The following is an 82140-nucleotide window of genomic DNA, read 5'->3' as shown; positions in this document are numbered from 1 at the left end:
CTCTTCGTTTATCTCAACCTTGCTGTAAAGTCGTTTTTAGTATATGAGCTAAGAACATTTGTTATGCCCTTTAAATTTGCTGAGATAGATGTAAAGAATTTATTTAGTAGCTCTTTTAGTTCATTTAGCGATGGGTTGTTTGGAGTTGAGCCTATCTTTGCTCCAAGGTTTCCTTTGATCATTAAATTTGCTACCTTATTTAGCTCATCTATCATAGTGCTATCTTTTTTGATGCCAGCTACTACTTTATCGATGTTTTCATTTATCGCTTTACTCATCTCACCAAATTCATCATTTGATCTTACCTCTAGCTTGCTTGGTGCTTTTGCTTCGTAAGTTACAAATTTAAACACATCATCAAGCTTAGACTGGATGATTTTTATAGGGTTAAGAGACTTTTTAAGTAAGAAATAGACAAATGCTGAGAGGATAACTATAAATAGCACTGCTAGGATTAGTTGGATCTTTAGGAGGGGTAAAGTATTTGACGTAAATACATCTTTTTGCATGGCAGAGATAGCCAGCCAGCCACGATCGTTTAGCTCTATGAAGTCAGCATATAGGTCTTCACCTTTTAAATTTTTATACAGTATAAGACCATTTTCATCAAAATCTTTTGCTTTGTATCGCTCGATTAACTTTTTGGTTAGCTCAGGGGCTGTATTTATTATATTTTTATCAGGGTGGATGATGATCTTACCATCTTTATCTGCAACAAAAGCATAGCTATAATCAGTCTTGCTGATACTCATGATCTCTTTGCTTAGCTCTTCGATACTAACATTTGTAGCTGCAACGCCGGCATCTTTTATAGGAGCAACGAAGCTTATTACCATTTGTTTTAAAGAAGAAGATATATACGGATCAGTAAAGGTAATGCCATTTTTTTCTTTAGCTAGTTTATACCAGTCTCTAGCCCTTGGATCATAGCCATCTTTTGGGGTTTCGTTTTTGCCATTTGAGCGGTACATCGCACCGTCATTATAGCCAGCATAAACAAGTCCAACTTCTTTATTTGACATCGATTTGCCTTGAGCTAAGATGGCGTCGATACCGTTGCGGTTTTCATCTAGCTTAGACAGGATAGAAGACATACTATCCACGATATGAAGATTATTGTTAAAAAATATATCCATTGCATTTTTAACATCTTTTAGAATTTGGCGCTGAGCTTGTGTGACTAGCTCGGTTGTCTTGTTCTGAGCAGTGTAGTAACTAGCAGCTGACATAGCCACAAACGAAATACATAGAGCAACTATTAACATTAACGCTATTTTATTGGTGATTGACTTCACACGAATTCCTTTACATATGATTTTATGTTGTCTATATCGGCTAGTTTAAAAAGAGCTATATAGCTTTTGAGATATTTTTAGCGGAAAAATGTAATTTTTTGTCTAAATTTAAGGTCTATCTTTTATTAAATTTAAAAGATTTTCTCTGATATTTTCGCTAGTTAAATTTGAAATTTCACTGTAGAAATTTCCCTCTTTATCTAGCAGATAGATAGCAGAGCTGTGAGCGACAGAGTAGCCCATAGCAGAGTTTTTAAGATGCACTTTTTGGTATTTTACGCCATAGTTTTTAGCTACTTTTGGCAGATCATTTATCTTTAGCCCGTCTGCATCTTTGTAGAAATTTTTTGCCATTAGGGTTAAATTTTCAGGCGTGTCACGCTCAGGATCAAGAGTGATGAAAAGTAGCTCAAAGTCGTCTCTTTTTAGTTTATTTAGCTCATCGCCCACAAGAGAGAGCGTAGTGGGGCAGACATCGGGGCAGTAAAGATAACCAAAATATATCGCTTTATACTTGCCGTTATAATTTTTAAGGCTCACTTCGCCATGCTCTGAAAGCGCCTTAAAATCATACTTGTTTGGCTTTATAAAAAGCATCGCAAGACCTGCGCATATTAAGATTATCATTAAGCCCCAAAGTGTCTTTTTCATCATTTGCCCTTACATTTTTAGATCAAGATCGACAAAAAATCCAGTATCCTTTTCGCCATCAAGCAGCTTAAACCTATACCTCATAAGATCGACCACGCAAGCACTTAGCACGACTTGCGCTATTAGATTATCGCCTCTTTGATCAAGCCTTGCCTTTATCAAGCCCATATTCATATTTATGCCTTCAATAGCAAGATTTGGATCTTTTAGCCCTAAATTTTTGCCATTAATGATCTTAAAGCTAAACGGTCTCATCGCAAAGATCGGTCTTGGCGAGATGTCTATCTTTAGCTTAACGCCATTAAATTTCACCTCGCAAGCATCTTTGTTTAGATCACATTTTAGAGGATCAAGTGATGTATTTACATCGGCAAATTCAGGCGGATCCTCTTTGCTGACCATAAATTTATGACCTATCCAAAAAGCGCCTGCTACGATAAAGATGAGTGAAAAAAGGATTAGAATTTTTTTCATTATTTAAAGTTTTTGGTTACCCCGATATTATCAAGCTTGATGCTCTCGCCGTTGCTAAATTTAAGCTCCAGATCAACCTTGTCGCCATCTTTTATGGGTTTGTTTAGATCCATAAGCATGATATGAAGACCGCCAGGCGCTAGCTTTGTCTCGCCATTTTTTGGGATAACGGCGTCTTCAACCTGAACCATAGCCATCATGCCATTTTCCATCTTGTGAGTGTGAATTTCAGTGCTTTTACAAACACTTGAATGAACGCCAACTAGCTTTACATCGGCATTTGAAGCGTTTTTGATATTCATGAAAATAGCGCTGTTGTTTGTGCCAGGCTTTGTGTCTCTTGCTCTGACATTTTCTAGGCTGATGTCAGCTGCCATTAGTGTAGAAGCCGCAAGCAATGCACCAAAAACAAGTTTTTTCATATATTTTCCTTTGTGGTAAATTTAATAATTGTTCTCATATTATACATATAAAGAAACTAAAATTCCCTTTAAAATTTAAAAATTGAAATTTTTTAGGTTATAATTACGCACTAAATTTTACTTTTTGGGACACTTCACTTGAAAAAGATACTATTTTTCTTCATCGCGTTAGCGCCTTGTCTTTTTGCCCAAAATTACGAAGAAATTTACTTAAAAAATGGCCCATCTGCCGTCATAGAAGCCATTGAAAAAAATATTTTAAGTAAGGACTACTGGCTAAACAAGCTCAAAGACAAGGACGTTAGATACGGATATTACGACAACGAGATACTTATAAGCGTGGTTGATAAGACTGACAAAGAGCTTGAGGTTATCTCTTATAAAGACGGCGTTACAAAAAAACTCTTTAGCTCAAGCGTCATCGTTGGTAAAAATGGCGATAAACTGCTTGAGGGCGACCTAAAAACGCCAGTTGGCGTCTATCAGCTCACACGTAGATTTACGCCAAATGACAGATATCTTGGCCCACTTGCTTTTTCTCTTTCATATCCAAATTTACTTGATAAACTTGCAAAACGTAATGGCAGCGGCATCTGGATACATGGCTATCCACTCGATGGTCAAAGGACAGATGAGCTAAAGACAAAAGGCTGCGTAGCTATGCAAAATGACATCTTGATGAAATTTGACGAAGTTATAGACCACAAAAAAACGCTCGCATTTATCTACGAGGACAAGCGCCCAGAAGCAAGCGTGAACGACATAGCGGTGATCATCTCTGGAATTCTTAACTGGAAGAAGACTTGGAGTGAGAGTGACATCGATAGCTATTTGAAATTTTATGATAAAGACTTTGAGCGATATGACGGCATGAGCTTAGAAAATTTTAAAAATATGAAACGAGCGATCTTTTCTAAAAAAGAGAAAAAACATATCGCTTTTTCAAATTTTCTCATCACGCCTTATCCAAACCTTAAAAATGACAAGCTCTTTCGCGTGAGTTTTTATGAGGATTATGCTGCTGATACGCATAAATTTGCAGGTCAAAAGACCCTTTATGTCAAGCTTTATGGCGATGAGATGAAAATTTTTATAGAGGAGTAGAAGTGGAAAAATCTCAAGAAGTAAAAGAGAAGATAGAGAAAATTTTAGAGGCGAGGTCTGCATTTTTTGCTGAGCTAGACCGCCAAGTACCAAAGAAAAATGGCACTGACGTCTTTGACTTTAGCAAGGTCAAAGAGGCTGATCTAAAAGAAATTTACGCTAAATTTTATGCATTTGACTACAACGTAAGAAAGCTCTTGCCTGACGTTTATAAAGCTTATGATGTGAATTTCAATGTCTGAGATACGCCTAAACAAAGCAGCTTACATCCACAATCTAACTAAAATTTGTGACAAAGCTGGCGGAAAAGAAAAAGTGATCGTCGTGCTAAAAGATAACGCTTATGGGCACGGCGCAAGGCTCATAGCTAGCGAGGCTAAGAAATTTGGCATAAAGAACTGCGCCGTAAAGAGCGAATTTGAAGCAAATGAGATCGCTGATATCTTTGAAAATATCTTGATCCTCTCACACATCCCAACAGGCGATGAGAGCGCTAAATTTACCTACGCCATAAACGACATAGACGCACTTTTAAAGATAAAAGAAAATACAAAAATCAACCTCGCCATCGACACTGGCATGCATAGAAATGGGCTTGATATAAGCGAGCTTGATTATGCATTTGAAATTTTAGCTAGAAGAAATTTAGAGCTTCTTGGCGCTTATACGCACTTTCGCGCAAGCGATGAGCTAAATGCTGATTATTTCGTGCAAAGAGAAAATTTTAGTGCCGCAAAAGCGAAAATTTTAGCTCTTTGCGATGAGTTTGGTATAAAAAAACCGATCTTTCACTCTCACAACTCAGCCGCCCTTGAAAGAGCTAGCGCGGTTGAAGATGAGATGGTGCGTGTGGGTATCGCTCAGTATGGATATGCTCAGTTTAATGGCTCTTTAAATTTAAAGCCAGTGCTTTCACTTTGGGCAAAGCGCGTTAGCAGGCGGGTTTTAAAAAGTGGTCAAAGCGTGGGATATGGGGCCAAATTTATAGCAAAAGATGATATAAACGTCGCTACTTACGACCTTGGATATGGCGACGGACTGCTAAGATACAATGGGCTAGGCGAGCTAAGACTTGCAAACGGCGAGATGATACTTGGTAAAATTTCGATGGATAGCTTTAGCTGTAAAGATAGTGGCGAGTGGACCTGTGTCTTTGAAGATGCAAACGTTTGGGCTAACTTTTTTGGCACGATAAACTACGACATCTTGGTCAAACTCTCGCCAAATATAACTAGAAAATTTATATAAAGGTAATATGTGAAAAAGATCGTTTTATTAGCTCTTGCAAGCCTTGCTTTTGGTGTGCAAGAGAGTGAGTTTAAAGTCTATGAGCAGATACTAAATCAGCTTGATACAAAGCAGATCCCAGCCTTTGTCATCCAAACTGCAAAGCCAAATTTGCCAAGTAGGGTCGATGAGATGATAACGCTAAAAGATGTAAGCAGCGACGGGCTAAACATACATGGCGAGTTTGTCTTAAACGAGACCAAGACAAAGAAGCTAAAAGGCTACAACAAGGCTCAAATTTCGGCTTTAAAAGATGAATTTTATCAAAACGGAAAAGAGGCGCTTTGCAACTCAGGCATGGCAAGAGCTGCGCTAAATCGTGGCATCACGCTAAGTGGTAGCTACGGCTTTGAGGGCAGACATCTTTTTGATTTGAAGCTGGATAAGAGTAGTTGCGAGTAGCCATTTTTGCGCTGTTTTTTTGCTCGCTAGCTCTGGCTCTGACGCCAGATATGGCAGCGAAAAATCACGCAACATACTACAAAAAAAAGCTCCCATTTATCTGTACGCCAACACTTACACTTAATGATATCTTAAACGTGGGCGATACGCTCATCTACAGATACGCCGTCAAACATGCAAGAAAGCAAGAGATCAAAAGGCTTGAAGAAAAAGAACTTTTGGAATTTATCGAAGCTATAAAAAAAGAGAATTTAAGAACCGCCTGCAAGGATAAAGAAATTTTAAATATGCTAAGCATTGGCGTTAGCTTGGATGAAATTTTCTACTCAGAAAACGGCGAACTAATCTTTGAATACACTATAGAAGATCGTGATTGCAAGATCTTACAGTGATATATAATTTCAAATATTTCTAATAATGTATAATTATAATTGTTGTATGCTATAAAATATTCAATATACAACTTTGTTTTATTTGATTCTTATATTATAATAGCAAGCGTTAAAAATCTTATGACCTGCGCTCGTATCAAATTTTCAAACACATTTTAAACCAAATTTCACTCTTATAAACGCCGTCTAAATTTTAAGTGTTATAATTACGGCAAAATAACGATTTTAAGGAGAGTGTATGTCTTCACGCATTATCACTGGCGTTTTGATGTTTGTTGCTATTTTGGTAGTTTTTTTTATAGATAATTATATTTTAAATTTTATTTTGCTTGGCGCTGTGCTTTACTTTGCCTTTAATGAGTCGCTCAAGCTTTATGGCATCGATCACAAACAGCTAGTTTATGCAGCGCTCGCATTTTACGTGCTTACATATTTTACAAATCCGATCTTCATCGCGATCCTTGCGATCATGCTGGTAGCATCCATCCTTGCGCACATAAAAAGCGAAAATTTAAAGCTAGTCGCCCCTTTTGTATATCCGACGACACCTATCTTTATGATGTGGATGCTCTACTCAGAGTATGGCATGGGCTATCTTGCGTGGCTTATCTTAAGCGTCGTTGCAAGCGATAGTGGCGCATTTTTCGTTGGCAAAGCCTTTGGCAAGCACCCATTTAGCCCAAGCTCACCAAACAAGACTATCGAGGGCGCAGTTGGCGGCGTGGTAGTAGGCACCATAGTTGGCTGCGTAGTTGGAAATTTCGTAACAGATGGATTTTTTCAAATTCTATTTTCAAGCTTCTTAGTCTGCGTCTTTGCGGTCTGGGGTGATCTCTTTGAGAGCTATCTAAAGAGACTTTGCGGCGTCAAAGACAGCGGCACGCTTTTCCCAGGTCACGGCGGCATGCTTGACAGGATAGATGGCTATTTATTTGGCGTTGTTGCGCTACTTTGGTCGCTATCGTGGTAATACTTGGCTCAACTGGCTCGATCGGCAAAAATACTCTAGCGCTCTGCGAGAAATTTAATGTAGAGGTTGAGGCGCTAAGCTGCGCTAAAAATGTTGATCTTTTAAACGAGCAAATTTTAAAATTTAAGCCAAAATTTGTCTGCGTGGGCGATGAAAAGCTAGCTAAAAATGTAAAAAACATTGAAGATAAAAACATCTTTTTTGGTGAGACTGGACTGCTAGAAATGCTTGAAATTTCAAGCTCAAAAAAGGTGATAAACGCCCTTGTTGGCTTTGCTGGACTTGCTCCTAGTCTAAAGACACAAGCGCTTGGCAAAAAACTTGCTCTTGCAAACAAAGAGAGCCTTGTAGTTGGCGGTAAATTTTTAAAAACAAGAGAAATTTTGCCCATTGATAGCGAGCATTTTGGTCTTAAATTTTTACTAGAAAATAAAACTACCCCAAGCAAGCTCATCATCACAGCAAGTGGCGGGGCATTTTATAAAAAGCCGATCAAATTTCTAAAAGATGCCACGCCAAGTGACGCGCTTAAACATCCAAACTGGGATATGGGCGCAAAGATAACGATTGATAGTGCGACGATGACAAACAAACTTTTTGAGGTGATGGAGGCCTACTGGCTTTACGGCATAAAAGATATCGAGGCCGTGATAGAGCCAACCTCAGCCATCCACGCCATAGTCGAGTTTATCGACGGCTCAAGCACGATGCACCTCTCGCGAGCAGATATGAAGCTAGCCATTTCACACGCTATCTTTGAAAAAGTTGAGCAAAATATCGTCTCTCACGCAAATTTACTTGATCTAAAAAATATTAAATTTCATAAGATCAGCCTTAAAAAATATCCAGTCTTTTCGCTAAAAGATGAAGTCTTAGCTAGTCCTGATCTAGGTGCCGTCATAAACGCTGCAAACGAGGTTGGAGTATTTAGTTTTTTAGAGAAAAAGTGCTCATTTTTAGATATATCAAGGCTCATTTTAGGCTCAGCAAAGAAATTTAAAGATATAAAAATTTCAAGTGTAGATGAAATTTATGAAGTTGATAAAGAGGTTCGAGAATACGCAAAAAGGATGCTAAATGCAAAGGTATGAGGGGTATAAATTTGATCTTAAGCAAAGCTTGATCGGTGTGCAGTTTTTATTTGTCGCCTTTGGCGCGCTCGTGCTCGTGCCTATCCTTACGGGGCTTGATGCAAACGTCGCGCTCTTTACGGCAGGTCTTGGCACGCTGCTTTTTCAGCTAATAACTAGGAAAAATGTCCCGCCGATATTTCTAGCAAGCTCATTTGCCTTCATCGCTCCGCTTCAGTATGGCATCGAAAAATGGGGCATACCAGTGACTATGGGCGGAGTTATATTTGCTGGATTTTTCTACGTCGCACTAAGTCTTGTGGTTCGCTTTGGCGGCGAGAAAATTTTGCATAAAATTTTGCCTCCAGTTGTCGTTGGTCCAGTCATCATGACCATAGGTTTGATACTAGCTCCTAATGCCGTTAAGATGGCTACTTCAGCTACTGATACCTACACTCAAAACGTAGCGATGATAGTTGCAGCCACATCGCTTATTGCTACTATCGTTGTCATGATGTTAGGACGGGGGATGTTTAGGCTCATACCGATCCTACTTGGCATCATCGCTGGCTACATCGTGGCTTACTGCTTTGGCATGGTTGATTTTAGCGCCATCGCAAGCGCCCCTTGGTTTAGAGTGCCAAGTTTTAGCGCACCAAAATTTGAACTCGAAGCGATTATCTACATGATACCTATCGCCATCGCCCCAGCGATCGAGCACATCGGCGATATGCTCGCTATCTCAAACGTCACAAAAGAGGATTTTTTGAAAAATCCAGGCCTTAAAAACACCCTTTTAGGCGACGGCCTAGCCACCTCGCTTGCTGCTGCCTTTGGTGGTCCGCCAAACACCACCTACTCAGAGGTCACAGGCGCAGTTAGCCTTACAAAAGCGTATAATCCAGCGATCATGACCTTTGCAGCGATCACTGCTATCGTGCTAGCCTTTGTTGGCAAGCTTGGCGCGGTGCTCTCGACCATACCAGCTCCAGTCATCGGCGGCATCATGCTGCTACTTTTTGGCATCATCGCAAGCGTTGGCATGGAGACACTTATAAAAAACAGAGTCGATCTTGCCGATCCTAGAAATATGATAATCGTAGCCCTCATCTTCATCTTTGCCATCGGTGGCATGGTGCTTGACCTTGGAGCGGTTAAATTTTCAGGTATCGGACTTGGCGCGGTTACTGGTATAGTTTTAAATTTGCTTTTACCAAAAACAAAGCATTACGAAGGATATTAATGCGTAAATTTAGACTTTTTCTAGCAGCCCTTGCGGCTACAAGCCTTGCAAATGCAGGCGCACTGGACTATGCACTTATCAAAAAAGGTGAGCCAAGTAGCAATACTATGCTCTTAATCGGTGGCATCCAAGGCGACGAGCCAGGCGGCTTTTTGGCGGCCTCTATCGTGGCGACTGACTATAACATCACAAAAGGCTCGCTTTGGGTCGTGCCAAATTTAAATTTCCCAAGTATCATCGAGCGAAGTCGCGGCACAAAGGGCGATATGAATAGAAAATTTGCCCACGTCGAAAAGGACGATCCAGACTACAACTCGGTGATGAAGATAAAAGACGTCATCACTGACAAAAACGTCACTCTCATCTTAAATTTACATGATGGCAGCGGATATTACAGAGATAAATTTATAAGCAAGGACGAAAATCCAGACAAATGGGGCAACACCTGCATCATCGACCAAAGCACACTGCCAGACTCAAAGTACCCAGAACTTGAAACTATCGCATCAAGCGTAAAAGACGTGCTAAATAAGCACCTTATAAACCCAAAACATCAGTATCACGTCAAAAATACGCACACAGCGATGGGCGACAAAGAGATGTTAAAAAGCCTCACCTACTATGCTATCACGCAAAACAAGTCTGCCTTTGCAAACGAAGCTAGTAAAAATTTAAACGCCGAGCAAAGGACATATTATCACCTAGTAGCGATCGAGGAGTATATGAAAAAGGCTGGCATTAGCTTTACTAGGCCCTTTGAGCTTGATGTCAAAAGCGTAAAAAAGGCGATCGAAAAAGAGATCAGGCTTGAGCTGTTTGACAGCTACGCTCTTAGCCTTAAAAATTTAAAACCAGCGATAAGCTTCGTGCCATTTAAAAAGGGCGAGCTAAGCTACCACTCGCCAAATCCGCTAATCGCCGTCATAAAAGAAAAAGAGACTTACAAAGTGCAGTATGGCAACCGCTCTGTCACAAGGCTAAAGCCGCAATACTTTGAGTTTACAAAGCCGCTTGATAAAATTTCTCTCTTGAGCGATGGCAACGAGCAGGTGCTAAAAAGTGGCGATAAATTTAGCGTTAAAAAGAGCTTTAAGATAAAAGCGCTCAAAAACGTTCGCGTAAATGTCATAGGATACGGCACTAAAAGTGTTGATGAGAGCGAGCAAGAGATCGATAAAAACAGTCTAAACAAAAGCTATAGCATAGATAAAGATGGCAAAATTTACCGAGTTGAGTTTTACAAAAGCGAAAATGGCAAAGAGAAATTTGCTGGCATGATACTAGCGGAGTTTAGATGATACTTGGCATAGAAAGTAGCTGCGATGACAGCTCTGTCGCGCTCATAGATGAAGAGACGCTGGAGCAAATTTATTATAAAAAGATCTCGCAAGAAGAGGAGCACGCTATCTTTGGTGGCGTGGTCCCAGAGCTTGCAGCGAGGCTTCACACAAAGGCGCTGCCAGCGCTTTTAAATGATATCTTGCCAAATTTAAAAGATATAAACGCCATCGCTGTGACAAACGAGCCAGGGCTAAGCGTGAGCCTGATAGGTGGCGTCAGCATGGCAAAAGCGCTAAGTATCGCCCTAAATATCCCACTAATCGCCGTAAATCACCTAGTTGGCCACATCTACTCGCTTTTTTTAGACCACGAAGCTACCTTTCCGCTTGGCGTTTTGCTAGTTAGTGGCGGACATACGATGATTCTTGAGATTAGCGAAAATGGCGAAATTACAGAGCTTGCAAGCACAAGCGATGATAGCTTTGGTGAGAGCTTTGACAAGGTAGCAAAGATGCTTGATCTTGGCTATCCAGGAGGTGCTGTGGTGCAGGAAAATGCACTTTTGTGCGAGGACAAAGATAGGTTTAAATTTACCGTCCCACTTCTTCACGACAAGCGCCTTGAATACAGTTTTTCAGGGCTTAAAAACCAAGTCAGAGTTGAAATTTCAAAGCTTGAAACTATCACACAAAAAGATATCTCAGATATTTGCTACGCCTTTGAAAATACGGCCTGTGAGCACATCTTAAATAAGCTTGAAAAGGTCTTTAAAATAAGAAATTTCAAGCGATTTGGCGTGGTTGGCGGAGCGAGTGCAAATTTAAATTTACGCAAAAGGCTTGAAACTCTTTGCCAAAAAAATGAGTGCGAGCTTTTGCTAGCCCCACTTGCGTTTTGCTCTGATAACGCGCTGATGATAGCAAGAGCTGGGCGTGAGAAATTTCTAAAAAAAGAGTTTATAAAGCACGGTGAGCTAACTATAAATCCACGGGTTAGTTTTAAAAAATTTAAAATTTAATTATAAAAAACATAAAGTTTTTGTGCTTAAATTTTTGATAGCTTCATAAGTAAAAATTTAATAAAATCCTAAAATATCAACAAAAAGAGTCTTTATGGATGAGTTTTTAAAACAGGCTTGGCGTGCAAATAAAATTTATACAAATGCTGCTGCTAGCGTGCCATTTTACCCAGATCTGCTAGCTCTTCTTCTAGTTTGCGACGAGAGAAATTTAGATCAGTTTATGGCGCTTGATGAGTTTAGAGCGGTGCTAAAAAGGCTTAAGGTTGAGCTTGATATATTTAGCATACAAAGTGCACAGCTTGCGACTCTTAAAGCGCTAAATGAGGCTAAAATTTCAAGTGATGAGATAGTAAAATATCTAGAAAAATTACATGATGAAAAGATCATAGATGATGAGAAATTTGCCTTTTTAGAAAAGATCATAAGCAAAAACAAAGGCGCCAATGAGGCTAAAATTTCTCATACTAAGCCAAAAGATCACTTCCATAAAAACCTAGACTTTTTAAATGAGATAAACGAAAAAGCAAGCTTGCTTGATAATGAAAAAACTTTTTTAGAGGCACTTGCGGCAGCCAAAAAAAGATCAAACGAAACACTTTTTAACATAGCTGCAAGTGGCATCATAAACTCTGGCAAATCAACCCTTCTAAACGCCCTTTTAAACAAATCCGTCCTTGGCGCTTCAAACGTGCCAGAAACGATAAATTTAACCATTTTAAAATACTCCAAAGATAGCTTTGCAAGGGTAAATTTTTACACCTTAGATGAGCTTTTAGCACTTGGCGTACCAAGCGAAAATTTACCAAGCAAAAGCGTAGATATCGGTATAGACGAGATAAAAAGCTACACCTCTTCAAGCTCAAAAACAGCAAATCTCGTAAAAAGCGTCGAGCTTTATGACGACTTAGAGCTTTTAAAAGACAACGTCTGCATCATAGACACGCCAGGCATCGATGATGCGGTGGTTTTAAGGGAGCAGATCACTACAAATTTTATGAGAGAGTGCGACCTTTTAGCCCACCTCATGAACGCCTCGCAAAGTGCCACGCAAAAGGACGCTCTATTTTTAAAAAAATGCCTTGAAAACTCGCACATCGTAAGGCTTGCTGTGGTGCTAACTCACGCTGATGAGCTAAGCGCTAAAGAGCTAAACGAGACGCTAAACTACACTAAAAAAGCGATCGGCGAGCAGATAAATGGCGTTGAGATTGATTATTTTGCGCTTAGTGCAAAAAGCTTTTTAGAAGGCGCCGCAAATAGCGGTGTAGAGGAGTTTAAGGACTATCTTTACGAGGTGCTTTTTGGCAAAAATTCTAAAAAATCAGCCCTTATCTTAAGCTCATATCAAAAGGAGCTAAAAAATATCCTAAATAGCAAGCTTGAGGCCACTAAGGCTGAAATTTTGTCGCTCAAAGCTTATGAAGTGGAGCTTAAAAAGCTTCAAAATGAGCAGGCAAACGTCAAAAACGCACTTAGTGAAAATTTCTCTAAACTTGAAAACCTAGCTCAAAATGAGCTTGCAAAGCTTGAAAGTAGCAACACCAAAAACATCTATAAAATGGGGCTTGAGACGCTTTTGCAAAACTTAAACGATAAGGTAAAAAGCGAGATAGCCTACTGCAAAAGTAAAAAACAAAGTTTAAATTTTGAGCGCCTAGAGCAAATCGCAAAAACGACGCTTCGAGACGGTGTGATAGCGCTTATGAGAGAGGCTAGAAACGAGACTTTGGTGCAAACAAGATCGTGCGAGCAAAACATCGCTTTAAATTTTGATGATTACACTATGAGTAAAGATGAGATTTTTAACATCAATGACTTTTTAGAGCAAATGGGCGTAAAGCTTGAATTTAAGGAGCTTTTAGCTGCATTTAGAGCTAAAATTTCAAGTGATGCAAGTGAAGCACTTTTAAGCTTAAAAGAGGGTTTGCTAAAAGATAAAAATATCTCTCAATTTTGTGAAATTTTAACTGACCACGAAAAAAATCGCCTTTTAAACCTCATAAAAACCTATGAAAACGCTCAAAAAGCCACGCTTGATCAGAGGCTAAAAGAGCTAGATCGTGAGCTAGAAAAGCTTAGCTCGCAAAATCAAAACTCACTTTTAAAACTAAAAGAGCAAAACGCCTTGCAAGATGAAATTTGCTCGCTTTTAGGGGAGCTAGAAAATGTTTAATGAGTTCATAAATGCCTATAAGGCGAGATATTTTAAGGTTTTTACAAGCGACTTTAAGGGTGAGCTAGCAAGGCTGGTAAATGAGCTAAATGATCCAAGCCTGCACGCAAGCGATGAGATAAAAGAGAGCCTAAATTTACTAATCGACACTCTAAATGAGCCACCTCTCATCGCTGTTATAGGGCAGTTTTCAAGTGGCAAATCAACATTTTTAAACGCTCTGCTTGGACAAAACATCTTGCCATCAGGTCTAACGCCTGTCACAGCAAAGGCTGTGCGGCTAAAATTTGCAAAGATGCCGCTTCTTAGCGTGAAATTTACAAATGGCAGCGAGAGCTTGCTAGCTAGCAGCGAACTTACAGAGCTAAACGCCATGAGCGAGCAGATAAAAAGTATGACACTTTATGCGCCAAGTGAAATTTTAAAAGAGGTAAATTTCATCGACACGCCAGGGCTAAACTCACTACGAGATGCCGATACAAAAGAGACCAAAAACACGCTAAAAAAGGTCTGTGGCGCGATCTGGCTAAGCCTCGCAAACAACGCAGCAAAGGCTAGTGAGCTTGAAAGTGTAGAAGAAATTTTAAAGACAAACGATCTAAAGGCTCTTTGCTTCATCAACCAAAAGGATAAGCTAAGCGAGGATGAGCTTGAAAGCTTGCTAAAGCACGCTAGGCAAACTTATGGCGAGCTTTTTGAAAATATCATCGCCATCTCATCAAAGCAAGCACTCCTTGGCATCACAAATGAAAACAAGAGCGAGCTTGAAAGCTCAAATTTCGCTAAAGCACTAAGCGCGGTAAAAGAGACGTTTTTAAGTGCGAGCTTTAAAGAAAATTTCATAAAAGCAAGGGCGAAAAAGATAGTAAATTTTTTGATTAGCGAGCAAAAAAACCGCCTAAAAGTTTATAGCGCAGCTGGTGAAATTTTGGATAAATTTAATGCCACGCTTGAAGAAAAACTAGAAGCGATAAAAGAGGAGTTTAAGCCTAAAATCGCCCTGCGATACAGCGATATGAGTGAGGCTATCAAGCTTGCAAGTGATGAAGTTTTTAAGCTGCTTAAGCCATTTTCTAGGACAAAATTTAATCCAGCAAAGACGCTTTTAAACAAAGAAATTTATAAACGCGAAAATTTTGAGATGATAAGCCTTGACACGGACGAGGTCTTTTCAAAGCTCATCTACGAAGATATCGTCTTTTCTAAATTTTTTAAACGCTACAAAAGAGATCTAAAAGAGCTTGAAAACGAGATCATATCGGCTTTTGATGGGCTTTATAAGAGCTTAGAAGATGAGCTTTTCGTTTATAAATCTCGCTATGAGAGCTTTAATCCATTTGATGAGTTTGCCTCAAACTACGAGACAAAATCGATAAATACCTACGCTGGCAGGACCTATGAGAATTTCTTAAGAGAGTATGAAAATGCCAAATTTAAGGCGACGCAAAAGATATCGCTCTTTTTTGAAAAGCTTGACGTAAAGGTCGCATCAAACTACGAAAATGCGCTTAAACTTGCGGTTTATTTTCTAAAGCAAAAGATCGAAAACTCGCTAAATTCGCACCTGCAAATGGGCACGCCACTTTACATCCCAAGTGCAAAAGAGGTTTATGAGCGCATGCTAAATGCCTTTAGTTTGTATGAATTTGATGATCTTATGTGCTCAAATAACTCTTTTTTAAATAAAACTTTGCTTGATATAAAGACCGAATTTAATGAAATTTACGCCCAAAAAATAGCGATGCTTGAACGCCTAAAAGCAAAGCCAAAAGAGCAAATTTTAAAGCTAGAAAAGTTGCAAAAGAGTTCGGCGATATTAAAGTGAAATTTGACTTCGAACTACACATGTGAGCGCCTTGCAAATTTTAAATTAGCTAGCATATTTAAAAATTATTTTCGTCAAAAAAGTCGGTATCAATCTTACAAATTTCATATATCTGGCTTGTTTGAACGCCTACTTTATACTTTATCATTAGCTCAGCCAGTCTGTCGCCATCTATCAAGACTACGCTAAAGTTTTGACTATCTTTGGCAAACGTTTGAGCTTCTTTTGTAAATTTCGCTGTAGTGATAAAGACGCCTTTTTTGGTATTTTTATTTGAGATGGCGCCGATGAACTGCTGTATCTCTTGCCTACCTATGTTGCTACCATCTTTATATCTCTTTGCTTGGATGTAAATTTTAGAAAGTCCTAGCTCATCTTCGTCTATTATGCCATCTATCCCGCCATCTGGACCTTTGTTTGTAAAACTTCCGGCTTCATAGTTTATTTTTTCTAAAATGCTAGATAAATTTTCATCAATTTTTGTAATCTTAAAAGCTATAATCACCGCATGAAATATATAAGCCTAACAGAGTTTTTCTCTGATAATATCAACTTATTTATGAACGTGATCGCTTCATTATTTGCGCTATTTTTTTGCTTTAGCACTGGATTTGATCTTTTATTTTTTATTACCTTGCCGCTTGGCTATATAATGGGCCTAGCCTTATCGTTTCCGCTTTTAATATTTGTGTTTTTAGTATTTGCAGCGTTAGATATTTGTATCTGTATCTTGGTGTCAGTTTGTAGAGTTTTTAAATAAATTTGGGGCTTTTTACAGCCCCTTTGCTACTTTATAGCAGCCATTTTTCTACGCATATAAGCTATGCGGCTTTGAAGTGGTAGGTGTTTTGGGCAGTTGTCTTCGCAGCCAAGCAAAGTCATACAACCAAATACACCATCATCATCGCCGATTAGCTCGTAAAAGTCCTCGTCAGTTCTCTTATCAAGTGCGTCTATCTTAAATCTAGCAACCCTGTTTAGACCGACAGCGCCGATGAAATCAGGTCTCATGATAGCTGTTCCACAAGATGCGACACAAATTCCGCACTCTATACAGCGATCAAGCTCGAAAACTTCTTGAGCGACTTCTGGCTCAACTTTCTCTTCAAGCTTAGAGATATCTGTCTCATGATCTGTGTGTATCCAGCTCTCGACACGCTTACTCATAGCGTTCATCCAGTTGCCAGTATCTACGCTTAGATCTTTTAGTAGTTTAAAGACTGGCAAAGGCATAAGCTCGATGACGCCGCTTTCAAAGTCTTTTGTTAGGGTTCTGCAAGCTAGGCTTGGTTTGCCATTTACTAGCATGCCACAACTTCCGCAAATTCCCGCACGACAAACAAAGTCAAAGCTAAGATCTGGATCAAATTTTTCACGAATTTGATTTAACGCGATAAATAGCGTCATGCCATCAGTCTCTTCAAGCTCATAAGTCGCAAAATGAGGCTTTGAAACTTTGCTTAAAGGATTGTATTTAAAAGCTTTTATGGTTATTTTTCTACTCATTTCCTATACCTGCTCTTTCATTTGGTGCTTTATATTTTGGTTGAAGGTCATAGTGCATCAAAGCCTCTTGAATTTCTTGTCTGCTCTTGCCTTCTGCTTGCATTTTCTCGCGAATTTCATCGACCTCTTTTTGGCGGATAGCGCTGTTTGGATGCTCGATGATATTTCCTTTTGCACCATAACCTCTAAATGCTGGCGGCATCTCCATCTTCATGATATCAAGTGGCTCATAAGTGATAGTTGGCATAGTGTCGCCTTCTTTCCAACTTGTAAGCGTTCTGTTTAGCCAGTTAAGGTCATCTCTTTTTGGATAGTCTTCACGGCAGTGAGCACCACGGCTCTCTGTTCTATCAAGCGCACCTTTTGCGATACAAAGCGCTAGTTTTAGCATCTTTGGCACGCGGTAAGCCTCTTCAAGCTCTGGGTTACCAAATAGTGCTTTGTTGCTTACTTTTACATCAAGTGACTCTTTGTAGAGTGCTTCAAGCTCTTTAACAGCAAGCTCTAGACCTTTGCCTGTTCTAAATATCGCAACGTGTTCCCACATTACCTCTTTCATCTTGTTTTTGATATCAAAGACGTTAAATTTGCCCTCTTTTGTGACGAGGCTATTTAGATAGTCTTCTTGTTTTTTAACAAATTTCTCGATATCAGCTGTGTTTATCTCGATCTCGTGGCTAGCGCAATAATCTGCAAAATAATCACCAACGATCATACCAGCGACGACTGTCTCAGAAACTGAGTTACCACCAAGGCGGTTAAAGCCGTGCATATCCCAGCAAGCAGCCTCACCAGCGCTAAATAGACCAGCTAGTGTTGGGCTCTCGCCAGTTGGTTTTGTCTTGATGCCACCCATTGAGTAGTGCTGCATAGGTAGGATCGGCGCCCAACCTTTGCCACGCTGATGTCCTGTCTCGTCAGTATATACTTCAGTGTCAGCAGGATCGATGCCGTTAAAAATTTCGCAAATTTCTTGAACGTCACGTAAATTTTTCTCGATGTGCTCGCGTCCAAGGATAGAGATATCAAGCCAAACGTGATAGCCATAAGGGCTAGGCACACCTTTGCCTGCACGGATGTGCTCCATGATACGGCGGCTAACGACGTCACGGCTAGCTAGCTCTTTTTTCTCTGGTTCATAATCAGGCATAAAGCGGTATCCATCAACGTCACGTAAAATTCCACCATCACCGCGGCAACCTTCTGTTAAAAGAATGCCAGATGGGACGATCGGAGTTGGGTGAAACTGAACAGCTTCCATATTGCCAAGCTGAGCTACGCCAGTCTCAAGTGCGATCGCAGCGCCGATACCTTCGCAAACAACAGCGTTTGTAGTGTGTTTATAAACTCTACCATAACCGCCAGTTGCTATAAGTGTGCCTTTTGAAACATAAGCTGTGATCTCACCATTTACTAGGTCACGAACGATCGCGCCGTAACAGCGGTTATTTTGGTGTATCAAAGCGATCGCCTCTTTGCGGTCGTGAATTTCTACATTGTGCTTAAGCGCTTCGTTTGCAACAGCAAAAAGCATGGTGTGACCAGTTGCGTCAGCTGTGTAGCAAGTTCTCCACTTTTTTGTACCACCAAAGTCACGTGAGTGGATAAGGCCATGAACCTCTTCTTTTTCAACGATAGTTGTCTTTTGAGCGTTGATGATAGCGCTTCTTTCGCCTTTTGTGATCCTAGTCCAAGGCACACCCCAAGCTGCAAGCTCACGAATCGCTTTTGGAGCAGTTTGACAAAACATACGTGCAACTTGTTGATCACAACCCCAGTCACTACCTTTTACCGTGTCAGCAAAATGGACATCTTCGTTATCGCCTTCACTCATTTTAGAGTTACCAAGGCTTGCTTGCATGCCGCCTTGTGCAGCAGCAGAGTGAGAGCGTTTTACAGGGATGAGGCTCAAAACTACGGTGCTTAAACCCTTTTCTCCAGCAGCCACAGCAGCTCTAAGACCAGCTAGACCGCCACCAATTACCAATGCGTCATAATATTTTACATTCATCTTCTAGCTCCTTTTTAATGGCTGATCCACACGAAATCAGCGATCAAAGCGATCACAGCAAGTATGCCATAAATGACAAATACAACTGTCTTTGCCTTATTTCTTTTGGCAAACATTTCGTGTTTATTTACGCCATCAATGCTTACCCATTTGACATATAAGCGGTACATGCCAACGCTAGCGTGAACGACCATGAAAACAAGTAGTGCAAAGTAGAAAATTTCTAGTTTGTGAAAAGCAGCAGCTGATTTGTCAGCAGTGATGTGACCACCAAAGATGATGTCGATTATGTGGGCGCTTGCTGCAAAAAATAGAGCAAAGCCTGTTAAAAACTGGAACCACCAAAGTGTGGTATCAAGGTGCTTCATGCGGTCTTTGTGGCCTCTAAACATTAAGTATTGTCTGTAATTTGCAGGAAATTTTCTCATTGCCAAGAAGGCGTGAGTTACAAAAACTACAAAGATAACAGCAGCTATAACATTTGTGATCCACCAAGTAGCCTCGCCAAATAAAAATTTAGCCTCTGCAAATCCTACGACAGCGTTAAATGCGTCTTTGCCAAGTAGTATAGTAGAAGTAAAAACCATATGGCACAATATGAAACAGGCTAGAATAAATCCTGTAATACTTTGCCATCTATCCCAAGCGGCTGGAGTGCGGCTTTTTTTGCCGTCCGACCGTTTCCCCAAAAAACCTTCTATAAGCCCGGTCATGAGCCCTCCTAAGAAATTTGAAATAAGTTATCATTTCTTAATACTAATTTAAACATTAGCATTAATTGATAAAGCTAATGTTATCAGAACTTTACTTTAATAAATTTTAAATATTGACATTAAATTTTCGTAAATCTCTTATAGAGTTTAATATAGACAAAAATTCCGAACCCGCACATAATAAGTGATAAAATTTGCCCCATTGATAGACCAAAAATAATAAATCCAAGTCCAGAATCAGGCTCTCTGTAGAATTCACAAATAAATCTTGCAAATGTGTATAAAATGGCGTAAAGTGCTATGAGCTCGCCATTAAATTTCTTATATTTTCTATATAAAAATAAAATGACAAAAATAACTAAACCTTCTAAGAATGCTTCATAAAGCTGGCTTGGATGTCTTGGCTGACCAAAGACATTTATCGCCCAAGGCACGTCTGTGACTCGTCCAAAAAGCTCTTGATTTAAGAAATTTCCTATCCTGCCAAAGGTGTAGCCAAAAGGTATGCAAATGGCGCAAAGATCAAGTAACTGCCATGCGTTTTGCTTATATCTTTTGCAAAATAAAATCGTCGCTAGCAAAAAGCCAACCACAGCGCCGTGATAGCTCATGCCGCGAATTCCTATAAACTCGCCGTTGTGCATTGGATTAAAAATTTGCCAAGGTTGCGTTAGATAGTATCCCGCTTCGCCAGAATAAACCAAAACCCAGCCAAGCCTAGCGCCTAAAATGACACCTATCTCTACCCAAAAAAAGTAGTTGTCTAAAAGTTGATTTGAGATAGGGATATCATCTTTTTTAACGAGATACTTTGCCATGGCAAGCGCCAAAACAAGGGCTAAAATATACATAAGCCCATACCAGTGCACGCTAAAGCCAAAGAGGCTAAAGGCGACTGGGTTAAAGTGGTTATAAATGTCGTTCCAAATTTCCATTTTTTACTTTCTTTTTAAATTTATGCGATTTTACAATTAATAAATAAACAGCGCTTTGCTGCCAAGTGACAAGGCTAGAAATTTAAACTCGCTTGCTTCAAATTCTTTGCAAAATTTAAATAGCTCAGCAAACTCGGCTTCGTTTAAATTTATGCTCCAGATCGCTCCAGAGTCATTAAAATCTCTTTCAAACTCACTTAAATTTTTAGTGGCAAAATAGTGCTCAAAGCGGCTCATCAGCGAAAATGGTGTAAAAAATTTAACCTCATCTTTTATCTCAAATTTCATCACGCCACCATCTTTTATCGCCTCGTTTATCGCTTCATTGACAGCCCCTGAGTAGGCTCTGACAAGCCCTCCAGTGCCAAGCTTTATCCCGCCAAAGTAGCGAACTATCAAGACACCAACGTTTATAAGCCCCGCTCCTCTTAGCGCATTTAGGCTTGGCTGGCCGCTAGTGCCCTTTGGCTCGCCGTCATCACTTTGATTTTCAACGATTTGTCCATATTTGTTTAGCTCCCTTGTCGCCCAAACTACATGAACAGCCTTAAAATGCTCCTCTTTTAGGTGTTCGTGCAAGCTTTTAAACGAGCTTATCGGGCACAAAAATGCTAAGAAATTTGACTTTTTTATATCAAGCTGGGCTTTGAAAATCCTATCAATCGTCTGCAAATTTGCTCTTTTTTTAAAATTTTAAAAATCTTATCAATTTGCTAATTAAAGCCTTGTAAATTCAGACAAATTTATATTATTAAGGAAAAGATAGTAGAATTTTGCAATTTTTCACGAAGGACTAAAATGATACAAACTTGCCTATTTCCAGCGGCTGGATATGGAACGAGGTTTTTACCAGCTACAAAATCACTCCCAAAAGAGATGTTGCCGATCCTTACAAAACCGCTCATTCACTACGGCGTTGATGAGGCGCTTGAGGCTGGCATGGATAATATGGCCTTTGTCACAGGACGCGGAAAAAGGGCGCTTGAGGACTATTTTGACATCAGCTACGAGCTAGAAAAAGAGATCGCAGGCAGCTCAAAAGAGTCGTTGCTTAGCGAAGTTAGAAATTTGATGAGCTCATGCACATTTTCATTTACTAGGCAAAATGCTATGAAAGGGCTTGGACACGCCATTTATACGGGCAAAACTCTAGTTCGAGATGAAGCTTTTGGGGTCATTTTGGCAGATGATCTATGTATAAATGAAAATGGCGAGGGCGTGCTTTCGCAAATGGTTAAAATTTATGAAAAGTATCGCTGCAGCGTCGTTGCAGTGATGGAGGTGCCAAAAGAGCAGACCAAATCTTACGGCGTCGTAAGCGGTAGGTTTATAGAAGATGATCTCATAATGGTCGATGATATGGTTGAAAAGCCTGATCCTGCCGAGGCTCCGACAAATTTAGCGATAATTGGTCGCTACATCTTAACGCCAGATATTTTTAACATCTTAGAGCGAACAAAACCAGGCAAAAACGGCGAAATCCAGATCACAGACGCGCTAAAAACGCAGGCAAAAGATGGCATGGTGCTAGCTTATAAATTTAAGGGCAAGAGATTTGACTGTGGCAGCATAGATGGCTTTGTCGAGGCTACAAATTTCTTTTATGAGCGCAGTAAATGATAGAAACTTCATTTAAATTTAACTTTGCAAGCAGCGAAGTCATCGACTCTTACGCCAAACGCATAAACGACGAATACGAAAGCGGCGAGATAGGCTACTACCACCTGCCAGTGCTCGGGCAAAATTTGCTTGGCGAGATCGAGGAGTATGAAAAGGGGCTAGCTAACATCAAAAACGTCGTACTTGTTGGCATTGGCGGTAGCAGTCTTGGCGTAAAGGCGCTAAAATCGATGCTTGAAGGCACAAAGGGGATAAAAAGAGAGCTTTTATTTTTAGATAACGTCGATCCTTGCAGCTACAAAAGCACGCTTGATGGGCTAAATTTTGACGAAACGCTTTTTGTAATAAGCTCAAAATCAGGCAACACGATCGAGACGATAACTATTTTTAAGTGTTTGCTTGATGACTTTAAGCCTAAAAATTTAGGCAAAAATTTCCTCATTATAACTGATCCTGGGACAAATTTAGAAAATTTCGCCAAAGAAAATGGCATTAAATTTTTTAACATCCCAAAGAATGTTGGCGGGAGATTTAGCGTACTAAGTGCGATCGGTCTTGTGCCTCTTGGTATCTGCGGCTACGATATAAAGGCACTTTTGGAGGGTGCGCTTGCTTGCAAAAAGCAATACATCGAGCAAAAAGATAGCTCCATAGTCGCTAAAGCCTACCACTACGCTACTAGTAGAAATGCCAGTATAAATGTCATTTTTAGCTATTGCGATAGATTTTTTGAATTTAACGACTGGTACGTGCAGCTTTGGGCGGAGAGCCTTGGCAAAAAAAGAGGCTATAAAAGGGTCGGCCTTACGCCAGTTGGACTTGTTGGTAGCCGCGATCAGCACAGCTTTTTGCAGCTTATCATGGACGGCGTAAAAGATAAGAGTGTGACATTTATAAAGATAAAAGATCACGCGAGCGACAAGACTATCCCAAATTTAAGCCTAAAAGGGCTTGAAGAGTGCGATTTTGTAGCGGGTCTAAGCCTAAATGAGCTTATAAATTTGCAGTGCGACGCGACGGCTATGGCGCTGGTGCAAGAGGGCATAAGTGTCGATACGATCACACTTGAGAGGCTTGATGAGTTTCACGCTGGCTGGCTCATTTTTTACTACGAGCTACTAACCTCAGCCACTGGCATCATGCTAGGCATCAACACCTACGATCAGCCAGGCGTTGAGATAGGAAAACGTATCCTAAAAACTATGCTTTTAAAGTAGAAAATGAAGAAATTTCTACTTTTGGCTCTTTTTGCCACACAAATTTTTGCCTTTTCGGCGAGTAAATTTGTAAATGACGCTAGGTCGCAGATCGGCGTGACGCTAAACTACGATCCAAGCTATGAGCGGCTCGCCTACCCAATGGGCGACGTGGATATCAAAAAGGGCGTTTGCACAGACGTTGTGATAAGGGCGCTACGTCATCAGGATATGGATCTACAAAGGCTCGTTTTAAAAGATTTGAGTAGAAATTTCGCAAGCTATCCTAAAAATGGGGCTTAAAAACATCTATCACAGGTGCGTTTAATACCGCTTGCATAAGATCACGGGGCATTTTAGGCTAAAGTAGCAAAATGGCTTTTTAATCAAATTTTAGGCAAAATCGCAAAAAATAAATTCAAGGAAAAATAATGTTAGAAGTTAGGGGACTTACTCAAAGATTTGCAAGCAGTTTGCTATTTGAGGATGTAAATTTAAAGCTAAATCGCCACAACAGATACGGACTAATCGGCGCAAATGGCGCTGGCAAATCGACATTTTTAAAAATTTTAAGCGGAGCTATCGAGCCAACTAGCGGCGAGATCATCATAGAAAATGGACTAAAAGTTGGCGTGCTTGGGCAAGATCAGTTTGCGTTTGAAAATTTCACTCTAAAAGATGCGGTGCTTTATGGCAACAAACGCCTATATGACGCTGTCAAAGAGAAAGAAAAGCTCTATATGAGCGAGGAATTTACAGATGAGATAAATGAGCGCTTAAGCGAGCTTGAGATGATAAGCGCTGAGGAGGATCCAAGCTACGAGTATGAGACTAGGATAGAAAAAATTTTAAGCTCGCTTGGTCTAAATGAATTTGATAAGCTGATGAGCGAGGTTGAAAACTCAGATAAAGTTAAGGTTTTGCTAGCTCAAGTGCTCTTTCCAAAGCCAGACATCTTGTTCTTAGACGAGCCAACAAACAACCTTGATATAGACGCGATCGCATGGCTAGAAAACGAGCTAAACCGCCACGAGGGCACGCTTGTTGTTATCAGCCACGACAGACACTTTTTAAATAGAGTTTGCACAAATATTTTGGATGTGGATTTTAAGAAAATTCGCGAGTTTTCAGGCAACTATGACGACTGGTACATGGCTGCAAATTTGATCGCAAAGCAGCATGAGATGGAGCGTGATAAGAAGCTAAAAGAGAAAGAGGAGCTGGAGAAATTTATCGCGAGATTTTCAGCAAATGCGAGCAAGGCAAAGCAGGCGACTTCACGTGCAAAACAGCTTGAAAAGCTAGATATCGCAGAGATCGCAGTTTCAAGTAGGCGTGATCCAAGCATTCTATTTCGTGCAAACCGCGAGATAGGCAATGAGCTAATTGAGCTTAAAAACGTAAGTAAGAAATTTGATGATAAAGTGATATTTGAAAATTTTAACTTTAAGCTCGAAAAGGGCGACAAGCTAGCCATCATCGGCCACAACGGCGTTGGCAAAAGCACACTTTGTAAGATCATAATGGGCGAGCTAAAGCCTGACGCGGGCGAGGTGCATATAGGCGCGACCATCGAGCTAGGATATTTTGCGCAAGATACGGTAAATAAGATAGATGGCGAGCTAAAACTTTATGAGTACTTACAAGATGCCAAAAACAAGGACATCGACGAGATCAGAAAGTGCCTTGGCAGGATGCTCTTTAGCGGTGCTGAGCAAGAAAAAGCAGTAGGCGCGCTAAGCGGTGGCGAAAAACACAGAGTAAGACTAGCTCAGCTCATGCTTCACAGGCCAAATTTACTTGTCATGGATGAGCCAAACAACCACCTCGATCTTGAGGCTATCATCGCACTTGGCGAGGCATTTTATAACTTTAATGGCTCAGTCATCTGCGTAAGCCACGACAGGGAGCTGATAGATGCCTTTGCAAATAGAATTTTACACCTAAAAGGCAATGGCGAAGTCGTTGATTTTAAAGGCACATACGAAGAGTATAGAGCAAATTTAGGACTTGAAGGCTAAATATTCACTTTGCCTCTAGGAAATTTCTAGGGGCAGCTTAAAATTATCCCCATAAATTTACTATTCAAAGCAAGTTTGTAAATTTAGATAGAACCGCAAATTTTAAATTTTCATCATATAAATGTGTCACGAAGTAATATTATAAAGAAAATTTAACTTAGAATTTTTATTTTACTATTTTGATAACTTTGAATTTATATTAATATTTTGTTAAATTTTCTCAAAAATGGCTTTTAAACTTAAAGTGTAGGACAAATCTGAGCTATTTTGACCCTTTTTATATAATAAAAAAGTGATATTATTAGTAATATAACAATTTAGACAAGCAAATTCCTAAAAATCAGCTTAAATATGAAATATAATTTTCTTTCAAAGAGCGCCATATCAAGTCAAAAACTTAAAGCTTAAAAAAAATAAGTAGTCATTAATATTTAAAATCTCAAATACCTATATAATTTCACTCGGTAACAAATTTTTACTAAGGAGAAGCTGTTATGGCAACCAGAAGAGAACATGATTTTATTGGCGAGTTGGAAATTTCTGACAATTTTTACTATGGTGTCCAAACATTTAGGGCTACCGAGAACTTCCACATGAGTGGTAGAACATTAAAAGAGTATCCATACTTTGTAAAGGCATTTGCGCAGATCAAAAAAGCTGCTGCGCTTGCAAATAAAGAGGTTGGCGTTTTAGATCCAAAGATAGCTGATGCTTTGGCAAAAGCTGCTGATAGAGTAATAGCTGGCGAGTTTTTAGATCAATTTGTGGTTGATATGGTTCAAGGTGGTGCTGGAACAAGTACAAATATGAATGCAAACGAGGTTATTACAAATATCGCGCTTGAGAGCATGGGTCATAAAAAAGGCGAGTATCAATACATCCATCCAAACGATCATACAAACCTTGGACAAAGCACAAATGACACTTACCCAAGCTCAATAAAAGTAGCAACTTACGCAAAACTTACTGATTTGCTTGCTGCGATGAATCTACTAAAAGATGAACTTGATAAAAAAGCAAAAGATTTTAAAGATATCATTAAAATGGGTAGAACTGAGCTTGAGGACGCAGTTCCTACAACACTTGGAAATACATTTAATGCATTTGCAAGCTACATTAAAAGCGATATCGAAAAGATCACAGCTGCACGCGAGTCAATGACATATCTAAATATGGGTGCAACTGCGATTGGTACAGGTATTAACTGCCACCCTGATTATAAAAATGTAGTTGTTAAAAAGTTAAAAGATATCACTGGTGTTGATTTCAAAAAAGCTGATGATTTCATCGCAGCTACTCAAGATACAGCAGACTTCGTTCACGTAAGTGGTGCGTTAAAAACTGCAGCTGTTAGACTTTCAAAAATCGCAAATGACCTTCGTTTGATGAATTCAGGTCCAAGATGTGGCCTTGGCGAGATAAATTTACCTCAAATGCAACCAGGCAGCTCAATCATGCCAGGTAAGGTAAATCCAGTTATCGCTGAGGTTGTAGGCGAGGCTTGCTATGAAGTTATCGGTAACGACGTAACTATCATGCTTTGCTCTGAAAGAGGCGAATTTGAGCTAAATGCATTTGAGCCAGGCATCGCTTATGCGCTATTTAACTCTATATTTATCCTTGAAAATGCTATGAAAACACTAGCTGAAAAAGCTATCAAAAAACTTACTGCAAACCCTGAGGCTTGCTTAAAATCAGTTCTTGGCTCAGTTGGTATCGTAACAGCATTTAACCCATATATCGGTTACGAAAAATCAGCAAGCATCGCTAAAGAGGCTCTTCAAACAGGTAAAGCAGTTGGCGATATCTGCCTAGAGAGAGGCTATCTAAGCAAAGAAGAGATCGATAAGATTTTAGAGCCTAAAAATATGCTAAATCCGAGCATGGTTAGGTAAAAATTTAAGCAAAGTATTATTAAAAGCGTGCCAAAATTCTGGCACGCTTAAGTGGTGATTTTAGTAATAAAATTTAATAAAGGAGTTTTCGATGGATATAATGCTGATCTTACAGATTATAGTCCTATTTGGCGGCATCTATCTTGGTGTCAAACTAGGTGGTATGGGCGTTGGCTACGCAGGTGGTCTAGGCGTTGTTGTGCTTGCTTTGCTTGGTATGAAAGTCGATATGAAAGACATCCCTATGGATGTTATCTTGATCATCGCTTCAGTTATCTCAGCGATCACAGCTTTGCAAGTTGCGGGCGGACTTGATTATTTAGTTCAAGTAGCAACTAAAATTTTACGCAAGAATCCAAAACAGATCAACTTTCTTGCTCCGATAGTTACTTACTTTTTAACTATCCTTGCAGGTACTGGACACACTGCGTTTTCTATGATCCCTGTTATCGTTGAGGTTGCAAAAACTCAAAACATCAAACCTTCAGCTCCACTTGCGCTTTCAGTTGTCTCTTCTCAAGTAGCGATTACTGCAAGCCCGATCTCAGCTGCGTTTGTTGCTATGAGTGGTCTATGTGAAAAGCTAGGTGTTAGCTATCCAGTGTTGCTATTTATTTGTATATCAACTACATTTGTAGCGATGATTATCACTGCGTTTATCATCAATAAATTTTACGATCTTGACCTTTCAAAAGATCCTATCTATCAAGATAGACTTGCAAAAGGTTTGGTTGAAGAGGTTAAAGCTGCTGAATATCACGAGCCAAAACCATACGCAAAAAGATCAGTCGCTATCTTTGCGATTGGCGTTTTGATCGTAGTTTGTTATGCACTATGCATTTCAAAGAGCTTAGGTCTTGTAGAAAAACCTATCCTTTCAAGAGATGCAGCTATCATTAGCTTTATGCTAACTATCGGCTTTACGATAGCAGTAGCTTGCAAAGTTGAGACAGGCAAACTTCTATCAACTAGCACTTTCCAAAGTGGTATGAATGCGTGCATCTGCGTTGTTGGTATCGCATGGCTTGGTACAACATTTGTTAATGGACACCTTGACGCTATCAAAGAGGTTGCAAAAGACTTCGTTACTCAGTATCCATTTATCCTAGCTGTTGCGCTTTATTTCTTAAGCTGCTTGCTATACTCACAAGCTGCTACAACAAAGGTTATGATGCCTGCTGTTGCTGCTGCTCTTGGTATGACTAGCCCTGAAAATTCAGGTCAAATTTGGATCCTTGTAGCTTCATTTGCTGCAGTTTCTGGTCTATTTGTATTGCCAACATATCCTACAACACTAGGTGCGATAGCGATGGACGATACAGGAACTACAAGAGTTGGTAAATTTGTATTTAACCACTCATTCTTCATCCCAGGAACTATAATGGTTGCATTATCAGTTATCCTTGGATTTATAGTAGCTCCAGTTCTTATATAAAACTTAAGCCGAGATCTCTCTCGGCTTTTTTAACACACTTTAAATTTTCAATTTTTATATCAAATTCTTAAATAATATCTCTTTTTAAATTTTAAATTTTTTATTTTTACAAATCACACAAAAATCGCACTAAAATTTAATCCTCCTTAATTTATCATTTTTAAAATTTGCTCTATTTTGATATTTAATCTCACATATCATAAAAAATTAAAATTAAAAAAAATTATTAAATAAAATTTAATTTTACTTTTATCTTTAAATAATAAAATAACAAAAGTAAAATTTCTTTTAAAGGGAGAAAGATGAGCTTAAATAGAAGAGAATTTTTAAAATTCAGTGCAGGAGTTAGCGCAGCTGCATCATCTCTATCAGGTGGTGCTTTGCAAGGTGCTGCAAATGAAGGCGAAAAGCATGTTCATAGCTTTTGTGAGATGTGCTCTTCAAGGTGTCCTATCGAAGCAAAAGTCGTTGATGGCAAAGTTCGCTTTTTAAGTGGCAATCCAAAAGCTGGCGGCACGGCTACCTCTCTTTGTGCAAGGGGTGGCTCAGGACTAAGTCAGCTCTATGATGAAAATAGGATCAAAAAGCCCTTAATCAGAGCTGGCGAGAGAGGCGAAAATAAATGGCGCGAGGTTAGCTGGGACGAGGCGCTTGACTATGTCGCCTCAAAGATGCTTGATATCAAGCAAAAGTATGGCCCTGAAAGCTTTGTCTTTACCTGTAAAAGCTCGCAAACACACAAGCTAATGGTAAATTTTGCCTCAGCTTATGGCTCGCCAAACTGCTTTTCACACTTTTCATGCTGTCCGATCACCTACCAAATGGTCTGCGAGCAGATGTATGGCATCGCTAAGCTAAAAAGAGACTTTGCAAATGCAAAATACGTTGTAAATTTTGGTCACAACCTCTTTGAGGGCATCGTCATAGCTGATGCTAAAAAGCTTGCTAAATTTGCAGCTAGCAAGGATACAAAGCTACTTGTGCTTGAGCCAAGATTTAGCGTTGTAGCTTCAAAGGCTGATGAGTGGCTACCAGTTAAACCAGGCACTGACCTTGCCTTTGTGCTAGCACTTATCAACACTTGGATACAAAATGGCACTTACGATAAAGAATTTATAGAAAAATTTACAACTGGCTTTGATGAGATCGTTAAAAGCGTAGAGGGCAAAACGCCTGAATGGCAAGAGACAATCACTGGCATAAAAGCAAGTGATGTTAGACGCATCGCTGATGAAATTTATAAAGCTGCTCCAAGAGTTATTTTTGATTTTGGGCATAAGACAACCACCACAAGAGCTGAGTATATGAGAACAAAAGCTATAATGGTGGCAAATGCGATGATGGGCAACTGGGAGGTTAAGGGCGGTCTTTTTGGTGGCAAAAATGCAAAGACCTTTAACAAACTAGTTGGTGAGGATAAATTTCCAGTTCTTAAAAACCCAGATGAGAAATTTAAAGTGCCAAAAGTCACTAGACTAGACTTCGCTGGCGAGGCTGGAGCGCATAAATTTGTAAGCAGAAAACATGGCGTTTTGATGGATATAGATAACGCTATCTTAAACGAGAAGCCTTACGCCATAAAAGGGTGGTTTAACATCCGCTTTAACCACCTCATAAACGTGGCTGAGACGATGAAGAGCATAGAGGCGATGAAGAAGCTTGAGCTCATCGTAGTGAGCGATGTCTATCTAAACGATATGGCGACCTTTGCTGATGTCATCTTGCCTGAGAGCAGCTACCTAGAGCGCGACGAGGGCATAGAGGATAAGTCGGGTCTAAAACCAGCTTATATGATAAGAAATAAAGTCGTTGATCCAGTTGGCGATACGAAAGATGGGGCGTTTATCTTTAGAGAGCTAGCACGCCGCATGAAGATAGATGAGCTTTACACTTGGAACGACATACGCGAGTTTAGGATGCAGCAAGCTGGCGGAGATGTAAATTTACTTGCCGCACTAGAAAAAGATGGCTTTATCACGTGGGATGAGCCGGGAATTTTGTTTAGGGAAAAAGGCATGATCGATAAATTTGTCGCTAAATATCCAGTCGCTGCTAAATTTGTAGGAGAAAATGGGCTAATGGACGATATGGCCAAACTTAAAACAAAAAGCGGCAAGATAGAGCTATTTTTACCTGACGTTGAGGCACAGTTTGCAGGATATGGCGCGCTAAATGACAAAGATATGGACACATTTGACGGACACGAGCTTTGCCTGACTTGCGGCAAAACGCCTATTCATACCAACGGCCACACTCAGGCAGTTCCATTTTTAAATGACCTCATGAGCGATAGCCCTATCTGGATCAATCCAAACACCGCTAAAAAGCAAAATTTACGTGACGGCGACATGGTTTTGGTCAAAAATAAATTTGGCGAGCAAAAGGGCAAGCTTATGGTGACTGAGGGCATTAGAGAAGATACGCTCTTTATCTATCACGGCTTTGGACACATCACGCCAGGCCTTAAGAGTATAGATCACGTGGGGCTTAACACAAGCGTGCTTCTTGATCCAGCTGAGGGTCCAGTGGCTGCGACTATGGTTACAAATGTTGGCGTTAGCATAAGTAAAGCGTAAGGATAGAAAATGAAAAAATATATGATGATACATGATGAAAATTTATGCATCGGCTGTCAAGGCTGCTCGGTAGCTTGCAGAAGTGCAAACAACGTGCCAAGGGGACTTTACCGCTTGCAGGTGCATGCAAAGATGAGCGGGACATTTCCAAATTTAAAGACTGACTTTTTACGTCAAAGCTGTGTTATGTGCGAAGATGCACCTTGTGTTGAGGTTTGTCCAACTGGCGCTAGCTTTAAAACGGCTGATGGCGTGACGCTGCTTGATCACAGAATTTGCGTTAGTTGCAAGTACTGCATCCTAGCCTGTCCATACGACGCTCGCTACGTCTTGCCAGATGGCGAGATAGGCAAATGCACATTTTGCTATGAGAGCAGGCTAGAAGAGGGCAAAGACCCAGCTTGTGTTAGCGTCTGCCCTACAAATGCCCTAACTTTTGGCGACGTAAATGATGAAAACTCTAAAATTTCAAAGAAACTAAAAGAGAGCAAATACTACTTGCCAAAAGCGGAGTTAAACACAAAACCTTCACTTGCGATGATCGCAAATACAAAAGGAGCACACCATGAATAACATGTCAGGAAGCCTAGCTCAATACACAGAAATTTACTGGGGCTGGCCGATAGCTTTTTATCTATTTTTAGCAGGACTTAGTGCAGGTGCTAGCATCGTTGCTGTGCTTATCTCAAATAAATTTGGCAAGGATAACTACTACTTTAAAGCAGCCGCTCTTATCGCTCCAGTGGCGATCGTCCTTGGACTTGCTCTTTTGGTGGTTGATCTTGGCAAGCCGCTTAGCTTTTACTGGATACTCTTGCTTTACAACTTTGACTCAGTTATGTCAATAGGCGTTGCATTGCTTCTAGTTTATACGCCTCTTAGCGTTATATACGCGCTTGGTGCGTTTAAAAATGAGATAGCAATGCTTAAAATTTCACTTTTTGACGCGCTTACAAATTTGGCTAGTAAAATTTCAGGCTTGCTCGGAGTTTTACTTTTCATCTTAGGCATCGGCGTTGGCGCATATACAGGCTTCTTGCTAAGCGCAGCTCACAAGATCGCACTTTGGAACACGCCAGTTTTGCCACTATTATTCTTAGTTTCTGGCTTAAGCTGTGCTGGTGCATTTACGTTACTTCTTGGTGTGCTAAAAGATGAAAAGAGAGCGCAAAACCAAACTGCACACTTTTTATTAAAATTTGACTTTTTAGCGATAATAGTTGAGTTTTTGCTGATAGTCACTCTTTTCATGGTTGTAAAAGGTGTAAGCGCAAGTGGTGCGCAGAGCGTAGCAAACGCACTTAGCGCAAATTCACTTGGGCTGATGTTTTATATCGGCGTCATAGGCCTTGGTATGGCTGTGCCTATCATTTTAGACTTAAGCGTTTTAAAGGTGCATGATTTCAAACGCGAATTTGCCGTGCTAAACGCTATTTTAGTCATTTGTGGCGTCTTTTTGCTAAGATATTACATAGTCTATGCAGGACAAATTTTTATTTAATACTTAAAAAAGAATTTTAATTTGAAATTTACCTATTAAGTATTACAATAGATAAAAATCTTATTAAAGTTTGTTTTTTAGGAGAGCATTTTGAAGATTTTGCTTTTAGAAGATGATTTGGGGTTTCAAGAGAGCGTCTGTGAGTTTTTGCAGACGCTTGGTTATGAAGTTACAGCGGTGAGCGACGGTCAAGAGGCTTGCGACTTGATAGAGAAAAATTTCTATCACCTTTTTATACTTGACATAAAAGTGCCTGGAGTAAATGGTCACGAGGTCATCAAGTATATAAGAAGTCTAAATCCAAACGCTCCTATCATGATAACGACATCTTTAGTTGATATCGATGATATGGCGATTGGCTACGAGCTTGGCTGTAATGAGTATCTAAAAAAGCCATTTGAGCTAGCTGAGCTTAAATTTAGAGTTGCTGAGCTTATGAGAAAGTACTATGGCACTGACGATAAAAACATAGTAAAGATAAATGACGAGTTTAGCTTCAACCTAAATAAACGCGTGCTACTTAAAGATGGCAAGATGGTTGATCTTAGCGCAAAAGAGGTCGCTTTGGTCGAGTGTTTGGTCTCACATCTAAATTCTTACGTCAGCATGGAGGAGCTTAGAGATCTTGTCTGGAACGACAAAGAGATCGAGGGCGCTGATATAAGGATGCACGTTTTAAAGATAAGAAACAAGACAAACAATAACTTTATCATCTCAAAGAGGCGCATAGGCTACAAGATAGATGCACAAGAGCTTTAAGATCCAGATCATAGCGACATTTGTCATAATGTCGCTCTTTTGCTTTCAAAGCTTTGTGATCTTAAATTTAAGTCAGAAAAATAGTAGTTCAAAGGCTCTCTTTGGCGCTATGAAGCATGAAACCATCATCAAAAATTCATTTCTCAAAAACGAAAATATAGCTAGCTCATTAAAGTATAAATTTGCGATTTATGACGTAAATTTTAAACCAGTCATCTCAACACTTAGCAAAGAGCCAAGCAGTTTTAAATTTGTAACCTTAGAAGAGGGTGGATATCTTTTTTACAAGAGCTTTTTTATAAAAGATAAGACCCCTTACTACATCGTCGTAGAAAAGGAGCTTGATAATAAAAAGAACATCTTCTTAACAGCCATCATGCTGCTTGTCATCCTTGTGGCAGTGCTTTTTATCGTATATTTTTTATATCTAAGTAGCGTCAAGCCTTATAAAGAGTTTCAAAAGTATATGAACAACTTTTTTAACGACGCCATGCACGAGCTAAAGACCCCACTTGGCGTAGCTGGCATGAACCTTGAGATGCTTGGACTTGAAAACAAGTATATAACCCGCATCAAAAATGCCCTAAAACAGATGCAAATAACCTACGAAGATGTCGAGTACTTCATAAAACGAGGCTACATCAAATTTCCACTTGAGAGGCTAAATTTAGGCGAATACGTTAAAGAGCGAGTGAAATTTCTCTCAAGCGTGGCTGATGTCAAGCACATCGAGATAAAGACAAATTTAGCAAGCGAGGCATTTGCTATGCTAAGCAAGGTCGAAGCTCAGCGCATCATCGATAACACCATCACAAACGCCATAAAATACAGCCCAAAAGAGAGCGAGATAATAGTAAATTTAGAGCTTGAAGGTGAGCGCATAAATCTTATTGTGCAGGACTTTGGCAAGGGGATAAAGGACGTAAAAAGGGTCTGGAAGCGCTACGTCAGAGAGGATGAAATTCAAGGCGGTTTTGGTCTTGGGCTAAATATCGTCAGTGAAATTTGTCAAAAACATGAAATTTTATACGGCGTTGATAGCGTTTATAATGAAGGCAGCACCTTTTACTATAAATTTAAACGAGCTTAGATTAAGTATAAAAGCGTAAAATGAAGCCTTAAATTTAGAAGGAAAAACTTTGGATAGAATCGTTGAAATCGAAAAAGTAAGCTTTGAAAATGACTTTGAAGTCTCGCTTAGACCGACAAAATTTGAAGACTATATCGGGCAAGAAAAGATCAAGCAAAATTTAGACGTCTTTATAAAAGCAGCCAAAAAGCGAAACGAATGCCTAGATCACGTGCTATTTTACGGTCCTCCAGGACTTGGTAAAACCACACTTGCTCACATCATCGCAAACGAAATGGGCGTAAGCATCAAAATGACTGCGGCTCCCATGATAGAAAAGAGTGGCGATCTTGCTGCGATCCTTACAAATTTACAAGAGGGTGACGTGCTTTTTATCGACGAGATCCACCGCCTAAGCCCAGCTATCGAAGAGGTGCTTTACCCTGCGATGGAGGATTTTAGGCTAGACATCATCATAGGCTCAGGGCCGGCTGCTCAGACTATCAAGATAGACCTGCCAAAATTTACGCTAATTGGCGCAACGACGCGTGCTGGCATGATCTCAGCGCCTTTAAGAGACCGCTTTGGGATGGACTTTAGGCTGCAGTTTTACACAAGCAGCGAGCTAAGTCGTATCGTGCAGATAGCCTCAGCCAAGCTTGGCAAAGAGTGTGACAAAAACGCCTCGCTTGAGATCGCCAAACGCTCACGTGCCACGCCTAGGATCGCGCTTAGACTATTAAAGCGAATTCGCGACTTTGCCGAGGTAAATGACGAGTTAATCATCAGCCACGAGCGAGCAAAAGAGGGACTTAACGCACTTGGTGTAAATTCGCTTGGATTTGACGAGATGGATATTAGGTATTTAGAAATTTTGATGCAAGCAAGGCGCCGTCCTATGGGGCTTAGTACGATCGCAGCGGCACTTAGCGAAGACGAGGGCACGGTTGAGGACGTCATCGAGCCATATCTGCTTGCAAATGGCTTTATCGAGCGCACCGCAAAGGGCAGGATCGCTAGTGCGAAGTGCTTTGAAACCTTTAACGTCAAGATCGACATCGAAAAAGGGCTTTTTGAGTAGCGAAATTTAAATTTGGAGCAAAAATGAGCGAGCCACATCTTTGTCCTAAGTGCAAGCAAAGGACGATTTACTTTGACGGGATCTGCTATGAGTGTAGGCAAAAAGAGAAGCTGGAGTTTTACGAGGGCTTAAGCGAAGATGAGATCAAAAAGAGGCAGAAAGATATCCTTGCGCACATTGACGAGCTATATAAATATGATGAAATTTACAGCGACCTCACATATATTTTTTATCTGCACGGCATTTGCGACGAGCAGATCATCGAAGAAGTGACAAAAAACAGCGGGTACTACCCACCTGAAATTTACAAAAAGGCTTCAATAAAGATCAGAGATGAGCTTATAAAGAGGCTTTCAAGCGAAGAAAATATAGTCAAGCTAAATCACATCCTATCAGCACTTGCATGGCAGGGAGATGAGGTGGTGAGAGAGCTATTTTTTAGGCTTTATGGTGCGTCAAAGCCTTGGAAGACGAAGCTTTATGCCGACACTGACGCATATGCTCAGACTGCTGGCTGGAGTTTTGATATCAGTGGCAAGAGAAGAAGCCTTGTTTTTGATAAGTGCGTTACCTGCGAGCCAAGCCAAAGCGCAGAGGCAAGCGTTAAATTTAAAGCTGCAAATGATGAAAAATGTAAATTTTGTAGCGGCGAGATGCTGGAACTCACTATCAAAAAAGAGAGCCTAAAGCGATTTGGGCTAGAGCTTAAAAATGACGCTGTGCTTAAATTTTGCCCGACATGCATTGGCTTGGTGCAGTACTTTTGCCAAAACGACGGCAAAAGCGTGCAAACAGAGGTAGTGGGCGAGGGCGAGAGTGAAGACTATGTAAGAGAGGCTGTGGCGGTGCTTGATGGGCAAAATTTCGAGCTAGCCAGCGAGGTTTGCGCTCACTACTCATATATGATAGATAGTGAAATTTTGCTTGGTGGATATCCGCAGTGGCTGCAAGACAGCGAGCATCTAGCCTGCCCAAAATGCGCTAAAACGATGAAATATCTAGCGCAAATTCCTTTTGGTGCTTTGGCGGATGTCGAGGGCACTATTTATATGCAAATTTGTGATGAGTGCGAGGTTGTCGGAGCAAATTTTCAGTGCACGTAAAAGGCTAAATTTATAGGAGCTTTCGAGCTAGAAAATTTACGTAAGGCATAAATTTATCTAAATTTATTAAGCGGTGGCAGGCTAAAAATGCCAAAAGCCTGCTCTTTGCAAATTTGGCACCAAAGCGTTTTAGTAAATTTATCAAGCAAATGAGTAGCTTTGATAAATCTGCTATAATTACCCCATTTTAAGGGAGCGAGATGAATAATAGGCTGTTTTTTGGAATTTTTGCGTTTTGCGCTTTGGCTTTGGTGGTCTATCTTTTTAAACCATTTTTACTTGACATTTTTATCGCAGCGCTGCTTGCTGTGGCTGTTGCAAACGTGCAGATCGCATTTTTAACGCTTACTAAAAACCGCAAAACGCTCTCTTCAGGGCTTACGACATTTGCGCTTCTTTGCCTATTTATCGCGCCGCTTCTTTACGCCGTCATCGAGATCGCGAAATACGCAGCTGGCTTTGATATAAACAACGTCACAAAGACGATCGAGTTTATCAAAAACTACGACTTTAGCCTGCCAGAGTCGATAAATTTCTTAGAGCCAAAGATCAAGGAATTTATAGGCGGGCTTGATATCAAGATGCTATTTTCGCAAGTCGCTGCTAATCTTGCAAATTTAGGCAAACTAAGCCTTAAATTTGGCGTTGATATGATCATCATCCTAGTCTTTTTCTTCTTTTGCAACCTTTATGGCAACGAGCTTATAAGCTACCTAAAAGAGGCGCTTCCGCTTAAAAAAGAGGACACTGAGTCGATACTTAGCGAGGTTGGCAACGTGATGGGCGTCGTTTTTTACTCAACCATCGCAAATATGATCATCCAGGGCTTTTTATTTGCCATTGTCACCAGTTTTTACGGCTATGACGGCGTGCTAACTGGCATCTTTTTTAGCTTCGCTTCACTCATCCCAGTCGTTGGTGGCTTTTTGGCGTGGGCGCCTATTAGCATTTATGAGTTTGCAAATGGCAACACAGCAGCCGCTATCACGATCGCGCTTTACACCATCATCGTGATCTCATTTGGCGCTGACACGTTGCTAAAGCCGCTTGTCATTAAATTTATAAACTCAAAACTAGTCAAGATACCAACAAAGATAAATGAGCTACTCATCTTTTTTGCGATGATCGCTGGCATCACGACGTTTGGCTTCTGGGGCGTCATACTTGGACCTGCGATCGTGACATTTTTTATCTCAACGATCAAGCTTTACACGCTTTTGCGAGAGAGAAATTTCGTATAAAATAGGGGCAAAAAATGATATATGAAGATAAATTTATAAGAGTTGAGCGCGAAGAGAACGAGCTTCCGTGGGTGAAAATTTTTACAGCTAAGCCCTACCGCGAGCTAAGTGATTGTGATGAGGCGAGTAGAGCTAGGCTTTTTGAAGCGATGCTGGTGGCTGAAAAGGCGATGCTTGAGTTTTATAAACCAACTAAGATAAACATCGCAAGCTTTGGAAACTACGTACCACACGTGCATATTCACGTCATTGCGAGATTTGAAAAGGACGCGTTTTTTCCAGATAGCGTTTGGGCTAGCCCCAAAAGAAAAAGCGAGCTTAAGCTGCCTAAATTTGATGAGTTTGCTAAATTTTTAGAAGAAAAACTAAGGCTTAGTTTTGAGTAAATATAAAAAATATTTTAATATCTATATCGTTTTAGTCGTTTTTGCGCTGCTTGGTAGCCTTTTTTACTTTCTTTATAGCTCATACATGGCTGAAAAAAAGCAAAACAATATGCGCGTCTTTTTTGACTATCACGTAAAGCAGCTAAACAAAAGCATTGATGACGCGAAATTTTCATCAATGGCGATCTCGATCTTGCTTGCTCAAAATGAGTCTATACAGATGTGTTTGCTGGGTCAAGACCGCGATGAGTGCGTAAAAAACATCGAAAATTTAACCAAAACTCTTGGTGCAGCGTCGATGTATAACAACATCAAACTTCATCTTTATGACAAAGATCTAAAAAGCTACGTAAGAAGCTGGGATCTAAACAGATATGGCGACATGATCGCTAGTGGTAGGTTTTTAGTCCAAGAGTCAAGACGGCAAAATAAGCCCATGGTTGGCATCGAGGCGTGGTATGCGGGGGTGCATATAAGGGCTGTTTCAAATGTGATGCATGAGGGCAAAAACATCGGTAGCATCGAGGTTTTGCTAAACTACGACTCACTTGGGAATTTTTATAAAACGCAAGGCATAGACCTTTTTGTGCTCCTATCAAAAGATAAGATGCCAGCACATAAAAGCGTGCCGAGTGATCAAATTTTAAGCGATTATTACATCGAAAATTTAAGCAGTGCGAATTTAAATATAGTTGGAATTTTGCGTGATATCGACCTTAAAAAATATGAATTTTACGTATATAAGACGCACTATTTTTGCGTTGTGCCGCTACTTGATGCTAGCAACACGCAGATAGGCTACTACGTCCTTCATGTAAATACCGACGAAAAAGAGCGAAACATCTCGCAAAATTATCTTGAATCAGAAGAGCTTTTTTAAATTTAAAAAGTATGCTCTAGCGCTTTGGTGCTACTAGAGCTTTTTGCAGAGTTTTTATGGGCTACTTTATAAGCTTGGAGTATAAATTTAACCCTTATACGAAAACTCTTCGCTTGGGAAAATTTTGCTTTTTACTTCGCCAGCATAGCTTTGCACGCCTTTTCGCACAAGAGCGGCTCCGTCAAGATAGCGCTTGACAAATTTAGGTTTAAAGTCCTCGAAAAATCCCAACATATCAGACCAGACAAGCACCTGCCCATCGACGTCCGCCCCAGAGCCTATGCCCACAACTGGCACACGAACCTGCCTTGTTATCTCGCTTGCTACCTTGCTAAGTGTGCCCTCAAGCAGTATGCCAAACGCACCAGCTTGCTCAAACGCCAAAGCCTCTTCAACTAGCCTTTTTGCCTCAAGCTCGCTTCTGCCTTTTATCTTATATCCGCCCTCAAATTTATAAAACTGAGGCTTTAGTCCGATGTGAGCCATCACGTTTATGCCCTCTTCACAGAGGCGTTTTACTAAATTTACCTGATGCATGCCAACTTCAAGCTTTACTGCATCGGCATTTGTCTGCTTAAAAAATTTCATCGCATTTTTGATCGCTTGTTTTTCGTTTGTATAGCTGCCAAATGGCATATCAGCTAGGATAAAAGTCTTTTTAGCACTGGCACAAACGGCCTTTGTGTGATAGAGCATGGTGTTCATGTCAGCACTTAGCGTGCTCTCTTGCATGTTAAAGCTCATATTTAAGCTATCGCCAACAAGGATAACATCAGCGTAATCATCAAAAATCTTCGCAAATAGCGCATCGTAGGCGGTTATCATCACGATAGGCTCGACGCCTTTTTTGTTTTTTATATCATTGATGGTTAGTTTTTTCTTTGCGATTGTTTCATCTTTCATGGCTAAGTCCGGTAAATTTTGTGATAATGCTAACAATTTTATCAAAATTTTGCTACAATTACGCCAATTTCTTAAGGACATGAAAATGGGTATATTAAAAAGGCTTGAAGTCGATTATTCTTATGATATAGTTGAGGAGTTTCTCTCCCACTACACCTTGATGTGCGATTTACTAGAGCCTTTGATAATAAATTTAGGAAGAGCTGATAAGTATAAGGAGAGCATTTTAGAGCTTTCTAGGATCTTTCACAATATCAAATCAGCAGCAGGTTTTATGCATCTTGACCCGATCTTGAAACTAACGACTTTAGCTGAAGAGGTCACTCAAGAGGCTAGAAGCTTAAAAGGTCCAGCAAATGATAAATTTATAGATTGGTTGCTGCTCATTAGCGATCAGTTTCATAAATACAAAGGCGACGTCGAGAGAGACCTAGAGTATTTTAGCGTCCTTGAGCCAAAGATCATTGACGTACCTGCAAAGCTTGACTAAACAATACAACTAAACCATTTCATTTTTTATGGGAGCGACTTGGCTTCGACAGGAGCAGAGTGTGTACGGTGGCACGTCGCTTTGAGCAAAGCGTAAAAAAGCTCAAATTAAATTTAAACGCAAACAACGTTAATTTCGCTCCTGCTTACGCTAAAGCTGCGTAAGTTCAGTTGAGCCTCGCTTTGTCTCATTCTAGCTAGGATGTAAGCGAGTAATTTAGCTAGAGTAGGCTAGTAATGTGACTGCTTGCTAGCTGAAATTTTAGTCTTAGTCTAAATTTTGGTTTTGGAAAGTGAGCCTTTTTAGATGAAATTTTCACTTTTGCTAAGCGTGTAGAGGCTGTATGGATTTTGCTTTTGGACAGGGGTTCGATCCCCCTCGCTTCCACCATCTTACTTTGAATTTCTCTTAATTTTACTTACTTTTTAAAATAATATAAACTAAAATAACACAACTCATATAAACAAAGGAGAGGGATATGTTTTTAGAATTTGATTATGCTGGTAACTTTAACGAAGGCTTTGCTGCTGTTAAAAAAGATGGCAAATGGGGATATATAAACACCAAAGGTGAGCAGATCATAGAATGTAAATTTGATGGTGTTCGTGGCTTTAACGAAGGCTTTGCTGCTGTTGAAAAAGATGGCAAATGGGGATATATAAGCACCAAAGGCGAACAGATCATAGAGTGTAAATTTGATGATGCTGACGATTTTAGTGAAGGCTTTGCTCGGGTTAAAAAAGATGGCAAATGGGGATATATAAACACCAAAGGTGAGCAGATCGTAGAGTGTAAATTTGATTATGCTGATAACTTTAAGGAAGGCTTTGCTCGTGTTAAAAAAGATGGCAAGTACGGATGTATAAACACCAAAGGTGTAGAGTGTAAATTTAATGAAGTTCGTGACTTTAAAGAAGGCTTTGCTGCTGTTGAAAAAGATGGCAAATGGGGTTATATAAACACCAAAGGTGAGCAGATCGTAGAGTGTAAATTTGATGATGTTGGTTATTTTAACGAAGGCTTTGCTCCTGTTCAAAAAGATGGCAAGTACGGATATATAAACACCAAAGGATACTCTGTCATTTTTGACAAAAGCAAAAATGAGATAATGGAGGTGTTTGATAAGGTTATAGACAGGTCAAATAACACTTTCTACTTATCACGGCTAGGTGATAAATTTGGACTTTTGGATGAAAACTTTAGTGTCGTTATCAAAAATAGCATTTATGGTAAATTTGAGGTGCTTCAAAGGATAAATGAAACTACTTTTTTGATAAAAATAGCAGAGCGAGATCTTTTTGTAGATAGCGAGGGAAATTTTAGATAAGCTAGCTATAAAAAGCTTTGCCAGCCAGTTAAATTTAGCCCTGGCTGGATGCTTTTTTATCTAAGCTTTGTCTCAAAAAATGCACCAAAAAGCGAGTTTATACCTTGCTTTGTAAATTTCTCCATTATCTTTTCGAGCTGCGGTTTTTCTTGCCAGACGGGCTCATCTACGAGGCTTATTTTTGCTAGCTCATCTTGAGCGTCTATATAGCTGCCAAGGCTGTCTATTAGCCCCATTTTTAGGGCATTATGCGCTAAAAAGACCCTTGCGTTTGCCCACTCGTCTTTTTTCTTGATATCTAAATTTCTAGCCGCCGCCACGTCACTTACAAAGAGCATGTAAGCGTCATTTACGAGCCCCTGCAAGCTCTCACGCTCCTGCTTGCTCCAGCTCCTCATAAAGGTGCCAGCCTCTTTATACTCGCCAGCCTTCACCACCTGCTCGCTCACGCCTAAATTTTTGGCTAAATTTTCGATGTTTGCCCCTTGCATGATGACGCCTATGGAGCCGATGAAAGCACCTGGGTTTGCTACGATAGTGTCGGCATTTACGCCAGCGTAGTAGCTGCCGCTCGCCATGTTGCCAGCAGCGTATGCGAGCACTTTTTTGCTCTCTTTTAGCCTCTTGACCGCCATGGCTAGCTCCACGCTAGGACTTAGCGCGCCGCCTGGGCTGTCGATGTAGAGCAGCACGCCTTTGATATTGCTATCAAGCCTTGCTTTTTCTAGAGCATCTAAAATTTCGCTTGTGTCCATTATCGTGCCGGTGATGTCTATGCGGGCTAAATTTGGCTCTTTCATCTTGCCATCTGGCGCGAATATAAAAAATAAGATGAGTAAAAATATGAGCGCCTTAAAGTAGTTATTTATAAATTTAAAAATTCCCAAAATCCCTCTAAAAACAAGTCTTAAAATTTGCAAATTTTGCCTCCGATATATAGTTTTTTAGCCTCGTTCGTGTGAAGTATGAGCTGAAGTATTAGCTCGCTATCATCGCACTCTAGGTCGTTATAGATTGCGATATCAGCCGCGCGTCCAGCCTTTATCTCGCCGTTATTTGTCCTAAGCGCCCTTGCGCCCCCGTGCGTTGCAGCGACAAAAAGCCTAGTGGCAAGCTCGTTTAGATCAAGGCTAGCGTGGGTAAAAAGTGCGGCTCGTAGCTCATGCCAGAAATTTAGGCTGAAATTTGAGCTAAGGCCGTCTGTGCCGATGTTTAGACTGACGTTGTTTTTGAAAATTTCTTTTAAATTTAGCGCCTTTTTGCCAAGTAGCCTATTTGAAACGGCGCAGTGTGTCACGCTGTGATGAGGCTTAAATTTATCAAAATCGCTCGCATAAACGCAGTGTGTAAAGAGTGTATTTATCTCACGAAACATCTCAAAGTAGCCCTGCGCGTCATACATCGGCTTTGGATCTTGGCTAAATCTTAAAAGATGCTTTTTAAAGCCACCGCTGCCGTGCTCTAGCCACTGCTTTTCAGCCTTGCTCTCTAAAAAGTGCGTGCTAACTAGCAAGTCATCTTTTTTGGCTATCTCAATGGCGGCTTTGGCGAGCTTTGGATGCACAGAGTAGGGCGAGTGCAGCGAGATGGCTGGGGTGAAATTTTGGCTTTTATAGCCCTTTGTTTTTTCAAATTTGGCTAAGAAATTTTGTAAATTTTGGTGGATCATCTGCTCATTTGATCCTAAAATTTCACTAAAAAGCACGACTTTTAGTGGGCTAGCGGCTAAAATTTCAAGCTCCGAGCCAAAGCTAGATATCTCGCCAATGGCACAAACTCCGCTTTTTAACAACGAATTTATGGCTTCATTCATCGCTTTTTTAGCGTCCATTTTAGCTAGCTCGCCGCCTTTATCGACGATAGAGCCAAGCCATTTTATAAAGTCGCCATATTTTAGTGTGCTAACGTTTGAGCTAAATTCCAAATGAACGTGTGTATTTACGAACGCTGGGGCTATCACGCTCTCACCAAAGTCGCAAATTTTCGCATCTTTAAATTTCTTTTGCGCCTCTTTTTCGCTTGTAATTTCTAAAATTTTATCATCATCGATGACTAGACAAGAATTTCTTAAAATTTTTGGATTTTCTCCGCCAGTGATGATCTTTTTTGCTTTTAAAATTTCCATTTCTAGCCTTAAATTTTTGTTATTGTAGCGAAAATTTAGGAACGAAAATGTATAATTTGGGCTATTTAATCAAAAAGGAGTGACATGGATAAGAAGCTAAAAATAATGGTTATCCAAGGCCCAAATATCAACATGCTTGGCGCTAGAGAGCCAGGAATTTACGGCGTTATGAAGATGGAGGATATCCACTCTCAAATGAAGATCGTTGCCGATCAAAATGACGTTGAGATCGAGTTTTTTCAAAGCAACCTTGAGGGCGAACTAGTCGATAAGATCCAAGAGTGCTTGGGCGATGCTGACGGCATCATCATAAATCCAGCTGCCTATACTCACACCTCTATCGCTATCCGTGACGCACTAAGTGCGGTTGCGCTTCCGGTTATCGAGGTGCATATCAGCAACGTTTATAGAAGAGAAGAGTTCCGTCACAAAAGCCTTATCGCGCCAGTTGCTGCAGGCCAGATCGTGGGCTTTGGACCAGTTGGCTATCATTTGGCGATGATAGGCATGCTTCAAATTTTTGAGCAAATCAAAGCAGTAAGAGCAAATCAAAACGCACAATGAATTTCATCTTAAAGGACGAAAACGCCGTATTTTACGAGTGTGGTTACAGCTGCGACAATGAGTTTTTGCTATGCCTTGATGGGGTGAAATACTTTTTCACGGACGCGAGGTATTATTTCGAGGCAAAAAGCTGCGTAAATGCTGGCGTGGTCGTTCTTTTGGCGCAGAGAAATTTAATAAGTGAGGTTAGGGCATTTTTAAGAAAAATGAAGCCAAAAAGCCTTGTTTTTAACCCTGACGAGCTAAGTATCAGCGAGTTTAACGCGCTTAGCAAGGGCTTTAGGATAAATTTCAAGCCAAAGGCAAATTTCTCTAGACTAAAGAGAATTTGTAAAAGCGAAGATGAGATAAAAATTTTAAAAAGAGCTAGCGAATTTGGAGCAAAATGCTTTGATGAATTTGCTAAATTTGTGCGTGAAAATGGCGAAGGGATGAGCGAAAAAGAGCTTCATTTTAACGCCTCGCTCATCTTTAGGCAAAAAAACGAGCTAGGTCTTAGCTTTGATCCGATCGTGGCGATAAATGAAAATGCCGCAAAGGCGCACGCGCTGCCTGGGGATAAAATTTTAAAAAGGGGCGATTTGCTGCTACTTGACGCTGGGGTTAAATTTAAGCGTTACTGCTCTGATCGCACCAGAACTGCTTGCTTTGATGAAAATTTTAATTTTTCAAAGGAGCAGAAATTTAAAAACGCCAAAATGCAAGAAATTTACGAGATCGTAAAAGAGGCTCAGGCTGCTGCGATAAAGGTCGCTAGAGCTGGCATTAGGGCGTGCGAGATAGACCTTGCAGCAAGAAGCGTGATAGCAAAGGCTGGATATGAAAAGGCCTTTTTTCACTCGACAGGACACGGCGTGGGCGTCGATATACACGAGCTTCCAGTCATCTCAGCAAGGAGCGAAACGCTCATAAAAGAGGGCATGGTCTTTAGCGTTGAGCCTGGAATTTATCTAGAAAATGAATTTGGCGTGCGCATCGAGGACGTGGTGGTCGCAAGAGAAGGTGGGTGCGAGATTTTATGAGGCTAACTGGAGCAAGAAAGATCGTAAAAAGCCGTTTTTGCCCTAGTTTTTTTGAAAAAAGAGATGAGTTTAAGTATGAGGCGCTAGTTGGCATGGGTGGCAACATCGGCGATAGCGCAAAGAGGTTTGATAAATTTATAAGAGCGATTAGTGAAGATAGGCGTTTTCACGTGGTTGAAGTTTCGCCGATCCTTATAAATGCGGCGTTTGGCTACGAAGCGCAGGATGATTTTAGTAACGCTGTTATAAATTTACAAACATCTGTGAGCCCTAGAAATTTGCTAAAAATTTTAGGGCACTATGAGAGTAAATTTAAGCGCGTGAGGACGTTTAAAAATGCGCCACGCACGCTTGATCTGGATATTTTGTATTTTAGTAAAAAAGTCTATAAGACGCCGCGCCTTATCGTCCCGCACCCAGGGGCTAGCAAGAGGCTTAGCGTGATCGTGCCACTAGGGCTTATGAGAGGTTAAAGGATATAAATGGCTACAAAATTTCATACTTTTACAGGCGAGAGCACCATCGAGGCTTTGAAAAAGGCTCAAGAAGCGTGCGGCGAGAAGGCCATACTCGTCACCACAAAGCAAATTCAAGCCAAAACGATAAACAAAAAGCCGCTTTATGAAATTTTAGTAAGCGTCGAAGAGGACGATGTAAAACAGCCGCCAAAACCAAATGTAAAAGCAATAAACTATGAAAATGCCTACTCTAAATTTAGCAAAAACTACGAGCCGCCAAAGCCAAAATTTGAGATAAAAGAGGAGCCTGCTAAATTTGAGGCAAAGACGACGTCGCCTGAGCCTTACGATCCAAATGAGAGCGTGCTTTTAAATATCTCAGACGTCGCAAAAGAGATAAGCGCGATCGCAAATGTAGATATGAACGAGGTAAAAGAGCCAAATACAAATGGCATGAATAAAAAAATAGACGACGTGGCAAAGCAAGTAAGCGTGCTAAGCGAGAAAATAGGGCTGATAACTGACATGATCTGGGACGAAAAAGCCCCAAATCGCAACAATCTCTCGATCCCGCCAGAGTTTGCTAGCATCTACAAGCTCGCAAAACAAAGCGGCATGAAAGAGGAGCATCTAGAGGCGATCATGCAAACGACGCTTGAAAATTTGCCAGTTTCTATGAAAAGTAACCCAACAGCGGTAAAAAGGTACTTTTACTCACTTTTGCGAAATATGCTGCCTTGCAGAAAAGAGCTAAGTGATAAAAAACAGCGCATAATGATGCTAGTTGGCCCAACTGGAGTTGGTAAGACAACGACTCTTGCAAAGCTTGCGGCTCGTTTTGCATACGGCAATGAAAAGCGCTATAAAACGGGCATCATCACGCTTGATACATATCGTATCGGAGCGGTCGAGCAGCTATTTCAATACGCTAAGATGATGAAGCTGCCGATCCTTGACGTCATAGAGGTCGAGGACTTTCAAAACGCCATAAAGCAGCTTAGCTACTGTGATGTGATACTAATTGACACCACTGGAAATTCGCAGTATGACAAAGAAAAACTTGAAAGACTTGATAAATTTTTAAAGCATAGCGGCGCAAAAATCGATGTAAATTTAGTCCTTTCGGCTGGCTCAAAGGTCGAGGATCTGATAGAAATTTATAATGGATTTTCATTTTTAGAGATCGACACTTTAATAATCACAAAATTTGACGAGACTAAAATTTTTGGCAACGTCTTTTCGCTGATATATGAGACAAATACGCCAGTTAGCTACTTTAGCGTGGGTCAAGAGGTGCCTGATGATCTTATGGAGGCAAAGAGCGAATTTTTAGTAGAGTGCGTGTTTGACGGCTTTACAAAGCAAAAGGCTAGCGATGAATAACCAAGCGCAAAAACTACAAAATTTGGTCCAGTCTCAAAATAAGGCTAAAAATACGCATTTTATAGCGATTACAAGCGGCAAAGGCGGCGTTGGCAAGAGCACGATAAGTGCAAATTTGGCAAATGTCTTGTCGCAAAATGGCTATAAAGTAGGGCTTTTTGACGCTGATATCGGCCTTGCAAACCTTGATGTCATCCTTAATGTCAAAATGGGCAAAAACCTGCTTCACGTGCTAAAAGGCGAGTGCAGCTTAAAAGATATCTTGATACCTATAAATAAAAATCTCATCCTCATCCCTGGCGAGAGCGGTGATGAAATTTTGAAATTTAATAATCAATTTTTATTTGAGAGATTTTTAGATGAGGCGAGCGAGCTTGATCAGCTTGACTTTTTGATCATCGACACTGGTGCTGGCATAGGCGGCAGCACGCAGCTCTTTTTAGAGGCGGCTGATGAGGTTGTCGTGGTGACTGTGCCTGACCCTGCGGCGATAACCGATGCATACGCTGTCATAAAGATCGTTTCAAGGTTTAAAAATAACGAGCTTTTGCTACTAAATATGGTAAAAAACGAGGCTGAGGCTACTAGAATTTATGAAAATGTAAAGCGAGTGGCAAATGCAAATATCGGACCAAGCTTAAATTTAGATCTAATTGGCTACGTAGCTTCTGATAAGAGCGTGGCAAGGAGCATAAAGCAAAGGACACTCTTTACAGATGACGAAGCTTACGGCTCTGCTAGCGTGCAGATCAAGCAGATCGCTTCGAATTTGCTTTATAGGTTGGAACGAAAAGTGCTTAAAGATGAGCAAAGCAGGAGCTTTGGGGGCTTCTTTAAGCGTTTGATAGAACAATTTTAATGGAGATTGAGCTTTGCGTGCAGAAAATTTTATAGCATTTTTTACGGTTTGTGGATTTTTCATAGGCATAGTTTTTACCTTACTAAAGGTGAGTGAGCCTATCGAAATGCTTGTTTATACGCTAGTTATTACTTTATTTTTTTACCTTATAATTCACATCGTGATAATGAACTACGTCGATGTAAAAAGGACTTTGAAGAAATTTTTTGACAATCAAAGACATGAGGAGATCGCAGACTATCTCATCTCTGAGCTAAACGTTAGGGAAAAACGGATGGAAAATATCATGCTAAAAGTAACCACCGAAAATTTAGACTCTGGTAAGCAAAATGTACGAACTAAAGCAAAAGCAGCTTAATGCTTATAAAAGCACCATTAAAAAAGAGCAAGACGAGATCGTCTTAAAATACATGCCAGCTCTGCGTGCGATGGCGTTTAGGCTAAAGGAGCGCTTGCCTTCAAGTATTGACGTAAATGACCTTATAAGCGTTGGTGTCGAGGAGATGATAAAGCTTAGCAGGAAGTATGACAAAGAGCAAAACGACTCATTTTGGGGATATGGCAAAAAGAGAATTTATGGCTCGATGCTTGACTACCTAAGAGCACTTGATGTCGTTAGTAGAAGCGATAGAAAGCTAGTAAAGAGCATAAATACCGAGATAGATAACTACTTTAACACGCACGAAGAAGAGCCAAGCGACGAGTATCTGGCTGAAAAACTAAATGAAGATATCGAAAAGATAAGAGAGGCAAGGGGTGTTAGCGGTATAATCACCATCTTGCCAATAGATGAGCAAATGGAGCTAATCGGTCAAAGCGATGTTGAAAAAAGCGTAGAAAAAGAGGATCTTATCTTAAAGATCGAAAGTGCGCTAAAAGACTTTGACGAGCGTGATCAGATGATCGTCCAGCTTTACTACTACGAAGAGCTAAATTTAAAAGAGATCAGCGAGATAATGAACATCAGCGAGAGTAGAATTTCACAAATTCATAAACGTTTGCTTGATCGCATCAGACGCAGCTTGGGGGTTTAATGGCTGATATTTTAAGTCAAGAAGAGATAGATGCGCTACTTGAAGTCGTCGATGAAGACGGCGATACGAGCAATATCGAGATAGAAGAGAGCCCACAAAGTGAGCAAAGACAGATTATCGTTTATGATTTTAAACGCCCAAACCGCGTCAGTAAAGAGCAGCTCCGTGCGATAAAAGGCATCCATGATAAGCTTGCTAGAAATTTGGCTAGTCAAATTTCAAGCGTAATGAGAAGTATTGTTGAGATTAGGCTTCACAGCGTCGATCAGATGACATATGGCGAGTTTTTGATGAGTTTGCCAAGTCCAACTAGCTTTAACGTCTTTTCTATAAAGCCGCTTGATGGCAACTGTGTTTTGGAGATAAACCCAAGTATTGCATTTCCTATGATAGACCGCTTGCTTGGCGGAACTGGTGAGAATTTTGAAACAAATAGAGAATTGACTGACATCGAGGTAAATTTGCTTGATGCAGTGCTTAGGATGATCATGCAGCGCTTAAAAGAGAGTTGGGCGATGATAACTGATATGTATCCAAACGTCGAGGCAAAAGAGAGTAGCCCAAATGTCGTTCAAATCGTCTCTCAAAATGAGATCGTTATCATGGTCGTCATGGAGATTATCGTTGGTAACTCAAGCGGTATGATAAATTTATGCTATCCGGTCATCTACCTAGAACCGATTCTCTCGCGCCTTGCGAACAGGGACATCATGCTTGGTGAAACTAGTGCTAAGAAGAGTAGAAATAAAGAGTTAAAAACGCTTATTGGAAGAGCTGAAATTTTATATGAGGCGATATTAGGAAAATCAATCGTTAGTGTAAATGAGTTTTTAAATTTAAAAGAGGGTGATATCTTAAGGCTTGATAGAGGTGCTGATGATAAGGCGATCGTTTGCATTGATAAAAAAGAGGTATTTTTGGCTGAAGTTGGACTTCATAGATTTAGGAAGTCGATAAGAATCGAACAGCTAATACGCTCTGATAAAGATGAGATTAAAAATATTCTAGAAAAATACGAAGAAGAGCGAAAAGCGAAACTAATGGCTTACGAAGCTAACGAACACAATATGGAAGAAGAGACCGAAGAATATGATGAATGAATTTTTTAATATATTCTCCAATGAATTGAAAGCGACCATTGAAGGGCTAACTGGTAGAGCGCCAGAGATTGGAGAGAGAAATGAATTTGATGCTCCTACGCAAAATGGCATAAAGCCACCAGTTGTCATGGCTAGTGTAGCTTTAAGCGGTGACATTAGTGCTAAAGTTGAGATCGTATGTACGCCAGTGCTCATAAGCGCTGTTAGCGAATGGATGATGGGCGAAGAGGAAATCTCACGTAATGAAAATCTTGGAAATGACGAGCTTGACGCTGCTAAAGAGATCTTTTCAAACCTCTTTAGCGCCTTTAGCACCTCTCTTGGTGCGCAAAAAGGTATGCCAAAAATCAACTTTGAGGTGATAAATGTAAATTTCTTAGATGAGAATTCCCCTCTTGATTTTAGTGTTTATGAAAAGCTTTTTTTATTTAACGTAAAGATAGAGGATCTAAACGAGCATATTGGCTTTGCTTGCGATCATGCGCTGATGAGATTTTTTGAACCAACTAAAGCTGAAGCACCAGCAGCGCCTGTTAGCACACCTCATAACTCCAAAAATGAATTTAGCGCAGAAGAGATGAGAAATATCGGCCTTATTATGGATGTTAGGCTACCTATTCGCGTTCGTATCGGCTCAAAAAGGATGCTCTTAAAAGATGTACTCACTATGGATATAGGCTCAGTCATCGAGCTAAATCAGCTAGCAAACGACCCGCTTGAAATTTTGATAGGAGATAAGGTGATAGCCCTTGGCGAAGTGGTTATAATAGACGGTAACTTTGGCATCCAGATCACGCAGATAGGCTCAAAACGCGAGAGGCTTCAGCAGTTAAAATAATGAATGAATTAGTAAATGATCTCTTAAAATTTCCAAGCGTTTTAAAGTATAAAAATAAAAATGTAACTTTCTTTGGCTCGGCTAGATTTGATGAAGAAAATTTCTACTGCAAAAAGGCATACGAGCTAGCTTACAAGCTAAATGAGCTAGGTTTTGCTATCTTAACTGGCGGAGGAGATGGCATAATGAGAGCGGCAAACAAGGGTGCATTTGATAGCGCAAAGTCCCCTAGCGTCGCACTAAACGTGAGGCTGCCGTTTGAACAACAAACAAATCCATACGTCACCGCAAAATATCTCTTTTCAAATTTAAGCCCAAGAAAATTTGCCCTAACTGATAGCTCTATCGCATTTGTCGTCTTCCCTGGTGGCTTTGGCACACTTGATGAGCTATTTGAAATTTTGGTACTTGCTCATGTTGGCAGCAAAAAAGTGAAAATTTTTCTTTATGGATGCGAGTTTTGGCAAGGGCTTGATGAGTTTATACAAAAGACGCTAATCCCTCAAAAAACGATAAATGAAGAAGATCTAAATTTATATAAAATCACCGATGATCTAGAGCTTATCGTAAACGAAATTTTGGCTATTTAAAAATAAGATATAAAATATCGCCTTTAAATTTAAAAAAGGTAAAAATATGAAAATAATGGTTGCAATGAGCGGCGGCATAGATAGCACGATGACGGCTAAATTTCTGCAAGAGGCTGGACATGAGGTGCAAGGCTGCTACATGATGCTTCATCAAAAGCCAGGATACCACGAAGAAAACATCAGAAAAGTCAAAAAAGTGGGCGAATATCTTGGCATAAAGGTGCATATACTCGATCTGCAGGATAAATTTAATGAATATGTCTATGACCCATTTGTCAGGCTCTACAAAGAGGGCAAAACGCCCAATCCTTGCGCCTTGTGTAATAAATTTATAAAGCTTGGTGCACTACTTGACTTTGCAAAGGCAAATGGCTGCGAGAAGCTTGCTACTGGGCACTACGTGCAGGTGGTTGATGGTTTTATAACCTGCGCCAAAGATCCTAGCAAGGATCAAAGCTACTTTTTAGCTCAGGTGCCAAAAGAGGTGCTAAAAGATGTCATTTTCCCACTTGGAGATAAATTTAAAAAAGATATAAAAGAGCTAGCAAGAGGCGTAAAAGTGCTTGAAGAGTTCGCTACGCAGGCAGAAAGCAGTGAAATTTGCTTTGTGGAAAATACTTACATAGAGGTTTTAAATAAGCACTACAACACAAATTTACCAGGCAATGTGGTGGGTAAAGACGGCAATATCATCGGCCGCCACCAAGGCTACATGCACTACACTATCGGCAAACGCCGTGGCTTTGAGGTTTTTGGTGCTCATGAGCCACACTTTGTCATCAAGATAAATGCCGAAAAAAACGAGATCGTTGTCGGCACGAAGGACGACCTTGCTCAAAAGGTGGTCGAGCTTGAAAATGTAAATTTATTTATCGATGAAGATAAATTTGAGTGCGAAACAAAGATAAGGTATAGAAGCCCTAAACTTGAGGCTTTTGTAGAGGTTGATAAAGCTAACAAAACCGCAAAGCTAACGCTAAATCAAAACGCACTTGGCGTAGCTCAAGGTCAGCTTTGCGTGATGTATGATGGTGATCGCGTCATCGCAAGTGGCTTTATAAAGAGCTAAGCGCCTCTTTTATCACCTTAACGTGGCTAAATTCTGGCTCTTTGACAGCGGTCAGAAGCGCCACGTTTTTATACTCTTTTTCTAGCTTTTTAAGCTCTTTTAGCCCCTCTTGCTCCTCTTTGCCATTTAGCTCTTGCCTAAATCTTTTGCAAAACTCATCAAACCTAGCCTCTTTATCTTCATGAAACCATGACCTTAGCTCGTTTGACGGAGTGACTGATTTTAGCCAGATGAAGCTAGAAAAGATCTCTTTTTTCACGCCTCTAGGATAAAGTCTATCGATAAAGACACCTTTAAAACTCTCGTCGTCGCTTTTAATAAAGTCGTAAATTCTACATATCTTAAACATGTTTGTTATCTTAGTCCTTATAAATTTACAAATGTAAAATGGTTTAAAAATTTGGTGTAAATTTTGGCTTTTGGAGTAGAAAATTTGACTAAAAATAGTTGGTAAATAAATTTAAATTTAAAGCTCATTTTGATAAAATCACAACATAAAAATCACTAAAAAAGGTTACTATTATGAGAGGCTATAAAATTTTCTCAGGCACCGCAAATATCGAGCTTTCGAAGAAAATTTCGCAATATTTGTCGCTTCCACTCAGTGAAGCTAGCATTAAAAGATTTAGCGATGGTGAGATCAGCGTGCAGATCGGCGAAAGCGTGCGTGGGAAAGATGTTTTTGTCATCCAGCCAACATGTGCCCCAGCAAATATAAATTTAATGGAGCTTCTTATTTTAACTGACGCTTTAAAACGCAGCAGTGCAAGCTCTATAACAGCGATAGTGCCGTATTTTGGCTACGCTAGACAAGACAGAAAAGCAGCCCCTAGAGTGCCTATCACTGCAAAACTTGTGGCAAATATGATGCAAACAGCAGGCATCGACAGGGTCGTGACGATGGACCTTCACGCAGGACAAATTCAAGGATTTTTCGATATCCCAGTAGATAACCTTTATGGCAGCATCATCTTTAACGACTACGTAAAAGCTAAAAATTTACCAAATCCAGTCGTCGCAAGCCCAGATGTAGGCGGCGTGGCTCGTGCTAGAGCCTTGGCAAAAAATCTAAATTTATTAGATATGGTCATCGTTGATAAACGCCGCGAGAAAGCAAATGAGAGCGAAGTTATGAACGTGATCGGCGATGTTAAAGGCAAAGATGTGATCTTGGTCGATGATATGATCGACACCGCTGGCACCATCGTAAAAGCAGCTGAAATTTTCAAAGAGCGTGGCGCAACTAGCGTAATGGCGTTTTGCACGCATCCGGTGCTTAGCGGACCAGCCTATGATAGGTTAAAACTTGGCTTTTTAGACGAGTTAGTAGTGACTGATACGATCCCGTTAAAAGAAGAACTCCCTTGTATAAAAGTGCTAAGCACAGCTTCACTCTTTGGCGAAGTGATACGCCGTGTTTATCACAACGAAAGCGTAAATAGCTTATTTTAGTAACCATTGCAGGCTAAAGCGTTAGCCTGCTAAATTTATCCATTTTGGCTAATCGATATTTATCTTTTGGGTTAAATTTCTAGCCCAAAAGACTTAAAATCCTGTTTGTAACAAGCCTAAATTTAAAGTCAAATAAATACAAATCACAATGAAATCTCGCCGCTAAATTTCTACATGCTAGCTACTAAAATTTAAATAAGCCGTAATTAAGGTGCAGTGCCGATCAGATCCGTGTGGGAGCTGCGACAAATGCCGTCAGGATCGCACAAAAATGGATTGCGATGCAAGAGTAGTTTGTAAATTTATTTTTGGCTAGAAAAGATCAAGCTCTAGCCTAAATTTATCTTGCAAGTTCGTCTAGCAAGTCTTGCAAAGTAACACTTTTTAGCTCATTTTCTAGGGCAGTTTGTGCTCTTAAAAAGTGCCCAGACAAAAGCTCTTCTATCCTACTGCCAACTGGGCAGGCTTTTGGTGAGTCAGAGTGAATTTTAAAAAGTTTTTCTTTATCATTTACTGCGTTAAAAATTTCAAGTAAATTTATATCTTTTGGCTCTTTTGCAAGGCTCACCCCACCAACTCCAGCTGCGACATTTACGAGCCCTGCAGCCTTTAGAGTGCCAAGTAGGCGCCTAACGATAACTGGGTTTGTGTTTATGCTGCCAGCTATAAATTCGCTTGTAACCTTTTCGTTTTCAAAAAATTTAGCACACAAAAGCGCGTGTATCGCAGTTGAAAATTTAATGCCAACTTGCATGATCGTCCTTAAATTTTTCGTGATTATACTTAAATTTTCTGCCAAAGACAGCCAGCTAAATTTGACTTACGAGCCTTCGCCAGCTGTCAAATTTATAAACTCAAGCTCTCTCGCCGACGGCGGTAAAGCGCTTTTGGATAAATTTCTTGTTTTTTAGCTCGTCAATGATCGAAAGCGCAAGGTCTGCGTAGCTTATGTAGCTCTCATTTTTTGAGTTTAGTATGAGATCATCCCCGCCAAGCACGTATTTGACCGTGCGAGCGCCGTTTGCGTCGTAGTCGCCTGCTGGACTTACATACGTCCAAAGCACATTTGTGCTACCTTTTAGCTCAAAATATGACTCCGCCGTCGCCTTTGCCACGCCCATATATGCTGCTGGGAAGTCTGGGGTGTCCATGAGCATAGTGCCTTTGCTATCAACAAATAACGTGCCAGCACCGCCAACTACGATGAGCCTTGTGCTAGTGCCTTCTAGTAAATTTACTAGGTGGGCGGCCACTTTTTTGTGAAGTGGGAAAGTCTCTTCGCTCCATGCTGCAAATGCGCTGATAACCGCGTCAAAGCCGGCTAGATCGGCCTTTGTAAGCCCGAAAATATCTTTGTAAACGACCTTTACGCCTTCGTTTTTATACTCTTTGTTTCTAACGATCGCTGTGACGTCGTAACCTTGTTTTAGTGCCTCATTTACTAAATTTACGCCGCTTTTGCCGTTTGCACCTATAATTGCTATTTTCATTGTTTCTCCTTTAAATTTCTTTTTAAATTTACAGCCAGCTTGGCTTTACGTCTTCAACTATCACGCCGTCAGTCATGGTGTATTGCTCTAGGCTACCGCGTTTTGTCTGGATGCAGATCATTTTGATACCGTTTTTGCCAGCCCTAAAGCACCTTTTGCCATCTGGATCTATGCGCACCGCGTCGCCTTTGCTTACTTTTATCACTTCGCCATCGATGAAGAGCTCGCCATCGCCATCAGTGATGATGTAAAGCTCCTCGTTTTGCTTGTGCGCATGGACAAATGGCACGCTCACATTTGCTGAAAGCTCGTTTATAGATACTTCACAGCCAGTTAAATTTAAAGCCTCTTTTAGCTCGACTCTTGGCGCATTTGCGATCTTTGCAACCTGATAATTTTTCATTTTGTCCTCCTTGTTTTTTGTTGTAATCTTTTTTCTTACAACCGATGAGCGAAGTATAGTGATTTTTTGTTGTAATGTCAAGAGTTACAACAAAAATTTTTCAAAATTTATAAATTTGAGCTAAAATTCGCAGAATTTTTAGGAGTAAATTTGCAAAATAACGCCTTTAAAACGCTAAAGAGCATAGCGACCGAGCATAACAAAAAGCTCATTTTGACCTTTACTTTGGTGCTAGCAGAGAACGGACTTTTTCTAGCTTATCCGATATTTGCAGGCTTTGCGATCAACGCAATCATGCAAGGAAATACGCTAAATGCCCTCATTTACGCACTTTTTGTACTCATAGCGTGGCTTGTAGGAGCCATTAGGCGCCGCGTGGATACGCAAGTTTTTGCAAATATCTACGCAAAGCTTGCTGTAAATGTCATCATGAATGAAAAACAAAATGCCAAAGACGACTCCGCCATCATCGCTAGAGTAGCGCTCTCGCGAGAGTTTGTAAATTTCTTTGAGACGCATTTTCCTATGTTTTTTACATCGGTCATTTCGATCATTGGCTCAGCGTTTATGCTCATCTTTGTCGAGCCAAAGGTCGCTGTGGCGTGCTTTGCCGTGATGACCTTTTTTCTTATATTTTTACCAAGATATATCAAGAAAAACGACGACCTTTATCTTCGCTTAAATGACCGCCTAGAAAAAGAGGCAAAGGTGATAGGTATTTTTAACAAAAGCACGCTAAATAGGCACTACGATGTCGTTTCTAAATTTCGTATAGCGATCTCAAATAGAGAGGCGATGAGCTATTTTATCATCGGCATTAGCGCTTCGCTACTCTTTTTGGTGGCGATAATAGTGCTAAGCTCGCAGCAGACAAATGCCGGCCACATCTACTCTGTGATGACCTATATATGGAATTTCGTCATCAGCCTTGACGACTCGCCAAAACTCATCGAGGAATTTTCAAATTTAAAAGATATCGGCAAGAGGATCGACGCCGAAAAGAAGGACAATAATGCACAATAAGAGCGTTCTTAGAAATTCATTTTTTCTAATTTTCACGTTTATGATAGTTGAGGCCGTTTTTGGCTTCGTTTCAAACTCGCTTGCGCTTATTAGCGACGCATTTCACATGCTCTCAGACGCTGCGGCTCTCTTTTTGTCACTGGTCGCTTTTAAGATCGCAGAAAAAAGGGCAAATTTACAAAAGACCTTTGGCTACAAAAGGGTCGAGATCATCGCCGCTTTTATAAATGCCATCGCTCTTATCGCACTTGCTGTTTTTGTCATAGTAGAAGCTATCATCAGACTTTTTAACGAGCCAGAGATCAAAGCTGAGACGATGCTTTTTGTTAGCATTTTGGGGCTTGTGGTAAATTTAGTCGTGGCCGTTTATATGCACAAAAGCGCTGATACAAAAGAAAATTTAAATATGAAAGGTGCTTATTTGCACGTGCTTGGCGACACGCTTGGCTCGGTTGGCGCTATCGTCGCAGCGCTTCTTGTGATGAAATTTAACTTCACGCAGGCCGATAGCATCGCAAGTATCTTTGTCTCGCTACTCATCATAAAAAGTGGCGCTAGCTTGCTAAAAGATAGCTTTAATATCCTGATCGAAGCCGTGCCGCTTAAGCTTGATACGGACGAAATTTTAGGCGTTATAAAGGGTGTAGATGGCGTTAAAATCGTGCATGACCTGCATATCTGGGCGATAAATGCTGGCACAAATGCACTCATAGCCCACGTGGTGGTGGATGATGCGTTAAGCGTGGCTGAAATTTCAAAGATGATAAAGCGCATCGAACACGAGCTTTCTCACGTTGGCATCGGTCACGTCACGCTTCAGTTTGAGAGCGAGAGCCTTGGACATAAAGACGATCTCATCTGCGAGCTAAAAAGCGAGCATAAAGACGAGCACTTTGGGCATCATCACTAAAATTTGACGCAAAAGGTTTAAATTTAATGTTTCGCATAAAAAATGAATATCTAGTAGTCGTGGCCATGGGTTTGCTTTGTGTTTTTATTGATATAACCCATCTTATCGCGGTAAATTTTGCAGTAGCCTTGATCTGCGCTCTATTTTGTATGAAAAAGGACTATATATTTGTTTTGTTGCTGGCGTTAAATTTTGCTCTATATTTTAATGCTATAGACGCTCCGTTTGATCAACCAGAGCTTTGGACTTATCACGTGCCAGCGCTTGCAAATGCGACATACGGGCTTAGTGCTTTAGTTTATGCTTCAGCTTTTTTAGCTTTTTTGCCGCTTTTTGCTTATCTTTATTTTTTATATTCACTTTGCGTTGTGCTCTGCGCTTTGCGTAAAAGTTTTAGAGCTAAATTTGAGCTTTAAATTTAAGCCTTGCTAGCCTAGCAAACTCATTTTTACTCAACTTTAACGATTTTTTTTATAAAATCGCCTAAAATTTAACTAGGGATTTCATGAAAAACATTAGAAACTTTAGCATCATCGCTCACATTGACCACGGCAAAAGCACGCTTGCTGATCGCCTCATTCAGGAGTGTGGCGCCGTTAGCGACCGTGAGATGAGCTCGCAAATCATGGACACGATGGACATCGAAAAAGAGCGTGGCATCACGATCAAAGCCCAGTCTGTCCGCCTAAACTACGCACTAAATGGGCAAAATTTTGTTCTAAATTTGATAGACACCCCAGGACACGTTGATTTTAGCTACGAGGTAAGCCGTAGCCTAGCTAGTTGCGAGGGCGCGCTGCTTGTCGTGGATGCTAGCCAGGGCGTGGAGGCGCAAACCATCGCAAACGTCTATATCGCGCTTGAAAACAACCTAGAGATCATCCCAGTCATCAACAAGATCGACCTGCCAGCGGCTGACCCTGCTAGGGTAAAAGACGAGATCGAGCACATCATCGGACTTGACTGCTCAGGAGCGATCGAAGTGAGCGCAAAAACAGGCGTTGGCATAAAAGAGCTTCTAGAAGCGATCATCACGAGGATCCCTGCGCCAAATGGCGACGCAAGCAAGCCTACAAAGGCGCTAATCTACGATAGCTGGTTTGACAACTACCTTGGTGCGCTTGCTCTTGTGCGTGTTTATGATGGTGAAATTTCAAAAAATGATGAAATTTTGGTCATGGGCACGGGCAAAAAACATATCGTGCTAGACCTCATGTATCCAAATCCTATAGCACCGATCAAAACCAAAACGCTTAGCGCTGGTGAGGTTGGCATCGTGGTTTTGGGGCTTAAAAACGTTAGTGACGTGCAGGTGGGCGATACGATGACGCAGGCTAGAAACCCGCTAAAAGAGCCAGTTGGCGGCTTTGAGAGGGCTAAGCCGTTTGTTTTTGCGGGACTTTATCCAATAGAAACTGATAAATTTGAAGATCTGCGTGACGCGCTAGATAAGCTAAAGCTAAATGACAGCTCCATTAGCTACGAACCAGAGACCTCGGTCGCACTTGGATTTGGCTTTAGGGTTGGCTTTTTAGGTCTTCTTCATATGGAGGTCGTCAAAGAGAGGCTGGAGCGTGAGTTTGACCTTGATCTCATCGCCACAGCGCCAACTGTGACTTATGAAGTCATCCAAACTGATGGGCTAAATTTAAAGATCCAAAACCCAAGCCAGCTGCCACCAGTCAATAAAATAGACTCGATCCTTGAGCCATACGTGAAGGCCACTATCATCACGCCAAGCGAGTTTTTGGGCAACATTATCACGCTCTTAAACAACCGCCGCGGCATACAAACGAAGATGGACTACATCACGACTGACCGCGTTTTACTCGAGTATGACATACCTATGAATGAGATCGTGATGGACTTTTACGACAAGCTAAAGTCAAGCACCAAAGGCTACGCGAGCTTTGACTATGAGCCAAGTGACTACCGCGCGGGCGATCTAGTGAAGCTTGATGTCAAAGTGGCCGGCGAGACGGTCGATGCGCTCTCTATCATCGTGCCTGAGAGCAAGGCTCAGACAAAGGGCAGAGACTTCGTAAAGGCGATGAAAGAGATCGTGCCACGTCAGCTCTTTGAGGTGGCGATACAAGCTAGCATCGGCAATAAAATAATCGCCCGAGAAACCGTAAAATCAATGGGTAAAAACGTCACAGCCAAGTGCTACGGCGGCGATATCACTCGTAAGAGGAAGTTGCTTGAGAAGCAAAAAGAGGGTAAGAAGAGGATGAAGGCGATAGGTAAGGTGAATTTGCCGCAGGAGGCGTTTTTATCTGTCCTAAAAATAGACTAGCGGCTTATCTTTTGTGCCCTTTTGAAAGAGTTAGTGAAATTTTGGCTTGATGAACTATATGTTCTACCCGCACCAAAATTTCACGTCACAGCTTTCAAAATCATCACAAAATATCTCGCCTTATTGCGAGGCGGCGATACGTCCGCAGCAGGGATCTTATTTTGGCAAATAGGTCTTTGATTAAAATTTAAGTGCTAAATTTACAAAAAGGAGTGCTATGCCGTTTGTGAAAATTTGCGTGACAAAAGAGGGTGATAGCCCAAGTGTGGAGCAAAAAGAGAAGATGATAAGCGGAGTTACAAAGCTAATAAGCGAAATTTTAGGTAGAAGCGCTCAAAATACCGTTGTCATTATCGATGAGATCGATACGAATAACTACGGCATCGCAGGCGAGAGCGTGAAAAATCTCCGCAAAAAACAAAAAGAGCAAAAGGAAGTGAAATGCTAAGAGCGACATTATTAGCAGTTTTTGCAGCCGTCTTTCTAACTGGCTGCGTGGCAAAAGCTAGCCTTTGTCTATCGTGCGAGGGCATAGACGGCGTGCAAAGTGCAAGCATAAGTAGCGAAGATAAGACCTATTTTGAAGAGGTTATGAGGATCCCAGCTGACTGCAGCGCTTGCAGGGGCAGGGGCGATGGCGTCTTTATAAATGGCGTCAAGTATAGAAGCGACGTGGCGATAAACTGCTGCTTAGAAAAAAATATGATCGACATAAATGTCGGGCTAAAGAAGGTCTATTTTCATAGGATCGTGGATGCTAGAAGCAGCGCAAGGTCGATTTACTACACAAGAGAAGATGGTAGTGGCGTAGTCTTTAACTCAAATCCACGCCTTGAAGTGCTCTTTTATATGTTTTTAAAACGTGAGCTAAATTCTCGTGGCATAGTTGTCGTGGATACGCAAACATCGCCTTATACATATAGGCTTGATTTTAGATTTAACGAGCTTAGAGGCACTTACTCTAGAAGCTCTGAAATTTTAAACGGACATCTATATGGCGAGCTTGTGCTTTCAGATATAAATTTCAAAAAACGAATTCCTATCTCAACTAGACACCACGTGGAGGAGCTTGAGGCGTCAAAAAGCGGTCAGTTTGACTTCTTTATCGCGCTTTTAGTCAAGCAAGCCGCCATAAAAGTGGCTGATGAGATCACTAAACTTTGAAAGGAAAAATATGAGTAAATTTAAATTTCTAGCTATCTTTGGACTTTTTGTCCTATTTTTGAGCGGTTGTGCGCCTACTCAGACGGTGCTTGCGTTTGATCCTTATAAGGCTATCGTTTCAAATCAACAAAACAGTGGTTTTGAGGTCTATATAAGTACAGTGCATGATATTCGCAAAAACAAAAGCACTATAGCAACTATAACAGATGGCAAGGGCACCGTGGATGAATACGTCGTGCTTCAAAATGACCTTGCGACATATTTTGGCGACTCTCTTAAAAAAGAGCTCATAGCTCATGGCGCAAATGTAAATGGCATGGGTGGCGTTGTGGTTGAAGTTTTCATAAACGAATTTGAAGCAAATATGAGCGGATATAACAGCGACAACACAAAGGGCAAGATAAAGATCACTCTTAAAATCCAAAAAGGCGATCAAAGTATCATTAAAAATATCTCAAACAACCAAACCAAATTTGAGCTAGTTCGCACTGGCGGAGCATTTAAGCCATTCTTAACAGACATCATAAATGACGCTGTTAAGCGCTCTGCGATCGCTATCTTAAATAGCTGATGTTTTGTGCGTTTTGCAAGAGCTTTACACTAAAGACATTTTGTAAAACCTGCTCGCAAATTTTAAGCGAGCCAAGCCCTGTAGTAAGAGAGCTAGAGGGCTTTAAAATTTATAGTTTCTACGGCTACTCTGAGATCAAAGAGCTCATCCACTCAAAGCACCAAATGCACGGACTTTTTATCTATAAAAATTTAGCCAAATTTGCATTTAAGAAATTTGCTAAAAGCTTTAGCTTTCCAGAGCAAATTTATGCTCTGCCGATAGATGATAGAGTGCATCATGGCTACTCGCACACGGCTATTTTGGCAAATGAACTTCGTGCTAAAAACCTTAAACCCATCTTTCACGCTTTGCATGCGACAAGCAGTGTCAGTTATAGCGGCAAGGATCTTAAATTTAGGCAAAACAATCCAAGAAATTTTAAAATTTTAAAGAAGATTACCGCGCCAGTTATCTTAGTCGATGACATCGTAACCACTGGCACAACGATACTAGAAGCTAGAGATACGCTTCAAAAAGCAGGCACTAGAGTACTTTTTGCACTTGTTTTAGCAGATGCTAGAAACTAGGTTTTATGTTTATTTTTTATGTAATTTAAAAAAATGAAAAAGTAAAGCAATGTCTTATTTTCAGGTTATTTTTTTGACAATGCCTTTTTTAAGCTATTTTTAAAGAAATGCTAATTATAATACGACTTCTCTTAAGTGTTCCGGATTAGCTCAGCGGTAGAGTAGGTGACTGTTAATCACTTGGTCGCTGGTTCGAACCCAGCATCCGGAGCCATTCTTCTTTAAAAATCCTTTTAAAAACCCGATTTTAACTATGTTTCAAGAACTTCAAGTTTTCTTATTTTTTGTATTTTTCCCCTTTATTTCCCTTCAGATTTATTTATTGTTTCAAAGTATATCGTTCTGATTCGTAATCAAAATGCGATTAGATATTTGTCTTTGAACGAAGTTAAAATAAATTTCCTTTATTCATTCTAGCTTCATTTAAGACTTTTATAATGTGCTCATCCAAACTAAAGTTGGAAATCAAAATAAAAGGATCAAAAATGAAAAAGATATTAGGCACGACAGTTTTAGCGGTAGTTTTAGGAGCAATAAGTTTGCAAGCAGCCATCACGTCAAAAGACGCTTTAAATATAGCTGAGAAAAATTTTCCAGGCTCAAGCGTCAAAGATATCGAGATGAACGTCAAGAAGGGCGTGACTTTTTACAAGATAGAGTCACTTAAAGATGGTGTCAAACAAGAGATCAAGATCGATGCTAACAGCGGTAAGATCGTTAAAGTAGAGAATAAAAATAAAAAACATATCTTGCCAATCGAAGCAGTAGATTTTTCAAAATTTGCTCTTAGCATCGACGAGGCTGTGGCTAAAGCTCAAGCGCTTGAGGCTGGCTGGAGCCTTGATGAGGCAGAGCTTGATAATAAAAATGGTGTTTGGATATACAAAGTAGAGCTTAAACGCGACAGGAGCGAGAAAAAAGTGATCATAAACGCTCAAACTGGCGAAATAATCGATAATTACACAAAGTGATCTAACGCCCTTTTTGAGCGTTAAATTTTTATAAAGGTGAAAAAGATGAGTGAAAATTTAGATCAAAATTTAAACGAGAAAGTTAGCAAGCAAGTCTTAGAGAGAAATTTGAATAAAAATTTAAGCGAAAACAAAGTTACTGATTTAGGTGAAAATGAGAGAGAAAATTTAAGTAAAAATGCCAAGCCTAGCATTTATAAAAATAGTTACAAAAATTTAGGCAAGAGCGAGCAAATGCCTGAAAATTTAGATAAAAATCCTAGCGAAGAAATCATTAGCGCAGAAATTTTAAGTCAAGCTACCTCAAAATGCAAAGCTCAAAATTTCTTTAAAAATGCGCTTAAGCTTTCGCTTCAAGGCGTAGCGGATGCGCTCATCTATGCTGGCAAGGCTGGAGTGTGGCTAACAAACGCCACGAACTGCCTAAAAGACGAGGCACAAAGGGCGGAGCTATCAAAGATAAATGAAGAGCAGGCAAAATTTGAAAGAGTGACTTGCATCTTGCCAGAAAAAGTCAAAGAGATCGTCATAGAGCGCCTAAAAACAAAGCCAGAAGAGGTGGAATTTGCACCGATCTATCTAGTGAAAAAACAAAGTTTTGGCACATTTTGCACGGAGTATTTTTATGACGCAAGGGCTAAATTTAATGGCTTTTTATATGATTTTAAGATAGGCGCAGCAAATGGCGAAATTTTAAATCTAAAAATAAAAAGCCAAATTTGATAAAATAGCTGGCAAAACCAAGTGAGGTAGGGATGAAAATTTTAGTCGTAGAGGACGAAATAGACCTAAATAGCGTTATCACAAGGCACCTAAAGAAAAACGGATATAGCGTCGATAGCGCATTTAACGGCGAGGAGGCGATGGACTTTACCGCCGTCGCGCACTACGATCTTATCGTGCTTGATCTTATGATGCCAGTGATGGACGGACTTACATTTTTGCAAAGATCGCGCACCGCAAAGCTAGCGACCCCTGTGCTGATACTAACGGCAAAAGACGATGTGGATGACGTTGTAAAGGGGCTTGACGCGGGTGCTGATGACTACTTGGTCAAGCCATTTGACTTTAAGGAGCTGCTAGCTAGGGTGCGCACGCTCATTCGCCGAAACAGCGGTAACGTGGCTAATGAAATTTACGCAGGCGAGCTAAAGATCGACCTTTCTAAAAAGTCAGTCGAATTTAGCGGCGAGCGGGTAGAGCTAACTGGCAAAGAGTATGAAATTTTAGAGTTTTTGATGCTAAATAAGGGCAGAATTTTAACTCGCGACCAGATCAAAGAGCACGTCTGGGACTTTGACTACACGGGCGGCTCAAACGTCATCGAGGTGCTTATAAAAAACATAAGAAAAAAGCTTGGTGAGTGCGAGGTGATCCAGACTAAAAGAGGGCTTGGCTATGTTGTTAAGGACTAAACAAGCGCTTGCAAACATCCCGATAACCGCGCGCGTAACGCTTTGGTACTCGTTTTTTATCATCGTTATCGTGGCGGCTCTCATTGCCATCTCGGCGGTCGTGGCGGATGAGGTTTTTGAGGACGTTAGCCAAAAAAAGCTAGCCAAATCAGTCACCAAAATCGCCAATGATATGGATGAGTTTGAGCCATACGATGATGGGATATTTTTTATAAAATATAATGCAAAAGGCGATGTGATCGGTGGTCTAGCGCCAAAGCGCTTTCAAATTTCACTTAAAATGAACAGCGGTGCAGTCCGTCTTTATGAAGAAGGCGAAAACCGCTTTTACTACTACGATATCGCAGCTAAAGGCAAAGAGGTCTGGGTCAGAGGCGTGATAAATGCGGAGAAATTTTTCAAAAAAGAGGGGCTATTTTTACTGGCTCTTGGCGTTTTTGTGCCGGTTTTGTTTATCTTTGTGCTTTACGGCGGCTATAAAACGATAAAAAACGCGATGAAACCAGTCGCTACGATGTCTAAAACCGCGCTTGAGATAGGTAGTAGCCGGGACTTTTCAAAGCGCATAGACCTGCCTGCTGGCAAAGACGAGCTGCACGCGCTTGCAAGCGTTTTTAACCAGATGCTCGACTCTCTTGAAAAGGTCTATCAAAGCGAAAAACAGCTCACCTCAGACGTCTCGCACGAGCTGCGAACACCGCTATCTGTCATCATGGCTGAGAGCGACTACGCTAAAAATTACTCACAAAATTTGGACGAGGCCAAGGAGTCGCTGGAGGTCATCTCTAGGCAGTCAAAAAAGATAACCTCGCTGATAGATCAAATTTTAGAGCTTTCAAGACTGGAAGCTGGCAGAAATTTGGAGCTAAAAGATATAAATTTAAGCTCTATCTTGCAAAATTTAGCCAGTGATTATGAAAAGTTAGCAAGCGCAAAGGGGCTAAAATTTAGCTGCGGCATAGCGCCAGATGTCCAAATTTTGGGCGATGAGTTGATGATATCAAGGCTGGTGGATAACTTTTTAAGCAATGCACTAAAATTTGCCACAAATAAAATTGAGCTAAATTTAAGCCTCTCAAAAACTCACGCACTTTTGTCTGTAAAAGATGATGGCTTAGGTATCTCTAAAAAAGATATCGAGCTAATCTGGAATAAATTTTATCAAGTTGAAAGCTCAAGAAACAAAAGCCAAAACAAAGGTAGCGGACTGGGGCTTGCCATCGCTGCAAATATAGCTAAAATTCACGGCGCAAAGCATGGCGTAAAAAGCGAAGCAGGAGCTGGAAGCGAATTTTGGGCTGAATTTGAGCTTGTAAATTTAAAGCAAGTGTAAATTTAAGCAGTTTGCTAGACAAAATTTACGCAAGAGAAAAACAAATATAAGAGTGAATTTAAATTTCACACAAAACGGCGTCTATTCATAAGTATAAGACTATCAAAGATACAAGATAGATTAAGCTAAAGCATTAAGATGTGTGATATAAAACCCATTTAAAGAGCTTTAAAAGAGTTTGCAAAGTAATGTAAAGAAATTTCGCCACCTTGTCTTTGAGTAAAACTCACTCTAACTACAAATAAATCACCTTTTTCTATGCTTTTTATAACTTTGATATCTAAGATAGCTTTACAAAATTTAACCAAGAGCCATGAGCTGCAAGGCACGCATGCTGTAAGCCACAAACCACGCAAGCTACAAACTAAAAAGCAAAAAGCAAAAAAAGACACTAAATTTAGTGTCTTTTATCGTTATCTTTCACTAAGCTTCCCGCATGCATCAGCACGGCACCTACTGCAATGCGTCATCTGCTCTATATCGCTAGCTATTGATCTTCGTATGCGGTGAATTTCATCACTTGAAGGGGATTTTAAATTTTCAAAAGGGGTGTCATGCACTGGTATCATCGCTATGCAGTTCATTATGTCAGCTCCCCACTGCTTTGCCTTTGCCGAGATGCTTTGGACGTGGTCCATATTGACCCCAGGGATGACTACGGTGTTTATCTTTACTAGCATGCCAGCCTCTTTTAGCTTGCGGATGCCCTCGTCCTGGCGCGCTAGCAGTATCCTAGCAGCCTCTTCGCCGTAGTAGTTTTTACCCTCATACCTCACCCACGAATAGACCTTTGAGCCAACATCTGGCGTCACGGCATTGACCGTCACTGTCACGTGGCTCACGCCAAGACGCACGATCTCATCAACGTGCTCAGGTAGCGCTAAGCCATTAGTCGAGAGGCAGAGCAGGGCGTTTGGGAAGTGAGACTTGCACTTTTCAAAGGTTGCTAGCGTCTTGTCAGCATCGCACATCGGATCGCCAGGTCCAGCGATGCCGATGACTGAGATGTCTTGTCTAAATTTAAAGAGCTTTTCTAGAAATTTCACCGATTCATCTGGCGTTTGCACCTTTGCCGTTACGCCAGGGCGATTTTCATTAGCACAGTCATATATGCGGTTGCAGAAGTTGCACTGGATGTTGCAGTGAGGGGCAACTGGCAGATGCACGCGTCCGTAGCTAGCGGAGGCCTTTTTGTTAAAGCATGGGTGGTTATCTAGATCAGCTTTAGTGCGAAAGATCATTAGCTCTTTTTCCTTCCAAATTTAATGGCATTTGCATGGCAAACATTTAGGCAGTCTCCGCAGTTTGTGCAGTTTATCTCATCAGGTCTTGTCCCCATTTCGCACTTGCGCAAGCATGCGTCGCAGTCGTCACAAGCGTTTGTTTTATAGACGCGAAAGATCGAAAATTTACGCAAAATTTCAAGCACGCCACCTGATGGGCAGACGAAGCGACACCAAAGGTTAGCTATGATTAGCGAGGCTAGCATGACTGAGATGATGACTGCCGTGCGAGTGACCCACTCCCATTCGCCAAAGCGAAGTGACAAAGTAACGGCAGTTAGGTACTCATCGCTCGTTCTTATAGGTATCATCATGCGAGGATTGCCCCAGACGAAATAGACCCAAAGGCTGATTGCTATGGCAATTAGCATGCCTATTTGAGCGATTATTAGCTTTTTGCTGCGGATTTTTAGCTTGAAAAAGGCAAATTTACCAAGCATTTGATTGACAAAGCCTGCTGGACAAACCCAGCCGCAAAATGCCCTACCAAAGAGGATGACAAGTGCTGGGATAAATAGCCAAAATCCAAAAAACAGCGACGTGATCCGCCCCCAACAGGTGATGATAGGGCAGTTTTGGCAATTTACAAAAGGCACTACAAAAGGACATCTAAAAATGCCGTAATACGCCCATTGACCGATGCCTGCTATGAAGATGAGCTGCACTAGGCGTCTTATCTTTGTTGTGGGAGAGTTTTTGCTTTTCTTTTTTAAATTTACATTGCCGCATGCACTGCTATTAGAGCATGCACTATTACAGCTACTACACATCTTTTACACCAAACCTTTCTATAAGCTCTAGCCCACGCGCTGAATAAATGGAGGTAAAGCCATGTTTTTCAAAAATTTCTTGCCCTTCGGTGCCGCAAACAAAGTCTGCAAAGTCATTTGCGAGCCTTTCATCTTTTACATATTTCATTATATTTAGCGTAAAAGTGAGCGGTCCAGGCGGGATGAGCTTTTCGTAGATGGGCATATACTCGATCTTATCTTTAAACCTATCATGCGTTGTTAGGCGCTTTTCGATGATCGAAGCGTCACCCTTGCCATCAACTAGCTCGCACATCATATTTATGACGCATGATCCGTTTGCGACCATGTTTTTCATCACCGCATCGGTTAGGTTTGAGTTTTTTAAGATCCCTTTGACTGGGCCACTGCCAGGGGGTGATGATCTAAGAGGCAACATCACTCTAACTCCTGGCTCAGCAAGGTCTTTTAAGTCGCGAATGCCTGCTGGATTGCCTTTTGGCACGACTAGGACGTAGTCAGTAAAGCATAGCGGCCTAAAATGAAGGCTAAGACCAGCTTTGCGAAGTTTTTTAGAAAGCTCTAAAACCCTTGCTCCAAAGAGCTCGGTCGTGCTTTGAAGTGCTAAAAGCGACTTGCCAAGAGCACCAGCAAATGCGCCAGTGTATTGGATATTATGCCCTGTTCTTGACTCGTAAATGGCATTTAGCTCATTAAATGCTTCAGACAGGCCTCCACACGACCAAACCTGAAGCGAGTCAGACTTAAATGGCGTAAAGCCAGCTAGCATCGTTTGCGGAGTGGCAACAGCAGCTGTGGCTAAAGCACCTTTTAAAAAGCCACGGCGTGATATACCGGTTTGTTTTAATTCCATGAAATCTCCTTTTGGGATTTAAGAAATGTAAATTTGATATTTTCGGCACGCGAAACTTGTGAAAATTTGACTTTTGAAATTTGCAAAAATGGTAGTTGAAGGTAAATTTATGCAAATGTAAATTGCGACCGCAATCTAAATTTGAGTGATTATAGCCAAATGCTAGCTTAAAAATCGAGATAAATTTAAAAAGTACAGTGATAAATTTGCTAAAGTAAATTTATTGTTTAAAAATAATTAAGATTTTAGCCGCTAAAAGGTTTAAAATAATATATAATGCCTCTTGTGATTTAAATGGAAATTATCTTAAAAATGGAGGTTTATCTTGAAAAATAATCTTAGCATTTCTCTTGTTTTATCTAGCATTTTATGTAGCTGCTTAGACGCTCAGGTCATGGATATAGGGACAAATTTTTATAGAGATTACCTTGATCTTGCGCAAAATAAAGGCATCTTTAAAGCTACAGACGCTCCGCTAGAATTTATGCAAAGAAACGGCGCTAAATTTACGTTTAATAAGATCCCAAACAACAATGCAAGAAATAATAAAGGCAACTTTACTGCGCTTGGGCGAAATTTTGTGGTGACGGCAAATCACACACTTCTTGCCTCAGCTGCTACAAATTTTAATGAAAACAGAGGCTGGTTTGGCAACACACTTTATGAATACGCAACAAATTCTACGCAAAAGCTTTATGGCGCAGACACAACGTATCTTCGCACTTCAAAATACATAGTCGAAGGGCAGATCGATCCTTTGGATGTGCCAAATTTGGAGATATCTAGCCAAGATCAAACAAAAGATGAGGCTAATGCAAAAAAGATAGAAGATTGTTTTAGAGATATAAAAAATAGCGGCGGAGCTAGCGGCGAGAACATCCTTGCATACGAGGCTGGCACAGGCTCACTTGCCCTTGAAAAGCCAAAAAGCGATTCAGATGGCTTTGCTGAGGTGATGAGTGCTACTGAGTTTGAGCACCAAAATATAGTAAATAACGCACTTGGCGCAAGTGTGAATGAGATAGGAGTGGCGTACTCGGCAGTTTATAAGAGCCATTACTCAAGTGTAAGCAAACCTGGGGTCTATCTATTTATGACTTCAAATAGGGGCTTTAGAAATAGACTTTTGCCAGGAGATAGTGGCTCTGGGTTTTTTGTCTATGACACGGTAGCTCAAAAATGGGTCTTAGTAGGCGTTTTAACCGGAGTTGAGGATAATAAAAACTACGCTTCTATCGTTACTGCAAGAGATTTTAACGACTATAAAAAAGAGTATGAAAATTTAGTAAGTGGCGTAAATGTCCTAGGCAGCGCGCTAGTGCAAAATAAAGATAATATATTTAGCAGCGCAAATGGCTCAAACATCACGCTAAACTCTAACCTAGACTTAGGACATGGCGGTATCGTCGTAAATAGTGGCGACTTTACGCTAAATAGCACAAATGGTAGCAAGATAGCGAAATTTGCAGGTTTTGACATAGCTGGGGGTGCTAGTTTAAATTTAAACGTCGTTTCAGACACAAGCGTGCATAAGCTAGGCAAAGGTAGCTTGATAGTAAGCTCAAGTGGCAACAAGCCACTAAGGCTAGGCGAGGGCGTGGTTGAGCTAAGAGCTTTAAATGCATTTGATAAAATTTATCTAACAAGTGGCAGGGGGCTCTTAAGGCTTGGCGTGAATGAAAATTTAAATGACAAAATTTTCTTTGGCAATGGCGGCGGAGCGCTTGATCTAAATGGCTTTGATCAGACTTTTAACAACATATCAGCCAACTCAAGCGACGCAAAGATAACAAATGATAACTCACAAAGAGCAACGCTTACTATAAACGGCGAGAGTGGCAAAGATACGATATTTCACGCAAGCATCGATAAAAATATAGAGCTAAAACATAGCGGGCAGGGCAAGGAGCTTGTTTTTGACGGAGGATTTGACATTGATGGTGCTTTGAGCCTAGAAAACGCCAAAGTTACGCTCCAAGGACATCCAAAGATGCACGCCATTGGCGATGCTAGCGTTTTAACTCCCCTAGCAAAGAGCAAGATAGCCGCAGCTGGTCTAAGCGAGCCAGCCTATATGGATCTCACTCGCCCATCTACACTCTCTCAGCCTGACTGGGACGAGAGAAAATTTAGTGCAAAAGATGGCATAAAGCTTAAAACATCAGAGCTTACCATAGGCAAAGATGCTAAGCTAAATGGCGACATCACGGCTAAAAACTCGGTCATAAATTTAAGTGGCGAGCTAACTCACTATATCGATAAATTTGATGGCTCAAATACCTATGATGACGGTTTAAAGTATCGCCAGGATATTGAGAGTAGAAATTTACTTGTTAAAGACGTTAAATTTGACAATAAAATCGTCATGGATAGCGATAGTCTGCTAAGAGTAGGAGGCGGCGCAACTAAGCTAAAAGAGCTAGTTATAAACGGTAAAGATACGCCTTTAGCTAAAGATGTGCTCTTAGGGGATGGTAAATTTGAGGTAGAAAATTTAGAAGTTAGTGGTGCGCAAAAGCTTGGCTTTGAGCCTGATAGCGTCGTAAAAAAGAGCCTAAAGATAAAGAGCTTTGGCAGTGAAAATGAGCCGGTACTTGACTTTAAAAAGGTTCTAACTCTTGGCGCTGGGATGAAATTTGATGTTGATTTTACTGCAGCACTTAAAGGCGGCATGGCGCTTGATAAAACATATACTTTAGTAAGCGCACAAAATATCATAAATGAGGGCGCTATCTTTAACAACGAGCAAAAACTTGGGGATTTGTTTATGACCTACGCCATAAGTGACGGCAAGATCGTGATGAAGCTAAGTGATAAAAAGGGAGAAAATCCAGCCGTTTCGTCCAATGTGGTTCAAGAGATGGTTTCTAAATTTAGCCAAAGAGAAAATAAAATCCTAAGCATGCTAGAAGGCACGCCTGAATTTGTGCAAGCAAACTCAAGTGGTGACGACGAGGCGTTAAGAAAACTAGCGCAAAAAGCAGATAAAGATATGAGAGAAATTTCTACTTCGTCGCTTAAAGTGAGCATGAAAGCCTTGCAAAACAGCAATGAGCTGATGAACTCTAGGCTATTTCAGGTCACGCAGCTAAGGGCAAAGGCTGATATCTCGCAGTTTAAGCTAGCTGGACTTGAAAGTGACATCATGCCAAGCGCGAAGATGGCTTACGAAGCAGCAGAAGCTAGTAGGGAGAGAAACAACTTTTGGGCAAATGTAAATGGTGCTTATTTTAAAGATAAAAAAAGCGATGGCGACCTTAAATTTTATGGTACAAATATCGGCTATGACAGAGGTTATGACGAGTTTGTCTTAGGTGTAAGCGCTGGAGTAAGCAAGGCTAAATTTAGCTCAGATATATTAAAAGATGATGCTAAAATTTATAGTTTTGGTGCGTATGGGCTTTTTGAAAGAGGGGCTCACGAGATACAAAGTAACTTAAATTTTGCCTTTATAAACTCAAAACGCAGCCTAGATGAGGCGCAAAAAGCTAGCGTAAAAGGCAGAGGCATCCTCTCAAGCAACTACTATAAATATAAAATTTCACTCTCTAAAAGTGGCGAGTTTGAGCAAAGCATAAAGTCACTACTCGCACTAGAGCTTGGCGCTAACGGCATTGATGGATTTAAAAATGACCGATATGACCAAAAGAGCGTAAATGACTTTAATGTGGCTGTAGCAGCAGGAGTAGAATACGCTTTAAATAGCGATAAAAACGCCTTTAGCGTGCAATTTTTAGTAAAACAAAGTGTATATAACTCAGAAGATAAATCTTATGTTTCGCTTAATAATTCAAATGAGTATGTTGATTACAAACTTGATAACAATAAGCTAAGCTACAAGCTTACTTTAAACTCAGACACCAAGCTTAGCGAAAATTTAGTTCTCTCTTCTCAGCTAAGCGGCATGCTTGATAATGATAAAAACTACGGCATAAGTGGTGGTTTGAAGATCGAGTATAAATTTTAAATTTATGTCAAAGTGGATTTAAATTTCACTTTGGCGTTGGTAAAAACAGTTAAATTTAACTAAGCTTGAGATCTAATAAAAAAAGGTGAAATTTAAACTTGAAAGTAGCTGGTGGGTTCACCAGGACTCGAACCTGGGACCATCCGGTTATGAGCCGGATGCTCTAACCAACTGAGCTATGAACCCACAGTTGAAAGAAAATCGTATTATACAAGAAAAAGCTTATCTAAATATAAAAATAGCCTTTTTAATATGGCGTATAAAAACGAACAAATTTAAAAAGAAAAGCCCTAAAATAGGGCTTATAAATTATTTATAATTTTTTATCGCAGCGTCTAAAATCTCTTTTGCAGCGTTTGCGTCTTTAAATTCTTTCACTTTAACCCATTTGTTTGGCTCAAGAATTTTATAAGTTTCAAAGAAATTTTTGATCTTATTTAGTGTCGCAGTTGGCAAGTCTTCGTAGCTTTTTATCGCCTCATATCTTGGATCGATCTTTGTAACTGGCACAGCCAAAAGCTTCTCATCCATACCTGCTTCATCCTCCATCACTAAAACGCCTATCAAACGGCAAGGGATGACGCTACCAGCTTGGAGTGGATACTCGTTTAGCACCAAAATATCAGCCGGATCGCCGTCAGCTGCAAGTGTGTTTGGCACAAAGCCGTAGTTTGCTGGGTAGAACATCGCTGAGTAAAGCACGCGATCAACTACGACTGCACCGCTATCTTTATCGATCTCGTATTTGATATTTGAGCCATAAGGTATTTCGATTACGGCATTGATTTTGTCTGGGTTTGAGCCAAATTTGATCTTTGAAACGTCCATATATTCGTCCTTTGTGTTAGAAATTTTCGTGATTTTAGTATTTTTTGCATTAAATACTCGTAAATTTAACTACCTTATAACCTCTACGCTATCTACGTCGATCTTTGTTTTTGTAAGGTCTTTATCTGCCTCGCCTCTTATTCTTAAAAGCGTGTCTTCGTTAACTGTTACATTACCCCACTTATTATTGTCAATCTCAACAACGATAGTGTCGCCATTTTTATCAACAAATTCATATTTGTCTGATTTTATTTGCGACTTTATCTTGCCCTCAAGCACGACTTTCGCGTCATCATTTAGTTTTAAAGCCTCTTTTACGCTTATAACATTTTCGCTTTTATGCTTTGAGACAAAGCCTCCAACCATTGCAATGCTAGCAGCCAGAGAAGCGATGATGATTTTTTTCATTTTTATCCTTTTTGGTTGGTTGTTAAATTTAAAGGACATTACATTTTTGGTGTTAATAAATGGCAAGTTTTAAAACCTTGCACCTTTTGATGCAAGGTCTGTGAATTATATAAGTTTAGCTAGTAAAATTTTGATGTCAGCTACGATCTCGTCGATGCCACGCTCGCCGTTTACTACGTGAAGCAGCTCTTTTTCGCTGTAAAATTTGCGGATAGGTTTGATCGGATCAAGATATACTTTCATGCGGTTGTTAAAGACTTCGTTATTGTCGTCAGCACCTCTTGCACGGCCAAGCACTCTAGCCCTTGCCACATCTTCGCTGACATCTACTTCGATGACGCCTTTTAGAGAAATTTCATCTTGCTCGCTTAAGACCTTGTCAAGCTCGGTCATTTGCTCAACGCTTCTTGGGTAGCCGTCGATTATGATGTTTGATTTATTTGAGCTTTTGATAGCTGAGACGATCGCATTTACGACAACGTCAAGTGGGACCAAATTTCCTTTTGAGATAAAGCCGTCTATTAGTTTGCCAAGCTCGCTACCACTTGCGACTTCAGCTCTTAGAAGATCGCCAGTTGAAAAGTGTGCAAATTTCTCATCATGCTGTGCGATGATCGATGCGTCTGTTGTTTTGCCGCTGCCTGGAGCGCCTATGATTAAAAATAAATTCTTCATTTTTTCCCTTTTATTGCCTTTGTCTTTTGAGCGCTTTTTGCGGAGCTAGTAAAATTTAGCTTGATGAACTAAGTGTTCTATCTGCGCAAAATTTTACGTCGCAAACACAAAAATCATCTCAAAATACTTAGACAAGTTTTAATTTAATTAGCCGCCAAGTTGGAGGCATCTTTTTATAAATTTAAATTTAGGATGGAATTTTGTCTAAGAAAAATATTTAAAGACAAAATTCCATCTCTTTTTAAAGGCAAATTTTAAGCCTTTTGCTCTTTTTCTCTTATCCTTAGTCCTAGCTCCCTAAGTTGTTCGTTGCTAGCGTAGCTTGGTGCCTTTGTGAGTGGGCACTGAGCGCGCTGTGTTTTAGGGAAGGCTATGACGTCGCGGATCGAGCTTGCTTTATTTACAAGCATATTTAGTCTGTCAAAGCCGATCGCGATACCGCCATGTGGAGGCGCACCAAATGTCAAAGCATCAAGCAAGAAGCCAAATTTCTCACGCTGCTCGGCTTCATCTATGCCAAGAAGTTTAAATACTTTTTGTTGGATGTCGTTTTTGTGAATTCTTATACTTCCGCCGCCAAGCTCAAAGCCGTTTAAGACGACGTCGTGAGCGATAGAGAGGATATCTTCAAGATCAGGCTCGTCTATATTTTTTGGCATTGTAAATGGGTGGTGCATCGCAGAGTAGCTGCCATCGTCATTTTGTTCAAACATTGGGAAGTCAAGCACCCATAAAAACTCAAGTCTATCTTGATCGATGATGCCCATTTGCTCAGCTAGGAAAATTCTAAATCGTCCCATATAATCAAGCACGATCTTTTTCTTACCGGCACCAAAGAATACGACGTCGCCAACTTTTAGTTCACATCTTGAGACGATCTCGTCAAGATCGCTTTGCTCGAAAAATTTGCAAAGCGGGCCTTTTAAACCATCTTCTTTCATCTGGAAGTAGCCAAGACCTTGTGCGCCAAATTTACGTACAAATTCCTCAAATCTATTCATCTCGCGCTTACTAAAGATGTTGTCGCCATTTGGCACTTTTAGCGCTTTTATGCGGTTTTTCTTCTTATCTTTTGCGATAGAGCTAAAAATTTCATTGCTTGAGCGCTCGAAAATATCGATCACATCGATCATTTTTAGATCATATCTAAGATCAGGTTTGTCTGAGCCGTAAGTCTCAGTCGCCTCTTTGTAGCTCATGCGTCTAAATGGCGTTTTGATGTCGTATCCGCAGGCTTTAAAGATATCTTTTAGCATCGTTTCAGCCATATTTATGATATCTTCTTGCTCAACAAAGCTCATTTCGATATCTATTTGAGTAAATTCTGGTTGGCGATCAGCCCTTAAGTCCTCGTCACGGAAGCATTTTGCTATCTGAAAATACTTATCAAAGCCAGAACACATCAAAAGCTGCTTAAATAGCTGTGGGCTTTGTGGGAGCGCATAAAACTGACCTGGATACACGCGGCTTGGCACTAGGTAGTCTCTCGCACCTTCTGGAGTTGCGCGTGTTAAAACTGGAGTTTCAAACTCGATAAAGCCCATTTTATCTAGGCTGTTTCTAGCTGCGATTGCTGCGCGAGAACGCATTTTAAATATATTTTGCAAGCGCTCACTTCTAAGGTCTAAAAAGCGGTATTTTAGCCTGATGTCCTCATTTACGCTCTCATCGCCTATCATAAATGGTAGTGGCTCGCTTGGATTTTCGATGATGAGCTCGCTTACTATCACCTCTATCTCGCCAGTTTTTAGCTTTGGATTGGTTAGTCCTTCGCCCCTAGCTCTTACTTTTCCTTTTGCTTTTAAGACATATTCATCTCTTACTTTTGCAGCCACGTCGTGTGCTTCTTTGCTGTCGGCAGGGTCGCAAACTAATTGTATAAGCCCGCTAACGTCTCTTAAGTCGATGAAAACAACGCCACCGTGGTCTCTATATGTGTTTGCCCAGCCACAAAGTATTACTTCTTTGCCGATGTCAGCTTTGCTAAGATCGGTGCAATAATGACTTCGCATAAAATGCTCCTTTGCAATGTTTTTTAGGCAATTATAATCGCTTTTTTCTTTTGAAAAGCTTTGTTAAAATAAAATATGTTACAATCATTTCTATGAAAAATGAACAAAAATTTAATACCACAAATGCCAAAAAAGTGGGACTTGTCGCGAAAGATTATCCATTATTTAAGCAGGATTTAGCAAAGCTAGAAAAAATTTTAAAAAAGTATAACGCAGAAATTTTGCTTGAAAAAAGCTGTGCAAAGCAGGTAGAAAAAAGTGGCTTTGAGCTGATAAAACTAGCCAAAGAGTGCGAATTTCTTATCACGCTTGGTGGCGATGGCACGATCATCTCAACTTGCAGAAAGCTAGCTCACATCTCGCCACTAATCCTTGGCATACACGCTGGCAGGCTCGGCTTTTTGACAGATATCACGATAAATGAGAGCGAGAAGTTTTTTAAAGACTTTTTTGATGATAAATTTGAGGTAGAAACACCTTTTATGCTTGATGTTACGCTTCATAAAAATGATGGCAAATGTGATCAAAAGATAGCATTTAACGACGCAGTCATCGTTAGTAAAAATGGTGGCTCGATGACGCATATCGAGGCACTTTTAAATGAAAAGTATTTTAACTCATATTATGGCGATGGCGTCATAGTGGCAACTCCAGCTGGCACCACGGCATATAATATGAGCGCAAATGGCCCTATCATCTATCCGCTAAGCGAGGTCTTTGCGCTAACTCCCATCTGCTCGCACTCACTTACACAGCGTCCAGTCGTGCTTACCAAAAATCATACGGTCAAATTTAGAACAAAAAGCGATGCCATTTTAGTAATAGACGGACAAGACCGCTTTGATATGAGTAAAATTTCAGCCGTTAGCATGAGCCTTAGCGATAAAAAAGCGAGGCTGATACGCCACATCGGTAGGGATTATTTTCAAATTTTAAAAGAGAAACTTCACTGGGGTTATAATGATTGATCGAATTTTGATTAAGGATTATCTAAATTTTAAAAATGTCGAGCTAAATTTCAAAGAGGGTCTTAGCGTATTTACGGGCGTTAGTGGCGCTGGCAAGTCGGTGCTGATGAGTTCCATAATGGCTGTTTTTGGGCTAAAAGATAGCGAGGCAAGGCTGATAGAAGCTGACGTGGAGCATAAATTTGAGCTTGATGAGTTTGGCATAGAAAACGAAGAGGTCAATATTTTCAAGCTTTTAAAAGATAAGAGCACGAGGTATTTTATAAACCAACAAGCCATCTCAAAGAAAAATTTAGCCCAAGTGGCACGCGAGCACATCAAATATCTCTCGGCAAAAGAGGCAAATGAATTTGAAAATGAGAAATTTCTAAATTTGCTTGACAGGCTTGAAATTTCAAAAAATGAGAAATTTAAAGAGATAAAGCAGGAATTTGAAGAGGCGTTTTTAGAATTTTCTAAAATTTCAAAAGAGCTAGCCACTATAAAAGAGGAAGAGAAAAAGGTCGAGGAGCTAAAGGAGCTTGCTAGCTTCGAGATCGAGAAGATAAGAAGCGTCGGGCCTAAAAAAGGCGAGTTTGAAGAGCTTATGGAGACCAAAAAAAGGCTTAGTAAAAAGGATAAGATAAATGAGGCGTGGGCTAGGGCTGAGCGGATATTTGAGCTAGAGCACAGCGTAAATGAGGCGCTAAGTATCAGCGACCTTGACAACGGCTTTTTTGAAGATGCGATGAATGAGCTAAGGGTCGCAAGAGATAGCCTAAATATGGAGGAGCTTGACGATATCGACGTAGAGAGTGTGCTTGATAGGATAGAAGCTCTTAATGCCATCATCAGGCGCTACGGCAGCGAGGAGGAGGCGTTAGAAGCGCTTGCTAAAAAGGAAAAAGAGCTTGCCAGATATGAAAATTTAAGCTTTGAAAAGAGCGAGCTAGAGAAGAAATTTGAAACTTTAAGCAAAAAGGCAAATGAGCTAGCCAGCACTTTAAGCAAGGCAAGGAGCATAAATTTAAAAGAGCTTGAGGCGATGATAAATTTATACCTAAAAGAGCTTTATATGCCAGATATTACGCTCAGTATTGAGGCTAAAAAGCTTGATATTTTAGGCGCTGATGAGATTTGTTTAAATTTAAACGAGACCTCGCTTAAAAATTTAAGCTCAGGCGAGCTAAACCGCTTAAGGCTGGCCTTCATAGCTGCTTCTAGTGAGATCACGAAAACTGGCGGAGATGTCATCATTTTAGATGAAATAGATGCAAATTTAAGTGGAAAAGAGGCGATGAGTATCGCAAATGTCTTGCTTAAGCTTGCAAATTTCTATCAAATTTTTGCCATTTCGCACCAGCCGCAGCTTAGCTCAAAGGCAAATTCGCACTTTTTAGTAGAGCGTCACGGCGAGAGCTCAGTCGTAAGAGAGCTTGACAAAGAGGAGCGTGTAAATGAGCTTGCGCGTATGATAAGCGGCGAGCATATCAGCGAAGAGGCGATAAATTTCGCCAAAGGACTTTTAAAATAGCTTGAAATTTAAGTTTTAAATTTAAGCTTTGTGATTAGGTTTATTTGTTAAAATCCGAGCTAGTTTAATAAAAAATCGCAGGAATAATATGGAAAGAATTCTAGTAGTTGATGATAATAAGGCACTTGCTAAGCTAATCGTCATGCAGATGGAAAAGAGCATTGAGGATATGGCGATCGACGTTGCGTACGATTTTGCCGAAGCCAAGATGCTTATTAGTGAGCACGGCAAAGATTATTTTATGACTATCTTGGATCTAAATTTGCCCGACGCACCAAATGGTGAGATCGTTGATTACGTCCTTGCACAAGGGCTCTGTGCTATCGTTTTAACTGGCAGCATCGATGATAAGACGAAAGAATTTTTTATAAACAAAGATATAGTTGATTACGTCTATAAGGGCAACATGGATGATATTAACTACATCTTTCAAATGATAAATAGACTAAGCAAAAATAGACAATACAAAGTCCTAGTCGTCGAGGACTCACTGCCTTTTAGAAATATGATAAAAAAAATCTTAACTAGCCTTCAGTTTAAGGTTTTAGCAGCAGCTCACGGAGAAGAGGCGATGAGCTATTTTGCTGATAATCCTGATATAAATTTAATCATAACTGACTATAGAATGCCTGTCAAAGATGGTTTAGAGGTCTTAAAAGAGGTGAGAAAAGAGAAAGATAAAAACCACCTTGGCGTGATCGTCATGACCTCGCCTAGCGAAAAGACTGATGCTTCGATATTTTTAAAAAATGGAGCTAGCGACTTTATAGCAAAGCCATTTTCTAAAGAAGAGCTCATTTGCCGTGTAAATAACACCATTGAGGCGATGGAAAATATAAATAAGATAGCAAATTTTGCCAACCGCGACTTTTTAACTGGCGCTTACAATAGAAGATTTTTTTATCAAGATATAGAAGAGTACGTCCAAGCAGCTGAAGAGCTTGATGAGCCTTATGCATTTGCTGTGCTTGATATAGATCACTTTAAAAAGATAAATGACACATACGGACATGATGGTGGCGACAAGATACTAAAATCACTCGCAAAGATACTAACTGACAACACAAAAGGAAGAGATGTGGTCGCTAGGTTTGGTGGCGAGGAATTTTGTGTCGTTCTTAAAAAGATAGAAAGAGAAGAGGCGATTAAATTTTTTGTAAATTTAAGAGCAAAAGTGGCTGAAAATGAGATAATCATAAAAGATAAGATCGTAAGAGTGACCGTCTCTATCGGCATATCTTTTGGAAAAGGTCACTGCGAGATAGATGATATGCTTGAAGCTTGCGACTCAGCGCTTTATGTCGCAAAAGAAAATGGTAGAAATAGGGTAGAAATAGCTTTATGATTATAGATACGCATTGTCATTTGGATAGTAAAGTTTATGATTTTGACCTAGAGCAAATTTTATCTGAAGCCAGAAATTTAGGGCTAAAAGGCTTTATTATCCCTGGAGCTGATATTAATGATTTACCAAAAGCGGCTAAAATAGCGCACGAAAAAAATGATATTTTCTTTGCCGTTGGGGTTCATCCCTATGATAAAGAGAATTTTGATATAGAGACTTTAAAAGAATTTGCCAAAGATGAAAAGTGCGTGGCTATCGGCGAATGTGGTCTTGACTACTACCGCTTGCCAAAAGATGAAGAAGAAAAGCTAAGAGAAAAAGCTGATCAAAAACGTGTTTTTTTAGCTCAACTAGATTTGGCTGTTGAGTTAAAAAAACCCGTTATCCTCCACATCAGAGAGGCTAATGAGGACTCTTTTAACATCTTAAAAGAGTATGCGCCAAAGCTTGAAGCTGGGTCAGTTTTGCATTGTTATAATGCTTCGCCACTTCTTTTGGAGCTTTGCAAATTTGGGAATTTTTACTTTGGCATAGGTGGCGTTTTGACATTTAAAAACGCTAAGAATTTAGTTGAAATTCTGCCAAAAATTCCTTTTGATAGGGTATTGATAGAGACTGACG

83 protein-coding genes, 2 tRNA genes, 1 other RNA gene and 1 pseudogene (1 of these 87 cut by a window edge) are annotated in these 82140 nt (G+C 40.4%); 62 read left to right on the top strand and 25 right to left on the bottom strand.

Going from position 1 to position 82140, the window contains the following annotated elements; all coding sequences use genetic code 11:
* Nucleotides 1-8: 8 nt before the first annotated feature.
* From HMPREF1019_RS03395 to HMPREF1019_RS03380, 4 genes are all read right to left on the bottom strand, one after another.
* Entirely contained in the window at nucleotides 9-1295 is a 1287-nt protein-coding gene (locus tag HMPREF1019_RS03395; RefSeq protein ID WP_009294269.1) for a HAMP domain-containing protein, read from the bottom strand.
* A gap of 108 nt (nucleotides 1296-1403) precedes the next feature.
* Entirely contained in the window at nucleotides 1404-1946 is a 543-nt protein-coding gene (locus HMPREF1019_RS03390; protein ID WP_009294268.1) for an SCO family protein, read from the bottom strand.
* A 9-nt stretch (nucleotides 1947-1955) separates the two neighbouring features.
* The gene (locus HMPREF1019_RS03385) at nucleotides 1956-2420 is read right to left on the bottom strand and encodes a hypothetical protein (protein WP_009294267.1); all 465 of its coding nucleotides are present in this window, start codon (nucleotides 2418-2420) and stop codon (nucleotides 1956-1958) included.
* Nucleotides 2420-2842: a copper chaperone PCu(A)C gene (locus HMPREF1019_RS03380; protein WP_009294266.1), complete on the bottom strand. Its 423-nt coding sequence runs from the start codon at nucleotides 2840-2842 to the stop codon at nucleotides 2420-2422. Before HMPREF1019_RS03380 ends, HMPREF1019_RS03385 begins: the two co-directional genes overlap by 1 nt.
* Before the next feature lie 138 nt (nucleotides 2843-2980).
* Between HMPREF1019_RS03380 and HMPREF1019_RS03375 the strand changes: the two genes are divergently transcribed.
* The 12 genes from HMPREF1019_RS03375 to HMPREF1019_RS03320 all read left to right on the top strand — a co-directional run bounded on the left by HMPREF1019_RS03375 (nucleotide 2981) and on the right by HMPREF1019_RS03320 (nucleotide 15610).
* Nucleotides 2981-3946: a L,D-transpeptidase family protein gene (locus tag HMPREF1019_RS03375; RefSeq protein ID WP_009294265.1), complete on the top strand. Its 966-nt coding sequence runs from the start codon at nucleotides 2981-2983 to the stop codon at nucleotides 3944-3946.
* 2 nt (nucleotides 3947-3948) lie between these two features.
* The gene (gene cmeU / locus HMPREF1019_RS03370) at nucleotides 3949-4188 is read left to right on the top strand and encodes a CmeU family protein (RefSeq protein ID WP_009294264.1); all 240 of its coding nucleotides are present in this window, start codon (nucleotides 3949-3951) and stop codon (nucleotides 4186-4188) included.
* Nucleotides 4181-5194: an alanine racemase gene (locus HMPREF1019_RS03365; protein WP_009294263.1), complete on the top strand. Its 1014-nt coding sequence runs from the start codon at nucleotides 4181-4183 to the stop codon at nucleotides 5192-5194. Before cmeU ends, HMPREF1019_RS03365 begins: the two co-directional genes overlap by 8 nt.
* A 9-nt stretch (nucleotides 5195-5203) precedes the next feature.
* Nucleotides 5204-5635: a hypothetical protein gene (locus tag HMPREF1019_RS03360; RefSeq protein WP_009294262.1), complete on the top strand. Its 432-nt coding sequence runs from the start codon at nucleotides 5204-5206 to the stop codon at nucleotides 5633-5635.
* A gap of 50 nt (nucleotides 5636-5685) precedes the next feature.
* Entirely contained in the window at nucleotides 5686-6027 is a 342-nt protein-coding gene (locus tag HMPREF1019_RS03355) for a hypothetical protein (RefSeq protein ID WP_180997389.1), read from the top strand.
* A 238-nt stretch (nucleotides 6028-6265) separates the two neighbouring features.
* Nucleotides 6266-6997, top strand: a complete 732-nt coding sequence (locus tag HMPREF1019_RS03350; RefSeq protein WP_009294260.1) for a phosphatidate cytidylyltransferase — start codon at nucleotides 6266-6268, stop codon at nucleotides 6995-6997.
* The gene (dxr, locus tag HMPREF1019_RS03345) at nucleotides 6979-8088 is read left to right on the top strand and encodes a 1-deoxy-D-xylulose-5-phosphate reductoisomerase (RefSeq protein ID WP_009294259.1); all 1110 of its coding nucleotides are present in this window, start codon (nucleotides 6979-6981) and stop codon (nucleotides 8086-8088) included. The genes HMPREF1019_RS03350 and dxr overlap by 19 nt, the downstream gene beginning before the upstream one ends.
* Nucleotides 8075-9310: a uracil-xanthine permease family protein gene (locus tag HMPREF1019_RS03340; RefSeq protein ID WP_009294258.1), complete on the top strand. Its 1236-nt coding sequence runs from the start codon at nucleotides 8075-8077 to the stop codon at nucleotides 9308-9310. Before dxr ends, HMPREF1019_RS03340 begins: the two co-directional genes overlap by 14 nt.
* Nucleotides 9310-10608 (top strand): M99 family carboxypeptidase catalytic domain-containing protein, encoded by a 1299-nt coding sequence (locus HMPREF1019_RS03335; RefSeq protein WP_009294257.1) that lies wholly within the window; start codon nucleotides 9310-9312, stop codon nucleotides 10606-10608. The genes HMPREF1019_RS03340 and HMPREF1019_RS03335 overlap by 1 nt, the downstream gene beginning before the upstream one ends.
* Nucleotides 10605-11609, top strand: a complete 1005-nt coding sequence (tsaD, locus tag HMPREF1019_RS03330; protein ID WP_009294256.1) for a tRNA (adenosine(37)-N6)-threonylcarbamoyltransferase complex transferase subunit TsaD — start codon at nucleotides 10605-10607, stop codon at nucleotides 11607-11609. The genes HMPREF1019_RS03335 and tsaD overlap by 4 nt, the downstream gene beginning before the upstream one ends.
* Nucleotides 11610-11703: 94 nt before the next feature.
* On the top strand, nucleotides 11704-13785 hold the full coding sequence (locus HMPREF1019_RS03325) for a dynamin family protein (RefSeq protein ID WP_009294255.1): 2082 nt from the start codon (nucleotides 11704-11706) through the stop codon (nucleotides 13783-13785).
* The gene (locus HMPREF1019_RS03320) at nucleotides 13778-15610 is read left to right on the top strand and encodes a dynamin family protein (protein WP_009294254.1); all 1833 of its coding nucleotides are present in this window, start codon (nucleotides 13778-13780) and stop codon (nucleotides 15608-15610) included. The genes HMPREF1019_RS03325 and HMPREF1019_RS03320 overlap by 8 nt, the downstream gene beginning before the upstream one ends.
* 58 nt (nucleotides 15611-15668) lie before the next feature.
* On the opposite strand, the gene HMPREF1019_RS03315 is transcribed toward HMPREF1019_RS03320, so the two are convergent.
* From HMPREF1019_RS03315 to HMPREF1019_RS03285, 6 genes are all read right to left on the bottom strand, one after another.
* On the bottom strand, nucleotides 15669-16115 hold the full coding sequence (locus HMPREF1019_RS03315; RefSeq protein ID WP_009294253.1) for a restriction endonuclease: 447 nt from the start codon (nucleotides 16113-16115) through the stop codon (nucleotides 15669-15671).
* Between the two features lie 281 nt (nucleotides 16116-16396).
* On the bottom strand, nucleotides 16397-17116 hold the full coding sequence (locus tag HMPREF1019_RS03305) for a fumarate reductase iron-sulfur subunit (RefSeq protein ID WP_004317555.1): 720 nt from the start codon (nucleotides 17114-17116) through the stop codon (nucleotides 16397-16399).
* The gene (locus HMPREF1019_RS03300) at nucleotides 17109-19127 is read right to left on the bottom strand and encodes a fumarate reductase flavoprotein subunit (RefSeq protein ID WP_004317497.1); all 2019 of its coding nucleotides are present in this window, start codon (nucleotides 19125-19127) and stop codon (nucleotides 17109-17111) included. The genes HMPREF1019_RS03305 and HMPREF1019_RS03300 overlap by 8 nt, the downstream gene beginning before the upstream one ends.
* Nucleotides 19128-19141: 14 nt before the next feature.
* Entirely contained in the window at nucleotides 19142-19840 is a 699-nt protein-coding gene (locus HMPREF1019_RS03295) for a fumarate reductase cytochrome b subunit (protein ID WP_009294252.1), read from the bottom strand.
* 119 nt (nucleotides 19841-19959) lie between these two features.
* The gene (gene lgt / locus HMPREF1019_RS03290) at nucleotides 19960-20775 is read right to left on the bottom strand and encodes a prolipoprotein diacylglyceryl transferase (protein ID WP_009294251.1); all 816 of its coding nucleotides are present in this window, start codon (nucleotides 20773-20775) and stop codon (nucleotides 19960-19962) included.
* A 36-nt stretch (nucleotides 20776-20811) separates the two neighbouring features.
* Complete coding sequence (locus HMPREF1019_RS03285) at nucleotides 20812-21447, bottom strand: IMPACT family protein (RefSeq protein WP_009294250.1); 636 nt, start codon at nucleotides 21445-21447, stop codon at nucleotides 20812-20814.
* 126 nt (nucleotides 21448-21573) lie between these two features.
* On the opposite strand from HMPREF1019_RS03285, the gene galU reads away from it, so the two are divergent.
* The 16 genes from galU (at nucleotide 21574) to HMPREF1019_RS03205 (ending at nucleotide 39538) form a co-directional block, all read left to right on the top strand.
* Nucleotides 21574-22395, top strand: coding sequence for a UTP--glucose-1-phosphate uridylyltransferase GalU (galU, locus tag HMPREF1019_RS03280; RefSeq protein ID WP_009294249.1), 822 nt, complete (start codon nucleotides 21574-21576; stop codon nucleotides 22393-22395).
* A complete protein-coding gene (locus tag HMPREF1019_RS03275) occupies nucleotides 22392-23612 on the top strand; it encodes a glucose-6-phosphate isomerase (RefSeq protein ID WP_009294248.1) in 1221 nt (406 codons plus the stop codon). Before galU ends, HMPREF1019_RS03275 begins: the two co-directional genes overlap by 4 nt.
* A 3-nt stretch (nucleotides 23613-23615) precedes the next feature.
* Complete coding sequence (locus HMPREF1019_RS03270) at nucleotides 23616-23894, top strand: DUF1287 domain-containing protein (RefSeq protein WP_009294247.1); 279 nt, start codon at nucleotides 23616-23618, stop codon at nucleotides 23892-23894.
* A gap of 128 nt (nucleotides 23895-24022) precedes the next feature.
* On the top strand, nucleotides 24023-25612 hold the full coding sequence (locus tag HMPREF1019_RS03265) for an ABC-F family ATP-binding cassette domain-containing protein (RefSeq protein WP_009294246.1): 1590 nt from the start codon (nucleotides 24023-24025) through the stop codon (nucleotides 25610-25612).
* A 494-nt stretch (nucleotides 25613-26106) separates the two neighbouring features.
* Nucleotides 26107-27507 (top strand): aspartate ammonia-lyase, encoded by a 1401-nt coding sequence (locus HMPREF1019_RS03260; protein WP_009294245.1) that lies wholly within the window; start codon nucleotides 26107-26109, stop codon nucleotides 27505-27507.
* Nucleotides 27508-27598: 91 nt separating this feature from the next.
* Nucleotides 27599-28942 (top strand): anaerobic C4-dicarboxylate transporter, encoded by a 1344-nt coding sequence (locus HMPREF1019_RS03255; protein WP_009294244.1) that lies wholly within the window; start codon nucleotides 27599-27601, stop codon nucleotides 28940-28942.
* Between the two features lie 302 nt (nucleotides 28943-29244).
* Nucleotides 29245-31518 carry a thiosulfate reductase PhsA gene (phsA, locus tag HMPREF1019_RS03250; protein WP_009294243.1) on the top strand — a complete coding sequence of 758 codons (2274 nt, stop codon included), beginning with the start codon at nucleotides 29245-29247 and terminating at the stop codon, nucleotides 31516-31518.
* 9 nt (nucleotides 31519-31527) lie between these two features.
* The gene (locus tag HMPREF1019_RS03245) at nucleotides 31528-32091 is read left to right on the top strand and encodes a 4Fe-4S dicluster domain-containing protein (protein WP_009294242.1); all 564 of its coding nucleotides are present in this window, start codon (nucleotides 31528-31530) and stop codon (nucleotides 32089-32091) included.
* Nucleotides 32084-33019, top strand: coding sequence for an NrfD/PsrC family molybdoenzyme membrane anchor subunit (gene nrfD / locus HMPREF1019_RS03240; RefSeq protein ID WP_009294241.1), 936 nt, complete (start codon nucleotides 32084-32086; stop codon nucleotides 33017-33019). The genes HMPREF1019_RS03245 and nrfD overlap by 8 nt, the downstream gene beginning before the upstream one ends.
* Nucleotides 33020-33109: 90 nt before the next feature.
* Entirely contained in the window at nucleotides 33110-33778 is a 669-nt protein-coding gene (locus tag HMPREF1019_RS03235; protein ID WP_009294240.1) for a response regulator transcription factor, read from the top strand.
* On the top strand, nucleotides 33762-34868 hold the full coding sequence (locus HMPREF1019_RS03230) for a sensor histidine kinase (RefSeq protein ID WP_009294238.1): 1107 nt from the start codon (nucleotides 33762-33764) through the stop codon (nucleotides 34866-34868). The genes HMPREF1019_RS03235 and HMPREF1019_RS03230 overlap by 17 nt, the downstream gene beginning before the upstream one ends.
* A gap of 49 nt (nucleotides 34869-34917) precedes the next feature.
* Nucleotides 34918-35928 (top strand): Holliday junction branch migration DNA helicase RuvB, encoded by a 1011-nt coding sequence (ruvB, locus tag HMPREF1019_RS03225; protein ID WP_009294236.1) that lies wholly within the window; start codon nucleotides 34918-34920, stop codon nucleotides 35926-35928.
* 23 nt (nucleotides 35929-35951) lie between these two features.
* Nucleotides 35952-37031: a hypothetical protein gene (locus HMPREF1019_RS03220; RefSeq protein ID WP_009294234.1), complete on the top strand. Its 1080-nt coding sequence runs from the start codon at nucleotides 35952-35954 to the stop codon at nucleotides 37029-37031.
* A 200-nt stretch (nucleotides 37032-37231) separates the two neighbouring features.
* Nucleotides 37232-38272: an AI-2E family transporter gene (locus HMPREF1019_RS03215; RefSeq protein ID WP_009294232.1), complete on the top strand. Its 1041-nt coding sequence runs from the start codon at nucleotides 37232-37234 to the stop codon at nucleotides 38270-38272.
* A gap of 14 nt (nucleotides 38273-38286) precedes the next feature.
* Nucleotides 38287-38658, top strand: coding sequence for an HIT family protein (locus tag HMPREF1019_RS03210; RefSeq protein ID WP_009294230.1), 372 nt, complete (start codon nucleotides 38287-38289; stop codon nucleotides 38656-38658).
* Nucleotides 38651-39538 (top strand): cache domain-containing protein, encoded by an 888-nt coding sequence (locus HMPREF1019_RS03205; RefSeq protein WP_009294229.1) that lies wholly within the window; start codon nucleotides 38651-38653, stop codon nucleotides 39536-39538. Before HMPREF1019_RS03210 ends, HMPREF1019_RS03205 begins: the two co-directional genes overlap by 8 nt.
* Nucleotides 39539-39625: 87 nt before the next feature.
* Here HMPREF1019_RS03205 and panB read toward each other — a convergent pair whose 3' ends face one another.
* Nucleotides 39626-40441 (bottom strand): 3-methyl-2-oxobutanoate hydroxymethyltransferase, encoded by an 816-nt coding sequence (panB, locus tag HMPREF1019_RS03200; RefSeq protein ID WP_009294228.1) that lies wholly within the window; start codon nucleotides 40439-40441, stop codon nucleotides 39626-39628.
* Nucleotides 40442-40526: 85 nt separating this feature from the next.
* Here panB and HMPREF1019_RS03195 point away from each other — a divergent pair, with 85 nt between their 5' ends.
* The 3 genes from HMPREF1019_RS03195 (at nucleotide 40527) to HMPREF1019_RS03190 (ending at nucleotide 42258) form a co-directional block, all read left to right on the top strand.
* Nucleotides 40527-40931, top strand: coding sequence for a hypothetical protein (locus HMPREF1019_RS03195; RefSeq protein WP_009294227.1), 405 nt, complete (start codon nucleotides 40527-40529; stop codon nucleotides 40929-40931).
* Nucleotides 40932-40961: 30 nt separating this feature from the next.
* Nucleotides 40962-41321, top strand: a transfer-messenger RNA (tmRNA) gene (gene ssrA, locus HMPREF1019_RS09815).
* Between the two features lie 88 nt (nucleotides 41322-41409).
* Nucleotides 41410-42258, top strand: a complete 849-nt coding sequence (locus HMPREF1019_RS03190) for a WG repeat-containing protein (RefSeq protein WP_009294226.1) — start codon at nucleotides 41410-41412, stop codon at nucleotides 42256-42258.
* Nucleotides 42259-42314: 56 nt separating this feature from the next.
* Here HMPREF1019_RS03190 and sppA read toward each other — a convergent pair whose 3' ends face one another.
* Both sppA and mqnF read right to left on the bottom strand, forming a co-directional pair.
* Entirely contained in the window at nucleotides 42315-43178 is an 864-nt protein-coding gene (gene sppA, locus HMPREF1019_RS03185) for a signal peptide peptidase SppA (protein WP_009294225.1), read from the bottom strand.
* On the bottom strand, nucleotides 43166-44383 hold the full coding sequence (gene mqnF / locus HMPREF1019_RS03180) for an aminofutalosine deaminase family hydrolase (protein WP_009294224.1): 1218 nt from the start codon (nucleotides 44381-44383) through the stop codon (nucleotides 43166-43168). The genes sppA and mqnF overlap by 13 nt, the downstream gene beginning before the upstream one ends.
* A gap of 84 nt (nucleotides 44384-44467) precedes the next feature.
* On the opposite strand from mqnF, the gene aroQ reads away from it, so the two are divergent.
* Genes aroQ through mnmA form a run of 11 tightly spaced genes read left to right on the top strand, consistent with a single transcriptional unit; the run spans nucleotide 44468 to nucleotide 53300 of the window.
* Nucleotides 44468-44947, top strand: a complete 480-nt coding sequence (gene aroQ, locus HMPREF1019_RS03175) for a type II 3-dehydroquinate dehydratase (protein ID WP_009294223.1) — start codon at nucleotides 44468-44470, stop codon at nucleotides 44945-44947.
* On the top strand, nucleotides 44944-45969 hold the full coding sequence (locus HMPREF1019_RS03170) for an aminopeptidase P family protein (RefSeq protein ID WP_009294222.1): 1026 nt from the start codon (nucleotides 44944-44946) through the stop codon (nucleotides 45967-45969). Before aroQ ends, HMPREF1019_RS03170 begins: the two co-directional genes overlap by 4 nt.
* Nucleotides 45966-46442: a 2-amino-4-hydroxy-6-hydroxymethyldihydropteridine diphosphokinase gene (folK, locus tag HMPREF1019_RS03165; RefSeq protein ID WP_009294221.1), complete on the top strand. Its 477-nt coding sequence runs from the start codon at nucleotides 45966-45968 to the stop codon at nucleotides 46440-46442. The genes HMPREF1019_RS03170 and folK overlap by 4 nt, the downstream gene beginning before the upstream one ends.
* Before the next feature lie 9 nt (nucleotides 46443-46451).
* Nucleotides 46452-47810, top strand: coding sequence for a flagellar biosynthesis protein FlhF (gene flhF / locus HMPREF1019_RS03160; RefSeq protein WP_009294220.1), 1359 nt, complete (start codon nucleotides 46452-46454; stop codon nucleotides 47808-47810).
* A complete protein-coding gene (locus HMPREF1019_RS03155) occupies nucleotides 47803-48669 on the top strand; it encodes a P-loop NTPase (protein WP_009294219.1) in 867 nt (288 codons plus the stop codon). The genes flhF and HMPREF1019_RS03155 overlap by 8 nt, the downstream gene beginning before the upstream one ends.
* A gap of 13 nt (nucleotides 48670-48682) precedes the next feature.
* Nucleotides 48683-49027 carry a hypothetical protein gene (locus HMPREF1019_RS03150; RefSeq protein WP_004317586.1) on the top strand — a complete coding sequence of 115 codons (345 nt, stop codon included), beginning with the start codon at nucleotides 48683-48685 and terminating at the stop codon, nucleotides 49025-49027.
* Entirely contained in the window at nucleotides 48999-49703 is a 705-nt protein-coding gene (locus tag HMPREF1019_RS03145; protein ID WP_004317527.1) for an RNA polymerase sigma factor FliA, read from the top strand. Before HMPREF1019_RS03150 ends, HMPREF1019_RS03145 begins: the two co-directional genes overlap by 29 nt.
* A complete protein-coding gene (gene fliM / locus HMPREF1019_RS03140; RefSeq protein WP_009294218.1) occupies nucleotides 49703-50803 on the top strand; it encodes a flagellar motor switch protein FliM in 1101 nt (366 codons plus the stop codon). Before HMPREF1019_RS03145 ends, fliM begins: the two co-directional genes overlap by 1 nt.
* Nucleotides 50793-51641: a flagellar motor switch protein FliY gene (gene fliY / locus HMPREF1019_RS03135; RefSeq protein WP_009294217.1), complete on the top strand. Its 849-nt coding sequence runs from the start codon at nucleotides 50793-50795 to the stop codon at nucleotides 51639-51641. The genes fliM and fliY overlap by 11 nt, the downstream gene beginning before the upstream one ends.
* Nucleotides 51641-52231 (top strand): TIGR00730 family Rossman fold protein, encoded by a 591-nt coding sequence (locus HMPREF1019_RS03130; RefSeq protein WP_009294216.1) that lies wholly within the window; start codon nucleotides 51641-51643, stop codon nucleotides 52229-52231. The genes fliY and HMPREF1019_RS03130 overlap by 1 nt, the downstream gene beginning before the upstream one ends.
* Before the next feature lie 16 nt (nucleotides 52232-52247).
* Nucleotides 52248-53300 (top strand): tRNA 2-thiouridine(34) synthase MnmA, encoded by a 1053-nt coding sequence (mnmA, locus tag HMPREF1019_RS03125; RefSeq protein WP_262359230.1) that lies wholly within the window; start codon nucleotides 52248-52250, stop codon nucleotides 53298-53300.
* Here the strand turns inward: mnmA and HMPREF1019_RS03120 are convergent.
* Nucleotides 53287-53649, bottom strand: coding sequence for a DUF488 domain-containing protein (locus tag HMPREF1019_RS03120; protein WP_009294214.1), 363 nt, complete (start codon nucleotides 53647-53649; stop codon nucleotides 53287-53289). The two genes, mnmA and HMPREF1019_RS03120, sit on opposite strands and share 14 nt — an antisense overlap.
* 173 nt (nucleotides 53650-53822) lie before the next feature.
* Between HMPREF1019_RS03120 and HMPREF1019_RS03115 the strand changes: the two genes are divergently transcribed.
* Nucleotides 53823-54752 (top strand): ribose-phosphate pyrophosphokinase, encoded by a 930-nt coding sequence (locus HMPREF1019_RS03115; RefSeq protein ID WP_004317514.1) that lies wholly within the window; start codon nucleotides 53823-53825, stop codon nucleotides 54750-54752.
* Nucleotides 54753-54958: 206 nt separating this feature from the next.
* Nucleotides 54959-55045, top strand: a pseudogene (locus HMPREF1019_RS10290) (hypothetical protein); the annotation flags it as partial.
* 47 nt (nucleotides 55046-55092) lie between these two features.
* On the opposite strand, the gene HMPREF1019_RS03110 reads toward HMPREF1019_RS10290, so the two are convergent.
* From HMPREF1019_RS03110 to HMPREF1019_RS03100, 3 genes are all read right to left on the bottom strand, one after another.
* Entirely contained in the window at nucleotides 55093-55506 is a 414-nt protein-coding gene (locus tag HMPREF1019_RS03110) for an Rrf2 family transcriptional regulator (RefSeq protein WP_009294213.1), read from the bottom strand.
* Between the two features lie 100 nt (nucleotides 55507-55606).
* Nucleotides 55607-56242, bottom strand: coding sequence for an NAD(P)-dependent oxidoreductase (locus tag HMPREF1019_RS03105; protein ID WP_009294212.1), 636 nt, complete (start codon nucleotides 56240-56242; stop codon nucleotides 55607-55609).
* A 28-nt stretch (nucleotides 56243-56270) separates the two neighbouring features.
* Complete coding sequence (locus HMPREF1019_RS03100) at nucleotides 56271-56645, bottom strand: cupin domain-containing protein (RefSeq protein WP_009294211.1); 375 nt, start codon at nucleotides 56643-56645, stop codon at nucleotides 56271-56273.
* Nucleotides 56646-56795: 150 nt separating this feature from the next.
* On the opposite strand from HMPREF1019_RS03100, the gene HMPREF1019_RS03095 reads away from it, so the two are divergent.
* The 13 genes from HMPREF1019_RS03095 to HMPREF1019_RS03035 all read left to right on the top strand — a co-directional run bounded on the left by HMPREF1019_RS03095 (nucleotide 56796) and on the right by HMPREF1019_RS03035 (nucleotide 66897).
* Entirely contained in the window at nucleotides 56796-57668 is an 873-nt protein-coding gene (locus HMPREF1019_RS03095; RefSeq protein WP_009294210.1) for an ABC transporter six-transmembrane domain-containing protein, read from the top strand.
* Nucleotides 57658-58578, top strand: coding sequence for a cation diffusion facilitator family transporter (locus HMPREF1019_RS03090; protein WP_009294209.1), 921 nt, complete (start codon nucleotides 57658-57660; stop codon nucleotides 58576-58578). Before HMPREF1019_RS03095 ends, HMPREF1019_RS03090 begins: the two co-directional genes overlap by 11 nt.
* A gap of 26 nt (nucleotides 58579-58604) precedes the next feature.
* Complete coding sequence (locus tag HMPREF1019_RS03085; RefSeq protein WP_009294208.1) at nucleotides 58605-58994, top strand: hypothetical protein; 390 nt, start codon at nucleotides 58605-58607, stop codon at nucleotides 58992-58994.
* Nucleotides 58995-59083: 89 nt separating this feature from the next.
* Nucleotides 59084-60874 (top strand): translation elongation factor 4, encoded by a 1791-nt coding sequence (lepA, locus tag HMPREF1019_RS03080; protein ID WP_009294207.1) that lies wholly within the window; start codon nucleotides 59084-59086, stop codon nucleotides 60872-60874.
* Between the two features lie 217 nt (nucleotides 60875-61091).
* The gene (locus tag HMPREF1019_RS03075) at nucleotides 61092-61322 is read left to right on the top strand and encodes a 2-hydroxymuconate tautomerase family protein (RefSeq protein WP_009294206.1); all 231 of its coding nucleotides are present in this window, start codon (nucleotides 61092-61094) and stop codon (nucleotides 61320-61322) included.
* Nucleotides 61316-62038: a hypothetical protein gene (locus tag HMPREF1019_RS03070; protein ID WP_009294205.1), complete on the top strand. Its 723-nt coding sequence runs from the start codon at nucleotides 61316-61318 to the stop codon at nucleotides 62036-62038. Before HMPREF1019_RS03075 ends, HMPREF1019_RS03070 begins: the two co-directional genes overlap by 7 nt.
* A gap of 10 nt (nucleotides 62039-62048) precedes the next feature.
* Nucleotides 62049-62609, top strand: a complete 561-nt coding sequence (locus tag HMPREF1019_RS03065) for a YajG family lipoprotein (protein WP_009294204.1) — start codon at nucleotides 62049-62051, stop codon at nucleotides 62607-62609.
* Nucleotides 62609-63178 (top strand): ComF family protein, encoded by a 570-nt coding sequence (locus HMPREF1019_RS03060; protein ID WP_009294203.1) that lies wholly within the window; start codon nucleotides 62609-62611, stop codon nucleotides 63176-63178. The genes HMPREF1019_RS03065 and HMPREF1019_RS03060 overlap by 1 nt, the downstream gene beginning before the upstream one ends.
* A 139-nt stretch (nucleotides 63179-63317) precedes the next feature.
* Nucleotides 63318-63392 (top strand) — tRNA-Asn (locus tag HMPREF1019_RS03055).
* Between the two features lie 271 nt (nucleotides 63393-63663).
* A complete protein-coding gene (locus tag HMPREF1019_RS03050; RefSeq protein ID WP_009294202.1) occupies nucleotides 63664-64149 on the top strand; it encodes a PepSY domain-containing protein in 486 nt (161 codons plus the stop codon).
* Nucleotides 64150-64194: 45 nt separating this feature from the next.
* Nucleotides 64195-64872: a hypothetical protein gene (locus HMPREF1019_RS03045; RefSeq protein WP_009294201.1), complete on the top strand. Its 678-nt coding sequence runs from the start codon at nucleotides 64195-64197 to the stop codon at nucleotides 64870-64872.
* Between the two features lie 32 nt (nucleotides 64873-64904).
* Complete coding sequence (locus HMPREF1019_RS03040) at nucleotides 64905-65564, top strand: response regulator transcription factor (RefSeq protein ID WP_009294200.1); 660 nt, start codon at nucleotides 64905-64907, stop codon at nucleotides 65562-65564.
* Nucleotides 65548-66897, top strand: a complete 1350-nt coding sequence (locus tag HMPREF1019_RS03035) for a sensor histidine kinase (RefSeq protein WP_009294199.1) — start codon at nucleotides 65548-65550, stop codon at nucleotides 66895-66897. Before HMPREF1019_RS03040 ends, HMPREF1019_RS03035 begins: the two co-directional genes overlap by 17 nt.
* Before the next feature lie 413 nt (nucleotides 66898-67310).
* On the opposite strand, the gene nifB is transcribed toward HMPREF1019_RS03035, so the two are convergent.
* The 3 genes from nifB to HMPREF1019_RS03015 are packed head-to-tail and all read right to left on the bottom strand — an operon-like array spanning nucleotide 67311 to nucleotide 69803.
* Nucleotides 67311-68138: a nitrogenase cofactor biosynthesis protein NifB gene (gene nifB, locus HMPREF1019_RS03025; RefSeq protein WP_009294198.1), complete on the bottom strand. Its 828-nt coding sequence runs from the start codon at nucleotides 68136-68138 to the stop codon at nucleotides 67311-67313.
* Nucleotides 68138-68950 (bottom strand): 4Fe-4S binding protein, encoded by an 813-nt coding sequence (locus HMPREF1019_RS03020; protein ID WP_009294197.1) that lies wholly within the window; start codon nucleotides 68948-68950, stop codon nucleotides 68138-68140. Before HMPREF1019_RS03020 ends, nifB begins: the two co-directional genes overlap by 1 nt.
* Nucleotides 68943-69803 carry a substrate-binding domain-containing protein gene (locus HMPREF1019_RS03015; RefSeq protein WP_009294196.1) on the bottom strand — a complete coding sequence of 287 codons (861 nt, stop codon included), beginning with the start codon at nucleotides 69801-69803 and terminating at the stop codon, nucleotides 68943-68945. Before HMPREF1019_RS03015 ends, HMPREF1019_RS03020 begins: the two co-directional genes overlap by 8 nt.
* A 325-nt stretch (nucleotides 69804-70128) precedes the next feature.
* On the opposite strand from HMPREF1019_RS03015, the gene HMPREF1019_RS03010 reads away from it, so the two are divergent.
* Complete coding sequence (locus HMPREF1019_RS03010) at nucleotides 70129-73770, top strand: S6 family peptidase (protein ID WP_009294195.1); 3642 nt, start codon at nucleotides 70129-70131, stop codon at nucleotides 73768-73770.
* Between the two features lie 109 nt (nucleotides 73771-73879).
* Here the strand turns inward: HMPREF1019_RS03010 and HMPREF1019_RS03005 are convergent.
* From HMPREF1019_RS03005 to aspS, 5 genes are all read right to left on the bottom strand, one after another.
* Nucleotides 73880-73956: transfer RNA gene (locus tag HMPREF1019_RS03005), tRNA-Ile, on the bottom strand.
* A gap of 123 nt (nucleotides 73957-74079) precedes the next feature.
* Complete coding sequence (gene ppa / locus HMPREF1019_RS03000; protein ID WP_009294194.1) at nucleotides 74080-74598, bottom strand: inorganic diphosphatase; 519 nt, start codon at nucleotides 74596-74598, stop codon at nucleotides 74080-74082.
* Between the two features lie 69 nt (nucleotides 74599-74667).
* Nucleotides 74668-75006 carry a NirD/YgiW/YdeI family stress tolerance protein gene (locus HMPREF1019_RS02995; RefSeq protein ID WP_009294193.1) on the bottom strand — a complete coding sequence of 113 codons (339 nt, stop codon included), beginning with the start codon at nucleotides 75004-75006 and terminating at the stop codon, nucleotides 74668-74670.
* Between the two features lie 105 nt (nucleotides 75007-75111).
* Nucleotides 75112-75681 carry an adenylate kinase gene (locus HMPREF1019_RS02990; RefSeq protein WP_009294192.1) on the bottom strand — a complete coding sequence of 190 codons (570 nt, stop codon included), beginning with the start codon at nucleotides 75679-75681 and terminating at the stop codon, nucleotides 75112-75114.
* 254 nt (nucleotides 75682-75935) lie between these two features.
* Nucleotides 75936-77693, bottom strand: a complete 1758-nt coding sequence (aspS, locus tag HMPREF1019_RS02985) for an aspartate--tRNA ligase (protein WP_009294191.1) — start codon at nucleotides 77691-77693, stop codon at nucleotides 75936-75938.
* Between the two features lie 92 nt (nucleotides 77694-77785).
* Here aspS and HMPREF1019_RS02980 point away from each other — a divergent pair, with 92 nt between their 5' ends.
* The 4 genes from HMPREF1019_RS02980 to HMPREF1019_RS02965 form a co-directional block, all read left to right on the top strand.
* A complete protein-coding gene (locus tag HMPREF1019_RS02980; RefSeq protein WP_009294190.1) occupies nucleotides 77786-78661 on the top strand; it encodes an NAD(+) kinase in 876 nt (291 codons plus the stop codon).
* Nucleotides 78654-80174: an AAA family ATPase gene (locus HMPREF1019_RS02975; protein ID WP_009294189.1), complete on the top strand. Its 1521-nt coding sequence runs from the start codon at nucleotides 78654-78656 to the stop codon at nucleotides 80172-80174. The genes HMPREF1019_RS02980 and HMPREF1019_RS02975 overlap by 8 nt, the downstream gene beginning before the upstream one ends.
* Nucleotides 80175-80262: 88 nt before the next feature.
* Nucleotides 80263-81519, top strand: coding sequence for a GGDEF domain-containing response regulator (locus HMPREF1019_RS02970; protein ID WP_009294188.1), 1257 nt, complete (start codon nucleotides 80263-80265; stop codon nucleotides 81517-81519).
* Nucleotides 81516-82140, top strand: the 5' portion of a protein-coding gene (locus HMPREF1019_RS02965; RefSeq protein WP_009294187.1) for a TatD family hydrolase. The gene runs 161 nt beyond the window's last position; the window shows 625 of its 786 coding nt (coding positions 1-625); the start codon lies at nucleotides 81516-81518; its stop codon lies beyond the right edge, outside the window. Before HMPREF1019_RS02970 ends, HMPREF1019_RS02965 begins: the two co-directional genes overlap by 4 nt.

Origin of the sequence: Campylobacter sp. 10_1_50, assembly GCF_000238755.1 — a bacterium.
GTDB classification, from domain to species: Bacteria; Campylobacterota; Campylobacteria; order Campylobacterales; family Campylobacteraceae; genus Campylobacter_A; species Campylobacter_A concisus_R.
This window is presented reverse-complemented; position numbering and strand designations above follow the sequence as displayed.

Coding starts and splice junctions, on each gene's coding strand:
- HMPREF1019_RS03270 (WP_009294247.1), top strand. CDS start 23,616: ATGAAGAAATTTCTACTTTTGGCTCTTTTTGCCACACAAATTTTTGCC.
- HMPREF1019_RS03210 (WP_009294230.1), top strand. CDS start 38,287: ATGATATATGAAGATAAATTTATAAGAGTTGAGCGCGAAGAGAACGAG.
- ppa (WP_009294194.1), bottom strand. CDS start 74,598: ATGGACGTTTCAAAGATCAAATTTGGCTCAAACCCAGACAAAATCAAT.
- HMPREF1019_RS02970 (WP_009294188.1), top strand. CDS start 80,263: ATGGAAAGAATTCTAGTAGTTGATGATAATAAGGCACTTGCTAAGCTA.
- HMPREF1019_RS03065 (WP_009294204.1), top strand. CDS start 62,049: ATGAGTAAATTTAAATTTCTAGCTATCTTTGGACTTTTTGTCCTATTT.
- HMPREF1019_RS03355 (WP_180997389.1), top strand. CDS start 5,686: ATGGCAGCGAAAAATCACGCAACATACTACAAAAAAAAGCTCCCATTT.
- HMPREF1019_RS03305 (WP_004317555.1), bottom strand. CDS start 17,116: ATGAGTAGAAAAATAACCATAAAAGCTTTTAAATACAATCCTTTAAGC.
- HMPREF1019_RS03320 (WP_009294254.1), top strand. CDS start 13,778: ATGTTTAATGAGTTCATAAATGCCTATAAGGCGAGATATTTTAAGGTT.
- mqnF (WP_009294224.1), bottom strand. CDS start 44,383: ATGGAAATTTTAAAAGCAAAAAAGATCATCACTGGCGGAGAAAATCCA.
- HMPREF1019_RS03350 (WP_009294260.1), top strand. CDS start 6,266: ATGTCTTCACGCATTATCACTGGCGTTTTGATGTTTGTTGCTATTTTG.
- HMPREF1019_RS03190 (WP_009294226.1), top strand. CDS start 41,410: ATGTTTTTAGAATTTGATTATGCTGGTAACTTTAACGAAGGCTTTGCT.
- HMPREF1019_RS03105 (WP_009294212.1), bottom strand. CDS start 56,242: ATGAAAATAGCAATTATAGGTGCAAACGGCAAAAGCGGCGTAAATTTA.
- lgt (WP_009294251.1), bottom strand. CDS start 20,775: ATGGAAATTTGGAACGACATTTATAACCACTTTAACCCAGTCGCCTTT.
- HMPREF1019_RS03195 (WP_009294227.1), top strand. CDS start 40,527: ATGGGTATATTAAAAAGGCTTGAAGTCGATTATTCTTATGATATAGTT.
- folK (WP_009294221.1), top strand. CDS start 45,966: ATGAGGCTAACTGGAGCAAGAAAGATCGTAAAAAGCCGTTTTTGCCCT.
- HMPREF1019_RS03390 (WP_009294268.1), bottom strand. CDS start 1,946: ATGAAAAAGACACTTTGGGGCTTAATGATAATCTTAATATGCGCAGGT.
- HMPREF1019_RS03070 (WP_009294205.1), top strand. CDS start 61,316: ATGCTAAGAGCGACATTATTAGCAGTTTTTGCAGCCGTCTTTCTAACT.
- HMPREF1019_RS03075 (WP_009294206.1), top strand. CDS start 61,092: ATGCCGTTTGTGAAAATTTGCGTGACAAAAGAGGGTGATAGCCCAAGT.
- HMPREF1019_RS03275 (WP_009294248.1), top strand. CDS start 22,392: ATGATAGAAACTTCATTTAAATTTAACTTTGCAAGCAGCGAAGTCATC.
- HMPREF1019_RS03340 (WP_009294258.1), top strand. CDS start 8,075: ATGCAAAGGTATGAGGGGTATAAATTTGATCTTAAGCAAAGCTTGATC.
- HMPREF1019_RS03100 (WP_009294211.1), bottom strand. CDS start 56,645: ATGAAAAATTATCAGGTTGCAAAGATCGCAAATGCGCCAAGAGTCGAG.
- fliM (WP_009294218.1), top strand. CDS start 49,703: ATGGCTGATATTTTAAGTCAAGAAGAGATAGATGCGCTACTTGAAGTC.
- HMPREF1019_RS03365 (WP_009294263.1), top strand. CDS start 4,181: ATGTCTGAGATACGCCTAAACAAAGCAGCTTACATCCACAATCTAACT.
- HMPREF1019_RS02995 (WP_009294193.1), bottom strand. CDS start 75,006: ATGAAAAAAATCATCATCGCTTCTCTGGCTGCTAGCATTGCAATGGTT.
- HMPREF1019_RS03130 (WP_009294216.1), top strand. CDS start 51,641: ATGAATGAATTAGTAAATGATCTCTTAAAATTTCCAAGCGTTTTAAAG.
- galU (WP_009294249.1), top strand. CDS start 21,574: ATGATACAAACTTGCCTATTTCCAGCGGCTGGATATGGAACGAGGTTT.
- HMPREF1019_RS03230 (WP_009294238.1), top strand. CDS start 33,762: ATGCACAAGAGCTTTAAGATCCAGATCATAGCGACATTTGTCATAATG.
- lepA (WP_009294207.1), top strand. CDS start 59,084: ATGAAAAACATTAGAAACTTTAGCATCATCGCTCACATTGACCACGGC.
- HMPREF1019_RS03060 (WP_009294203.1), top strand. CDS start 62,609: ATGTTTTGTGCGTTTTGCAAGAGCTTTACACTAAAGACATTTTGTAAA.
- aroQ (WP_009294223.1), top strand. CDS start 44,468: ATGGATAAGAAGCTAAAAATAATGGTTATCCAAGGCCCAAATATCAAC.
- flhF (WP_009294220.1), top strand. CDS start 46,452: ATGGCTACAAAATTTCATACTTTTACAGGCGAGAGCACCATCGAGGCT.
- HMPREF1019_RS03035 (WP_009294199.1), top strand. CDS start 65,548: ATGTTGTTAAGGACTAAACAAGCGCTTGCAAACATCCCGATAACCGCG.
- HMPREF1019_RS03170 (WP_009294222.1), top strand. CDS start 44,944: ATGAATTTCATCTTAAAGGACGAAAACGCCGTATTTTACGAGTGTGGT.
- HMPREF1019_RS03120 (WP_009294214.1), bottom strand. CDS start 53,649: ATGTTTAAGATATGTAGAATTTACGACTTTATTAAAAGCGACGACGAG.
- HMPREF1019_RS03255 (WP_009294244.1), top strand. CDS start 27,599: ATGGATATAATGCTGATCTTACAGATTATAGTCCTATTTGGCGGCATC.
- HMPREF1019_RS03215 (WP_009294232.1), top strand. CDS start 37,232: ATGAATAATAGGCTGTTTTTTGGAATTTTTGCGTTTTGCGCTTTGGCT.
- HMPREF1019_RS03385 (WP_009294267.1), bottom strand. CDS start 2,420: ATGAAAAAAATTCTAATCCTTTTTTCACTCATCTTTATCGTAGCAGGC.
- HMPREF1019_RS02975 (WP_009294189.1), top strand. CDS start 78,654: ATGATTGATCGAATTTTGATTAAGGATTATCTAAATTTTAAAAATGTC.
- HMPREF1019_RS03220 (WP_009294234.1), top strand. CDS start 35,952: ATGAGCGAGCCACATCTTTGTCCTAAGTGCAAGCAAAGGACGATTTAC.
- HMPREF1019_RS03110 (WP_009294213.1), bottom strand. CDS start 55,506: ATGCAAGTTGGCATTAAATTTTCAACTGCGATACACGCGCTTTTGTGT.
- HMPREF1019_RS03295 (WP_009294252.1), bottom strand. CDS start 19,840: ATGACCGGGCTTATAGAAGGTTTTTTGGGGAAACGGTCGGACGGCAAA.
- HMPREF1019_RS03300 (WP_004317497.1), bottom strand. CDS start 19,127: ATGAATGTAAAATATTATGACGCATTGGTAATTGGTGGCGGTCTAGCT.
- HMPREF1019_RS03090 (WP_009294209.1), top strand. CDS start 57,658: ATGCACAATAAGAGCGTTCTTAGAAATTCATTTTTTCTAATTTTCACG.
- nrfD (WP_009294241.1), top strand. CDS start 32,084: ATGAATAACATGTCAGGAAGCCTAGCTCAATACACAGAAATTTACTGG.
- HMPREF1019_RS03335 (WP_009294257.1), top strand. CDS start 9,310: ATGCGTAAATTTAGACTTTTTCTAGCAGCCCTTGCGGCTACAAGCCTT.
- HMPREF1019_RS03045 (WP_009294201.1), top strand. CDS start 64,195: ATGAGTGAAAATTTAGATCAAAATTTAAACGAGAAAGTTAGCAAGCAA.
- HMPREF1019_RS03020 (WP_009294197.1), bottom strand. CDS start 68,950: ATGTGTAGTAGCTGTAATAGTGCATGCTCTAATAGCAGTGCATGCGGC.
- HMPREF1019_RS02990 (WP_009294192.1), bottom strand. CDS start 75,681: ATGAAGAATTTATTTTTAATCATAGGCGCTCCAGGCAGCGGCAAAACA.
- HMPREF1019_RS03380 (WP_009294266.1), bottom strand. CDS start 2,842: ATGAAAAAACTTGTTTTTGGTGCATTGCTTGCGGCTTCTACACTAATG.
- HMPREF1019_RS03015 (WP_009294196.1), bottom strand. CDS start 69,803: ATGGAATTAAAACAAACCGGTATATCACGCCGTGGCTTTTTAAAAGGT.
- HMPREF1019_RS03145 (WP_004317527.1), top strand. CDS start 48,999: ATGTACGAACTAAAGCAAAAGCAGCTTAATGCTTATAAAAGCACCATT.
- phsA (WP_009294243.1), top strand. CDS start 29,245: ATGAGCTTAAATAGAAGAGAATTTTTAAAATTCAGTGCAGGAGTTAGC.
- nifB (WP_009294198.1), bottom strand. CDS start 68,138: ATGATCTTTCGCACTAAAGCTGATCTAGATAACCACCCATGCTTTAAC.
- HMPREF1019_RS03260 (WP_009294245.1), top strand. CDS start 26,107: ATGGCAACCAGAAGAGAACATGATTTTATTGGCGAGTTGGAAATTTCT.
- HMPREF1019_RS03115 (WP_004317514.1), top strand. CDS start 53,823: ATGAGAGGCTATAAAATTTTCTCAGGCACCGCAAATATCGAGCTTTCG.
- HMPREF1019_RS03040 (WP_009294200.1), top strand. CDS start 64,905: ATGAAAATTTTAGTCGTAGAGGACGAAATAGACCTAAATAGCGTTATC.
- aspS (WP_009294191.1), bottom strand. CDS start 77,693: ATGCGAAGTCATTATTGCACCGATCTTAGCAAAGCTGACATCGGCAAA.
- panB (WP_009294228.1), bottom strand. CDS start 40,441: ATGAAAGATGAAACAATCGCAAAGAAAAAACTAACCATCAATGATATA.
- tsaD (WP_009294256.1), top strand. CDS start 10,605: ATGATACTTGGCATAGAAAGTAGCTGCGATGACAGCTCTGTCGCGCTC.
- HMPREF1019_RS03085 (WP_009294208.1), top strand. CDS start 58,605: ATGTTTCGCATAAAAAATGAATATCTAGTAGTCGTGGCCATGGGTTTG.
- HMPREF1019_RS03050 (WP_009294202.1), top strand. CDS start 63,664: ATGAAAAAGATATTAGGCACGACAGTTTTAGCGGTAGTTTTAGGAGCA.
- HMPREF1019_RS03155 (WP_009294219.1), top strand. CDS start 47,803: ATGAATAACCAAGCGCAAAAACTACAAAATTTGGTCCAGTCTCAAAAT.
- HMPREF1019_RS03245 (WP_009294242.1), top strand. CDS start 31,528: ATGAAAAAATATATGATGATACATGATGAAAATTTATGCATCGGCTGT.
- fliY (WP_009294217.1), top strand. CDS start 50,793: ATGATGAATGAATTTTTTAATATATTCTCCAATGAATTGAAAGCGACC.
- HMPREF1019_RS02980 (WP_009294190.1), top strand. CDS start 77,786: ATGAAAAATGAACAAAAATTTAATACCACAAATGCCAAAAAAGTGGGA.
- HMPREF1019_RS03265 (WP_009294246.1), top strand. CDS start 24,023: ATGTTAGAAGTTAGGGGACTTACTCAAAGATTTGCAAGCAGTTTGCTA.
- HMPREF1019_RS03325 (WP_009294255.1), top strand. CDS start 11,704: ATGGATGAGTTTTTAAAACAGGCTTGGCGTGCAAATAAAATTTATACA.